88 protein-coding genes and 1 riboswitch (1 of these 89 only partly in view) are annotated in these 104,606 nt (G+C 64.1%); of the genes, 50 read left to right on the top strand and 38 right to left on the bottom strand.

The features are described 5' to 3' along the window. Positions 1-1,229, bottom strand: the 5' portion of a protein-coding gene (locus tag K1X71_01775; protein MBX7071850.1) for a S26 family signal peptidase. 589 nt of this gene lie to the left of the window's left edge; the window shows 1,229 of its 1,818 coding nt (coding positions 1-1,229); the start codon lies at positions 1,227-1,229; the stop codon falls past the left edge of the window. A gap of 224 nt (positions 1,230-1,453) precedes the next feature. On the opposite strand from K1X71_01775, the gene K1X71_01780 reads away from it, so the two are divergent. The 4 genes from K1X71_01780 (at position 1,454) to K1X71_01795 (ending at position 4,202) form a co-directional block, all read left to right on the top strand. Continuing rightward, positions 1,454-2,104 carry an HAD family hydrolase gene (locus tag K1X71_01780; GenBank protein MBX7071851.1) on the top strand — a complete coding sequence of 217 codons (651 nt, stop codon included), beginning with the start codon at positions 1,454-1,456 and terminating at the stop codon, positions 2,102-2,104. A 171-nt stretch (positions 2,105-2,275) separates the two neighbouring features. Then, positions 2,276-2,716, top strand: coding sequence for a type II secretion system GspH family protein (locus tag K1X71_01785; protein ID MBX7071852.1), 441 nt, complete (start codon positions 2,276-2,278; stop codon positions 2,714-2,716). A 223-nt stretch (positions 2,717-2,939) separates the two neighbouring features. Further along, positions 2,940-3,908, top strand: coding sequence for a flotillin-like protein FloA (gene floA, locus K1X71_01790; protein MBX7071853.1), 969 nt, complete (start codon positions 2,940-2,942; stop codon positions 3,906-3,908). 6 nt (positions 3,909-3,914) lie between these two features. Continuing rightward, on the top strand, positions 3,915-4,202 hold the full coding sequence (locus K1X71_01795; protein MBX7071854.1) for a calcium uniporter family protein: 288 nt from the start codon (positions 3,915-3,917) through the stop codon (positions 4,200-4,202). 9 nt (positions 4,203-4,211) lie between these two features. Here the strand turns inward: K1X71_01795 and K1X71_01800 are convergent, their stop codons facing one another. Then, complete coding sequence (locus tag K1X71_01800; GenBank protein MBX7071855.1) at positions 4,212-7,202, bottom strand: c-type cytochrome; 2,991 nt, start codon at positions 7,200-7,202, stop codon at positions 4,212-4,214. A 251-nt stretch (positions 7,203-7,453) separates the two neighbouring features. Between K1X71_01800 and K1X71_01805 the strand changes: the two genes are divergently transcribed. Both K1X71_01805 and K1X71_01810 read left to right on the top strand, forming a co-directional pair. Then, positions 7,454-8,344, top strand: coding sequence for a site-specific DNA-methyltransferase (locus K1X71_01805; GenBank protein ID MBX7071856.1), 891 nt, complete (start codon positions 7,454-7,456; stop codon positions 8,342-8,344). 23 nt (positions 8,345-8,367) lie between these two features. Beyond that, on the top strand, positions 8,368-9,195 hold the full coding sequence (locus K1X71_01810; protein ID MBX7071857.1) for a sugar phosphate isomerase/epimerase: 828 nt from the start codon (positions 8,368-8,370) through the stop codon (positions 9,193-9,195). Here the strand turns inward: K1X71_01810 and K1X71_01815 are convergent. The 3 genes from K1X71_01815 to K1X71_01825 all read right to left on the bottom strand — a co-directional run bounded on the left by K1X71_01815 (position 9,192) and on the right by K1X71_01825 (position 12,592). Continuing rightward, positions 9,192-9,932 (bottom strand): sulfotransferase, encoded by a 741-nt coding sequence (locus K1X71_01815; protein MBX7071858.1) that lies wholly within the window; start codon positions 9,930-9,932, stop codon positions 9,192-9,194. The two genes, K1X71_01810 and K1X71_01815, sit on opposite strands and share 4 nt — an antisense overlap. Before the next feature lie 127 nt (positions 9,933-10,059). Further along, a complete protein-coding gene (locus tag K1X71_01820; protein ID MBX7071859.1) occupies positions 10,060-10,842 on the bottom strand; it encodes a cyclase family protein in 783 nt (260 codons plus the stop codon). Positions 10,843-10,930: 88 nt separating this feature from the next. Continuing rightward, positions 10,931-12,592 (bottom strand): hypothetical protein, encoded by a 1,662-nt coding sequence (locus K1X71_01825; GenBank protein MBX7071860.1) that lies wholly within the window; start codon positions 12,590-12,592, stop codon positions 10,931-10,933. Positions 12,593-12,821: 229 nt separating this feature from the next. Here K1X71_01825 and K1X71_01830 point away from each other — a divergent pair, with 229 nt between their 5' ends. Further along, positions 12,822-13,709: a hypothetical protein gene (locus K1X71_01830; GenBank protein ID MBX7071861.1), complete on the top strand. Its 888-nt coding sequence runs from the start codon at positions 12,822-12,824 to the stop codon at positions 13,707-13,709. 74 nt (positions 13,710-13,783) lie between these two features. Next, positions 13,784-15,130: an NAD(P)/FAD-dependent oxidoreductase gene (locus K1X71_01835; protein MBX7071862.1), complete on the top strand. Its 1,347-nt coding sequence runs from the start codon at positions 13,784-13,786 to the stop codon at positions 15,128-15,130. A gap of 10 nt (positions 15,131-15,140) precedes the next feature. On the opposite strand, the gene K1X71_01840 is transcribed toward K1X71_01835, so the two are convergent. Next, entirely contained in the window at positions 15,141-18,398 is a 3,258-nt protein-coding gene (locus K1X71_01840) for a mechanosensitive ion channel (GenBank protein MBX7071863.1), read from the bottom strand. Positions 18,399-18,772: 374 nt separating this feature from the next. Here K1X71_01840 and K1X71_01845 point away from each other — a divergent pair, with 374 nt between their 5' ends. The 5 genes from K1X71_01845 (at position 18,773) to K1X71_01865 (ending at position 22,996) form a co-directional block, all read left to right on the top strand. Then, the gene (locus K1X71_01845; protein ID MBX7071864.1) at positions 18,773-19,027 is read left to right on the top strand and encodes a hypothetical protein; all 255 of its coding nucleotides are present in this window, start codon (positions 18,773-18,775) and stop codon (positions 19,025-19,027) included. A 280-nt stretch (positions 19,028-19,307) separates the two neighbouring features. Further along, a complete protein-coding gene (locus tag K1X71_01850; GenBank protein MBX7071865.1) occupies positions 19,308-20,168 on the top strand; it encodes a zinc metallopeptidase in 861 nt (286 codons plus the stop codon). Positions 20,169-20,315: 147 nt separating this feature from the next. Next, a riboswitch (cobalamin riboswitch) is annotated at positions 20,316-20,516 on the top strand. A 215-nt stretch (positions 20,517-20,731) separates the two neighbouring features. Continuing rightward, positions 20,732-21,586 carry a DUF1559 domain-containing protein gene (locus tag K1X71_01855; protein MBX7071866.1) on the top strand — a complete coding sequence of 285 codons (855 nt, stop codon included), beginning with the start codon at positions 20,732-20,734 and terminating at the stop codon, positions 21,584-21,586. A 33-nt stretch (positions 21,587-21,619) separates the two neighbouring features. Next, on the top strand, positions 21,620-22,657 hold the full coding sequence (locus tag K1X71_01860) for a DUF4465 domain-containing protein (protein ID MBX7071867.1): 1,038 nt from the start codon (positions 21,620-21,622) through the stop codon (positions 22,655-22,657). A 114-nt stretch (positions 22,658-22,771) separates the two neighbouring features. Further along, positions 22,772-22,996 (top strand): hypothetical protein, encoded by a 225-nt coding sequence (locus K1X71_01865; GenBank protein ID MBX7071868.1) that lies wholly within the window; start codon positions 22,772-22,774, stop codon positions 22,994-22,996. A gap of 12 nt (positions 22,997-23,008) precedes the next feature. Here K1X71_01865 and K1X71_01870 read toward each other — a convergent pair whose 3' ends face one another. Further along, positions 23,009-25,933, bottom strand: a complete 2,925-nt coding sequence (locus K1X71_01870) for a S8 family serine peptidase (GenBank protein MBX7071869.1) — start codon at positions 25,931-25,933, stop codon at positions 23,009-23,011. A gap of 573 nt (positions 25,934-26,506) precedes the next feature. On the opposite strand from K1X71_01870, the gene K1X71_01875 reads away from it, so the two are divergent. After that, the gene (locus K1X71_01875) at positions 26,507-26,857 is read left to right on the top strand and encodes a hypothetical protein (GenBank protein MBX7071870.1); all 351 of its coding nucleotides are present in this window, start codon (positions 26,507-26,509) and stop codon (positions 26,855-26,857) included. A gap of 25 nt (positions 26,858-26,882) precedes the next feature. Here K1X71_01875 and K1X71_01880 read toward each other — a convergent pair whose 3' ends face one another. Further along, on the bottom strand, positions 26,883-28,376 hold the full coding sequence (locus K1X71_01880; GenBank protein MBX7071871.1) for a hypothetical protein: 1,494 nt from the start codon (positions 28,374-28,376) through the stop codon (positions 26,883-26,885). Between the two features lie 247 nt (positions 28,377-28,623). On the opposite strand from K1X71_01880, the gene K1X71_01885 reads away from it, so the two are divergent. The 3 genes from K1X71_01885 to K1X71_01895 are packed head-to-tail and all read left to right on the top strand — an operon-like array spanning position 28,624 to position 32,849. Beyond that, a complete protein-coding gene (locus tag K1X71_01885; protein MBX7071872.1) occupies positions 28,624-31,233 on the top strand; it encodes a pilus assembly protein N-terminal domain-containing protein in 2,610 nt (869 codons plus the stop codon). Between the two features lie 52 nt (positions 31,234-31,285). Further along, a complete protein-coding gene (locus K1X71_01890; GenBank protein ID MBX7071873.1) occupies positions 31,286-31,846 on the top strand; it encodes a hypothetical protein in 561 nt (186 codons plus the stop codon). Positions 31,847-31,877: 31 nt separating this feature from the next. Beyond that, positions 31,878-32,849, top strand: coding sequence for a tetratricopeptide repeat protein (locus tag K1X71_01895; GenBank protein MBX7071874.1), 972 nt, complete (start codon positions 31,878-31,880; stop codon positions 32,847-32,849). Between the two features lie 6 nt (positions 32,850-32,855). Here K1X71_01895 and K1X71_01900 read toward each other — a convergent pair whose 3' ends face one another. Continuing rightward, entirely contained in the window at positions 32,856-33,464 is a 609-nt protein-coding gene (locus K1X71_01900; GenBank protein MBX7071875.1) for an aminodeoxychorismate/anthranilate synthase component II, read from the bottom strand. Positions 33,465-33,748: 284 nt separating this feature from the next. Between K1X71_01900 and K1X71_01905 the strand changes: the two genes are divergently transcribed. After that, positions 33,749-34,486, top strand: coding sequence for a PEP-CTERM sorting domain-containing protein (locus K1X71_01905; protein ID MBX7071876.1), 738 nt, complete (start codon positions 33,749-33,751; stop codon positions 34,484-34,486). A gap of 68 nt (positions 34,487-34,554) precedes the next feature. Here the strand turns inward: K1X71_01905 and K1X71_01910 are convergent, their stop codons facing one another. The 6 genes from K1X71_01910 to K1X71_01935 all read right to left on the bottom strand — a co-directional run bounded on the left by K1X71_01910 (position 34,555) and on the right by K1X71_01935 (position 39,109). Then, the gene (locus tag K1X71_01910) at positions 34,555-35,289 is read right to left on the bottom strand and encodes a prolipoprotein diacylglyceryl transferase (GenBank protein ID MBX7071877.1); all 735 of its coding nucleotides are present in this window, start codon (positions 35,287-35,289) and stop codon (positions 34,555-34,557) included. Then, complete coding sequence (locus tag K1X71_01915; GenBank protein MBX7071878.1) at positions 35,286-36,752, bottom strand: radical SAM protein; 1,467 nt, start codon at positions 36,750-36,752, stop codon at positions 35,286-35,288. Before K1X71_01915 ends, K1X71_01910 begins: the two co-directional genes overlap by 4 nt. A gap of 25 nt (positions 36,753-36,777) precedes the next feature. Then, a complete protein-coding gene (locus K1X71_01920; GenBank protein MBX7071879.1) occupies positions 36,778-37,110 on the bottom strand; it encodes a hypothetical protein in 333 nt (110 codons plus the stop codon). Between the two features lie 116 nt (positions 37,111-37,226). Continuing rightward, entirely contained in the window at positions 37,227-37,487 is a 261-nt protein-coding gene (locus tag K1X71_01925) for a hypothetical protein (protein MBX7071880.1), read from the bottom strand. After that, positions 37,487-37,795: a hypothetical protein gene (locus K1X71_01930; GenBank protein ID MBX7071881.1), complete on the bottom strand. Its 309-nt coding sequence runs from the start codon at positions 37,793-37,795 to the stop codon at positions 37,487-37,489. Before K1X71_01930 ends, K1X71_01925 begins: the two co-directional genes overlap by 1 nt. 102 nt (positions 37,796-37,897) lie before the next feature. Beyond that, a complete protein-coding gene (locus tag K1X71_01935) occupies positions 37,898-39,109 on the bottom strand; it encodes a molybdopterin molybdotransferase MoeA (GenBank protein MBX7071882.1) in 1,212 nt (403 codons plus the stop codon). A gap of 199 nt (positions 39,110-39,308) precedes the next feature. Between K1X71_01935 and K1X71_01940 the strand changes: the two genes are divergently transcribed. The 3 genes from K1X71_01940 (at position 39,309) to K1X71_01950 (ending at position 41,636) form a co-directional block, all read left to right on the top strand. Next, positions 39,309-40,247, top strand: coding sequence for a hypothetical protein (locus K1X71_01940; GenBank protein ID MBX7071883.1), 939 nt, complete (start codon positions 39,309-39,311; stop codon positions 40,245-40,247). 102 nt (positions 40,248-40,349) lie between these two features. Next, positions 40,350-40,901 carry an orotate phosphoribosyltransferase gene (pyrE, locus tag K1X71_01945; GenBank protein ID MBX7071884.1) on the top strand — a complete coding sequence of 184 codons (552 nt, stop codon included), beginning with the start codon at positions 40,350-40,352 and terminating at the stop codon, positions 40,899-40,901. A gap of 36 nt (positions 40,902-40,937) precedes the next feature. Next, positions 40,938-41,636 (top strand): hypothetical protein, encoded by a 699-nt coding sequence (locus tag K1X71_01950; protein ID MBX7071885.1) that lies wholly within the window; start codon positions 40,938-40,940, stop codon positions 41,634-41,636. Positions 41,637-41,823: 187 nt separating this feature from the next. Here K1X71_01950 and K1X71_01955 read toward each other — a convergent pair whose 3' ends face one another. After that, on the bottom strand, positions 41,824-42,525 hold the full coding sequence (locus K1X71_01955; protein MBX7071886.1) for a TIM barrel protein: 702 nt from the start codon (positions 42,523-42,525) through the stop codon (positions 41,824-41,826). 207 nt (positions 42,526-42,732) lie between these two features. Beyond that, a complete protein-coding gene (locus K1X71_01960; GenBank protein ID MBX7071887.1) occupies positions 42,733-43,317 on the bottom strand; it encodes a hypothetical protein in 585 nt (194 codons plus the stop codon). A 129-nt stretch (positions 43,318-43,446) separates the two neighbouring features. Between K1X71_01960 and K1X71_01965 the strand changes: the two genes are divergently transcribed. Next, positions 43,447-45,231 carry a hypothetical protein gene (locus K1X71_01965; GenBank protein MBX7071888.1) on the top strand — a complete coding sequence of 595 codons (1,785 nt, stop codon included), beginning with the start codon at positions 43,447-43,449 and terminating at the stop codon, positions 45,229-45,231. Positions 45,232-45,241: 10 nt separating this feature from the next. Here the strand turns inward: K1X71_01965 and uvrA are convergent, their stop codons facing one another. From uvrA to K1X71_01985, 4 genes are all read right to left on the bottom strand, one after another. Continuing rightward, complete coding sequence (uvrA, locus tag K1X71_01970; protein MBX7071889.1) at positions 45,242-52,255, bottom strand: excinuclease ABC subunit UvrA; 7,014 nt, start codon at positions 52,253-52,255, stop codon at positions 45,242-45,244. Between the two features lie 184 nt (positions 52,256-52,439). After that, complete coding sequence (locus K1X71_01975) at positions 52,440-53,219, bottom strand: site-2 protease family protein (GenBank protein MBX7071890.1); 780 nt, start codon at positions 53,217-53,219, stop codon at positions 52,440-52,442. A 153-nt stretch (positions 53,220-53,372) separates the two neighbouring features. Then, positions 53,373-54,746, bottom strand: coding sequence for a lipid-A-disaccharide synthase (gene lpxB, locus K1X71_01980; protein ID MBX7071891.1), 1,374 nt, complete (start codon positions 54,744-54,746; stop codon positions 53,373-53,375). After that, positions 54,743-55,528 carry a glycosyltransferase gene (locus tag K1X71_01985; GenBank protein ID MBX7071892.1) on the bottom strand — a complete coding sequence of 262 codons (786 nt, stop codon included), beginning with the start codon at positions 55,526-55,528 and terminating at the stop codon, positions 54,743-54,745. The genes lpxB and K1X71_01985 overlap by 4 nt, the downstream gene beginning before the upstream one ends. Positions 55,529-55,658: 130 nt before the next feature. On the opposite strand from K1X71_01985, the gene K1X71_01990 reads away from it, so the two are divergent. Continuing rightward, positions 55,659-57,197, top strand: coding sequence for a sugar ABC transporter ATP-binding protein (locus tag K1X71_01990; GenBank protein MBX7071893.1), 1,539 nt, complete (start codon positions 55,659-55,661; stop codon positions 57,195-57,197). A 57-nt stretch (positions 57,198-57,254) separates the two neighbouring features. Here the strand turns inward: K1X71_01990 and K1X71_01995 are convergent, their stop codons facing one another. Genes K1X71_01995 through K1X71_02010 form a run of 4 tightly spaced genes read right to left on the bottom strand, consistent with a single transcriptional unit; the run spans position 57,255 to position 60,200 of the window. Continuing rightward, positions 57,255-57,704, bottom strand: coding sequence for a hypothetical protein (locus K1X71_01995; GenBank protein MBX7071894.1), 450 nt, complete (start codon positions 57,702-57,704; stop codon positions 57,255-57,257). After that, positions 57,610-58,284: a helix-turn-helix domain-containing protein gene (locus tag K1X71_02000; protein MBX7071895.1), complete on the bottom strand. Its 675-nt coding sequence runs from the start codon at positions 58,282-58,284 to the stop codon at positions 57,610-57,612. Before K1X71_02000 ends, K1X71_01995 begins: the two co-directional genes overlap by 95 nt. 30 nt (positions 58,285-58,314) lie before the next feature. Next, positions 58,315-59,421, bottom strand: coding sequence for a beta-lactamase family protein (locus tag K1X71_02005; GenBank protein ID MBX7071896.1), 1,107 nt, complete (start codon positions 59,419-59,421; stop codon positions 58,315-58,317). Continuing rightward, complete coding sequence (locus tag K1X71_02010) at positions 59,418-60,200, bottom strand: 16S rRNA (uracil(1498)-N(3))-methyltransferase (protein MBX7071897.1); 783 nt, start codon at positions 60,198-60,200, stop codon at positions 59,418-59,420. Before K1X71_02010 ends, K1X71_02005 begins: the two co-directional genes overlap by 4 nt. Before the next feature lie 41 nt (positions 60,201-60,241). Between K1X71_02010 and K1X71_02015 the strand changes: the two genes are divergently transcribed. From K1X71_02015 to K1X71_02025, 3 genes are all read left to right on the top strand, one after another. Beyond that, positions 60,242-61,045: an AAA family ATPase gene (locus K1X71_02015; protein MBX7071898.1), complete on the top strand. Its 804-nt coding sequence runs from the start codon at positions 60,242-60,244 to the stop codon at positions 61,043-61,045. Positions 61,046-61,130: 85 nt separating this feature from the next. Further along, entirely contained in the window at positions 61,131-61,553 is a 423-nt protein-coding gene (locus K1X71_02020) for a secondary thiamine-phosphate synthase enzyme YjbQ (protein MBX7071899.1), read from the top strand. Between the two features lie 220 nt (positions 61,554-61,773). Beyond that, the gene (locus K1X71_02025; protein ID MBX7071900.1) at positions 61,774-64,575 is read left to right on the top strand and encodes an MMPL family transporter; all 2,802 of its coding nucleotides are present in this window, start codon (positions 61,774-61,776) and stop codon (positions 64,573-64,575) included. Between the two features lie 34 nt (positions 64,576-64,609). Here the strand turns inward: K1X71_02025 and bshB1 are convergent, their stop codons facing one another. Further along, positions 64,610-65,299 carry a bacillithiol biosynthesis deacetylase BshB1 gene (gene bshB1 / locus K1X71_02030; protein MBX7071901.1) on the bottom strand — a complete coding sequence of 230 codons (690 nt, stop codon included), beginning with the start codon at positions 65,297-65,299 and terminating at the stop codon, positions 64,610-64,612. A 190-nt stretch (positions 65,300-65,489) separates the two neighbouring features. Here bshB1 and K1X71_02035 point away from each other — a divergent pair, with 190 nt between their 5' ends. The 11 genes from K1X71_02035 (at position 65,490) to K1X71_02085 (ending at position 74,145) form a co-directional block, all read left to right on the top strand. Continuing rightward, positions 65,490-65,714, top strand: coding sequence for a hypothetical protein (locus K1X71_02035; GenBank protein ID MBX7071902.1), 225 nt, complete (start codon positions 65,490-65,492; stop codon positions 65,712-65,714). 103 nt (positions 65,715-65,817) lie between these two features. Continuing rightward, positions 65,818-67,332 carry a carboxypeptidase M32 gene (locus K1X71_02040; GenBank protein ID MBX7071903.1) on the top strand — a complete coding sequence of 505 codons (1,515 nt, stop codon included), beginning with the start codon at positions 65,818-65,820 and terminating at the stop codon, positions 67,330-67,332. Positions 67,333-67,464: 132 nt separating this feature from the next. Next, complete coding sequence (pheA, locus tag K1X71_02045; protein ID MBX7071904.1) at positions 67,465-68,586, top strand: prephenate dehydratase; 1,122 nt, start codon at positions 67,465-67,467, stop codon at positions 68,584-68,586. A 99-nt stretch (positions 68,587-68,685) separates the two neighbouring features. Beyond that, positions 68,686-69,732, top strand: a complete 1,047-nt coding sequence (aroF, locus tag K1X71_02050; GenBank protein ID MBX7071905.1) for a 3-deoxy-7-phosphoheptulonate synthase — start codon at positions 68,686-68,688, stop codon at positions 69,730-69,732. Then, a complete protein-coding gene (tpiA, locus tag K1X71_02055; GenBank protein MBX7071906.1) occupies positions 69,729-70,502 on the top strand; it encodes a triose-phosphate isomerase in 774 nt (257 codons plus the stop codon). Before aroF ends, tpiA begins: the two co-directional genes overlap by 4 nt. Positions 70,503-70,558: 56 nt before the next feature. Beyond that, on the top strand, positions 70,559-71,020 hold the full coding sequence (gene secG, locus K1X71_02060) for a preprotein translocase subunit SecG (GenBank protein MBX7071907.1): 462 nt from the start codon (positions 70,559-70,561) through the stop codon (positions 71,018-71,020). An 83-nt stretch (positions 71,021-71,103) separates the two neighbouring features. Continuing rightward, a complete protein-coding gene (locus K1X71_02065) occupies positions 71,104-71,976 on the top strand; it encodes a YicC family protein (protein MBX7071908.1) in 873 nt (290 codons plus the stop codon). Positions 71,977-72,017: 41 nt separating this feature from the next. Further along, positions 72,018-72,596: a guanylate kinase gene (gene gmk / locus K1X71_02070; GenBank protein MBX7071909.1), complete on the top strand. Its 579-nt coding sequence runs from the start codon at positions 72,018-72,020 to the stop codon at positions 72,594-72,596. A gap of 7 nt (positions 72,597-72,603) precedes the next feature. Beyond that, positions 72,604-72,870: a DNA-directed RNA polymerase subunit omega gene (locus tag K1X71_02075; GenBank protein MBX7071910.1), complete on the top strand. Its 267-nt coding sequence runs from the start codon at positions 72,604-72,606 to the stop codon at positions 72,868-72,870. 60 nt (positions 72,871-72,930) lie between these two features. Beyond that, positions 72,931-73,485 (top strand): phosphopantothenoylcysteine decarboxylase, encoded by a 555-nt coding sequence (locus tag K1X71_02080; protein MBX7071911.1) that lies wholly within the window; start codon positions 72,931-72,933, stop codon positions 73,483-73,485. Between the two features lie 27 nt (positions 73,486-73,512). Then, positions 73,513-74,145, top strand: coding sequence for a phosphopantothenoylcysteine decarboxylase (locus K1X71_02085; protein MBX7071912.1), 633 nt, complete (start codon positions 73,513-73,515; stop codon positions 74,143-74,145). 21 nt (positions 74,146-74,166) lie between these two features. On the opposite strand, the gene K1X71_02090 is transcribed toward K1X71_02085, so the two are convergent. Beyond that, complete coding sequence (locus K1X71_02090) at positions 74,167-75,474, bottom strand: hypothetical protein (GenBank protein MBX7071913.1); 1,308 nt, start codon at positions 75,472-75,474, stop codon at positions 74,167-74,169. A 261-nt stretch (positions 75,475-75,735) separates the two neighbouring features. Here K1X71_02090 and K1X71_02095 point away from each other — a divergent pair, with 261 nt between their 5' ends. Further along, positions 75,736-76,686: a carbohydrate kinase family protein gene (locus K1X71_02095; protein MBX7071914.1), complete on the top strand. Its 951-nt coding sequence runs from the start codon at positions 75,736-75,738 to the stop codon at positions 76,684-76,686. 66 nt (positions 76,687-76,752) lie between these two features. Here K1X71_02095 and K1X71_02100 read toward each other — a convergent pair whose 3' ends face one another. Further along, complete coding sequence (locus K1X71_02100) at positions 76,753-77,268, bottom strand: DUF3365 domain-containing protein (GenBank protein MBX7071915.1); 516 nt, start codon at positions 77,266-77,268, stop codon at positions 76,753-76,755. Positions 77,269-77,480: 212 nt separating this feature from the next. Here K1X71_02100 and K1X71_02105 point away from each other — a divergent pair, with 212 nt between their 5' ends. The 3 genes from K1X71_02105 (at position 77,481) to K1X71_02115 (ending at position 80,485) form a co-directional block, all read left to right on the top strand. After that, positions 77,481-78,428 (top strand): alpha/beta hydrolase, encoded by a 948-nt coding sequence (locus K1X71_02105; protein ID MBX7071916.1) that lies wholly within the window; start codon positions 77,481-77,483, stop codon positions 78,426-78,428. Between the two features lie 79 nt (positions 78,429-78,507). Next, on the top strand, positions 78,508-79,260 hold the full coding sequence (locus K1X71_02110; protein ID MBX7071917.1) for an endonuclease/exonuclease/phosphatase family protein: 753 nt from the start codon (positions 78,508-78,510) through the stop codon (positions 79,258-79,260). 55 nt (positions 79,261-79,315) lie between these two features. Then, the gene (locus tag K1X71_02115) at positions 79,316-80,485 is read left to right on the top strand and encodes an aminotransferase class I/II-fold pyridoxal phosphate-dependent enzyme (protein MBX7071918.1); all 1,170 of its coding nucleotides are present in this window, start codon (positions 79,316-79,318) and stop codon (positions 80,483-80,485) included. Between the two features lie 16 nt (positions 80,486-80,501). Here the strand turns inward: K1X71_02115 and K1X71_02120 are convergent, their stop codons facing one another. Next, on the bottom strand, positions 80,502-81,722 hold the full coding sequence (locus K1X71_02120) for a TlpA family protein disulfide reductase (protein ID MBX7071919.1): 1,221 nt from the start codon (positions 81,720-81,722) through the stop codon (positions 80,502-80,504). Between the two features lie 278 nt (positions 81,723-82,000). On the opposite strand from K1X71_02120, the gene K1X71_02125 reads away from it, so the two are divergent. After that, positions 82,001-82,993: a ThuA domain-containing protein gene (locus K1X71_02125; protein MBX7071920.1), complete on the top strand. Its 993-nt coding sequence runs from the start codon at positions 82,001-82,003 to the stop codon at positions 82,991-82,993. Between the two features lie 144 nt (positions 82,994-83,137). After that, positions 83,138-84,133: a fatty acid desaturase gene (locus K1X71_02130; protein ID MBX7071921.1), complete on the top strand. Its 996-nt coding sequence runs from the start codon at positions 83,138-83,140 to the stop codon at positions 84,131-84,133. A gap of 21 nt (positions 84,134-84,154) precedes the next feature. Here K1X71_02130 and K1X71_02135 read toward each other — a convergent pair whose 3' ends face one another. Further along, the gene (locus K1X71_02135; protein MBX7071922.1) at positions 84,155-84,481 is read right to left on the bottom strand and encodes a hypothetical protein; all 327 of its coding nucleotides are present in this window, start codon (positions 84,479-84,481) and stop codon (positions 84,155-84,157) included. A gap of 196 nt (positions 84,482-84,677) precedes the next feature. On the opposite strand from K1X71_02135, the gene K1X71_02140 reads away from it, so the two are divergent. The 3 genes from K1X71_02140 (at position 84,678) to K1X71_02150 (ending at position 88,996) form a co-directional block, all read left to right on the top strand. Further along, entirely contained in the window at positions 84,678-85,226 is a 549-nt protein-coding gene (locus K1X71_02140; protein ID MBX7071923.1) for a hypothetical protein, read from the top strand. 166 nt (positions 85,227-85,392) lie between these two features. Beyond that, complete coding sequence (locus tag K1X71_02145; protein ID MBX7071924.1) at positions 85,393-87,711, top strand: DUF11 domain-containing protein; 2,319 nt, start codon at positions 85,393-85,395, stop codon at positions 87,709-87,711. Between the two features lie 205 nt (positions 87,712-87,916). Further along, positions 87,917-88,996: a hypothetical protein gene (locus K1X71_02150; protein MBX7071925.1), complete on the top strand. Its 1,080-nt coding sequence runs from the start codon at positions 87,917-87,919 to the stop codon at positions 88,994-88,996. Positions 88,997-89,009: 13 nt separating this feature from the next. On the opposite strand, the gene K1X71_02155 is transcribed toward K1X71_02150, so the two are convergent. Genes K1X71_02155 through K1X71_02165 form a run of 3 tightly spaced genes read right to left on the bottom strand, consistent with a single transcriptional unit; the run spans position 89,010 to position 92,791 of the window. Then, entirely contained in the window at positions 89,010-90,212 is a 1,203-nt protein-coding gene (locus K1X71_02155) for an HRDC domain-containing protein (GenBank protein ID MBX7071926.1), read from the bottom strand. 18 nt (positions 90,213-90,230) lie between these two features. Continuing rightward, positions 90,231-91,796, bottom strand: coding sequence for a sodium:proton antiporter (locus K1X71_02160; GenBank protein MBX7071927.1), 1,566 nt, complete (start codon positions 91,794-91,796; stop codon positions 90,231-90,233). Then, positions 91,793-92,791 carry a hypothetical protein gene (locus K1X71_02165; protein ID MBX7071928.1) on the bottom strand — a complete coding sequence of 333 codons (999 nt, stop codon included), beginning with the start codon at positions 92,789-92,791 and terminating at the stop codon, positions 91,793-91,795. The genes K1X71_02160 and K1X71_02165 overlap by 4 nt, the downstream gene beginning before the upstream one ends. A gap of 130 nt (positions 92,792-92,921) precedes the next feature. On the opposite strand from K1X71_02165, the gene K1X71_02170 reads away from it, so the two are divergent. From K1X71_02170 to K1X71_02180, 3 genes are all read left to right on the top strand, one after another. Next, a complete protein-coding gene (locus K1X71_02170) occupies positions 92,922-93,467 on the top strand; it encodes a hypothetical protein (protein MBX7071929.1) in 546 nt (181 codons plus the stop codon). Further along, the gene (locus K1X71_02175) at positions 93,464-94,213 is read left to right on the top strand and encodes a (5-formylfuran-3-yl)methyl phosphate synthase (protein ID MBX7071930.1); all 750 of its coding nucleotides are present in this window, start codon (positions 93,464-93,466) and stop codon (positions 94,211-94,213) included. The genes K1X71_02170 and K1X71_02175 overlap by 4 nt, the downstream gene beginning before the upstream one ends. Positions 94,214-94,378: 165 nt before the next feature. Continuing rightward, positions 94,379-94,582 carry a hypothetical protein gene (locus K1X71_02180; GenBank protein ID MBX7071931.1) on the top strand — a complete coding sequence of 68 codons (204 nt, stop codon included), beginning with the start codon at positions 94,379-94,381 and terminating at the stop codon, positions 94,580-94,582. 95 nt (positions 94,583-94,677) lie between these two features. On the opposite strand, the gene K1X71_02185 is transcribed toward K1X71_02180, so the two are convergent. Then, positions 94,678-96,252 carry a D-aminoacylase gene (locus K1X71_02185; GenBank protein ID MBX7071932.1) on the bottom strand — a complete coding sequence of 525 codons (1,575 nt, stop codon included), beginning with the start codon at positions 96,250-96,252 and terminating at the stop codon, positions 94,678-94,680. 2 nt (positions 96,253-96,254) lie between these two features. After that, a complete protein-coding gene (locus K1X71_02190; protein ID MBX7071933.1) occupies positions 96,255-98,384 on the bottom strand; it encodes a hypothetical protein in 2,130 nt (709 codons plus the stop codon). A 155-nt stretch (positions 98,385-98,539) separates the two neighbouring features. Between K1X71_02190 and K1X71_02195 the strand changes: the two genes are divergently transcribed. Continuing rightward, the gene (locus K1X71_02195) at positions 98,540-99,736 is read left to right on the top strand and encodes a DegT/DnrJ/EryC1/StrS family aminotransferase (protein MBX7071934.1); all 1,197 of its coding nucleotides are present in this window, start codon (positions 98,540-98,542) and stop codon (positions 99,734-99,736) included. On the opposite strand, the gene K1X71_02200 is transcribed toward K1X71_02195, so the two are convergent. The 3 genes from K1X71_02200 to K1X71_02210 form a co-directional block, all read right to left on the bottom strand. After that, the gene (locus K1X71_02200; GenBank protein MBX7071935.1) at positions 99,726-100,979 is read right to left on the bottom strand and encodes a hypothetical protein; all 1,254 of its coding nucleotides are present in this window, start codon (positions 100,977-100,979) and stop codon (positions 99,726-99,728) included. The genes K1X71_02195 and K1X71_02200 overlap by 11 nt on opposite strands. Before the next feature lie 43 nt (positions 100,980-101,022). Then, positions 101,023-102,501: a bifunctional heptose 7-phosphate kinase/heptose 1-phosphate adenyltransferase gene (locus K1X71_02205; GenBank protein MBX7071936.1), complete on the bottom strand. Its 1,479-nt coding sequence runs from the start codon at positions 102,499-102,501 to the stop codon at positions 101,023-101,025. A 68-nt stretch (positions 102,502-102,569) separates the two neighbouring features. Beyond that, positions 102,570-103,916, bottom strand: coding sequence for a hypothetical protein (locus K1X71_02210; protein MBX7071937.1), 1,347 nt, complete (start codon positions 103,914-103,916; stop codon positions 102,570-102,572). Positions 103,917-104,606: the final 690 nt, after the last annotated feature.

The raw sequence follows: 104,606 nt of genomic DNA on the forward strand, positions 1-104,606 counted from the left end.
AGCGCGGTGTTGGCGGTGGGCTGGAAGTCATCCAGTCCAGAGATGGAAAGCGTGGCCTTGCCGGTGGCCAGGTCGATGCGGGCTTGCATTTCGCGCCCGCCTTCGATGAGCACCAGCGCGATTTGCCCCTTGTCTGACTGCACGTCGAAGCGGCCAGCCAGCGAAAGATCGCCCACCCAATGCAGGCCCAGCGAGCGCGGCTCGGGCTCGCCGGCGGCGGCCTGATCGGCGGCCGTGTTGTAAGCGCAAAAATCGGTGATGAGTTGCGGATCGACGACAAAATCGGCGGGGAGCTTGCCCTGGTTCAGGTAGCGCCAAGCCTCGGCGTCGGGGGGCAGATGGCGATAGCCGAGCACGGCCTGGCCGCCAGTGGCGTCGACCGCGAAGGCGCCGCCATCATGGCCTTGCCATTGGGGCGCGGCGTCGGCGGCGACATTTTGCCAACGCTGGGGCCAACCCTTTTCGCGCAGTTCTGGCAGCGAGTAGCTTGTGTCGTACACCGGTTGCAGCGTGGCCAGCACCTTGTGCGCTGGTTTGCTCTGGATGGCGAACGCGCTCTTGCCGCGCGGGCTGGTGTAGATGTTGCCGCGATGGATGCGGACCTTTTCGTTCGGCAGGCCGACGATGCGCTTAATGTAGTTGATGTTCGCGCCGAGCGGATACTTGAACACGGCCACGTCCCAGCGCTCGGGATCGTTGACCACATACGGCGCTTTGCTGACCCAGATACGGTCGCCGCTATACGAATAGGGATGCTCCGCCGGCAGCGCTCCGGATGGCTCTTGATGCGGATCGACCCAACAGGTGTAACGGCAATTGGGGCAGGTGGTGGTTTGGGCATAGATCGGCTTGCCCACCAGGTTGCGCAGCCGGACGCCGTTTTCGCCGGGACGGAGGTATTGCTGCAGCATGTACTGATCGAAGTGGCGAGGGCGGCCAAAATCGTCGACCTCGAAGCTGACCCCGGCCTCGTAGGGAAAGCCGCATTTGGGACACTCCACGTCCTTGTTGCGGCCCATCAACGTGGGGCCCATCGAACCGGTGGGTATCTCGAACGCCTCGGCCTCGAAGGTGCGGAACAGGAACGCCAGGATCAGCGCGATGATGATCGACTCGATGGTCTCGCGCGTGCCGTCGGGCTTGGGCGCCGTGTTTGCGTCCGCCGCGGCGGCGCCGCTGGCTGGCGACTCGTTCTTGCGTCGCTTGGCGGGGTTCTTTTTGTCGCTCATCCGGCAGTTTGGGTTGAGAAAGAGGTGCGAAAGCGGGCGAGCTCGCCGCGTGCTGTTTTTTACCCGGCATGGCTGCGCCGGACAACGGCCAAGCGCGCGCCGGCCCTGTGGGTAATTCGCCGCTCAGGGCGAAAGCTTGGCCATTTGCGCGCCCGCCGTCGGCGCGGCAATTGCTATCATGGGGGCGGATTTCACACCATGGGAGACAATATCTAGTGCGCGCCGTGATCTTTGACCTCGATGGGACGCTGGTCGACACCGTGTATGGGCATGTGTTTGCGTGGATGCGGGCGTTCCACGACGCGCAAATGGACATCGATGGTTGGCGGATTCATCGCCGGATCGGCATGAGCGGCGGTCTCTTCGCGCGGGCGGTGGCGCGCGAGTTGGGCCGATCGTTGACCGACGCGCAGTTCGCGGAGTTGGAGCAATCGCACGCGCGATACTTCGCCGAGTTTCTGCCGTATCGCCAACCACTGCCGGGCGCGGTCGAATTGCTGGGCGCCTTGCGCGATAACGGCGTAATTTATGGCATCGCAACGAGCGGGCGGCGCCCCGACATCGACGAATCGCTGCGCGTGCTGGGGATCGGCGACGACGTTGTGGTGGTGCAGCGCGGCGATGTGGCTCGGGCCAAGCCGGAGCCCGATCTGTTTTTGGCTTGCCAAGGCCGCCTGGGCGTGCCGCTGTCGGAATGCTATGTGGTGGGCGACGCCGTGTGGGATCTGTTGGCGGCGCGGCGGGCGGGCATCTTGTCGATTGGCCTTTTGAGCGGCGGCTATGGGCAAGACGAGTTGTTCCGCGCGGGGGCGTTTCGGGTGTTTCGCGACCCGGCCGATTTGGCGAGCAGCCTGCACGAATTGGGGCTGTGGTAGCCAATTGGGGCGCCGAACATAGCGTTTGTGACGTTCGGCGCGGCGCCAGTGTGCGGAACCGCCACAGCGCTAAAAAATTTTCACCTTGCGATTTGCACGATCGTGACTGCGACCTAGTTTCGTAGTGGAGGGGCAAACAATCGCAAACACACTTACCCGGTCGGTAACGTCATGAAGAAGCGTCGCGGATTCACTCTGGTCGAGCTGGTTGTGGTGATCATGATCCTGGGAGTGCTGTCGGCGGTCGCCGTGCCGCGACTCTTCAGCACCACCAAAAGCGCGACGGACGGCGCGATGCGACAAACGGTGTCGTCGCTACGCGGCGCAATCGAACGGTACGCCGCCGACCACAATGGGCAACTACCCGGCAGCGACGCCTCGGCCACCACGTTCAAGACCGACTTGGCGCCGTACTTGCGACCCGGTCAGCCGTTTCCCAAATGCTCGGTGGGCGCCAAGAACGCCGATATCCGCATCGAGACGGCGGGCACCGTTTTGACGGGCGACGCCTCGCCGACGCAGGGCTGGGCCTACGACAACAAGTCGGGACAATTCATTGTGAACTCGAGCGCGGTGTCGAACGACGGCACGACGCTGTATCACGACTTTTAATCCGGCCGCCCGGAGTTCCGGGCAGGTTGGACCCCTTGGGGCAGTGAAATCTTCGCAGTGGCGGCCGGGTTGCCAAAGCAATCCGGCCGCTTGCGTTTTTGGCGCCAGCCGGGCAAACAAGCTGTTCGCGGCCAGTTGCTAACGGTAAGCTATCGGCCGAGTGCGGGCAGTGGTCCCGCGCCGGCTGAATCTGCGAGGGCTCTTTGCCGTGACTGCCGCTTCGATCGCCGTGGTGTTTGGTTTGTTCCTGCTCCTGATCGGGGGAGTGATCCTGATCGTGGCGCTGATCTATGGGCCGATCTGGTTCCAGGCGTTCATGTCGAACGCGCGGGTGAGTTGGTGGAGCCTGATCGGCATGAGCATGCGGCAGGTCAACGCGCGGGTGATCGTGCAATCGAAGATCATGGCCATGCAGGCGGGCATCGGCAACGATCCGCACACGGGCATCACCACACGGCGGCTGGAGGCGCACTATCTGGCCGGCGGCAACGTGCCGCATGTGATTCGCGCTCTGATCGCCGCGCACCGGGCCGACATCGATTTGGATTTTGATCGCGCGGCCGCCATCGACCTGGCGGGGCGCGACGTGCTGGAGGCGGTGCAGACCAGCGTCAATCCCAAGGTAATCGACTGCCCCGACCCGCGCAAGAGCGACCGCAACACCTTGAGCGCCATCGCCAAGAATGGCGTGGAGTTGCGGGTGAGGACGCGGGTGACGGTGCGCACCAACATCGCCCAACTGATTGGCGGCGCCACCGAAGAGACGATCATCGCCCGCGTGGGCGAGGGGATCATCACGTCAATCGGTTCGGCGGCGAACCATTTGGAGGTGATGGAAAACCCCGATCGCATCTCCAAGGCGGTGCTTGCGCGCGGTCTCGATGCGCAAACCGCGTTTGAAATTGTGTCGATCGACATCGCCGACATCGACGTGGGAGAGAACATTGGCGCGCGGCTGCAAGCCGACCAGGCCGAGGCCGACATGCGCGTTGCCCGCGCGCGGGCCGAGGGTCGCCGCGCCGAGGCAATCGCCTGCGAGCAGGAGAATCGCGCCACGGTGATTGAGAACCGGGCCCGCGTGGTGCTGGCCGAGTCGGAAGTGCCGAAGGCGATGGCCAACGCGTTCCGCAAAGGCAACCTGCATGTCGAGGCTTCGCGGCCCCCGGGGCCAGGGAACGGCAAACCGGCTTAGCGCCCCTTGAACAGCACCAGCGAACCGCGGCGCGCACTGGATCGATGGTTATTGTGGTGCTGCGCCGCCGTGCTGCTTGTGGCTGGCGGCTTGTTTGCCTGGGCGACGTGGTGGCCGATACCGAGCGACGACCTGCGCCACTTGCCGGATGCAGAAGCAGTCGCCGCGCTCAGCCAGCGTGTGGTGGCGCGGCAGGGCGCACAGGCGTGGTCGCTCATGTTGGGGGCGGTGGCCTGTGGCTGCGCGGCCTTCGTCATCTTGCGTCGCTGGCGCCAGGAAACGCCCCCAGAATGACGCCGCGCGCTATTTGACGCTCATCAAATAAGCGATCAGATCGGCCATGGCCTGGGGGGTAATGTCCTTTTCCAATCCCTCGGGCATGAGCGATTGCCCGGTGGCTTGGAGCGTTTCGATCTGCGAGCGGAGGACGGTGTCGCTTTGATTCTCGGCGCGGACCAGCGACAGGCTGTTGGCGGTTTCGCCGCGAATCATGCCCGAGATGGTGCGGCCCTCGTCGGTGACGACCAGATAGGCGACGTATTGGGGATTCACTTCGCGATTGGGATCGATGACGTTGGTGAGGATCGATTCTGGCCCGCGATTTTGCATGGTGGCCAGATTGGGGCCCAGTTCGTGGCCCTGCCCATCGAGCTTGTGGCAACTGGCGCACGATTTGGCGAAGACCTGCTTGCCGCGCGCGGCGTCGCCGGCGAGCGTCAGCGCGGCGCGATATTGTTCCAGCATCTTGGCGCGGTCGGCCGGAGTATGAGCGGCCAGCAGTTTGGCGGCGCGCTCGCGAATGGCGCCGTCGGCGTGAGCCAGCAGAAACTTGGCGCGCGGGGCATCGAGGTCGCGCGGCGCCAGCCGGCCTTGCTCCAAGGCATCGAGCACCTTGGGCAGGCGATCGGGTCGGGCAAAGAGGATTTCCAGCGCGCCGCCTCGGATTGCGGGCGGCAGCGACGACCAATTTTCGATGAGCGGATCGACGACGTCGGCGCCCGCTAGCGTGGCAAGCTGCTGGAGCGCCGCCACTTGAATGAGCGTGTCTTCGCGCGGGGAAAGCAGCGCGACCAGCGGCGCCACGTCGTCTGCCGAGCTGGCCAGCCGCAGCGCGCGAACCGAAGCGGCGCGCTCGGCGACCGGTTGAGAGGGATCAAAAGCAACCTCGCGCGCGTCGGCGACGAGCTTTTCGATGCGCTGGGTGAGCTTGGTCGCGCCGGCTTCGGCCAACAGGTCGCCTAGCGTCTTGCCGGTGAGGCCATCGCTAAGCGCCAACAGCAGGTTTCCGGCGAGGCCAGGGTGCGAGTCGCAGAGCGATTCGATCTTGGCCAGCACGCGCGTCAATTCGGCCTGGTCCTTGCGGCGGGCGACCAGCCCGGCCAGATCGGCTAGCAGCGTTTGATTTTGTGGATTGGCGCAGAACTGGCTGTCGCCCCCCAGTTCGATGAGCAAGTCGCCGGCGCCTTCGGCCAGCGACGACTCGATGGCCAGCCGCATCCAACGGTCGGCGGCGTCGGAGCGGGCCAAGGCGGCAAGGGGAGCGCCGCGCGCCGGCAGCGGTAATTCGCCGAGCGTGAATGCCAGTTGGTAGCGCACGCGGGGATCGGGGTCGGCCGTCAGGGCGGCGAGTTTTTCAATCAGCTCGGTCGAGCGATCGACCTGTCGTTCCGCTAGCCGCACGGCGTGTTCGCGGACGCGCGGATGCGGATCGGCCAGCGCCGCTAGCACCGTTTCTGCACGGAGCGCGCCAAGCCCGGCCAGGGCGTAAAGCGCGTGCATCCGGGCTTGAGGAACCGCGGCCTGCAAGTCGGTGGCCAGTTTCTCCAGGGCCGGCACGGCGGCGCGATCTTGTCGCTCGTACAACAGTCGCGCGGCGGCCTCGCGCTGCCAGGCGTTTTCGTGCGCCAATAGCGCGACCAATTCGCCAGCGCTGGCGGTCGCTAGCTGCGGCAGCGGCGGTTGCCGATAGCCGTCTGGCACGACGCGGTAAATGCGCCCCCGGTCGCGGCCGCTGGTGAGATCGAGATGCTTTTTGATGACGGGCGGCAAGCTATCGGGGTGTTCGATCACCTCGCGATAGACATCGGCGATGTAGAGCGCGCCGTCGGGAGCATTGGCGAATTGCGCGGGGCGGAACCAAGTGTCGCGCGAGGCGACAAACTCGCGGCCGACATCGGCGCGGCGGGCCACTAGCTCGATGCCGCGCTCCTCGATCTTTTTGCGATGCACGATATTGCTGCCCACGTCGCCGACGAAGGCATTGCCCCGATAATCGGCGGGAAAGGCGTTGCCGCGATAGATGGTGACGCCGGTGGCGCTGGTGAAGTAGCCGGCGGCGCGGCCGCCTCCTTCAACGGGTCCCGGCACGGCGCCGGCGACGCGCAACCGCGTGCGCACGAGTCGCCACGGCTCAACCGGGCTGATGCGAAAGACTTCTGCCTGGGGGCCGTCTTCGGCAATGCTCACCCGCGCGCCGGGCGCCGCCAGCCAGGGATTGCGCGCGATGTAGCGGTCTTCGAACATCACCAGTTGAATATGATCGCTGTTGTGGCAGACGAACTTGCGCCCCCAATCGTCAAAGGTCATGCCGTGCTGCGCGCCGCCGCTCTCAGGCCGGATGTCGAGCGCGCGGGGATCGAAGGAAAAGTCGCGTCCGCTGAGCGAGATCGTCGGGCCGTCGCTGTCGGCGCGCCGAACGTCGGCGCCCGAGGAAGAGGTGGCCCCGTGAATGCGGTTGTCGAGCCCCCATTGGAAGCTGTTGACGAGACCTTGCACATTGTTGCGGGCAAAGCCGGTGAAGACCTTGCGGCGAGTTTCGGCATGGCCGTCGCCATCGGCGTCTTTGAGATACCAAATGTCGGGCGCCGCGGCGACGAACACTCCGCCGTCGTAACAGATGACCGCGGTGGGCCAGGAAAACTTTTCGGCGAAAGCCACGCTCTTTTCGAAGCGTCCATCGCCGTCGGCGTCTTCCAGCCGGCGGATCTCGCCGAGAAAATCTTTGGCCTGTTCCGAATAGTCGATCATCTCGACCACATAGAGCCGGCCCTGCTCGTCAAAGCTCATCGCCACCGGGTCGCGCAGCAAAGGTTCGGCGGCGACCTGTTCGATGCGAAAGCCAGGCTGCACGTCGAAGGTGGCCACGGCGTCGCGCGGCTCTACGGGGGGGATGCGCGGCAACTCGGCGGAGAAATCGGCGCTGGCGCTGGTGGCGGGCGGCGCCGTATCGGCTGCCCGAGACTGCGCGGTGCTGGGCGGGAGGAGCAAGAGGGCGAAGGCGAACAGCAAACGCATTACGATTCTCGCGGGGTGGCGGGCGGGATGGGGAGGGCGGGAAATGTGATCGTAACTTGCCGCGCCGCGTCGCTCAAATGCGACCAGAAAATCGAGCGATCTGCGGTTGCTTGTGCGTGTGGCCGCGCCTGCTACCATAAGTACGCTCCACGGTGGATGCAGGCGCGCCAGGCAAGCGCCGCGATCTCAGGGAGGATAACGCTTTGTCGCTTGCGCTCGATCGCGTTTACAACCAGGACTGCGTGGCCGGTTTGGCCGAGGTCGACGAGGCTTCGGTCGATCTGGTCTTTGCCGATCCGCCGTTCAACATCGGATATGAGTACGACGTTTACAACGATCGGCTCGACGCCGACGAATACCTGAACTGGTGCCGTCAATGGCTCTCGCAGATTGAGCGCGTGCTTTCGCCGAGCGGATCGTTTTGGCTGGCGATTGGCGATGAGTACGCCGCCGAACTGAAGGTGATCACGCAGCGCGAGCTGAAATTAACCTGCCGAAGCTGGGTCATCTGGTACTACACGTTTGGCGTGAACTGCGTGAACAAATTCAATCGTTCGCACGCGCACCTGTTTCACTTTGTCAAAGACGTCAAAAACTTCAAATTCAATTCCGACGCGATTCGCGTCCCCTCGGCCCGGCAACTCGTGTATGGCGACAGCCGCTCGAACCCCAAGGGTCGGCTGCCCGACGACACTTGGATCTTGCGGCCGCAAGACATGCCAGAGGGCTTTCAGCCGGACGAAGACACCTGGTTCTATTCGCGCGTGTGCGGCACATTCAAGGAGCGGGCCGGCTGGCATGGCTGCCAGATGCCCGAGCAACTCTTGGGGCGCATCATTCGCGTGTCGAGCGATGCGGGCAACGTGGTGCTCGACCCGTTCTCGGGCAGCGGCACCACGTTGGCGGTTGCGAAGAAATTGGGGCGGCGGTTCTTGGGGTTTGAACTATCGAGCGACTACGCGGCGCGCGTGAACGAGCGCTTGAAAGAGATTCAAGCGGGCGATCCGCTGAACGGTCCCGAGAATCCGCTCACCAGTTCGCCCGACACCGCCAATGGGGTGCGGCTCGAAGATCGTCTGGCGGGGCGGCCGCTGCGGCGCGGTCGCAAGCGCGCCGGTGGACCGACGCTGCCGGGCATTTGACCAGCAACCACGAGCGGCCTGCGATGAAGTTCGCCATCTGCAACGAGACGTTTCAAGACTGGCCGTTCGACCGAGCCTTCGCATTCGCTCAGGCATGCGGATACACCGGCATCGAGATCGCGCCCTTCACCTTGGCGGCGGACGCCAGGCAGATCACCGCTGACGAGCGCGCCAACGTGCGGCGACTGGCGGACCAGCACGAGTTGGACGTGATTGGCCTGCACTGGTTGCTGGCGAAGACCGAGGGGTTCCACGTCACCAGCGCCGACGAGGCGGTGCGTCGGCGGACCAGCGACTATGTAGCGGAACTCGCGCGGTTGTGCCGCGATGTGGGAGGCCGCGTGTTGGTGTTTGGCTCGCCGCTGCAGCGCAACTTACCCGCGGGGGTCACTCACGAGCAAGGGATGGAGCACGCGGCCAGCGTGTTTGGCGCGGCGCTGGCGGTGATCGAGGATTGCGACGTGGTGCTGGCGATCGAGCCGCTGGGGCCAGCGGAGGGGAACTTTTTGAACACGGCGGCGGCGGGGATCGAGCTGGTCGAGCGGATCGGCTCGCCGCACTGCCGGTTGCATTTGGACGTGAAGGCGATGTCGAGCGAGTCGACGCCGATACCGCAGATCATTCGCGCTAGCGCTCCGTATCTGGAGCACTTTCACGCCAACGACGCCAACAAGCTGGGGCCGGGATTTGGCGAGATCGACTTTGTGCCGATTTTCGAAGCGCTCGGCGAGATCGACTATCGCGGTTGGGTGTCGGTCGAGGTGTTCGACTACACTCCCGGCGTCGAACGGCTGGCGAGCGAGAGCATCGACTACATGCAAGACTGCCTAGCGCGGCTGGCCGATCGCTAACGGTAGCTCAACTCTTTCATCAGCGGCTTGGCGCGGTGTTCAAAAATGCGCCGTTCTAGCCAGCCCAGCTCCTGATACTTGTTGACGGGCCGATCTTGAATGGGCTTGAACTCGGCGCTCCAGGAGTTGTTGCGCGGTTTGTGAAAATCGAGCATTTGAGAGTCGAACTCTTCGCCGAGAAAATCGCAGATGGCGCGGACTACCGGCTCTGGCTGCTTGGTCAGGTCTTCGTAGCGCAGCTCATGGTAGTGCCCTGGCGCGAGCTTGGCGCCCGATTGACGGCCAGCGCGGACGCTGTCCATCCAGCGGGCGATGCTCCACTTGATGCGGCGCGGCGCCCAGGGCATGTTTTGCAGCGAGCGGACCACTTCATAGCCGTTGCGGATGATGTGAATGAACTGCGCCTCGGGGTAGACCTCGGCGATGAGGTCCATGCTCAGCACGTGCGCGGGGGTTTTCTCGGCCCAGCGCGGTTTGCCCGAGTGTTTGCGCAGTCGCTCGAACAGTAGCTCCACCGAATCGCGGGCCCATTGGCACATGGCGGCGCGATCGAGCGGAAAGGGATCGCCTTCGTTCATCAACTTGCGCAAGTCGCCGTTCAGTTGCGCTTCGAAGGAGACGAACAAACCCGTTTCCCAAGTGGGGCAGAAGATGCGGGGATGGGCGTCGAGAATCGACTTCATCAAGGTGGTGCCGGAACGTGGCGATCCGACCACGAAGATGGGAGCGGTTGGCAATGCGGAAGCAGCGCTGGAGTTGGTCATCGATTGGAAAGGGTTGTGGAAATGCGAAGCGAATTCATCGCGGAGAAATGGGCCCTCGTCGGCGGGCGATCGTTGGGGATCGCCGGCCTGTGGCGCCATTCTAGTTGCCGGGAACCAGGGCGACAGCCCGGCACCAGCCGGCGCTGGCTTTTTGGATTTTAACGGGGAGGCAGGAGACGAAAAACCCGCGTGACCGGCCAATCTGGTCGAGATGGGCCAGCTTTTCGATCTGGCAGTACTCGCGAGTGATGCCGGCGAAGTGGGCCGGCCAAATGCAGCGCCCATCTCCCGTTTGCTGATAGTCGGCCAGCATATTGGAGAACGGACGATCGAGGGTGTAAGCGTCGATGCCGATCACCTTGACCCCTTGTTCGACGAGCCACAGCGTGCTTTCTCGGCCGAGCCCCGGTTGGGCAAAGTAGTCGGCCGAGCCAAGTCGACGATCGGCGCCGGTCCAGAGCAGCACAATATCGAAGGGGGATAGCGTATGCTCCGCTTCGCCGAGCGCGCGCCGGAGGTCGTCGATGGCGATTAGTTCGCCCGGCGGCTTATCGCGCAAATCGAGCCGCACGCCCGGGGCAAAGCACCACTCGAGCGGCACTTGGTCGATGGTGCGCGCCGGGCGACCCTCGGAAGTGCTGCCATAGTGATACGGCGCGTCGACGTGCGTGCCGGTATGGGTGATGGCCTGTATCTCCTCCACCGCCCAGCCTTGGCCGTTGGAATAGATGAGATCGTCGGGGCGGACGCCGAAGAACTGCCGCATCTGGTCGAGCCCTTCGCCATCGTGCTTGATGTAGCGAATGCGCGCGGGCAGCGGCTCCGAGGGCGCGGCGTCTTCGAGTGGCACGCTGAGATCGACGATCTTGAATGGGCCGAACACGCGCGAGCGGCCTTTGTAAAGGCAGGCGTAACCGACCGAGCCGCCAGTTGCCGGGCAGCTTGGTGCGGCATAGTCCGCAAGCTCTTGGTCAATCGATGAAGTGGTGGTAGCGGCCCATCCAGTAGGGAAGCAGGATAAAGGCGCCGTCGTCGCGGCTGCGGCCATCGCCGCCGCCATCGAGTTCGTACGGGTCGCCGTTCCAGCGCATCACGCGGCGTTCGGCGATGGGAAGCACAAAGCGGCTGTGCTTTGCCCCGTGCCGATTCTCGGCTAGTTCGCCCAGATCATTGCGGTCGCTGTTGCGCACCGCCCATTGGGTGGTGTCGGCCGGAACCTCGCGGAACCATTCGATGCACAGATCGCGATCGTAGCTGGCCGGCTCGAGAAACGCCTTTTCCGGGCGCTTGCTGGGATCGGCCACATGCTCTGCTTGGAGGCCGGCGGCGTAGATGAAGTTGAACAACGGGCTGCGTTCGGGGCGCTCGATCTGCCAGGAGCGCTCCAGCCCGGCCATGTACACCTTGCGCAGCTCGGGGTCGCGCTCGTACCACATCAAGGGGTAGTAGACGAGGAAGGCGAGTTCGTCGTCGCTATGGTTGATCGAATCGGGCGGCCAGATCCACTTTTGCAGCACGGTGTTAATGGCATAGCCATGCTTGTCGATCAGTTCTTGCGCCGCCTTGCGGTACTTGGCGTCGCCGGTGATGTGCTCGGCCACTTTAAGGTGCGACAGCAACTCCAACGAGTTGAGACCGCGATCGTCAATCCAATACAGATCGTGGTTAAGCTTTTCGGGCGCGAAGACGCCCCAGGTGGTCGGCTTGCCGGTGGCGCCGACGTAGTAGTAGTCGTTATCGAGGATGCGATCGGTGATGCGCCGGACAACGCCGCGGATGCGCTCGCGCTCGGCCTCGTCGGCCGCCACGTCGTAGTAAATGGCGTAGGCGAAGTAATGCCCGTCAAGCTCGTCGCTGGAGGTGTCTCCCTTCCACCACCATTTGCCATCCTTGGTGCGATGCCATTCGCCGCCATGGACGTCGGCTGGGTTGAACGAGATGTCGCCCGGATAAAAGCTGCGCGCGACAAAGCCAGGGATGCCGGTGACCTCTTCCAGAAAGAGGAGCGCCTCAAGCGAGGCGGCGGCGTTCTTCTTGGCCTCGGGATCCTGCGTCACCGCGTAGCGCAGCGCCTCGGCGGCGACATAGATGCTGGTCCACAGGCCGTCGTTGTCGGAAGAGCCCTGCCAGATGCCGCCGTCGGGCTTGGTGGGATCGCCCGGATCGGTCGAACCGACCAAGCCATGGCGCACATGGCGGCGTTGCAGTTCCTGCTCGATGCCGGCGATCTTCTTTTCGAGAGTGGTTTCGCGGCGCGATAGTCGGACCACGCCCGCGGGCGTCTTGGCCCAAATCGCGCCGGCGGCGTCGATGGCGATGTCGACGACATGATCGTTGGGCAGCCAGCGACGCGAATGGAACAGGCGCCAGCGGGGCGCTTGCGGCGCGCGAAACATGAGCCCCCGTTTGGCGCCCACCCACAGCGCGCCGTCTGGCAGTCGCACGCCGCTGGTCACATCGGTGTAGGGGAGCGGTGGCTTGGCGTCGACCAGCCGCGCCAGATCGTTGGTCGACAGCTTTTCGCCCACGCTGGCGGGGAGAGCGGTTTCTTTGACCGGTTCGGAGACCCAGGCGAGATAGGTTTGATCGCTGACGCCTCCCAGTAGGCTCCAGGCCAATAGCAGCGAACGCATGCGCATCTTCTCCAACGCGAGGTGTGTGCTTATCGGTGATGGCCGCCTGGGACGCGTGTCGTGTCGGCGGCGGTTCCAATATTCTTTAGACGCGAAGATACCCCACCGTGCGGCGTCTCACTACCGGCGCGGCCCAGAATCGCTGAAATCAGCGGAATTCCGATTGTTTGCCGGCGCCGATTCTTGAACAATGTGGCGGTTTCCGAACCTTACTGGCGCCAACCGTTTCATGATCGCGTACAACCCAAAAGATTGGAGCTCGCACCTATTCGACATTCGTGGGTCGATGGTGCAAGAGATTTTTGGCCGTGTGGTGGTCAGTGTGATTTGGGCCACTATCGTCATGCTGGCCTACGAGTGGGGATGTACTTGGTTGGCCGTGCAGCCAACCATGCACACCATTATGGCGACCGCGTTGGGTTTGTTGCTGGTGATGCGCACCAATTCGTCGTACGACCGATTTTGGGAGGGGCGGCGAATGTGGGGCGCCATCGTCAACGAAACCCGCAATTTGGGGCGTGGCTGCGCGGTGTTCCTGCCACAAGATCGACAATTGGCCGCTCGGGCGATCGATTGGACAGTCGCCTTTTCCTATGCCTCGATGCACAGCCTGCGAGGCGAACGGCAGATTGGCCCCGTGGCTTCACGATTGCCGGTGGAAGAAGTGACCCAGGTGCTCGACGCCAATCATGTGCCGTTGGCGGTGGCCATCAAGATCAGCGAGACGCTGCGGACGGCGCGCGATCGCGGTTATATCAGCGATTATCTCTTGGCGATGATCGACCAGAACACGCAGCTTTTGATGGATTACATCGGCGCCTGCGAGCGCATTCATCGCACTCCGCTGCCGTTTGCTTATATGGTGCATCTGCGACGGGCGCTATTGATCTTCTGTTACACGTTGCCGTTTGCGCTGGTGCAGACCTTTGAGTGGGCGACGGTCGTGGTCTGCTTCCTCGTCAGCTACGTGTTTTTAGGAATTGAGGAAATCGGCGTGGAGATTGAAGATCCGTTTGGCTGCGATGCCAATGACTTGCCGCTGGAGCAATTTTGCGCCACGGTGGAGCGCGGGTTGCAAGACCTGATTGCGCCGACGGCCGCTAGCGAATCTCACTAGCCTGCCTCAGGATGCTGGAATCGTCAGTACAACGCTTGCGCGCACTGATTGCAGGGGCCGAAGGGAGGGCGCCGATGGCCAGGCACCGCGTGGTGATCGTGGGGGGCGGGTTTGGTGGATTGCGGGCAGCCAAGCGGTTGGGCGGCAGCGCCGTCGATGTGACGCTGCTCGATCGAGAGAACTATCACCTATTTCAGCCGCTGCTATATCAGGTGGCGACGGGCGGTTTGTCGCCCGCCAACATCGCCACACCGCTGCGGGCGATCGTCAAGCGGCATGCCAATATCCGCGTCCTGCTGGCCGAGGTGGTCGATCTGGACCCAGCCCGGCGGTGTGTCATTACCCGCGATGGCGAGGTTCCTTACGACACCCTGATCGTGGCCGCTGGCGCGCGTTCGTTCTATTTTGGGCACGACGACTGGGAACGCGTGGCGCCGGGGCTCAAGTCGGTCGAAGACGCCACGCTCATGCGCCGACGGATCTTGCTGGCGTTTGAGGCCGCGGAACAAGAGTCGCAGCCCGAGCGCTGCCGAGCCTGGCTGACCTTTGTGTTGGTGGGGGGCGGCCCCACGGGGGTGGAGTTGGCGGGCGCGATCGCCGAACTGTGCCATCACACTTTGGCGCGTGATTTTCGCAAAATCGACACGCGGTCAGCGCGCGTGCTGTTGATCGAAGCCAACTCGCGGGTGTTGTCGAACTATCCCGAGTCGTTGTCGATCGCGGCCGAACAGTCGCTGGCTCGCTTGGGCGCAACGGTCTGGACCGACGCGCGCGTGGAGGCGATTACCGCAGACGCGGTGACGGTGCGATTTGAAGATCGCCTGGAGGTGGCGCCGGCGCGGACGGTGTTCTTCACCGCCGGCGTGGCCGCGTCTCGGTTGGGCAAGGTATTGGCTGAGCGACTGGGAGCGAGTGTTGATCGCGGTGGGCGCGTGATCGTCGAGCCCGACTTGAGCGTCGCGGGGCACCCCGAGGTGTTGGTGATCGGCGACCTGGCGAACTTTCAACATGGCGGCTTGAAGAGCCCACTGCCGGGCGTGGCGCCGGTGGCGATGCAAGAGGGCGCGTATGCCGCGCGCTTGATCTTGGCCCGGCTCCACGGCGAAAACTTGCCCGCGTTCGTCTACAAGAATCGCGGCGAGTTGGCGACGATTGGCCGCGGGGCGGCGGTGGCGGATGTGAGGGGCTGGCGCTTTAGCGGCTACTTTGCCTGGCTGATGTGGCTCTTCATCCACTTGTTCAACATTGTGCAGTTTCAGAACCGTTTGCTGGTGCTTTTGCAGTGGGGCTGGAGTTACGCCACGCGCAACCGTTCGGCGCGGCTCATCACCGGACCGAGCCCGTTTCCGTTGTCGCGGCAATGCGAGCTATCGGACGCGCAGGCGCGCGAGGCTGCGTCAACCGCGGACGGAGCAAGTTAGTCGTCGCTGGTCAGGCGGAGCGGCGCTGTTCGGCCGGCAGCACGTCGCGACCGCGCAGTTGAATTTCGCATGGCCGCTGTGCGATGCGGATGCCCGCTGATTGAAAGCTGCGCGTGATGGTTTCGAGCAGTTCGTGTCGCGTGCGCGAGCCGAGCGACAGATGGGGCAGAAAGGCGGCGAACTGAAATCGCAAGGCGTCGTCGCGATAACCTTCCATATACGCAGAAGGCGCTGGCTCCTCCATGACGTTGGGATGGTCGTACGCGGCCTTGAGAATCAGCCGCTGGGCGAGCGAGATATCGGTGCCGTACTCCAGATCAAAGATCAGCGAGACGCGCACCACGTCGTCGGACAAGGTCCAGTTGACGACCTGGCCGGTGATGAATTCCTTGTTGGGGACAATCAGCTCCTTGCGGTCGCCATCGACAATGGTGGTGGCGCGCATGCGGATGCGGGAGACGGCCCCGCTGGTGCCCCCCACGGTGATCGTGTCGCCGACGCGAATCGGACGCTCGAACAAGATGATCAGGCCGGAAATAAAATTGCCGAAGATTTCTTGCAGCCCAAAGCCCAGACCCACGGAGATGGCCGCCACCAGCCATTGCACCTGGCCCCACTGGAGCCCCATCTGGCGCGAGGTCCAAGTGGCGCCGATGATCACGATGACATAACGGCTAATCGTGGTGATCGCGTAGCCGCTGCCCGGTTGCAGCGGCAGCTTTTGCAGCACGCTAATCTCCAACAGACCGGGGATGTTGCGTGCGGCCAGAAAGGTCATCATGCCGACCAGCAGACCGCCGAGCAACGAGCCGAGGGTGATGGCGTTGTCGGTCTCGCGCCCCCAGAGCACGTATTGATGCAGTTGTTCGAGGGCGGGAAGCACATCGACCCACACCGCGCACATGCCGATCATGCCGCCGCAAATGACAGCGCTTTGCAACAGATGACGAGTTTGCGTGCTGACCACGGCCAGGTCGAGCCGCGCGCTGTCCGTGGCGCTATCGGCGGCGGCCGTGGCGTCGCGATTCTCAGTCAGGGCGGCGCGGCGCTGTCGCGCCTGCTCGATCGCCAGCCGGCGGCGGACGATCACCAACAGCCGCAACAGCATGGCGTGGGTGAGCAGCAGTCCCAGCAATAATTCGATGGTGCTTTCGAGCCGCCAGGCAAGCTGCATGGCTGTGTAATAGAAGCCGGCCAGCGCCAGGCCCGCCAGCGCGAGGGGCGCGCCCACCGAAACCGGAAACCAGAGCCAGCGCAACCGGTCGAGCCATTGGCCTTGATAGCGAGCGAGCGTTTCTTCGAGCACGCCGCCGCTTGGTTTGAGCACCTGCCAGATGAACCGCGACACCGCGAACATCACCAGCACAAAGGCCGAACGTCCGAGCGCATTGCTCCAATCGTCGTTGTCCTGGCCGTACATCATGGCGGTGACCAGCACGGGCGTCAGCGTGAGCAAGATAAGTTGACGCAGGCTGCGGCGCAACAGCGCGATGCTATGCCGGGGCCAGTCGAAGTGGGCGTCGGCCAGCCCGAGCGGCCGGCAGACCTGGCGCAATAGCTCCAAAGGCAGATAGACCACCACGGTGATCAGCAGCCCCCAGCCCAGCGCCCCGGCCAGCGAGTGCGAACCGGCAACGATGAGCCGCCAGGCGAGAAAACTGACGACCAGCGGCCAGACCAGCGCGACCAGCACGGTGCAAGCGGCGGCGACGGCAGTGGGCCGAAAGGTGTCGGTGTGTCCGCGCGCGGCGATCGATCCCATCTCGTGGATGCGGGCGCGCAGGCGGCGCCGGGTGCTGAACAGCGCCACGCCGCCAGCCAGAGCAACGAGATACAACAGCGGCAAGCGCGCCGCGTCGAACAACAAAGTCTGGCCAGTGGCGATCCAATGGTTGGGATCGACGAGCCAGCGGCCCGCGGCCAGCAAGTCGGCCCGGCTGCGCAGATCGAGCGGCGCCGTGCTGCGCACCCACAGCACGCGCTCGGCGATATATTCGCGATACAGGGCGGTGTCGCGCAGATTGCGCTCGCAGTCGGCCTTGAGCTTAATCAGCCGAGTGCTGTACTCGAGATAGCTTTGCACCAAGGCGTCGAGGTTCTCGCGCTTGGTTTCCAGATGTTGGCGCAGGGCGGTGCGCAGCACCGCGGGATGCTCATCCGGATCGCCGAGCAGACGTTCGACCTCTCGCTCGGGATCGGCCAGATTGGAGCGCTCGCCAAGAAACTCGAGATAAGCCAATTGCGCTTCGCCCAGCTCGCTGGTGATCGCCTGAATGGCGCTGCGCAAGCGTTCTTCGTTGGGCAGCATCTTGATGTGTTTGTGGAGCAGCACGCCGCGATTGGCCACATCGGACCATTGGTCCTTTTCGCGCAGATTAGCGAACGGCTTGAGCGCCATCTCAGACGCCAGCCATTCGGCTTCGAAGTGCCGGCTCTTGGCGGTCAACTCGCTGGCCAGGGACTTGCGGCGATCGGCAAGCTGCGCGTTGCGCGCGGCGACCGCGCGGACGCTGGGATGAGCGCCCGCGGCGTCGACCAGCGCGGCCTCGGCCTGACGCGCCGAGCGTTCGGCTTCTTCCTGCCGGCGACGATCGACCAGTTGCCGCAGTTGCTTGAGCGACTTCTCCTCGCGCGATTGGTCGCGCGCCGCCTGATCGCGTTCGAGCGGCAAGAGTTCCGCCGTGGCGCCGTCGGCCAACGCCTCTTTTTGCAACGATTCGACTTCGGCGCGGCGGGCTAGCTTTTCGGCCAACAGCGCCGCGCGATCCATAGCCTTCAGGTCGCCAAGATTTTCAGGCGGCGCGTCGCCGAGCAGTTTTTCCAACTCCGCTACACGACCCATCGCGACGGTGGTCAGCTTGGGAATTTCAATTCGGCGCGCGACGCGGCGGCGGATCTCGCCATCGTGCTGGCCGAGTCGTTCTCCCAGAGCGACTAGCGCCGCCTGCTTGGCGGTCATGTCCTGTTCAAGCTGCGCTAGTGAGCGGCTGGCGTCGGGGGGCGTCGGCTCCTCGGGCGCCGCCGCCAGTTGCGCCTTGAGTTTTTGCACCGATTGAGGCGCGTCCGCCGCCTCTTTGTCCAACTGCGCGGAGCGGGCGACCGAGCGATCGCCGGTCTCCAGCCAGGTCAACACTTCGCGCCGGCGGTCTTGCCATTTGGTCTTGTCGGCATCGACCAGCGCCGCAGGCGGATCGGTGGCCGCGGCAAGCAGATTCTGCAGTTCGGCGCCAGCGGCGTCGTCGAACTTGCGCAGCGCATCGGAAACCATTGGCGCCGCCGCTGGTTTGACAGTCGCGTTGGCATCTTGCCCGTGAGCAAGGTCTATCCACTGAGCGCAAACCACCGCGATCGCGCAGCTCACCCAAGTAGCGCGAATTGGCCGAAATAAGATCGTTGGCTTTCGCACGTGGCAACTCCTTGCCGTGATGTCGGTTGTGGCCGCTGGCGGCAGCGTCCTGCGCCGCATGAGATGGTTTACCGGGGGGTGAGAGAGTAGCGATCAACGCCCGGCGGGTCGAGCGGAGTTCGTTGCTCAAACATCGCGCAAGGCGACCTTCCGCCGGTGGCTCCGGCGACGGTATAGTCCGCCAGCGGGGATCGCGAGGAACGTCCTTCACGGCACTACGGAATGGAGGCTGTTCGATGAGGCGGCGTCTGCTAATTCTGGCGGCGTTACTAGTCCCCTGTTTGGTCACATCATCGGCGCACGCGCATCGGAGCCATTGGAGCTTTGGCTTCTACGGCGGCGGCCCGGCCTACTATGCCCCGCCCGCCCCTTGTTACCACTACTGCGCGCCGCCTCCGCCGGTTTACGTGCGGCGTTACTACGCGCCGGCCTATTACCCACCGCCGGTTCCCTACTATTACGCCCCGCCCCGCGCCGTCTTCGGTTTTTGATCAGGTGAAGGCGGTTTGTATTACTCAGGACGGATCGTTTTTTGGGGTTCCGAAGGTTTGATAATACCGCAAGTGACGGCGGCCTGTTTTTAACAGGGCGGTTCATTTCTTTGGGTTCCGAAGGCTTGAGACTGGCGCAAGTGAGGACGACTCACTTGGGCGGGCCTGGGAAATTCTGAGATTCCCATTTCCGGCGGATCGTTGAGTCTGTTTGCGCGCGAATCTACAATTCGGTCGCTTCGAGATTTACCCCTCCTGACGACTCATTAAGGATTCGCACATGCGCTGGCAAGGCGGCAGACAAAGCGACAACGTGGAAGACCGGCGCGGTCGTGGCGCGCCGATGATGGTCACGGGCGGATTGGGGACGCTCGTCATCATCATCTTGGCGCTGTTGTTTGGCGTGAACCCGATGGCGCTGTTGGAGCAAGGGGGCGCGCCGGGGGGAGCGCAGGTGCAACAAGGCGCTCCCGGAGAAGAAGGGGCCGCGCCAGCGAACGACGAGGCGTCGCAATTTGTGCGCACCGTGCTGGCGAGCACCGAAGATGTGTGGCGGGAACTGTTCGAGCAGATGGGACGCACCTATCGCGATCCGACGTTGGTGATGTTCAGCGGACAGGTGAACTCGGCCTGCGGCATGGCCAGCGCTGCGGTGGGACCGTTCTATTGCCCGGCCGACGAAAAGGTGTACCTCGACGTGGCGTTCTTTCGGCAACTCGATGAGCAGTTTGGCGCCCCGGGCGATTTTGCGCAGGCCTATGTCATCGCCCACGAGATTGGCCATCATGTGCAAAACCAGCTTGGCACCAGCGATCAGGTGCATCAGGCGCGCGGGCGGGTGAGCGAGGCGGAGTACAACCAGTTGTCGGTGCGGTTGGAGTTGCAGGCCGACTTTTACGCTGGCGTGTGGGCGCATCACGCGCAGCAGCGCGAGCGCATCTTGGAACCGGGCGACCTGGAAGAGGCGCTGCGCGCGGCGACCGCCATTGGCGATGATCGGCTGCAGAAGCAGTCGCAAGGCTATGTGGTGCCCGACAGCTTCACGCATGGCACGTCGGAGCAGCGAATGCGCTGGTTTCGCAAGGGATTTCAGACAGGTGACATGCGGCAGGGAGACACGTTCCGCGCGGCGGAACTGTAGCACGGCGCGAGGATTGAAGTTGGCCAGTTGCCGCGCCGCCCGCGCACAATCGGGTCGCCAACGCGCTTGGCAGCAGCAAGCAGCGTTTGTTCGTTGAAATTCCCATCGATTTGACGCGCTCGCGCGCCGCGATATAATCGCGGGCTGTTGCGTTGGTGGTCGGGCGGTTTCGTCTGGGAATCGCTCGACAAACAGGGAATCCGGTGCAAACCCGGAACGGCCCCGCCGCTGTGATGAGCACAACGCGCGGACCCCACTCTGAGGCCATTGCCGCCTGCCAGGCGGCGAGAAGGCTGGGTCCGCCGCCGCTCAGAAGTCAGAAGACCTACCAACGCGGGTGGTGACAGGCGCTTTGCGAGGGACAAAGCCTGCATCGAATAGGTCGCGCGGCCGGGAGGCCGCCTGAGGAGTCGCTAATCCAGCGAGTCGCCCCGTAGTCTGCGGCGCCGGTCGCCGCGCGCCCCTGGTCTGCTCTCGCGCACTGGCGCGCGGCGGGTCACCTGCGTGCGGTGGGTCCTGCCGGCGCACAGATGGCGGCGACGCGCTGCACGCAGCGTCCACGTATGCCGGCAACCAACGAACGGCGAACCACAACGACGCGCGGCGGCGCGACGCGCTGCGCTGGTGCGCGGCGCCGGCCGCTACATGGTTTCACCTTGATTGAACTGTTGGTGGTGCTGGCGATCATCGGCATTTTGATCGCGCTGCTCCTGCCGGCGGTGCAGCAAGCGCGCGAGGCCTCGCGGCGCGCGGCGTGCGCCAACCACCTGCGGCAGATTGGCTTGGCCCTGTACGGCTATCACAACGCATGGAAGACCTTTCCGACTGGCGGCGTGGAGTATCGTCTGCCGGGAGCGCAGCATGCCGGCAAGCGGCAACTGGCATGGTCGCTCTACCTGTTGCCGTACCTGGAGCAGCAAGCGCTCTACGACACGGTGGATTTGAACCAACCATTCGACAGTCCGCGCAACGCCACGGCGGCGGCAACGGTGTTGCCGTTCTACCTTTGCCCCAGCACGGCGCGCGACAGCGATCGGATCGACGGGCGCGCCGCGCTCGATTACGGCGGCGTGTATGGCGAGCGGATCACCAGCCCCAACAATCCGCCCAAGGGGGTGATGCTGTACGACCGGTCGGTGAGCATCGAGCAGATCGAGGACGGGGCGAGCAACACGGCAGTGGTGGCCGAGTCTCCCTTTCCGGACAACCAATGGATCAACGGTCGAAATTTGTTCGACCAGTCGTTTGGGATCGGCCTGGCGCCGGTCTTTGAGCAGGACATTCGCAGCGACCATCCGGGCGGCGCGTATGTGCTGTTTGGCGATGGCGGGGCGCGATTCATCGCCGAGACCATCGCGCTACCCCCTTTGGCCGCCATGTGCACGCGCTCTGGCGGCGAACCGTACACCGAGTTTTGACTTTGCCTCACGTTTATTTAGAGCGAGGAAATGATGATCAGACGCACTGTGGCGCTGTTGGCGGCGCTGGGTTTGTGGGCCGCTCCCGCGGCGGCGACGACCGTAACCTTTGAAGACCTGGGCTTTGTTGGCGCTTTGCCGTATGAAAGCGGCGAACATTTGCCGCAAGACAAATTCACCAGCGCTGGCGTCGACTTCAACAACGACTACAGCGAGACGTTCGCCAGTTGGCGCGGCTTTGCCTATGCCAAAGACACCAACCTGGTTGATCCTTCGTATCTGAACCAATACAGCGCCTATCACCTGCCCGGGGGCGGCGGCGCGGGGGGATCGACCAATTTCGCTGTCGGCTTTTTCTACGACGACAACTTCGCGCGGATCACGTTGCCGCCGGGCGCGACGCCGGTCTCGGCCGCGCTAACCAACATCACCTACGGCGCGTTGGCCATGCGCGACGGCAACGCGTTCTCGCGCCAGTTTGGCGCGCCCCCGCCGGGCGAGGAACAAGTGCCCGCCGGCGAGTGGCCCGACTGGTTCAAGCTGACGATCACCGGTCTCGACTCGGCCGAGCAGGAGATCGGCAGCGTCGATTTCTATTTGGCCGACTATCGCGGCGACAGCGCGAGCGACTACATCATCGATCAGTGGACGACGGTGGATCTGTCGTCGCTGTCGGGCGCGCGCTATCTGACGCTCAAGGGAGCTTCGAGCGATGTCGGCGAGTGGGGGAGCAATACGCCGATGTACATGGCGCTCGACAATCTGGAGTTCAACCCGGCCGTGCCCGGCGACGCCAACGGCGACACCCTGGTGGATGGCGCCGACTACACCATTTGGGCCGACCACTTTCAGCAGTCGGGCGGATACGCGCAAGGCGACTTTAACGGTGATGGAGTGGTGGACGGCGCCGACTACACCATCTGGGCCGACCACTTTGCTCCGGCCAGCGCGGCGCTGCCGGTGCCCGAGCCCGCCACGGGCTTGCTGTTCGCGCTGGGCACGGCCAGCATGGCGCTGGGGATGCGTCGCGGCCAAAGCGCGCGCGTTCGACGCCGCGCGATCAATTGCTGACGACAAGGTTTGCGCGATCGTCGCCGGCGGACTTGCTAGCATCGCGGTGAAGTCATCGTCGCCGCGTGGTCGATCTGTCCGAAGTAACCAGCTTCAGCATTCGGCGGATCGACCATGTGGCGTTCATTCTTTCTGGCGGTCGGCATCTACGCCTGCATCCTTGGCGTGGAATGTTTGCTCATCGACAAGGCGATTCTGGCGCCGCGCGGCGGGGCGGCCGGCGTGCCGGCAGTGCGCGAGGAGTTCATGCCGCCCGACTGGGTCTCTTGGAGTCTGCTGTCGGCCGGCGCGGTGACGATCTTGTATTCGTTCACGTTGCCACAGCGAGCGCGCGGGTAGGGGCCGACGCCGTTACTCTCGCCAGTTGCCGACGCGCGCAAAGGCATAGTCGATCGCCAATAGCTCGGCGACCGTGAGTTCTCCCTGTTGCCAGGTGGCGACCACGCGGTCGAAGCCATACACGGTGTTGACCGCCACGTCGTTTGCTAGCTTGGCCAGATCGCCGTGCCCTTCCCAGCGATTGGCGCCAGCGCCGGTGACCAGTTCGGCCGAGTCGGCGCCGGTCGAGGCGTAGGCGGTGACCTTCTCAAAGCCGTAGGCCCAATGATCGAAACCGACTCCGGTCAATCGGCCGTAATCGGTCCGGCCGGTGAATTGGTCGTCTCCCGCCGAGTCGTAAAACAAAGCCTCGTCGATCCCGGTCGAAGAGCGGGCGCGAACGCTGGCGAAGCCCGTGAGCCAATTGTCGTAACCGGCGCCGACCAGCCGAACATCACCGGGCCGCGCGGTGAGTAAATCATTCCCGCGCGAATCGAAGAGCTGCGCCTGATCGAGTCCGCCGCCGCCATCGATGCGCACCTGATCGAAGCCGCGCGCTCTGAAATTGACGCGGGCGCCGGTGAGCTGCGCGCTTTCGGGTCGAGCGGTCAGCTCTTCCGAGTCGCTGACGCCAAAAAGCTCGGCGGTGTCTTGCCCGCGCGAGGCGGTGACCGTCACCGTGCGCACGCCGAACAGGTCGATTTCGTAGTTTTCTCCGGCCAGTCGCGATTGCGTCAGCCGCGCGGAAAAATGATCGTCGCCGGCTGAGTCGAAGAGGTTGGCGGTGTCGTTGCCGCCGCCGCCGTGAATTTGGACATGGCGAAAACCATTGGCCGTACTGGCCACTCCGGCGCCTTCGAACTTGACGCGATCAGGCCAGGCGCTGATGGCGTCGCCGCCGGTCGAACCGAAGACGAGCAGCGAGTCGTCGCCGCGGCCGGCTTGGATCGTCGCGCGGCGAAATCCGAAGGCGAACAACGCATGTCCGGCGTCCGCGAGGTGGGCAAGGGTTGAGGTGAGCGCCCCCCTGTCATTGCCGGCGGTGTCTTGAATGGTTGCGGTGTCGTCGCCCCCCCCCGATTGGATCACCACGGTCTCGACGCCGCTCGCCTCGAATCGATAGCCTTGACCGCTGAGGCGCGAGGAGTCGACCGTGAGTGTGGCCTGATCGATGCCAGCCGTGCCTGTCATGGAGACCACATCGGCGCCGGCGCCGCCGTCGAACGAGAACTCGTGGATCGCGCCGCCGGCCAGCGCGTACTGCACGCCGTTGATCGACAGTTGATGCGTGGCGCCAGCCTGGAAGATGACTACGTCGTCGCCCGACGTGCCAAAGACCTGCGCCCGATCGCCGGTGATGGTAATCAGATTGGTTAAACGGAAGTCAACCGCATCGCTCGCTGCGGTGACGCGCAAGGTGTAGGTCGCGCCGCCGTAGGCGCTGAAGTCGACGCGCTGACCGCCATTGGTCTGGGCGCTGGCGCCGAGGCGCTCGCCATTCGCATTGTAGACGTCGAATGCCAGTCCGGCGGCGGCAGAGGCTTCGACGCTCAACAGACCATCGCGCGTGGCCTGAAACTGAAACTGCTGCCCCGCGACGACCCGCTGATCGTTGAACTGGCTCAGGGCCACCGTGCCCCAAGCGACACGGTTCACGGCTTCGAGTCGGGCTGAGAGTTGGTAGTGTCCTATGCCGGCGCGCGAGGCGACTTCGAGCGTGTAATCTTGCCCAGCGATGACTTGGAATGTGAGCGAGTTGCCCTGGACGGCGGCGCTTTGGTCGCCGAGGAGGTGGACGGTTCCATTGAGCCAGTCGTGGCCGTCGAGAGAGACGGTGACCAGCCCGGTGGCGCCGGCGGTGAAGCGGAAGCTGTCGCAATCGTCGCGGCGGCTGATGATGCCGCTCGCGGTGGCCGTGGTGGTGAGCGCGCCTAGCGAAGATGGATCGGCGTCATCGTCACCGGGCATCACCGAGTCGATGGCGCGCTCCAGGTTGAGGCGGCGATAGTTGGCGCCGGTGAGATTGTCGTAAATGGTGTCGGCGGTGTTGCGCAGGACGGTGTAGAGGGCGTCTTCGGTCAGATTGGCGGCGCCGGCGAACTGCATGGCCTGTCGCAGCAGCACGCTGGCGCCCGCCACGTAGGGGGCGGCCATGCTGGTGCCCGAGAGCGCGGCAAAGTCGTCGTCGCGGCCATTGCGGTTGCCGAGATAGTCGGGCACGGTGCTGGTGATGTTGCGGCCCGGCGCGGCGATGACTCGATCGTTGCGCTGGCTGAAATAGCTAAGTTCGCCGTTGGCGTCGACGCTGGCGACCGGAACCACGTGGCTGCTGACGGCCGGATAGCTGAGGCCGGCGGTGTCGTAGGTGGTGAAGCTGTTGCCGGCGGCGACCGAGATAAAGATGCCGTCGGCTTGGAGCTGCGCGAACTCGTCTTCGAGCGTGGCCCAATTGGGCACGTTGCTGGCGTTCCACTGCGAGCCGATCGACAGATTGACCGTGGTGATGGGATTGGCGAAAGCGCCGCGATTCTCGTGGACCCAGCGCAGCGACTGTTCGATCCAATCGAACGAGCTGTGCCCTTGGTCGTCAAAGACGCGCAAGGCCACCAAATCGGCGCCAGGCGCGGCGCCGGCGTAGCGGCTATCGCTCGCGCCAATGATGCCGGCGACATGCGTGCCATGCGCGCCGGCCAGGCCATCGTCCCAGGGGTTGGCGTCGTTCTCGGCGAAGTCCCAGCCACCCACCACGCGATAATTGGCGCCAAAACCACCCCCTAGCGCTGCATGCGTGTAGGCGATGCCAGTGTCGATGACGGCCACCGTTTGTCCCGCGCCGTTGAACCCATACAGATTGCGAACGGCGTCGAAGGCGTCGAAGGTCGCGTTGCCGCTGCTGGCGATTGTGCCGAGCAGCGCTGGAGTGGACGAATCGTAGGGGTCCCAAGGCGCGATCGACATGGCGAGCCGCTCTTCGCAGACTTCGAATCGCAGCAGGCAGTCGCCGAGACGAGCCGAGTGTTTCGCACGCATGACGCGATATGTCCCCGCGGCGACGCCAGGGCCGCTTGAACTAACCGCGATTCATCCTGAATAGCGGCGCCAAAACGGCGTGGAGCATCCGCGTTTGCGCTGGTGGCCGCTGGGGAGCAGGCGACCGAGTAGGTTGTCTGAACGACTCTCCGAACGGAGAACTGGCTGACGAGCCGAGGCGCCTCAAGGCCGGCGATCAGTGCCGCCAAGTAGCGAAGCGGATCGCTGCTCGATGGCGATTAGTGCCGGGCCTCTTGGGCCTCGTGGAAAGATAGGTCAGCCGAGCGGGCGGCAAGGCGAATCTTGTGCCGTAATTGGCAGGTAGCCCCGGCGTTGCAAAAACGCAACGCGCCCGCGTGGCGAGGGGACAACCGCTTGGCGGCCGGCGTGCATCAGGCGTTGCCTTTTATGTACTTTTGAGGTGCGCGATTGCCGCCGCGTGAGGGGCCAATTAGCGTGGAATCTTGCCCCTGCGGCGACTTCCCACTCGAGGCCACCCCGATGCGCGCTACCCGTCCCCCACGAATCGTGCTGATGTTGACCTGTCTGGCGGCATTGTCCGCCTGTGCCGGCTGTGCCCAAGGGCGCGTCGACGCGGCGCAGCAGCCAGCGGCCAAGGCCGGTCCGGGCGCCGCGCCGCGCGAACGGCGCGCCGCGCGCACGCCGATTGTGCGCGAGCTATTAGGCGCGCTCGAACAAGTGGAGGTGGAGAGCGACGCCGATCGCGAACCGCTGCGGCAGATGCTCTACGACGCCGATGGCGAATTGCACCGCGTGCTCGGCAAGAACTCGCGCCGAGCGATCATGGAAGCGAACGAGCGCCTGCCTGCCAAGGTGATGAGCCCGTATTGAAGCGGCGCGCTGGGCGGCCAGTCGCTTAGCGCACGCGGGCAATGTGGGCCGCGGGACGCTCGGGATCTTTCGGATTGATCTCCAGCCAGAGTTGCAGCACCGCGCCGTTGGCGGTGGTGCGCTCGATCACCGTGTGGCCATCGCGCATGGCGGTGCGCAGCGAACCATCGTAAGGGCGAATCAGCTTGCCGATCCGCTCGCGCTCGTACCACAAGAGGGGGCGGCCGTCGGCATCGATGGTGGCCCACGGCGTTTCGGGATGCAATTCTAGCTGCGTGACGAGTTGATCGAAGTCGGCCGGCAGCGCGTTCGACTTGACGGGCTTCGCGCGGGCGCTGATCGGCTTGCCAAATTCGATGACCTTGGGCTCAACGCGGCCCGGTGGCGCCTGCGCAAAGCGCCGCGCCAGCTTGAGCAGCACCACCGCGTCGCGGGCAGGGGCCACCAGTTCTGGATCGAGCGCGCGGGTATCGAGCACCGGCTGACCAGAACGAGGACGCTTGAGCCAGGCGGCGAGTTGCTGCTGAGTGTCTTTGCCATCGCGGGCGGGGGCCAGGTTGGTCACGCTCCAGAGCGACGCCTCCGGACCCGAGATGGGCGCGGGGCGGGCGCCGCCGTGGGCGTTCATGAACCACGGCAACTGCTCGTGCGAGTCGCCATTGACGGCGCCTTGTGTTGACGCGGCCATGGCGGCCAGCAGGTTCGGCAGATTCCCGCCGTCGTTCGACTCGATGAGAAAGCGAGTCCAGAGCTTGCCTTGCGGATCTCCCTCGGTGACAACGCCCGGATCGATACGGTCGCTGGTCATGCGGTTGGCGCTGGCGGGGTTCAGCGCGGCGACGCTCGGCGCGGGAGAATTGCCGGCGATCTCCGCGGCGGCCTGAGTCAACTTCTCGCCCGCGAAGTACGAGGCGAAGCCGTCCTTCACCCAGTCGGGCAGGCGCTGATCAAAGTTGGCCTGCCGTAAGAACGCCTTCCAGGCCTGCGCGCGCACGCGCGGCAAGACAGCGGCGACACCGGGGCCGCCCGATTGCAGATTCACCCAGATATCGGGATCGTAGTTCAAAGGTTGCGGACCCTTGATGCCGACGCCGGGCGCCTTGTCGCTGACGAAGACCTCGACGGCGTTGATCGAGAAGGTGAATTGTCGATGGGCGTCGGTGAAGCCGTCGGCCAAGGGAAAGACCTCGTCGTTCCAAAACCGCTCCAGCTCCTCGGAGAGCCACTCGGCCTCCTCGCTGCTGCCGGTGCTGACCACGGTGAAGTGCCGGCTGCGCGTTTCGAAGCCGCGGTGTGTGGAACGGTGTCGCCGGTCGGGGCGATCGACTTCGTCGACAGGGTGATGTCCCGGTTGGCGGATGCTGCGATCCGCCGGCGCCATGCGGGGGATTTCGAGTTGCGGCATGCCGGGCGTGATCGGCACGTCTTGCGCGGGGCATTCACGCAGCGGGCCAAGAATTGCCAAGCCGGAGAATGCTAGCGCAACGAGTGTGCGTCCGCGCGGAGTTAGCTGTCGCATGCAGTGATCTCGCTAGCAGTGAAAGTCGGTCGCAGCGCTGACTTCTTATATCTGTCGTCGTGCGCCGTGGCCTTACGCTCTACTTTTTCGGCAATCTCAGCTTAGTCGCTCTATTTTTCTCAACCGGCAAACCTTCGATTCCCGATAGACAGACCCGACGTCGCATGCCATCGCGCCCATGGGTTGGCGCGGAGCGAGCGATATCTGGAGCACCGTAGTGAAGACGGGTAAACAAGGCGGAGTCGGCATGAACGCTAGCACGTCGAGACTGCTCTGTCTGGCGTTGGCCTTGATTATTGGCGTGGCGGATTTGTCCCCCTGTGAGGCGGGCAATCAGCCGGTCGCCGAGATCACCGTGAGGCCGGCCGAGCGGCCAGGGGTCAAAACGCCGCCGATCAAGCAGGCGCCGCTTCGCACCGCGCCCTTGAACGGCAAGCAACAGGACGGCGCCTTTGCCGTGCCGGTTGCTCCTGAGGCGCCGCCGGCCAGCCCACAAATTTTCAGCCGTCGCCGGGCCAGCTTGGGTGGCATGGTCACGGCGCCAACCACCACTGGGCCATCCGAGGCGCGAACCGACTTTAGCGCCACATCGGCCAGCCGCACCGTGTTTTCGCGGCCCGACTTGTCCGCGACATCGCGGCCAGCGCCAGAACAGGTTGATACTGCGCCGCCAGTCGTGGAGATCGCCCCCGCCGCTGCGCCGATAGCTGCCGAAGCGCCGTACGAATCACCGATTTCCGCGGCGCCGCAAGCGGCCAACGCTGTCGTCGAGACGGCCGCGCCAGAGCCGTTGACTTCTATTCCGACAGCGCCCGTCGAGGGGATCATCGAACTGACGCCGCCGGCGGTGGAATTGACCAGCGAGCCGGCTGCGCTGCCGCCGCAAGCGCTGGGCGTAATGGCTCCCGCTGCGCAAGCAACTGCTAGTCAAACGGCGCTCAACCAAACGGCGGAGTTTGTTGCGCCGCCAGTGAGCGAGGCCACCAGCGGCGCGTTGCCGATCCCGACCGCGACCGCCGCAGCCGAGGCCGAGGGCACGCACATCAACTTTGTCAATTTACAGCAGCAGCTTCCACCGGCCGGGGCCGCGCCGATTGGCACGCCGCCGGGCAATGATCCATTCGCGCCCGATCAAGACGTGCCGCAGGCCGATGTGCCAGGGCCCGATGGGCCGCTGCCGCCTCCTGGCGGCGCCGCGCCGGCCGACCCCGCTACCATGCCCGCGCCGCAGATTGTCACGCCGCCCGCGGCTGCGCCCACCACGCCCCCCGCGGCGCCGAGCGAGGCGCCACCCGAGGTGATGCCGACTCCGCCGGCCGAGCAACCGCCCGCGCAGCGCCCCATCACCAGCCCGCCAACGCAGTTTCAAGATGCGCTGACGCCGGCGCCAACCGGGACGACGATCGACGGCTTGCCTGTGGAGATCATCGATCACAGTCGCGAAATGGATGTGACGCTGCGGCGCAGCAAGCTATTGCGCACGCCGGTCGACATCTACCGCACGGCGGTGGTCGACCCGCGCGTTTGCAACGTGGTGCAGTTTACGCCGCGCGAGGTGTCGATCATTGGCGTGGCGCAAGGCGCGACGCACGTGACCTTTTGGTTCGAAGACGGCAATCGCAAGCCGGTGACCTACCTGGTGCGGGTGGTGCCCGACCCGGAAGTAAGCCAGCGCCGCGAGAAGCAATATCAGATGTTCGAGGACATCATCAACGAGCTGTTTCCGGACAGCAAGATTCGGCTGATTCCGGTGTCTGACAAGCTGTTGGTGCGCGGCGAGGCGAAGGATACGGAAGAGGCCGCGCAGATCATGTCGATCATTCGCGAGAACTGGGGCTACGGCCGCGCCGGCGCGGGGGGCTTTGGGGCGGGCGGCTTTGGCTACGGCGGCTTTGCCGGCGGCTTGGTCGAGGGAGTCGCCGCCGATCCGCTAGTGGGTCAGGAAGAAGCGGCGCGCATTTCTGGCACGCAGGTCATCAACATGCTGCGGATCCCCGGTGTGCAGCAGGTGGCGCTGAAGGTCAAGATCGCCGAACTCGATCGTTCGGCGGCGCGGCGGTTTGGCGTCGATCTCGACATGCGGTTCGCCGACAGCAACGTGATTTTGCAATCGATGATCGCGGCGGCGTCGGGCGGGGCGGCTAACGTGATTGGCAGCTTCGACGCACGGCAGATCAACTTTGGCGTTCACTTCTTGCAGCAAGAAGGGGTGATTCGCCTGTTGAGCGAGCCGACCCTGGTGACCATGAGCGGCCGGCCAGCCAGCTTTGTGGCGGGCGGCGAATTTGCCGTGCCGACCACGGTGGGCGTGGCGGGCGCCGCGGCGGTGACCACCGACTTTCGCTCGTTCGGCGCCATCATCACCTTCTTGCCGATCGTGATCGACAAGGACCGCATCCGTTTGCAGGTGTCGCCGGAGTTCAGCAAGATCAACGGCGACCTGAAGGTGAACAATATTCCGGGGCTCAATACTCGCGCGGTCACCACCACCGTCGAAATGCGCGAAGGGCAAACACTGGCGATCGCTGGTTTGCTGGAAGACAACATGACCGGCAAGCTCTCGGGCAATGTGCCGTTCTTGTGGCGACTGTTCGGATTGCGAACGCTCGAGCGCACCGAGTCGGAGTTGATCATCCTGGTCACCCCCGAGTTGGTGCATGCGATGGAGCCAGAAGAAGTTCCGCCGCTGCCCGGCTTCGACGTGACGGAGCCGAACGACTTTCAGTTCTTCGCCAAGGGATGGCTCGAAGGGCGCCCGACCGAGGAGTTTCGCAGCACGGTTTGGCCGCGGCTCAAGCAGCGCTATCGGGCTGATGGTCCGGCGATGATCTCTGGCCCGTTTGGCCACGGACAGTAGGCAATAGTCAACGCGTACTCGACAGCGAACTTGACGCTGGGAAGCGACTGGCATGACGGCAAATACAAAATCCGCGATCCGAGTCACCACGCTGGTGGCGCTATGGGGTCTGTTGGGCACGACCGGCTGCGGCTGGCATCAGTACGGCGGACCGTCGTACGATCGACCGTTTCCGATTGGGCAGGTGACCGACAGCTTTTGGGAGACGCAGCAAACCAATGGCGAAGCAGCCGACTTCATCTTTTTCGATCACGAGTTCGCCGGTCAAACGGCCAACCTCGCGCCGGGCGCCAAGGACAAGTTGATGCAGGTGGCCACGCGGCTGGAGCATGTGCCGTTCCCGGTGACTATCGAGCAAAGCCCGCACAACGGGCGTCCGCAATTGGATCAACAGCGGCGCCAAGTGATCGTCGAGCAGCTTGCGCGGCTGGGCGTGCCCGAGGCCGACAAGCGCGTGGTGGTGGCGCCGGCGTTCACCGAGGGTTACACGGCGATCGAGGGCGAGGCGGCGTACTACCAGAATATCTACGGCGGCTTTGGCTACTTTGGCAACGGCTTCTTTGGCGGCGGCGCCGGTCGCCGGTTTGGCGGCTTCGGCGGCATGTTCCGATAACAGCCCCTTGCGGCGCCCGAGGCAGATGCGCATGGACACGATCGAGATGCAAATGTGGAATCGAGCCCATCGTCGCGCCGCCTGTTTGGCGGCGCTGGCGCTAGTGGCCACTTTCGCGGGCTGCGCCAGCTTCGATTCGCTCGGCGCCGGCGGGCCACTGGCCGGCATTGGGCGCTCGCGGTATCAAGGCTTTGGCGAGCGCTTCGCCGAGGCGCGGCGGTTGGAGATGGCGGGCAAGCTCGACGAAGCGCGGCCGATCTACGAAAAGCTGATTGTCGATTACCCCAAGCGAGCCGAGGCGTTTCATCGGCTGGGGGTAGTCGCCGATTTGCAACGGCGGCATCGCGAGGCGGTGAACTTGTACAGCCAGGCCATCACGCTGTCGGCCACCGACCCCGAGTTGTTCAACGACTTGGGTTACTGCCTCTATCTGCAAGGCCAACTCGACAAGGCCGAAAGCGCGTTGCTCAAAGCCGTTTCGATGGCGCCGAGCAACGGCAAGTATCACAACAATCTGGGACTGGTCTATGGACACCAGCGCCGTTATGAAGATGCGCTAAAAGAGTTCCGCAAAGCGGGGAGCGACGCCTCGGCCCAGTACAACCTGGCCTTCGTGCTCGCCACGCAAAACGACATGGCCGGCGCCAAGCGCTGCTTTGAACTGGCGCTGCGACAAGATCCCACCTTCGAAAAAGCTCGCTCGGCGCTCGATTCGTTCGAACGCTTCGAGCGCGATCCAGAAGGGTTCGCCGATTTTGGCGAATTGGTGCAGGATGGTGTTCGCTGGGTGCCGTACATCGAAGGGGGACAACCGAGCGCATCGCAAAGCGGAGCGCAACTTGCCGCCGCCGCGCTGCCGGTCGCCACGACCACCAGCGCAGCCAGCGCGAACAACGCGACGCAACCAGCCGAGAGCGCGGCGCCGAGCGTCGACTCCAAGACCGCCGCGCTGCAGCATCGCGCCCAAGCGCTGTTGCGCGAGCGACTGTCGGCCATGCCGTAGAGGCGATCAGCTTGCCACGCTTTGGCGCGGCGCCGGCAGTTCCAAGAAGCGGGAGAGCAGATCGACTCCGCGCTCGGTGAGAAAGCTCTCGGGATGAAACTGCAAGCCGAACAGCGGATACTTGCGATGCCGAATGCCCATGATCTCGGTGTCGCCCCCTGGGGAATTGGCCCAGGCGCAGATTTCAAACTCGTCGGAGAGTGTGCCGGGCTGGATGACCAGGCTGTGGTAGCGGGTGGCCTCGATGGGGCTTTCGAGTCCGGCGAACAAGCCTTGCGCATCGTGATAGATCAGATCGGTCTTGCCGTGCATCAATCGCTGGGCGCGAACGATCTCGGCGCCAAAGGCATGGCCGATCGATTGATGACCAAGACAGACGCCGAGCAGCGGCACCTCACGATAAAAGCGCTGGACCACATCGCAGGAGATGCCCGCCTCGCGCGGCGTGCAGGGACCGGGCGAAACAATAATGTGCGTGGGTCGGCGGCGAGCGATCTCGTCGAGCGAGATTTGGTTATTTCGATGGACCTCCAGATCGAGCGTGGGATCGATTTCGCCGAGACGTTGCACCAGGTTGTAGGTGAAGGAATCGTAGTTATCGATGAGCAGGATCATGGGCATTTCCAGGGAAAAACCGGCCAGCCGGCGTAGTTTACACCGTTGCGCCGCGCCACCACTACAGGGCAGGAGGCGGGCCAGGTGATAAAGTTCGCCAGATTCGGCTTGCATCGGTTTGGCAGGCTGGGTAATCTCGAAACAGTTGAGCGCCATTGCCGCGCTCGGGCATTGGCCTAGTGGTCCATGTCCCAGTCAACGAGTCTCTTTGAGTTGCTAGTGAAGACCGTAATCCGTAGCTGACCAAGTTCGGACGTACTGGTATTCACTGAAAGGCAACTCCGATGCAATTAAGAGGCTCGGTTGCGCCCGTTGGCGCGACGCTCTTTTCCCTAGTGATTTTGGCGATTGCGGTTTCGTTCACCGCCCTTGCACCGCAGTCGGCCGAGGCCGCCATTATCACGGTCCAAGGCACGGCCAATCCCTTCTTGGCCGACCCGACAAACATTCCCGACGCAGGCAATGACCTGCTCGACGGTATCGCGCCCACGGTGTTCGACCTGGCCAAGCTGCCAGGCGAGAACAAACTGAACATCGTCTCGTTTGGCGCGTACGACACTTACAGCGGTCCCGATCCGTCTCCCCCCAATCATGCCGGTTCGAACCTCGACGGCACGTTGAGCCTGGTATCCGCCGCGGCGCTGGGTGGCATCAGCGGCTGGAACGATCTGCCGCGCGGCTCGCTGGTGGGCATTTTCCTCGGCCCCACGGTTGGCCTGGCGCCGGCGCCCAACACGCAGGCGACCACCGACTTGCAGATTTCGCCGCTGTTGGGGCAGGTGTTTTTCATTGGCGACGGCCTGACTGGCACCGGCACGGGAGCGACACAAGAGTTCTTTGTGCCCGACGGCGCGACCAAACTACTGCTAGCGGTGCTCGACGCTCCGCACTGGCAAGACAACACGGGCTCGGCGCGGACAGTGGTCATGTCGGCCATCCCCGAACCGAGCAGCATGGCGCTGTTGGCGGCTGGCTTGGCCGCGGCGGCGCTGGTACGACGACAACGCCCTGGCAGGCGCTAGCGACTGGGCCGGAGATTGCCTTTCCTCCGGCCAAGGAATCCGCCAGCGCCTGACAAAAAGGCCGCCACTCACCTGGCGGCCTTTTTTGTTGCGCGGAGGTCAACGTCTGACGGCGCCGCCGCGCGGAACGCCAGCGCGTCGCGGCGCCACAGCCAAATAAAGACGGGCGCCAGCGCTAGCGTGGCCCATTGATACCCAGTCAGACCCAGCCACAGTTGCGGCTCGGGGCGAATCCATTCGCTGAAAAAGCGATACGTCAGATACGCGATGATGTAGAGCTTGATCAACTGCCCGCGAAACAGGCCGCGGCGATGTAGCCAGGCCAGAACCAGCGCCGCCGAGGCGTGAAAACAAAACTCATAAAGCTGCGCTGGGTGCCGCCGTACGCCATCCCCAAAGTCGATCCCCCAAGGGAGCGACGTGGCCGTGCCATAGCAACAGCCACCGGCAAAGCAGGCCAATCGACCCACGGCAATGGCGGCGGCGACCGGCACGGCAAAGCTGTCCCCCGTCTTCACGCGCACGGCCAGCGCCCACTTGGCGATCTCCACGCCAAAGTAGCCGCCCACTAGTCCGGCCACGATCGTCTTGCCGTTGGCGAACCACGCGGCGCCGGTGGCCAGCGCGGAGAAGTCGCTGAGCAGAAACGGGAGCTTGGCCGCGAGCATCGCGCCGCAAAACGCGCCCAGGCCGATCACGATGCGCTCTTCGCGCGACAGGCCCAGGCTGGCCTGCGACCGGCGCGCGAGCACGGCGCCCGTCCCCACCGCCGCCAGCATGATGGCCGTGTACGACCAGTTCATGTCGGCATCGCCAGCGAGGAGCGCAGCGCCGGCAGTGGCACATGCCCGTCGCGGTACAGCACGTTGTACGCGCAGAACGGAATCACATGGCCGCTCGGCAGCACATGATGAATGCAGCATTTCATCAGGCGGCGCACGTCGAAGTTGTAAGCGTCGAGGAACGACGTAATGGTGATGCGAAACACATCGGCGGGATGCAGTTCTTCGGCCAGCGCCCGGCGAAAGAACTCCTCGGCCAGACTTTCGCTGGCGGTGTGGCCGTTGCCGCCTGTGGCCGGCGCGCTGAGCACCGGCAACAGCGACGCCAAGTCTTCGGCGCCGGGCGAGGGCCCGTGACAACCGCAGTCGCTGCCGCACGAGCCCGCGCGGCCCAAATAGCTTTCGATCAATTGCCGCGCTCGCGGGCGCGTGAAGGTGATGCCGTTGGCCAACAGGTCGAGATGTTCGCGGGCGTTGATGAAGCGTGTGAGCGGCGTGACGGTTCCGCGCGACCGGTACGCGTAGGCCAGGCTATGGCAATTGGGGTGCGCGCATGGCAGCGGCAAAAAGTCGCTCTCGGTGAAGAGCCCTTCGGTTTGTTCGGCGACCAGGCGGATCACATCGGGGAAGGTGACGCGGTTCTCCAGCGTCTCGGGCAGCACATACCGGCCCGAGTAGGTGGCCGGTTGCAGACTGACGCCGGTGATCCAGCGCCGCTCGGCGCCAAAGCGCACGATGCGCCCCAGTTCGGCGTCGTTGGCGCCGGGATGCACCGTCGAAACCAAAATGGTGCGAATGTCGTGTCGGCCGAGATTCTCGATCGCCTTCAGCTTGATGGCCGTCAGCGGTTCGCCGCGCAATAGTTGCGAGCCGTCGTCGGAGAAACCGTCGAACTGCAAATAAACTTCGATGCGCTGCTTGAACCGGGCAAGCTGTTCCAGCAGCGCCTCGTCGTGCGCCAGTCGCACGCCGTTGGTGTTGATCATCACGATGTCGATCGCTTGCTCGCAGGCGTATTCCAGAATGCGGGCGAACTCGGGATGAATCGTCGGCTCGCCGCCCGAAAGCTGGAGCACCTCTGCCCGGCCCTCGACCTGCACCAGGCGGTCGATGGAGCAGCAACATTCTTCATAGCTAAGGTGCTTGCCCCCCGGCCCGCTGGAGGCGTAGCACATGGGACAACTCAGGTTGCAGCTTGACGTGATCTCGACCAGCCCAACGCAGGTGTGCTGCTCGTGCTCGGTGCACAGCCCGCAGTCGTAGGGACAGCCGCGATCGGGTTCGACACCGAACTCTGGCGGAATCTTGCCGGGGAGGCTGAACTCCATCTGATCGAACTGCCGCACATCGGAACAGATGTAGTCCTCGCGGGGGCCATGCGTGGGACAGCGCTTGCGAAAATAAACGCGGCCGTCACGCTCGATGATCTTGGCGGGCACCAGCGCGAGGCACTCGGGGCAGAGGCTTTGCGTCAGGCCGAGCAAGGTATGGTCGCGCAGTTGCATGGCGTTATTCGCCTGATTTCAAAGATGGAGGGGGTTGGTCCTGGTTGCGCGTGGCGCGGGGCCAAAAGTAGTAGGCGCTTACGAAGAAGGCGACGACTGCCGCTAGCTTGCCACATGTAATCGACAAGTTCATGAATCCTGACGCCTCAAAGCCACCCTTGAACGCGAAAAGTTCGATAAAGCTGGTCCCGGTGCAGACGCCAACGAACGCGACGATCGACGCGCCAATCGTCGCCAGAACCGCGATGACATAACGGCCCAGCGTCGGCACGCGATCGATGGGGCGCGGAGTCGGCTTGGCGTCCTGTGGCGATTGATAGGGGTTGAGGTCGCTCATGGATGTTGCTGCGGAGTTGCTTTACGCGCGAGGGGTTTTTGTGCGCGGCGCGAGCGCGAGGTTCCGCGACAGCATATCACAAGGGGGACGAATTGCTGACTCTCTTACCACTCGCGCTAGGCGCGGCCGTAAAAGTCTTGATCGCTAACTCCATCGGCTGCGGTCAACTTGAAGTGCCGCCGAATGGCGTTGATGACGGGAATCTGCTTTTCGTCCCCTTCATGGTGGCATTTGGTTGGATAACGAACGACCCTGCCATCGACGATGCCAACCAGCATGCGCTCAGAGCCCTTGCCGCGTCCCTGTTCCTCATGCACGCCAAAGGAGGCAAGAATCTTGCGAAGGACTCGGTATTTCAGCGGTTTCTTCGCGGCCACTAGGCAAACGCCAATTCTCGCGCCTCGATGCGATCGATTGGCCGTGGAAAAGATTGAGACAAATCCATGTCGTGAGCTAGCGAGAACTGGCGCCAAAATTCGGCCGGCGCCGGGCGGAACACCGATTGCAGATCGCCGTCTTCATAGGCGCGCTCGATCTGCGACTTACATAACTGCACGACGTTGGCAATCGCCTCCTCCGGTGTGGCGCCGGCTTCGACGATGTCAAATTCCAAACAATGGCCGAACCAATGCCCGCCTTCCTGGTAGACCAGCAGTCGCAGGCTGATGCGCAAATTGTCGTTCATACAAGTTGGCGCCGCGCAGTCGAATGAATAGGAAAACACGGAAGGGCCAGCATTAGTTTACCATAACTTGCCCAAGTCTATTTTTCGCAAGTTTGCCGCCGCTCACAGCAGCACTGCCTCAATGCTTTCTCCGGCAGCATAGTGTCGATCGCCGGCCGGAAAATGCGCCAGCGCATTGGCCAGTGACAGGCCAAACAAGTCGGCCGAGCCTTGCCAGCGCAGCGGTTCGATCGTTGGCGCCTCGCCTGCGCTGTCGAACACAGCCGGGTGATACGTGGGACGATCGCCCCGATGCTGAAAACCGCTGGCCAGTCGCGCGCGGACCCGAGTGAGGCCATGCCCTTGCTGTCCGGCCAGCGAAGCCATCGCCGGCCGCACGAAGAGTTGAAAGCAGACCAGGCTACTCACTGGGTTACCCGGCAGACCGAACACGAGGCAAGGACGCCGGCCGCGGCGGACTCCGAACCAGAGCGGCTTGCCCGGCTTGAGCTTGATCTTGTGAAAGACCTGCTCGACGCCGAGTTCGGCCAGCACCTGGGGCACCAGATCGAGCACGCCGGCGGAGACTCCGCCCGAGAGAACCAGGATATTGGCGTCCAGTCCTTCCGCCACACGCTGGCGCAGATCGGCCAGTTCGTCACGCGCGGGGCCGAGTTCAATGGCGCTGGCGCCCAACTCGCGCACTGCGGCGGCGAGCATGGGCCCGTTCGAGTTGCGAATTTGTCCTGGGCCGGGAATCTCGCTGGGAGGAATCAACTCGTTGCCGGTTGAGAGCACCGCCACGCGCGGGCGCGGGATGACCGGCGCTTGAACGCAGCCCACCTCGGCCAACAGACCGATCTCGATCGCGCGGAGCTTTTTGCCGGCCAAGAGCGCTACGTCGCCTTGGGCCAAAGCCGTCGCGCGGCGGAGGATGTTTTGGCCAGCGCGCGCGACCTCGTTGATCTCCACCTGGCCCAGTCCGTCGCCGGGATGGTGACTCGTCTGTTCGACCATCACCACGGCGTCGCATCCGTCGGGAGTCGGCGCGCCGGTCATGATGCGCGTCGCGCCGCCTGGGCGCACAGACTGCGTCGGCACGGCGCCAGCCACGATCTCTTCCAAGATGGTCAACCGCGCGTGTCCGCTCGCCAGATCGGCGGCCTGCACGGCGTAGCCGTCGACCATCGCCTTGTCCCAAGGGGGCGAATCGAGGTCGCTGGCCACGTCACGCGCCAGCACCAACCCCAAGGCGTCTGCCAAGGGCGCCTCGACGGCTGGCAGCACATCGGCATGGGCGAGCACGAGTTGCAGTGCCTCATCAACCGAAATCATGCAAAGGCTCCAAGAAATGTCGCGATTCAGCGAATGGGCTGAAAGGGTTCGCCACGCGCCGCTAGCGCTTTAGTTTCCCAGGTTGCGCCCGCGGCGTATGCTTAACTCATGCCCGCGCGGCGTTTGTTGGCGAGTCGCCATCCGCGCGGCGCCATCTAAGATACCGTTTTGCTCGACAATCTGTTGAGGCGCGATATTCATGTTAAGTCGTCATCGCTGGTGGTTGTGGGCCCTGGTAGCGCTGTTGGCATGCCGCGGCGCGCGGGCCGAAGAGGGCGTGGCCGAGCAGACCGCCACGGGGCACAAGTTTCTGCGCCTCACTCGCGACGACGACGGCAACCTAATCAGCATGGACACCTCGGTGGTCAGCTATCAACCGGCCGCTGGTCAACCGGCGGGACTGGTGGTCGACTTGATTGGGGCGGTCCATATTGGCGAACGCCCCTACTATGAAGAACTGAACAAATTGTTCGCGGACTACGACGTGGTGCTCTACGAACTGGTGGCGCCCAAGGGGACGCGCGTGCCCAAGGGGGGCCGCGGACGCGACGCGCATCCGGTGTCGATGTTGCAATCGGGCATGAAGGACATGCTGGGGCTCGAATCGCAGGTGGAACTGATCGACTACCAGAAAGAGAATCTGGTGCATGCCGACATGTCGCCCGAGGACTTCGCCGAATCGATGGAGAAAAAGGGGGACAACTTCTTTGTGTTGTTCTTTCGCATGATGGGGCGCAGCTTGGCGCAGCAGAGCAAACAACAGGTGCTCGCCCGCGACGGAAAGGCGCGCCAAACCAACGACGCCGACATGCTATTGGCGCTGTTCGATCCGAATCGGTCGCACAAGCTCAAGCAGATCATGGCCGAACAGTTTGAAGGCATGGACGGAATGATGGAGGCCATCGAAGGGCCCGATGGCTCGACGATCATCTCCGAGCGCAACAAGGTGGCGCTGGCCGGGCTCAAGGAGCAGATCGCGGCGGGCAAAAAGCGCATCGGCATCTTTTACGGCGCCGGGCACATGCCCGACATGGAGCAGCGGCTGATCGAGGACTTTGGCCTTCGGCGCGGCGACGAGCGTTGGCTGACGGCCTGGAATCTGAATGAGCAGCCAGCCGCGGAAAAAAGCGAGAAATAAGGCTCGTGGGGGAGTGTCGGCGAGGCGGCGCTCTTGTTCGCGCGGGGCCTGCGCTGCTATAGGACAGCATTATCCGCCGCCGCCATCGCAGGAAGTTTCGCCGTGCCCCCATCACAAGACTTGATTGATTTGATCCGCGCCCATGCCTTGCGGTTTGGCGACTTCACGCTCGCCTCGGGCAAGCGGGCCAGCTTTTACCTCGATTTGAAGCAGGTCACTCTGCAATCGGCCGGCGCCAGACTGATTGGCGAAGGCATTTTGAATCTACTGGGCGACAAACTGCCGCACGCCGTCGGCGGCATGTCGATCGGCGCCGACCCCATCACCGCCGCCATCATCACCATGGCCGGCACGCGTGGGCAAGAGCTGCTCGGCTTCATGGTGCGCAAGGAGCCCAAGGGGCACGGCACCAATCAATACATCGAAGGCCCAGTCGAGCCAGGGCAGCGCGTGGTGATTGTGGAGGACGTGGTGACCACCGGCGGATCGTCGCTATTGGCGATCGAGCGCGCGGAGGCGTTTGGATTGAAAATCGAGCGCGTGATCGCCATCGTCGACCGCATGGAAGGGGGGCGCCAGGCGTTCGAGAATCGCGGATATCCGCTGGAGACGCTGCTCACGATTCGCGATTTTGGTATCGAGCCGGCCAAGTAACGCCGCGCTCAATCATCCTGCGCCAATGGACTGGCCATGGAAACCTCGCTGCATCGCCAACTGAAAGAATTCTACCGCGGCCCCGACGCGCGCGTGGAAGTGAAGCTGGGTCGCTATCGCATCGACGTGGTCACGCCCGAGCGGTTGATTGAAATTCAGCATGGCTCGCTGGCGGCAATTCGGGCCAAGATCGCCGCGCTCGTGGCGGAGCACGATGTGCTGGTGGTCAAGCCGCTGATCGCCGCCAAACGCATCGTCACCCTGAAGCGGCGCGGCGGGCGCGTGGCGCGGCAGCGGATGAGCCCCAAGCGGGCGACGTTCGCCGACGCGTTTCACGACCTGATTTACTTCGCCAAGGTGTTTCCGCATCCGCGACTGACCGTCGAGTTGTTGCTGGTGGAAGTCGAGGAGACGCGTTATCCGGGGCATGGTCGGCGGCGACGCTGGCGGCGCGACGACTTTGAGATTGAGGATCAGAAGCTGGTGTCGGTGTTGGATCTGCGGACGATTCGCGTGGCGGCCGATTTGCGCACGCTGCTCGCCGGCGTGCCGCCGGGACCGTTTCACACGGGCAACTTGGCCGAAGCGGCGGATATTCCGCGCTGGGTGGCGCAGCGCGTGGCATATTGCCTGCGCGAGACAGGGGCGGCGCGTGTGGCGGCGCGGCGACGGCAGGGATTCGTCTACGAGTGGAACGAGCCGGCCAAGCAGCGCCGCCCGCGCCGCGCAGCGTGAGCGCGAAGCGGCAGAGGGGAAAAACCGCCGAGACGCGGCGACGCAGTGGAGAGTGGAGAGGGACGAAGCAATAAATGCAAAGGCGCAAGGATGCGAAGGAGGAGAGAGGGGGGCAGTTGAGCAGCGGGGGGGCATGTGAGTGTTTTGTGGCACTCCTGGCTCCATCCCCTGGCGCCGAACCACTACCCTACAGCAGGCTTTCCAGCAGCAGTCGCAGTTTGCGCAGCTCGGCGGCATGATCCACTCCTGGTTCATGCTGATCGGCTACGTGTACGCACAGCGCCCGGTTGTAGCCCACCTTATTGAGCTGCGCGAACAAACGGCCGTATTCGATGTCTCCCTGGCCGATGCGGACTTGCAGCTTGTCTTTGGTGCTGTCGCGCAGGTGGACGTGGCGAATATATTTGATGATCGTTTCGTAATTCGCCGTGCGGGTAGCGGCAGCCAGATAATGGCTGGGATCGAAGGTGAGTCCCAGCCCCTTCACGTTTTCGCATAGCGTGACGATGCTGTCGGCGTCCTGGGTCATGCGACCCACTTCGTTCTTGACGCCGACCACCACTCCTTCGACGGCGGCGATGCGAACCAACTCGCGCAGGCGCTCGACTTCGGCGTTGAAGGGGGTGCCCAGCTCTCCGGCGCGCACGCAGACCAGCGCCACGCGCGTCCCTTTGGCCAGCTTGCAACAGGCGGAAAAATGCTCGTAGCCTGCCTGGCCCAGCGTGTCGATCTCAACGGCATAGGCCACCGGCTTGAGGCGGTGCATGGCGCGGCAGACCTGAATGGCCTCTTCGAGATTTTCCGCCACCTGCGATGGCTTGAGGGCGCCGCCTTGCTCGCGGATGCCGATTTCGACTTGCGTGAACTCCAAATCGGCCAGCTTGCCGATGGCCGACTCCAAACCGAGACCGGCGAAACAATCCGTTGACGCGGCGACAAACACTCCCAGACTCCTTACGCGGCGAACAGCCGCTCGATGGGCGAAGGGCTTTTGGGTTCCCTGGCCGGCAACGGACGCGCCGCGCCAACAGCGGCTAGCTTAGCGGCAGCACGCCGGTTGTGGCAACACGGCCAGCGAGCGCGCGTGCGAGTGCTGTCATCGGGCCAGCTCGAGCGTGCCCCATAAGCTGGGGTCTTCGTCGAAGGGAAGCTCGCCGCCGGCGGAAAATGTCTGCTGACCCAGTTCCTGATCCTGCACCAGATAGTTGAAGCCCAACCGCGGGTGCTCCACCGGATCGAAGCCGGTGAGCGCGTCGGCCGGCAGACAAAATTGGAGCAGATAACCGTCGACGCGCTGCTCGCTTTTGCAGCGCAGGTCCTGCGGCCGCACGGGGCGGGCGTTTTCGCGCGCGCGATTGATGAGTTGTTGATCGGCGATCGGCTCGTCGCGCTTGCGGCCGGCGCCGTACGGCAGGCAGACAAAGCGGTGGCAAAAGCGGCTGGCGCGATGCACATTGTGCGTGTCGCGGGTGTCGATCCAGAGTTGTAGCCCATCGCTCTCGGTCAACTTGCGCTCATCGCAGAAGGGGGCCCGGCGCTTGCCGGAGACGCGGATGGCGAAGACCAGCCCCTTTTCGTTCCAGGCCGCGCGGACATCGGCGTAGTCGCGACTGCCATCGAGCGCGGCCAGGTTGGGGAGGCGATAGCTCTCGTCGAGGTCGGCGCCCGCGGCGCTCCACAAAGCATCGCGATAGCGGCAAGGGGCGGCGAAACGGAACAGGGTGCGCGGCGGGATGAGCGGGCTTGTCATGTCGCTATCTTACGAATTGTCACTGGTTCTGGTCCACCGCTCGGGGTTCAATAGCGGCACATGTTGACGGCACATGTCGAAAATCGCGATTGGCGTTCGCATGGCGTGCGGCTTAGCGGCCTGTATGTGCTCGTGTTTGCGTGCGCGCTGGCCGTGCATTGGCCGCATCTGGCGCTCGATTTTGCCTTCGACGACCGCTACATGGCCCGCGAGATTGGGCTGGTTGAAACCGCGCGCAAGCCCCTGGCGCAATTTGCGCTGGAGCCAGTGAGCGAGCACTTTGTGCCGTTCTGGAAGCTAGGCTACTACGCGCGCTGGCGCGTGTTGGGTTTGCGACCGGCGCCGTGGCGATTGTTGGCGTGTCTTTGGCAGGCCGCAAGCGCCACCTTGCTCTTTGTGCTGCTTCGAGAGTATGGGGCTTCCATGTTTGCCGCCATTGTGGCGGCGGTGTGGTGGTCGGCCGTCGCGCTGGGGCAGTGGGACGAACCACTGTTGTATATTTGGAACCACAATTACCTCGGCGCCCTGTTCTGGCTCATGGCGGGAATGTGGGCAATCGCCGCTCGACCGCGACTGGCGCCGTGGATCCTGATGGCGACAATACTGCTTGCAGTGCTCACCTGGAGCATTGTCTGGGCAATGCTGCCCGCACTCGCCGCGCAAATTGGATTCGACGCGCGCACAGGACGATTGAGTCGCTCGCAATCCGCGCGACTATTCGTTGCATGGGCCTGCGCATGGTTAACACTGGGAGCCGTGGTGGGAGTGATCGCGCTGGCTGGCAAAACCGGCGTGGGAACATTCTCAATCGTGGCGATCACGCGGCCGCCGCTGCAGTTTGCGGTGGCATTGGGCAACATGCTGTGGTGGATCGATCTGGAACCCGGCGATGCGAACCTGGCAGCCAAGTGCGTGCTCGCGGTCGGAACATGCTTGATTGCGATCGGTCTGGCGCAGCGAGAGAGCCGTCCCATTGTGATCGTACTGTGGCTCTTGGCTTGGCTCTATCTCGTCTTGGTCAACGTGGGACGCGGCGACTATCCGCTGCGCGCCGCGCTTTCCTCGGGGCGTTACTTGTACATGGCCGCCCTGCCATGGTGCGCGGCCATCGGCGTCGGCCTGGGAGAATTGGCGAATCGCATTGCAGTCAAGCATCCACGTGGTTGGCTGGCCATGGTGTTCCTTATGGCATTACTCTGTGCGCTCGAAGTGGCGCACCAGCGCCAAGTTGCGCAGCGAGCGGCGGAGTTATACCGGTTGGCTTTCCGCGCCGACAGTCGCAGTCACCGCCAACAAAGTGAGCTGATTGCCAAGCTGGCCGAGCACGGCGGAAGCGAGGCGCGACTGCTACTGCCCGACTTGCCCATCTGGTTGCCGTTGTTTCCCAAGTTCTATCACCCTGCGTCAGGCTTTGCGGCGGTGGTTGATCCGAACGTCGCATCGCGTTTGCGCTGGGCGCGAGGAGACGAACTGGACCATGTGGATCTGGCAAAGGTCGACGCGGCGCTGGCCAGCGTTGATCACCCACTGGCAGGCGTGTGGCGCAATCTGCTTCCCCTGGCCATCGACGATTTTCGACTCATTCTGTGGATCGATCGATTCGCGGCGAAAAACAGCCCGCCCTGGGCGCTTCCCGACTTTCAGATCAAGCATGGCAGCTTGGTGGTCTCGGCCGCAGAACTGGCCCGTTGGGGCTATCGTCGGCCGCTGGAGAACATTGTGTTTAGATCAGCGCCGGAGCCGGACCGGAAGCAAGTTGCTTGGCAGATCGAGCGACTAAGCGCCAACGGCGCTCCCGAGGCCGTGCGCTGGGTCGGCATCCTCAAGCAGTTATCTGCCGAGTAGCGCCGTTTTACTATGCGGCGGCGGTCAGTTCGGCCAGATGCTGGCGCAGAAAATCGGCCAGGTCGCCACGCGCCAGATCGTCGAGCGTGCGAAATTCGAGCTTGAACTGGTCGCGGGCCCGGTCGCTCGTCAGTTGGCGATCGTGCCCTAACTCGGCGACGCGCCCCAAGGCAAAGCGCCCCTTGGGGCCGCTGAGCACCAGTTCGACGCCGGTGCGGCGCTTGGTGAAGACGCTGGCCCAAGGCTCCGACTGGCCCGGCGCCACCAGATGCACCACCTGCTGGTTGTTCCACAAAAACTGCCCGTCGGGCGCGACCTCGGAGAGCAGCTCAAACAGTTCTTCGAGCAGCTCGGTTTCCCAGTCGATCTTCTTTCCCGGCGGAAACCCGCGGCGTGAGAAGTGCCATTTTTTGCCGAGCACTTTCCACGGCATGATGTTGTCGGGGTCTTCCTGGGCGCGCTTGGCGAACTTTTGAAAACCAGCGACGGCGCCCTCTAGAAACTGCCAGAAGGCGGGGGTGTCGATCTCGTCTAAAGAGTGCACCACAAGCTGCACTTCTTGCCACGGCCCGCGAAGCTGCTTGCACTTCACGCGCGACTCGTTGCCGTAGACCGGCAGGTGATGCAGTTCGTTGAGCGGTTTGAGGTTCAACTCTTGAATCAGGCGCTCGCGCGAGAAGGTCTTTTTGGCCATGCGAAACTTGAGGGTCAACAGCCACTCGCTGCCAGTGACGGCGTGGAAAAACCAGCCCTCGGATTTCTTCTCGCCGCAGATCTCGACCACCGTGCGGGCGTTCCAGTTGGTGGCGCCGAACTCGCCCAGGTCGTGGATGCGATCGATCACTTGGGCCAGGATGCGCCCATCCCAGCGGCATGGCTCGCCGTTGCGGCCCACACGATCGTGCGTGTGCCAGCGGCGGCCGTCGACCTCCCACGGCATCTTGGTGTCGCGCCCCACGTCGGCGATATCGAGATCGGTCTTGCGCTCGGCCTCGGCGGCGGCAAAGTCGTAGAGCTTGCGCGGGCGATGCGGTCCGGCCGCGAGCACCGGCGCGAGCATGTCGCCGGTGTAGCTGTACAGCGCTGGCGCCGCGCTCGCTTTGGCGCCGCGAGCCGGCTTCTTGCGCGCCGCCTGCGCCTGCGAGACGACATCCTCGGGCGTGCCTTCGGCCACGATATGTCCGCCGGCCGTGCCTGCCTCGGGACCGAGGTCGATGATCCAATCGGCGGTCTTGATGACGTCGAGATTGTGTTCGATGACGACGACCGTGTTGCCCAGGTCGACTAGCCGGTTGAGCACGTCGAGCAGTTTGGCGAGATCGTCGAAGTGCAGTCCCGTGGTCGGCTCGTCCAACAGATACAGCGTGCGGCCCGTATCGGGTCGGGCAAGCTCGGCCGCCAGCTTGACGCGCTGCGCCTCGCCGCCAGAAAGCGTCGGCGCCGATTGGCCCAGCTTGACGTAATCCAGCCCCACATCGCACAGCGTTTGCAGGACGCGGCGGATCTTGGGGATGTTCTCGAACAACTCGGCGGCGCGGCCGCAGGGTAGCTCCAGCACGTCGGCGATGCTGTGCCCCTTGTAGCACACGGCCAGCGTCTCGGGGTTGTAGCGCTTGCCGCGGCAAGTGTCGCACTCGACCCACACATCGGGCAGAAAGTGCATCTCGACGCGGATCTGGCCATTCCCTTCGCAGGCCTCGCAGCGCCCGCCGGCGACATTGAAGCTGAAGCGCCGCGCCGTGTAACCGCGCAGCTTGGCCTCGGGCAGTTGCGAAAAGAGTTGGCGGATCAATTCAAAGACGCCAGTGTAGGTGGCCGGGTTCGATGTTGGCGTGTTGCCCAGCGGTTGCTGGTCGACGCGGATGACCTTATTGATCAGGTGCAGGCCCTGCACCGATTCGTGCGGCGCGGGCGCGGTGCTGGCGCGATGCAGCACCTTGGCAAGCGCGTTGTAGAGGACATCTTCGACCAGCGAGCTTTTGCCGCTGCCGCTGACGCCGGTGATGGCGGTGAAGGCGCCCAATGGGATCCGCGCGCTTATGTTTTTCAGGTTGTTGTGCCGCGCGCCGATGACTTCGATCCAGCCGCCGCCGGGGGGCGCGGCCTCGTTCGATTCGGCCTGCCGCGCTCGCGCGCCGCGCTTGGGTTTGACCGGCGCGGCAATCGACGACATCCGCCGATTGGTGGGTACGGCAATCGCCTTGCCGCCCGAGAGATAGGGGCCGGTGACCGATCCCTTCTGCCGCGCGACCGCGGCGGGCGTGCCGCGGGCGACGATCTGCCCGCCATGTTCGCCAGCGCCGGGGCCAAAATCGAGCAGTTGATCGGCCTGTTCGACCACTTCGCGATCGTGCTCGACCACGAGCAAGGTGTTGCCGAGGTCGCGGAGCTTAAGCAGCGCCTCGATCAGCCGACGGTTGTCGCGCGGGTGCAGGCCAATTGTCGGCTCGTCGAGCACGTACAGCACGCCGGTCAGTCCGCTACCGACCTGGCTGGCGAGTCGAATGCGCTGTGCTTCGCCGCCCGAGAGGGTGGGCGCGGCGCGTCCGAGCGTGAGGTAGTCGAGGCCAACATCGACGAGAAACTGCAGGCGGTGACGAATCTCGCGGATGATCTCGCCGGCGATCTTTTTTTCCGAACCAGCGGGCTTCCAGGCCATGAACCAAGCGACCAGTTCGCCCAGCGGCAGGCGGGTGATCTCGCCAATAGTGAGGCCGCGAAAGCGCACCGCCGACGCGTCGTCGCGGAGACGACTGCCGCCACAGGTCGAACATTCCACTTCGCCGGTGAGCGATTCCAGCCGACCGCGATACGCCTGCGAGAGACGCGACACTTCGTCAAGCGCCGGATAGAGCCCCTTGAATTGAAAGCGGAACAGCGTACCGGCGGGGCGTCCCTTGGCGTCGGCGGCCGGCACATCGATCCAATCCTCGCCAGTGCCGTAGAGCAATGCGCGGCGCTGTCGCATGCTGAGCCGCTCGAAGGGGACATCGAGCGGCACGTTGGCGTGCGCGCCCAGCGCCGCGAGCATCGCCCGCGACAAGGGTTGATTGAGATTGGGCCACAGATCGATGGCGCCAGCTTCGAGCGTGAGCCGCGGATCGTGAATCAACGTCGCCTGGTTGGCGCCTTGTTCAACGCCGAGACCCTCGCAGGCCGGACACCAGCCGAGCCAGGTGTTGAACGAAAAGCTGTGCGGCGTGAGCGGCTCGAAGCTGCGCCCGCAGCGATCGCAGGCAAAGTGCTGGCTGTGAATCTCCGTCTCCCAGCGCGACTCGGGTTGATCGTCGTCGACCAGCGCCAGGCCAATCACCCCTTTGCCGAGCGCCAGCGCGCTTTCCACGCTGTCGGCGATGCGCGAGCGGCTTTCGGGCTTGATCGACAGGCGGTCGACCACCACTTCGATGCGATGCTTGCGGCGGCGGTCGATCGTCGGCAGCGCGTCGAGGCTGTGCGTCTCGCCGTCGATGCGCACGCGCTGATAACCGGCGGCGCGTAGCTCGTCCCACAGCGCGTCGTGCTTCTCGCCGACCGCCACCTCTTGCGGCGCCAGCAGATAACATTTGGCGCCGGCCGGCCGCGCCATGATTTTGTCGATGATCTGGTCGGCCGTTTGCGTGCCGATCGGAACATCGCAATCGGGGCAGTGCGATTGTCCCAGTCGCGCGAACAAGATGCGCAGGTAGTCGTATACCTCGGTGACGGTGCCGACTGTCGAGCGCGGCGTGTGCCCCATGTTCTTTTGTTCGATCGCGATGGCGGGGGACAGTCCGCTGATGTGATCGAGCGCCGGCTTTTGCATTTGATCGACAAATTGCCGCGCGTAGGAACTGAGGCTCTCCACGTAACGGCGCTGCCCTTCGGCGTAGATCGTGTCCATGGCCAGCGAGCTTTTGCCCGAGCCCGACAGGCCGCAGCAAACGGTCATTTGATCGCGCGGAATCTCGACGTCGATGCCCTTGAGGTTGTGCTGGCGGGCGCCTTGCACCTTGATGGAGCGGGCCAGCCGCGCCTCGTCCGGTCGACGACGGGCGGCCAGCGGTTGATGCGCGCGGCCATTGCGCTGGGCGCTGGTTTTGACCTCGAGATGCGGCGCCAGCGACTTGCCAGTATGCGACTGGGCGCACGCCGCCAACGACTCTGGCGTGCCAACGGCGACGAGTTGCCCCCCCGCCTCGCCCCCTTCGGGGCCCAGATCGATTAGCCAGTCGGCGGTTTTGATGACGTCTAGGTTGTGCTCCACCACGAGCACGGTGTTGCCCGCCTCGACAAAGTCTTGCAGCACCTTGAGCAACAGTTGAATGTCGGCGAAGTGCAAGCCCGTGGTCGGCTCGTCGAGCAGATAGAGCGTGCGGCCGGTGCTCTTTTTAACCAACTCGCGGGCGAGTTTGATGCGCTGCGCCTCCCCGCCCGAAAGCGTGGGCGAGGGCTGCCCGAGCTTGAGGTAATCGAGCCCCACGTCGTGCAGGGTTTGCAGCTTGTGGCGCACGTGCGGCACGTTTTCGAAGTGGTCGAGCGCCTGCTGCACGTCCATCTCGAGCACGTCGGCGATCGACTTGCCTTTGAACTGCACCTGCAATGTTTCGCGATTGAAGCGCTTTCCCTCGCACACCGGGCAGGTCACCCAGATATCGGCGAGAAAGTCCATTTCCAGACGATTCGAGCCGTTGCCTTCGCAGGCTTCGCAGCGCCCTCCCTTGACGTTGAAGCTGAACCGTCCCGGCTTGTAGCCGCGCTTCTTGGCCTCCGGCAGTTGCATGTAGAGCGCGCGAATATCGTCGAACAATTTGATGTAAGTGGCGGGATTGGAGCGCGGCGTGCGGCCGATGGGGGACTGATCGATGTCGATCAACTTGTCGAGATGCTCGAGCCCTTCGATCGCGTCGTGCGCGCCAGGCTCGCCATTGCCCGCGTTCAGGTCGCGGTGCAGCGCCTCGACCAGAATATCGTTGACCAGCGAGCTTTTGCCCGAGCCAGAGACGCCTGTGACGCAAACGAACTTGGCGAGCGGAATCTCGACATCGACCCCTTTGAGGTTGTTGTGCCTGGCGCCGCGAACGGTGAGCGCATGGCCGTTGCCGGCGCGGCGCGAGGCCGGCACGGCGATGGTCAATTCGCCCGAAAGGTACTTGCCGGTGACGCTGCGCTTGGCCTGCACGACCTCATCGAGCGAGCCGAGGGCGACCAGTTCGCCGCCGCGCACGCCGGGACCGGGGCCGAAGTCGATGATCGTATCGGCAGCGCGCATGGTGTCTTCGTCGTGCTCGACCACCACCACGGTGTTGCCCATGTCGCGCAAGCGCACCAGCGTATCAAGCAGACGATCGTTGTCGCGCGGGTGCAGGCCGATGGACGGTTCGTCCAGAATGTAGAGCACACCGACCAAACCGCTGCCGATCTGGCTGGCCAGCCGGATGCGCTGCGACTCGCCGCCCGAGAGGGTGGGCGCTGAGCGGTCGAGGGCCAGATAGTCAAGTCCCACGTTCAAGAGAAAGCCCAGCCGGCCGCGAATTTCCTTGAGCGCCTCGGCGGCGATGTGCGCGCTGGTGGCGTCGAGTTCCAGTTCTTCAAAGAAGTCGATCGCCTCCGACACCGCCAGTTGGCACACGGCGGGGAGGGTGAGCGCCGCGCGAGCGGTGAATTTTGAATTGCGGGAGGTGACGCGCACCGCGCGGGCCTGTGGGTTGAGTCGCTCGCCGGCGCACGCTTCGCAGTCGATCACGCTCATGTATTTTTCGAGCGCGCGGCGCTGCATGCCGCTCTTGGAGTTGCGGTACTTCGAGAGCATGTCGGGGATGATGCCGTCGAACGTGCCGCCGTATTTGTGGCCGCTGGCGCCGTGCCGCCAGGTGAATGTGATGTGCAACTCGCCGGTGCCCCAAAGGATTTGGCGAACCAACTCGGGGTCTAGCTCGCGCCACGACGTTTCAAGAATGGAGCCGGGCTCGAGGCCATTCTCGCGTTCGAGAGTCTCGAAAACGCCGTCGTAGATATGTCGACGCCAGCGTCCCAGATCGCGCCACGGACCAATCAACTCGACGCAGCCCTGCTTGAACGACAGCTTGTGATCGGGGATCAGCAAATCAGGATCGAAGCTGTAGCGCCGGCCCAGGCCGTCGCACTCTTTGCACATGCCTTGTGGGCTGTTGAAGCTGAAAAGCTGTGGGCTGGGGGGCTCGAAACTGAGCGAGCAATGGGTGCAGGCATAATGCGCCGAAAGCTGAATGTCGCTCTTGGCGGCGCGGATGGGGCTGGAGTCTTCCTCGGTGTCGGATTCTGGGAGCGGCGCCGCCTTGCTGTTCTCATCGTCGATGGCGATCGTCAGGTTGCCATCGCCCAGCTTCAGCGCGGTCTCGACTGCTTCGGAGAGTCGCGCGCGAGTGACGCTGCCGGCGACCAGCCGATCGGTGACCACCTCGATGGTGTGCCGCATCTGCCGATTGAGCCGCAAGTCTTCCGAGAGTTGCACCACGCGGCCATCGACACGCGCCCGGGCGAAACCTTGCTTGCGCAAATCCTCGAACAGGTCGCGGTACTCTCCCTTTTGGTGTTTGATCACCGTGGCCAACACCATGAACCGCGTGGCTTTGGGCAGGCTCAAGATGCGCTCGATGATCTGCTCGCGGCTTTGCGCCGTGATCGGCCGCGCGCACTTGGGGCAGTGCCCCTGACCCACGCGGGCGTAGAGCACGCGCAGATAATCGTAAATTTCGGTGATCGTGCCGACCGTCGAACGAGGATTGTTGCCGCTCGACTTTTGCGAGATGGAGATGGTCGGGCTCAACCCCGAGATGTGATCGACCTCGGGCTTGGGCATCTGCCCGAGAAACTGACGCGCAAAGGTGGACAAACTCTCGACGTAGCGGCGTTGCCCTTCGGCGTAGAGCGTGTCGAAGGCGAGAGAGCTTTTGCCCGAGCCGGAAACGCCGGTGAGGCAAATGAGCTGGTTGCGCGGCAATACCAGGCTGACATCGCGCAGGTTATGCTCGCGAGCGCCTTTGATAACGATATCGGAAGCGGCCATCCGGGGCGCCGTCGGGGGAGAGTGGAGAGTCCAGGTTCCGCTGGAGATAGACCCGAATTGTAGGAAACTGGAATACGACGGGACAGGGCGCGGAAGTTAGAGAATCGCCCTGCGCCATGTTCGCTGGTCGCAGGTGGCCAAGTATTCTCACGTCAATTTGGCGAGTTGCCGCATGGTGGTCGCTTCACCACGGGGAGGACCCCGATCCTCCTTGCAATTGCTGATAGCTGTTGAAGGCCATCATGCCAAAGAGGATCGTCATGTAGATTTGGCCGCTGATCAGTCCGAAGACGGCCAACAATCCACCGGCGAGCACACTCAGCCAGAGCGATTGTCGCAAGCCGCGCCAAGAATCGAGTGAGATGAAGATGTGCCGAGCGATCTGGCCGCCGTCGAGCGGATAGACCGGAAACAGATTGATGACGCCCCAGCCAATGTTGACAAACAGCAGAAACGACACCAGTTCCCACAGTCGCTCGTTGTCGATCGACGGTCCGCTGCCGATCTGGTAGCCAAAGAGACCAATCGAGTGCTGCGTGGCCGCGACGATGGCGATCACAATTCCGGCGAGCAAAAAGCCCGCGCCGGGACCGGCCAATAAGACCGCGATCTCTTGCCGTGCGGAGAGTCCGCCGGCGCGATACGACGCCAATCCTCCCAAGCTATAAAGGGTGATCCAGGGCTGACGTCGGTAATAACGCGCCACTAGCGCATGCCCTAACTCGTGCGCTAGCACAGAGACGAACACCACGGCGACCCAGATCATCAAGGCGCCTGGCTCCTGCACGTTCATTCCAAACAACAACGCGACCAGCCAAAAGCTCCAGTGGACGCGCACCGGAATATCGAACAGGCGAAAGTTGAGGTCATACGGGCTGCGCGAGGGTTCAAAGAGCACGATGCGTGTCCGTCGGCGGAAGTGGGTGGCGAATTGTGCGGCGATACCGATACGGGAAGTATTCACCGTGGCGAGAGTACTGCTCGACGCGATACTCAACTTCACGTCGGCAGCGCCTGATCTGGCCGTAGCAGCGTAGCCGCGCTCATCGCCAGAGGGAAGAAAGCCGCGAGGGTTTTCTTACCGCAGGCGGGCGGTGTAACAGGCAGGTCGAGCGGTTCAAGTCGCCGCGCGGCCGGCGATTGTGGACGACTTCCGAGCCACCGTCTTGGCAGGCAGAAAATGCGGGCGCGGAATGATGCGCGGTCGGGCGTCGAGCACCGACAAGATGTAGCTGGCCGCCGTGTCCGACGCGCCGCTGTGCGCCACCTGAGCCTTGAGTTCGGCCAGCAGCGATTGCGAATGGGCGCGGGCTTCGGCGTCGGTGAGCCAGGCAATCACGTGGTTGGCCAAATCCTGCGCGCGATCTTGCCAGGTAAGGTATTCGGGGAACGGCACGCGGTCGGCGCCGGGCGCTTGGGGGTCATAGGGCGAGAGATCGTTGGGGTACAACTCGTCGGCGGCGAGCAGGTTGACCAGCGTGATGTATTTGACGCGGCGGAACTTCGACTGCACCCAATACGCCGCGCGGCTGATGTAGTAGATCACCGTGGTCGGCCTGCCGTAGTACAACAGTTCCAGCGACACCGAGCCAGAAACCGCGATGCAGCACTCGGCCAGGTGAATCAGTTCCGGCGTCTTCTTCACATAGACGTCGGCGGGCAGGCCCGACTGGGCAAGTAGCCGCTGGGCCATCTCGGCCTGCGCGGGCTTGAAGCTGGCGATGGCAAAGCGCGCTTGCGGCACGCGCGACAGCACAATCGCCGCCGCTTTGAGTTGCCAGCGCAGATTTTCTAACACTTCTTGATTGCGCGAGCCGGGCAAGATCGCCACCAACGGTCCCGGCTTGGCGCGCTGCGCCGCGACAAACTCTTGATCGAGTGGATGCTGGCGCACCTCGTCGAAAAACGGATGCCCGACGAAGTGGGCGTTGCAGCCGCGCTGGCGAAACCAGGCTTCTTCAAACGGCAGGCTACAGAGGACATGATCGACGAAGCGGCGCATCTTTTTGACGCGCCAACTGCCCCAGGCCCAAATCTGCGGCGGCGCGTAGTAAAACACCGGGATGCCGTGCGCCTTGGCGCGGCGGGCGATCCACCAGTTGAAGCCGGGATAATCAACCAGCACCACGGCGTCTGGCGGCGAGTGGCGAAAGTAGCGATCGGCGCGGCTGACGAGATTCAGAAACTTGTGAATGTTGAGCAGCACGCGCAAGAACCACATGACGGCCAGCGCGGTGAGATCGACATGTAACTGGCAGCCCGCCTCGGCCATCTTGGGGCCGCCGTAGCCCATGAACTGGCAATTAGGCTGATGGCGACGAATGGCGCGCATCAGGTTGGCGGCGTGCAGGTCTCCACTAGGCTCGCCAGCGGAGAAAAAGATGCGGACCGGCTTGAGCGAATCGACGCGCGTCTGCCGTCCGTCGCGCGATCGCATTTTGCGCGACGCATGGGGCTGGTCATGAAAGAACCGCTGCTCGGGGCGAGTCATCGCTGGATTCGCTCCGGACGCGTGGCGGTTTCTGTGCGGCCGATCGCTGCGGGACCGGCCAACGGGTGCGCTGCGTCGATCCGCACACCTTCGGGCATGGCGCCGCAAGTGTCCGCTGTCAGCGCAGCGGCGGCGCGCGGCGCCGACCACCAGGCATGCGCCACCTGCAACCAACGGGTGCGGCCGACCGGCCAGACGCCGCGCTCATCGCTGTTCCAGTCGATGGGCGATTCACCCACGCGATAACCTGCGCGGGCGATCAGCGTGGGGAGCCAGGTCAAGCGTCCGCGTTCGATCGGCATGGCGCATAGCGCCTCGCGCCGCGCGGCCCACACATGGCAACCGGTGTCGCGCGCTGGTCCGCCGCAAAGTCGCTGCGGCGCGGCCAGCAGGCGAATGAGAAACTTGCGCCACCCCGTCGCGCGGCGCACGCCGCAAACCAGGTCGTGCCGCGCCAGACGCTGCGCCATGCGCTCGACGCAGCCGGGCGAGTAACCGCAGGCGTCAAAGATCAACAGCGCGTCGTGCTGGGCAAGCTGAACGCCGGCGGCGATCGCCGACTCGACTCCTGCGCCGGACGATAGGGCGAGATAGCGCACTTTGGGAAACGACGCCAACCCAGCTTGCAAGCGTTTGCGAGCTGGCTCTGGCAGGTGATCGTCGATCACGATGATTTCGCTGGCGGCGGCCGCGCGCGCCAGCGCTTGCTCAAGCGACGCAAGCCGCGGCAGCAGCCGTTCGGGCGCGTCGTGATGCGGAATGATGACGGAGAGAGCGACCATCCTAGTCGACCAAGCGCGTCCTTACTGGAGACGAAGCGGACAGAAGTATCCCAGAAGTCGCGCCGCGCACAAAGTGCAGTTTGAGCCGCGAATCAGCGCGCATTTTGGACTACAATAGCCGGCCGCAAACGTGTTCTCCGTATGGAGTTTCGCTGTCGTGAACTTGACGCCCGTCATTTCGGTTCGCCGCGTCACCAAGCGCTATCCGGGCGTCACCGCGTTGTCGGAGGTGAGCTTCGATGTGCTGGCCGGCGAGTTGCACGCGATCGTCGGAGAAAATGGCGCCGGCAAGAGCACGCTGATGAAGATCCTGGCGGGCGTGATTCCCGACTATGAAGGGGAGTTGGTGCTGCGCGGCGCGGCGGCGCGCTTTGCCGACACCCGCGCGGCGGAAGCGGCGGGCGTGTCGATCATTCACCAGGAGCTGAATCTGGTCGAGGAACTTTCGGCCGCCGCCAATATCTTTCTCGGCCGCGAACTGCGCACCCGTTGGGGTCTGCTGGACGAAGCCGCCATGCGCCGCCAGGCCGCCGCGCTGCTCGCCGAACTGGAATGCGAGGCGCCGGTCGATTGTCCGGTGGGCCGGCTGCGCGTGGGAGATCAGCAACTGGTGGAGATCGCCAAGGCGCTATCGCTGGCGACCGACATTCTCATCATGGACGAACCGACCAGCGCGCTCACCGAGAGCGAGGTCGAGCGGCTCTATCGAGTGATCGATCGACTGCGCGCTCGTGGCGTGACGATCCTGTATATCTCGCACAAGATGACCGAAATCTTTCGACTAGCCGATCGCATTACCGTGCTCCGCGATGGCAAGCTGGTGCAAACGCTCGAGCGCTCGGCGGCCAACCCGACGATGCTCGCCCATCTGATGGTCGGCCGCGAAATCGAAACGGCCGATCTGGGACAACGCCCAGCGCCGGGCGAGGTGGTGCTGCGCGCGGTTGGATTGTCGTTGCCGTGGCCCGGACATGCCCGCGCGTGGCGCTTGCGCGATGTGAGTTTTGAGCTGCGGCGCGGAGAGATATTGGGCATCGCCGGGCTGATGGGGGCTGGCCGCACCGAACTGCTGGAGTGCTTGTTTGGCGCGGCGAGCGAGCCGCCCAGCGGCCGCATCGAACTCGAAGGACGGCCGGCGCGCTTTGCTCATCCGGCCGCGGCGCGGCGCGCCGGCGTGGCGCTGGTGACCGAAGACCGCAAGCGACTCGGCATCTTCGCGCAACTCGATGTGGGGCGCAACATCACCATGTGCACGCTCCGCGAGCTGGCCCAGGGGGGCATGGTCTCGGGCACGGCCGAACGCCGCGCAGCGCGCGAAGCGGTGGAACGACTCAGCGTGAAAACCGCGGCGCTGGAGTCGGCCATCACCAGCCTCTCCGGGGGCAATCAACAAAAAGCGATCATCGGCCGCTGGCTGTTGACGCGTCCCAAGGTGCTGTTGCTCGACGATCCCACCCGCGGCGTCGATGTGGGGGCCAAAGCCGAAATTTATCGCTTGATCGATCAGCTCTCGCGCGAGGGGTTGGCCATCATCGTCACGTCGAGCGAACTGCCGGAACTGTTGACGCTGGCCGATCGCATTCTGGTGCTGGCCGAGGGGCGAGTGACCGCGGAACTAGCCCGCGCCGAGGCGACCGAACAGCGCATCATGGAAGCGGCGACGGCGTGAAGCCGCGCGTGGATGCAACACTCAAGCATCGACAAATCAAGAGGGGCGAAGCCACGGCTACTTCGACCACGCGCGATGCTGCTTGGCGATCCAATCTTCGACCAGCACCTGCAGCGCTTCGGTCTGGCGGACGATCTCGTCGGTATCTGCTCTTGAGGCTACATTGGCCCGGTCGTAATCGATTTCGTTTCGTTTTCGGCGGCACACCTCAAAGTACTTCGCCAATGGCGCCGCCGCCGCGCCGACACAGTGAGGAAGCGCCTCGAAGGCGGTGACATGGTGGCCCCCCGAGCGCGAATCGAGACGATAACCAGCGCAGGCCAGCGCCATTTTGGCCAAGAGCAATGCGGCGCCGTACGCGGTGATGAACCGGGTATCGTCAGAAATTGAGGTTGAACCAGCGTCCGCCAGCTTAACGTCGACTCCGCCCCGTAGTTCGTCGATTTCTTGCTTGCTTGTCTTGTGGGGCTTTAGCCGGCCGTCGGCTTGCAGCTTCTTTAAGGTCATCCACGGCGCCGATCAAAAAGACCTTTGCGGGATCCGCCAACAGGGCACGCACAAAATGATTGCCTTGGCGATTCTTTTCCGCAAGTTCGTCAACAGGATAGACCGTGGGATTGACTGGTCGCCCTGTTTCCTTCTCGGCCTTGGCGAGCGCTGGCAGCAAATCCATCGTGGTCACGTCCCCCACCACCATCAGGTCGATGTCGCTGCCAGATTGTTCCTGCTGGCGTGCGACCGAACCATAGATGAAAGCGCAAGCAATTCTGTTGCGGAGCGGCTCAAGCGCCGTCGCAAGAATCACCGGAATTCCCATCGTCTTGCGAATGAGCGCGGCAAGCTCGGGCAAGAAGGGACAGGCAGGATCGGGCGCAAAATAAACTTGTCGCCCTTCGGTTCGTCGGCGCAAGATGCCCGCCTTGACCAAAAGCGCTAGTTCGCGGTGCAGGTGCGCGGGCGCGCAACCAAGTTGCCGGGCGAGTTCGCTCAAATACCACTCGCGCTTGGGATGCAGCAGAAACGTCGCCAGCACTCGCTGGCGAACGTGCGGAAAGAGCAGCGCGCCGGTCGACGAGACTTTAATCATATAGGGAAAGTATATTCCCTAAAAAGTAAACTAGCAAATCAGACCCAGGTCTTCGTACAGCGCTTCCAAAAACCGTTTGATGCGGGCTTGATGCGCCGCTTCGCCCGGCATGCCGTTGAAGGCGACCGCCACCACAAGCTGAAACTCTGGATCGGCGAAGGCGGCCGACGACTGGCTGCCGCTGTGGCCAAAGGCGCTATCCGAAGCGAGGCGGCCGTAGCCATACGGCACGTCTTCCACGCCATATTGTTTGCTGTCGCAGATGATGCCGAGCCCCCAATCGACGACGGCCCGAAACGTGAGATCGAACCTGCCTTGCCGCACTCGCGAGGTCATCAGCCTCACGGTTTGCGGCGTCAGAACGTTGTCACCGCCGGCGAGCAGCGCCTCGTAGAACCGCCCTAGCTCGCGAATGGGCCCCTGTGTGTTGCCCCCTGGCGCGCATTGCATAGCGCCCGTTTCGGTGGAAAAGAAGTGCGCGGGTCGATCCCCCTTTTCGGTGTTGAACATCGGCGCGATGCGATCGCCGTAGGCTTGATATTGCTCGCGTGGCAGGCCAACCCAGGTATCGCGCATGCCCAGCGGCAGCAGCACGGCGTCGCGCAGATGCTCTCCCGGCGGACGACCGACCACCCGCCGCACGATCTCGCCGAGGATGTGCCAACTGGTGTAGGGATGGTAGCCCGCCGTCTCGCCGATAATCCAATTTTTCTCCAACTTCATGGCGCAGATGCGCGCAATCACCACGGCCTGCGGCGTGTCGTCGTGTCCGATGGCCGCCCAGCGAAAGCCGCCGGTGTGCGTCAACAAATGCTCGATGGTGATCGGCGCCTTGCCGTTTTGGCCAAACTCGGGGATGAACGTTTCGACGCGATCGTCCAATCGCAACTGACCGCGCTCCATGAGTTGCAAAATGGCGACGGCGGTGAGCGGCTTGCCCGCCGAGAGCCACAGCAGCAGCGAGTCGCGCGTCATGGCGCTGCCGGGGCGGCTTTCTCCCAGGCCGAGATCGGCCAGCGTTTGCCCGCCGCGAGAAACATACACTTGCGCGCCAGTGTGATGCCCGGCCGCGGCCTCCGCTTGATAGACGGCCGTCGCGCGGGGAAAATCGCGAGCAAAATCTGCGATGTTGTTCATGGCGCCTCCTTGGGTCCGACGGCCAGCGGCGCGAGGAGGTTCGCGGCCAGCGCCGCTGCGGCCGTTTCGACTCGCAAGATGCGCGGCCCCAGTTCAACAGGCGTCCACCCGGCGGCCAGCGCGGCGCGGGCTTCTGCTTCGGTGAAACCCCCTTCGGGCCCGACCGCGCAGATCAACGCGCTAGTGGTCGTTGGCAAAGCGACCGGCGCGGCGCTCGCGCCCGGATGAGCGAACCAGCGTGGCGACTCGGCGTCGCTCTCCGCCAGCAGCGACTGCCAATCGCGCGGCTCGGCGATTTCCATCAGCCGGTTACGGCCACATTGTTTCGACGCTTCAATCACGCCGCGGCGCAGCCGATCGAGCGCGGCGGCGACCGGTTGGCTGACGGCGCGCGCCGTGACCAGCGGCATCAGCCGTGCGGCGCCCAGTTCGACCAGCTTTTCGACCAGCCACTTCTGACGATCTCCCTTGGGCAGGGCGACAGCTAGCGTCAGCCGCAAGGGCGACTCGCGCGAGATGTCGCGGCGGGCGAGCACGTCGAGCGTCACGCGGTCGCGCTTGACCTCTTTTACCCGCGCGGCGAACTCGGCGCCGCCGCCGTCGAACAGGGTGACTTCTAGCCCGGGCTTGGCGCGCAACACATGCGCCAAGTGATGCGCCTCATTATCTGCTAGCACCACTTCGCTGGCAGTGATCGGCAACTGGCTGAAATAGCGGTCGGCCATGCTGGGCAAAGTGAAGTCGCTGTAGCGGGTGTTCCGATGAAACCGAAGTAGCACAGTCTAGCTCCGGCGGCCCGCCTGCGCGCGAGGTTCACAAAATGTATCAAGCCCATTGGGGACTTCGCGACGACCCATTTCGCAATCGTCTCGATACGCGGCGGTTTCAGCGCAGCGCGGTTTACGACGAGGCGCTGGCCCGGCTGCACTTCTTGATCGAAGGAAACTGGCGATTCGGCTTGATCCTGGGGCCGGCGGGGGTCGGCAAGTCGCTGCTGGCCGCGGTGTTTTGCGATGAACTGCGGCGACAGGTGGCGCAGGTCGGTCGACTGAACCTGCGCGGCGTCGACGCGACGGAGACGCCTTGGCGGTTGGCGGTGGCGCTGGGGCTGTCGCCCGCGGCCAGCGAACTGCCCGCGACGATCTGGCGCCGGATCAGCGACCGACTGGTGGAGCACCGCTATCAGCGGATGCCGACGGTGCTGGTGATCGACGACTTGGATCGCGCCAGTGCAAGCGTGCATGAGCAGGTGGCGCGGCTGCTGGCGAGCGACTCGGCGCCCGACGCGCGGTTGACGCTGATCGGCACGGGGGACGCGAGCAACTTGCCACGGCTGGGGCGACTTTTGCAGCAGGTCGATCTGCGCATCGACCTGGCGCCCTGGACGCTTGAAGAAACCGAAGCCTATCTGACGGCGGCGCTGGAGCGCAGCGGTTGCCGGCGGCCCGTCTTCACGCGCGAGGCGATCGAAAAGGTTTTTGAGTTGGCGCAAGGCAATCCGCGGCGCACCAATCAGTTGGCGGAGATGTCGATCCTGGCCGGCGCGGCCGCCGAACTGACGCAGATCGGCGCCGACACGATCGAAGGGGTCGAATACGAGCTAGGCATCCCGACCTCGATTTAGCGGGGGCTACGGACATCACGCCACTCGGCTCCTCGGCAAAGCAGCCGAAGTTCCGGGCATGCCCCTTACCGGTTCGCCGCATCCCATGAAATCCCAAACCGAATATCTCACTTTTCATTTGCCCGAGCGGATGGGGTTTGTGAACATCACGCCCGAGGTCGAGCGGGTGGTGCGCGCCAGCCAAGTGCGAGAGGGGCTGGCGCTGGTGAACGCGATGCACATCACCGCTAGCGTGTTCATCAACGACGACGAACCCGGCCTGCATGCCGACTACCAGAAGTGGCTCGAACAACTGGCGCCGTTCGACGCCTCCCCCACGCGCTACCAGCACAATCGCACTGGCGAGGACAACGCCGACGCCCACCTGAAGCGGCAGGTGATGGGGCGCGAGGTGGTGGTGGCCATCACCGCCGGTCGGCTCGACCTGGGACCGTGGGAGCAAATTTTTTACGGCGAGTTCGATGGCCGCCGCGCGAAGCGGGTGCTGGTCAAAGTGCTGGGCGAATAGGCCCCAAGTTGTCGAAATCGCAAGGCCGGCGTCGCCAGTCAGTCAGCGGCAACTGCAATGGCCGCAATCGTTTAGGCGGCTGGGATGCGGCAACGATTCGTATTGTGCGGTCGGCGCATGGCTACTAGAATCCGCCGCCGTTCTGCAAGTGGTCAAGGAAGGCCGCACGCAGACGCATCCCGCAACTGGCTGACCCACACCTCGCAAGAGCGCGGAACGGATGTCGCAATCCGAGGACTCTTATCTCTCGCGCCCCTTTGCGCTGATCACACGGATCGTCATCCAATACCCGGTGACGACGACGGCGCTGGCCATTTTGCTGGCCATTGGCGCGCTGGCGTACACGGCCGAGGCGCTGAGCTACAAGACCAGCCGGCTCGATCTGCTCAATCCCAACAGCGACTACAATCGGCTGTGGATTGAGTACATCCAGGAGTTTGGCGAAGACGACGACGCCGTGGTGGTGGTCGAAGGGGGCAGCCGCGACGATGTGATCCCAGTGCTGGAAGAGGTGTCGCAGGCGCTGGCGCGCGAAGATCAACTGTTCAACGCGGTGCTGCACGAGGTCAATCTGTCGTCGATCCGCTCCAAAGGTTTGCACTATCTCTCGGCGGAAGAACTGCAAGGCGTCAAAGGCTTTCTCACAGGGCTCGGACCGATTGTCGAAGGGGGGCACGACGCCAACTGGTCGCCCCTGAATCTCGGCTTTATGACGCGCGGGCTGGCGGCGCAATTGCAGGCCGAGCCACGCGCCAGCGCCGATCGGCCCACCCAAAGCGAAGTGCAGCTCGAACGGCTCTCGACCAGTCTGTTGGGGGTCTTGAGTCAACGCTCGCGCTATCAATCGCCGTGGCCGCAGATGCCAGCGTCGTTCGCCACGCTGAGCGAGCTGAACACTGAGTATCTGTTGACCAACGAAGGTCGGCTGGGCTTTGTGTTGTTGCGGATGGCGCGCAATCAAGACAGCTTCACGGGCGCGAGCGAGGCCACTGACACGCTGCGCCAGTTAATCGCCCGCAGTCAGGCGCGGCATCCGGAGGTGAAGATCGGCCTGACCGGCTTGCCGATCATGGAAGACGACGAGATGCGCTCCAGCCAAAGCTCAATGTTTTGGGCCAGCGTGCTGTCGTTCATCGGCGTGGGTTTGTTGTTCATCGCCGGCTTTGGCGGACTGCGGCACGCGCTGCTTGCCAATCTGGTGCTGTTGATCGGCATGGCCTGGTCGTTTGGCTATGTGACTCTGGTCGTCGGCCATTTGAACATCTTGAGCGTTTCGTTCACGGTGACGCTGATCGGCATCGGCATCGACTATGGCATTCACTACATCGCGCGCTATATGCAGCTACGCGAGCACATGCGCAACGCGGGCGACGCGCTGGTGGCGACCAGCCGCACCATCAGCCCGGCGATTCTCACCGGCGCGGTGGCCACGGCCATTTCGTTCTTTGCGGCGGGCAGCACCAGCTTCACCGGAGTCGCCGAGTTAGGCATCATCGCCGGCGGCGGCATCTTGCTGTGCGCGGTGGCCCAGTTGGTCGTTTTGCCCGCCACCGTGCAACTGATCGATCGCACGTCGTGGGGCCGGTCGATGCCGCAGCCGCTGCCGGTGCATAGTTGGATCGAACCTTTAATGCGCGCGCCGCGGGCCTTGTGCCTGGTGACGAGCCTGGCCACGGTCTTCGTCAGCGCGGGCATGACACGGCTATGGTACGACAGCAACCTGCTCAACATGCAGCCCGAGGGGCTGGAAAGCGTGGAGCTGGAGCGCAAGCTGCTGGCCGAGACGAATCAAAGCGTGTGGTACGCGTTGTCGATGGCCGACAGCCGCGAAGAGCTGCTGGCGCGCAAGGCGCAGTTTTTGAAGATGCCATCGGTGGAGCGCACAGAAGAGATCGTGTCGATGTTGCCGGCCGATCACGCGGAAAAGAAACCCATCATCGCCGAAATCGGCGAGAAGCTGAGCAACCTGCCGGAGCGGCCGCCCGTCATCATGGTCGATCGGCCCGATGAGTTGGGGCGGATCTTTGGCGGCATTCAAGATCAACTGGTCCGCGCGGGCCGCAGCGCCGTCACCGCGCGCAACATCGAGCAGATACGCGACATTCTGCGCCGCATGCCGGTGGCCGATTGCTACCGCGCGGTGTACCAATTTCAGCAGCACATGGCGGGCGATCTGCTGACCCGCCTGTACGCCTTGCGCTCAATGGCCAACCCCGAGCCGCCAAAGCTCGACGACCTGCCGCCGAGCTTGGTGCATCGCTTTGTTGGGCAACATGGCCGCTACCTGCTCAAGATCTATGGCCGCGGCAATATCTGGGACATGGAAGCCCTCGGCCGTTTTGTACACGACGTGCGCAAGGTGGATCCGCGCGTGACGGGCAATCCGCTGCAAGCGTACGAGGCTTCGCTCGAAATGAAGCAGAGCTACCAGATGGCCGCGCTGTACGCTGGCGTGATTATTGTGACGCTGCTGGCGTTCGACTTCCGCAGTCTCAAATACGCCTGTCTGGCGGCGACGCCGCTCTTGGTGGGGCTATTCCAGATGTTCGGTCTGTTGGGCTGGCTCGATATTCCGCTGAATCCCGCCAATCTGATCGCGCTGCCGCTGATTCTTGGCATTGGCGTCGACTACGGCGTGCATATCGTGCATGACTACCGCGAACAGCGCGGGCCCTATCGCATGAGTCCCTCGACCGCCGTGGCGGTGCTCGTCGATTCGCTCACCACCATCGTTGGTTATGGCGCGTTAATGATCGCCAGCCACAAGGGCTTGCAGAGCCTGGGGCGGGTGCTGTCGATCGGCGTCACTTGTTGCTTGTTCACGTCGATCATCATGTTGCCGGCGCTACTGCGCTGGATGACGCGGCATCGCAGCGAAGTGGACGACGACGCCGAATTGAACGACGCCGATCGGCACTTGCTCAGGCCGTATCGCCGCGTCGATGGCGCTCACCCGCCCGGTTATCAGCCCCATACGCCGGTGCGGACACCGCAACCGCTGCCAGAGGTTCGCGTCGCTTAAGCCTGCATTGGCTCGCAAAGAATCACACCGCGCATCACACCAGGTCGCGCAGGCTGGCGATGCCCAACGGTTCGCGGCTGGCCAACGGCTCGCCATACTCCTTGCCGATCGACCAGCCCCAAAACGCGGCCTGATCGCGCAGCCGCTCGATGAAGTTGGGACGCGCGTCCTCGCGCCCCGCGATGAACTGGCTGTGATAGCACTCGATCGCCGCCCGCTTCTTTTCCCAGTGACGGCTGATGTCGATCACGATCGCCGGCTCGGGCACGATGCGCAGATGCACGCAATAGTAATAGATGATGCGCTCGGGATGATGTGGCTCGCCGGGCAGATCGCTCTTGCTGAGCTTGGCCCAGAAACGGGCCGCCTCGATCAGCGTGGTGGCGGCGACATGATCGGGATGGGCGTCGACCCAGTACGGCGCCAGCAGCCAGCGCGGCCGCGTGCGGCGAATGACGCCCGCCAGCTTGCGGCGCGATTCGAGATCGGCCTCAAGGCTGCGGTTGGCCAGGTCCAGATTCTCGCGCCAGTCGAGGCCCAGGATCTTGGTGGCCGCCGCCGTTTCGCGAGCGCGGGTTTCCAGCGAGCCGTGGGGGGTGGGCTCGCCACTGGTCAGGTCGAGCACGCCCACGCGCAAGCCGTCTTGCTTGAGTTGCAAAATGGTCCCGGCGGCCCCGAGTTCGGCGTCGTCGGGGTGGGGGGCAATCACCAGCACGTCGAGCATGCGGTTTCCTTGGTCGGTCAGAGGTTGGTTGCTAGCTGCCAAAGGCGGCTTGTCATGCTCCCGCTAGCGTCACCGTTGCGCCCAATCTGACCGCTGCCGCGGGAAAGATCAATTGATATGGACCGCGCAGGCGCCATTTGGGACCATTTGGCGCTCAACCTCGCGGGGCGGCACTTTGATTGCGCGCAACATGATCTGTGATTGCCGTCGCCGAAGCATTGCGCTGCCGCTGGCCGCCATCGCGTTGACGATGCTGACCGCCATCGCTGGTTGCAGCGCCGAGGCGCTGCGCGAAGATCGCTTCAACGATCCGGCCTGGACCCAAAATCTGCGCCCCGCTGATCCGGTCAAGTCCGACCCGTGGGGCCTTTCGAGCCGAGCGCGGCAAATCGAATCGAACATGGGCGTTCGCTAAAGGCCCGTTCGTGGCTCAAGCCGACAGCGCCGTTGCTTGCGTAGACCAGACCGCATCGTTAGGCTCGCGACAGCCAGGTTGAATTGCCGCCACGGAGAGCCGAATGTCCGACGCCGATCGATTGTTTGCCGAAGTGCGCGAGCATGCGCGTCAGACCGCGCTGTTGGCGTCGACCGCCAGCGTGCTGGAATGGGACGAGCGCACCTACATGCCCGGCGCCGCCGGCGAGTATCGGGCCGAACAGATTGCGCAGTTGGCGGGCATGGCGCATGCGCGCTGGGTGGACGAGCGCTTTGGCGACAACCTGACGCGACTGGCCGATCAACTGCATGGCGACCGCACGACCGCCATCGGCGCCACGGTCGCCGAACTCAAGCGGCAGTACGACAAGAAGACGCGACTGCCCCAGTCGCTGGTCGAAGAACTGGCGCGCACCTCGATCTTAGGGCAACAGGTATGGAGCGAGGCGCGGCGCGACGACGACTTTGCTCACCTGCGTCCGGTGCTGGAAAAGTTGTTCGACCTCAAACGGGCCGAGGCCGCGGCGCTGGGCTATCGCGATTCGATCTACGACCCCTTGCTCGACGAGTTTGAGCCCGGCGCCTCGACCGCGGAGGTGCGCGCGGTGCTTGCCGCGCTGCGCGACGCGCTGACACCGCTGGCCCGGGCGATCGCCGGCAGCGGACGCCGGCCTGATGTGTCGCTGCTCGAGCGCCAGTACCCGGTGGACGCGCAGCGCGAGTTTGCCCGCGCGGCCGCGGCGCGCGTGGGCTTTGACTTCGCGCGCGGCCGGCTGGACACCACGGCGCACCCGTTTTGCGCCAGTCTGGGACCGCACGACATTCGCCTGACCACGCGCTACAGCGAGCGTGAATTTTGCGACGCCTTTTTTGGCACCTTGCACGAAGCGGGGCACGGACTGTACGAACAAGGACTGCCACCCGACGAGTTTGGCCTGCCGCTGGGCGAAGCGATGTCATTAGGCATTCACGAGTCGCAGTCGCGGCTATGGGAAAACCTGGTGGGCCGCAGTCGGGCGTTTTGGGAGCATTTGTTTCCCGCTGCGCGCAGCGCTTTTCCGCAGACGCTGGCGTCGACTTCGCTGGACGACTTCTACTTCGCCATCAACGACGTGCGGCCGTCGCTCATTCGCGTGGAGGCGGATGAAGTGACCTATAACTTGCATATCTTTGTCCGCTTTGAATTGGAGCAGGCCCTGCTGGCCGATGACCTGCGCGTGGCCGATCTGCCAGCCGCCTGGAACGAAAGGTATCGCGACTATCTCGGCCTCACGCCGCCCAGCGACGCGGTTGGCGTGCTACAAGACATACATTGGAGCGGCGGCGCGATCGGCTACTTTCCGACCTACGCGCTGGGCAACCTGTACGCCGCCCAGTTCTTTGAACAGGCCGAGTCGGAGGTTGGTCCCTTGAACGAGCAGTTTCGGCGTGGAGAGTTTCAACCGCTGCTGGGCTGGCTGCGCCAGAAGATTCATCGCCACGGCCGGCGGGTGCGCGCGGCGGAACTAGTGCAGGAGGTCACCGGCAGGCCCTTGTCGCACGAACCGCTGTTACGGCATCTGGAGCGTAAACTGGGGCCGCTGTACGGCATGAAATAGCCGCAATTGCGGCGGTTTTTGGGTGGTGGGTCGAGTTGCTTGACACTACCACGCGACACAAGTAGAAGTGGGGCCAGTGTTTAGCCGCTTGGCGGAGGTTCATCCGCGCGACCATAGCCAGATAGTTCGCCGATGGCCAAAGAAAGCCGTCCTTCCAAAGCCCCTCGCGGCGCCGCTCGCGCGCCGAATCTGGCGCAATTGCGCAATCAGATCGACAAGCTCGATAAAGAAATCACCCGACTGGCGAACGAGCGCGCGCGGCTGGCCGTCGAAATCGGCAAGCTCAAGGAAGCCAACGGCAGGCCGTGTTACGACCCCGCTCGCGAAGAAGAAGTCATCAACCGCGCCATGGAGAATAGTCGCGGGCCCCTATCGCCGGAGTGCATCCGGGCGGTGTTTCGCGAACTGATCAGCGGATCGCGCTCTTTGGAAAAGCGGTTGCGGGTAGCCTACCTGGGACCGGAGTACACCTACAGCCATCTGGCCGCGCTCGAGCGGTTTGGCGAGTGCGTCGAGTTCAACCCGGTGGCCACCATTCCGGCCGTGTTCGAGGAAGTGAACCGCGGCCATGCCGATTTCGGCCTGGTGCCGCTGGAGAACTCGACCGATGGCCGTGTGGCCGACACGCTCGATATGTTCACGCGCTTGCCGGTGCGCATCTGCGGCGAGGTGCAACTGCGGATCCACCACAATCTGCTGGCTCGCTGCCAGCGTTCGGAAATCATCGAGGTATACAGTCGTCCGCAGGCGCTGTCGCAATGCCGCAATTGGATCGCCAAGCATCTGCCGCAGGTGCGTCCCGTGGAGGTGATGAGCACGGCCACCGCGGCGCAATTGGCGCGCGACAAGCAAGGCGCGGCGGCCATCGCCAGCGCGGCGGCGGCGGCGCACTACAGCCTGGAAGTGGTCGCCCGCAATATCGAGGACCAGTCGGGCAATCTCACGCGCTTTGCGGTGATTGGGGAGAAATCAGCCGCCCGAACCGGGCACGACATGTCGGCGGTGATGTTCGAGATCGAGCATCGGCCGGGGGCATTGGCCGACGCCATGGCGGTGTTCAAGCGCAATCGGCTGAACATGACCTGGATCGAGTCGTTTCCGATCGCGCGGCCCGAAGGGGGTTACATGTTCTTTGTCGAACTGGTGGGGCACGAGAACGACGCCCGCGTGCAACGGGCGATTGGCATGCTGGCTCGCAAGACGCTGCGGTTCGAGGTGCTGGGATCGTACCCCCGCAGCGCGCCGGTCGATTGAGCCCGCGGCGATCGGGGCCCTAGCTGATTGGGGCCATTTCTGGCTAGAATACTGGGTTTCTAGCCGTCCTGGCCCTGCCCCATAGCCCTAGGTAGTCCCGTGATCATCGTCCTCAAACCCGGCGTCGACGAGGCCGCCATTCAACATGTCGTCGAGCGCATCGAGTCGCTTGGCCTCAAGGCGCACCTCAGTCGCGGCACATATCGCACCATCATTGGGGTGATTGGCGACGAGGCCAAGTTGCAAACGGCGCCCCTGTCGGCCATCCCTGGCGTGGCGCAAGTCATGCCCGTCATGCCCCCCTTCAAACTCGCCAGCATCGAGGCGCACGGCGAGCCGAGCATTGTCGACGTGGCGGGGGTGAAGATTGGCGGCGGCTACCTGGCGATGATCTCCGGTCCCTGCGCGATCGAGAACTACGATCGGCTCGACCAGATTGCCGGGGCCATCAAGGCGGCGGGCGCCAACATCTTGCGCGGCGGCGCCTTCAAGCCCCGCACTAGCCCCTACGCGTTTCAAGGACTGGGCGAGGAAGGGCTCAAGATCTTGCGCGAGGTGGGAGACAAGCACGGCATGCCGGTGGTCACCGAGGTGATGGATCCGCGGCGCGTGGAAGTCGTGGCGCAATACGCCGACATGATTCAGATCGGCGCCCGCAACATGCAGAACTTTTCGCTGCTGACCGAGGTGGGCAAGGCGCACAAGCCGGTGCTGCTCAAGCGCGGGATGAGCGCCACGGCCAAAGACCTGCTCATGAGCGCGGAATATGTCATGTCGGAAGGGACCGCCGAAGTGGTGCTGTGCGAGCGCGGCGTGAAGAGCTTCGATACCGACACGCGCAACCTGTTCGACGTGGCCTGCGTGCCGCTCATCAAGACGTTGTCGCACCTGCCGATCATTGTTGATCCGAGCCATGCCACGGGCCGCCCCGATCTCATCCCCGCCTGTGCCTTGGCTGGGTTGGCCGCCGGCGCCGACGGTGTGCATATCGAGGTTCACAATTGCCCTGAGGAGGCGCTCTCCGATGGGCAGCAGGCGTTGCTGCCTGAGCAATATGCCGAGATTGCCAAACAGATGAGGGCCTTAGCGGGGGTGCTCGGCAAGCGCTTCGCCGAGATGGAGCCAGCGACGGCGGGGGCCCGCTGATGCGACGCAAGCTCATCGCCGGAAACTGGAAGATGCACCTGGCTCGCGAATCGGCCGTGTCGCTGGCGCGCGAAGTGGCCAAAGGGGCTGGCGGCAATGCTTCAGTCGATTTGGCCATTTGCCCGCCATTTGTCTATCTCGATGCCGTTGCCGGCGCGCTGGCCGGTACACGCGTGGGGCTTGGCGCACAAGATATGTATCACGAGCCGCAAGGCGCCTTCACTGGCGAGATCAGCGCCGCGATGCTGCTCGATCTGGGCTGCCAGTACGTCATCTTGGGACATTCGGAGCGCCGGCATGTGCTCGGCGAGACCGACCAGGCGATCAACCAAAAGACCTTGGCCGCCCTGGCCGCCGCGGTGGGCGGAAAATCGCTGACGCCGATCGTGTGCGTGGGCGAGCTATTGGCCGAGCGCGAGGCGGGCCGCACCGGCGCGGTGATTCAATCGCAGGTCGCCGGGTCGCTGGCGGGGCTGTCGCCGGCGCAAATGGAGCGGGTGATCATCGCCTACGAGCCGGTTTGGGCGATCGGCACCGGCAAGGTGGCCACGCCTGAGCAGGCCGAAGAGGTGCATAGAGACCTTCGCAAGCTTTTGGCGGAGCGATACAATGCCGCGACTGCCGGCGCCGTGCGAATTTTGTACGGCGGCAGCGTCAAGCCAGACAACGCCGGGCAGTTGATGGCCCAGCCCAATATCGACGGCGCCCTGGTGGGAGGCGCCAGCCTCAAGGCCGTCGATTTTTTGGGCATTGCCGCCGCCGCGGGCTGACCGGCAACCTCCGCGAACCGATCGTGGCTGGCCCTCGTGGCCGCACTGGAGTGAATATGGAATACGTGTTGATGACACTGCTCTTGCTGGTGGCCCTGTTCTTGATCTTGCTGGTGCTCATCCAGCGCGGTCGAGGGGGCGGGCTGGCAGGCGCGTTCGGCGGCATGGGCGGCCAAAGCGCGTTCGGCGCCAAAGCGGGCGATCTGTTCACGCGGATCACCATTGTGGTGGCCACCGTGTGGATTTTGCTCTGCGTGGTGACGATCAAGTACCTCAGTAGCTCAGGCGACATCGTGAGCGGCTTGGGGCAAACCAATCCGGCGCCACCGATTGGCGGCGGCGCGCCGGCCAGCGCTCCCAGCAGCGCGCCGGCGACAACTCCACCCGCCACTACGCCTCCGCCAGCGACCACGCCCCCGGCAGGCGAAGGCGCCGCTGCCACGCCGTCGGCTACTGAAGCGCCGGCCAGCGAACCCGCGGCGGCGACTCCCCCGGCGGCCGAGACACCCACCCCTTAATCGCGCGTTGTCGACAGCGGCTAGCGCCGCGGACTAGAGACCGCCCCGCGGATCGTCAGGAGCGAATTGCCGTGCTGTTGAGCATGACCGGTTTCGGGGAGGCTCATCACCAGCAGAATGGTCTGGCGATCGCGGTGGAAGTGCGCACGATCAATAGTCGCTATTTCAAGCTGACGGTGCGCGCCAGCGAGCCGTACACTGTCTTCGAGTCAGAGATTGAAGATCTGGTGCGGCAGCAGGTGAAGCGCGGCACGGTGCAGGTGAATTTGCGGATCGACAAACCCAAATCGGCCGACACCTACCGCATCAACGCCGACGCGCTGGCCAGCTATCGCGAACAGTTGGAGGGACTGCACGCCCGTTGGCATTTAAAAGAGGCGGTGACGCTTGAGCGGCTGTTGATCTTGCCGGGCGTGGTCGACGAGGGACGCCCCAGTCGCGACGACGTGCGCGAGGACTGGCCCCTTATTCGTCGCACGATCAACAAGGCGCTGGAGCGCTTGGCCGCGATGCGGGCCCAGGAAGGGCGCGCGATGGCCGACGACCTGCGGGCCAATTGCGGCCAGATCGCCAGCGAGTTGGCGGCCGTGACGGAGCGGGCGCCACTGGTGGTCGACGCCTATCGCGCTCGACTCGAAGATCGATTGAAGCGCGTGCTCGACGAATATCAGATCTCGCTTGATCCGGCCGACCTGATCAAGGAACTGAGCCTGTTCGCCGAGCGGAGCGACATTTCGGAAGAAACCGTGCGCTTGGCCAGCCACCTGGAGCAGGTGGATGGCATGCTCAGCTCCACCGAGAGCTCGGGCCGCAAGCTGGAGTTTTTGACGCAGGAAATGTTTCGCGAAACGAACACCATCGGCTCCAAGGCCAACGATCTGGAGATCGCCAAGCACGTGATCGAAATGAAAGCGGCGATCGAACGAATTCGTGAAATGATCCAAAACATCGAATGACCCGTCCCGCGCTCGGCGCGCCATCACGCCAGCAGTCGACCATGACCCACACCGCCCCGGGGCGCTTGATTATCATTTCCGGGCCTTCGGGGTCGGGCAAAAGCACGCTGCTCAAGCGGCTGTTCGAGGAGTGTCCGCGGCCGCTGTTGGCCAGCGTATCGGCCACGACCCGCCTGCCGCGGCCCGGCGAGGTGGATGGCGTCGACTATCATTTTCTCGGCAACGCGGAGTTCCAGCGGCGGCGGCTGGCCGGCGAGTTTTTGGAATGTTTCGAGGTCTATCAGGGGGGGCACTGGTACGGCACCCTGCGCAGCGAGGTGTGCCCTAGCCTGGCCGCGGGAAAATGGGTAGTCTTAGAGATTGACGTGCAGGGCACGCTGGCGCTGCTGAACGAATTTCCCGACGCGCTGACCATCTTCGTCGAACCTGGATCGCTGCAAGAGTTGGAACGCCGGCTCCGCGCGCGGGGCACCGAATCCGAGGCCGCCATCCAGAGCCGCCTTGAGGGCGCCCGCCGCGAAATGGCCTACGTCGACCGCTACCGCTATCGCGTCGTCAATGATCGGCTCGAACGCTGCTTGCAGGAAATCTGCGACATCCTGACCAAGACCGGAGACTGACCGTAACATGCTCGAAGATCTCAAAGAAGAAAGCATCGTCAACAAAGTGGGTGGACGCTTCAAGCTGTCGACCCTCATTCAAAAGCGCCTGGTCGCTTTGAACGCCGGCGCGCGGCCGCTGGTCGAGGCCAACACCAGCGACAAGATGCAGATCGTGATCCAGGAAATCATCCAGGACAAGATCTTCCTCGATCAAAGCTCCAATGTGCGCGTGCGCGGCGAGGAAGACGGGCCGATCGGCGGACCTCCCGAGCTCGATCTCAGCAACCTATAACATTGGCCCGCTTGGGCGGCGCGCGGCCGCTGGCCAAGCGCGCTGCCGGCAGGATGATCCATGTCGCTCGCAGGACGAGAGATCGTGGTTGGCGTGACGGGTGGCATCGCGGCCTATAAGACGGCCGCCCTGGTCAGCCAGTTGGCGCAGGCCGGCGCCGGCGTGAGCGTCATCCTCACCGAGTCGGCCGAGAGCTTCGTGGGCGCCGCCACGTTCGCCGCGCTCACCGGCCGCCCCGTGCTCACCCAGCGCTTTGACGAAGCGGCGCATCCGTTGGGCCCTCACATCGACCTGGCCGCCCGCGGCGAACTGCTGTGCGTGGCGCCGGCCACCGCGAACTTTCTGGCCAAGACCGTGGCGGGCATGGCCGACGATCTGCTCTCGACCACCGTGCTGGCGTTCACGGGGCACATCTTGATCGCGCCGGCCATGAACACGGCCATGTGGAACAAACCCGCCGTGCAGCGCAACGTGCGGCAGCTTCGCGACGACGGCTTTGTGCTGGTCGATCCCGAAGAAGGCTGGCTCAGTTGCCGGCAGCGCGGCGTGGGGCGCATGGCGGCGCCCGAGGCCATCTTGGCCGCCATCGAAAAGCAGTTGAGCCGCGTGATATAAGGTCGGCGCGATCCGCACAGGTCACTCGTGGCGCACATCCTCATCACTTCCGGTCCCACGCGGCAATATCTCGATCCGGTCCGCTACCTGACCAACGCCTCCAGCGGACGCATGGGCAAAGCGCTGGCCGAGGCGGCCTTGGCGCTGGGGCATCAGGTGACGATCGTCACCGGGCCGGTGGAAGTGAGCTATCCCGCCGGCGCCGAGGCGATTCGTATCATCTCGACCGAAGAGTTGCTCGAAACATGCCGCCGCGTCTTTCCGCTCTGCGACGGCCTGATCGGCGCCGCCGCTCCGTGCGACTACCGCCCCCACAAGGTCGCGGAGAACAAGATCAGCAAGACGGGAGAGCCGCTGCGACTGGAACTGATCGAAACGCCCGACGTGGTCGCCACGATGGCGACCAGCAAACAGCCGCGGCAATGGGTGGTGGGGTTCGCGCTGGAGACCGAGGACCAACGCTTGCGGGCCTTGGCCAAGTTGGAACGCAAGAGTTGCGACCTCATCGTGCTCAACGGGCCCGACGCGATGAACGCCCTGGACAATCAGGTGGAGATCATCGACCGCCATGGCGACGTGCTCGCAGCGATCTCTGGCGCCAAGGAGGCGGTGGCCACCGCCATCTTGCGCGTGATCGACGAGCAGTTGATCCGCGCATGACGCTGGCGGGCGGCTAGCATTTCAATCGGCGCGGCGAAACGCCTCGGTCGGCAGCGGAATATTGTTGAACTGCGCCGTCAATGCGCGCTGCGAGCGCAAGCGGGGATAGGTCACGCGCAGTCGCGCCGGTTGGCCGGCGGAGCCTTCCGCCACGCGCCGAAACGTGAGCCGCGCGCCAATCGCTTCGGCCGCCAGTTCATACGCCTCGTCGACTAGTTCCAGCGGGCGCCCGGCGGCATCGAGCAGTTCGTAACGGTTCTCATGAAACACGGCTTCTGGCGGCTCCGGCAATAACTCGTCGTAGCTGACCGCCAGGCATAGATCGACCAGTGTGTCGCTCTTGGGCTGACACTCTTCGACCGCGACTTCCATGCCGTCTGCCCGCGCCGCGGCGCCAACGCTAAGGTCGTCGATCAGCAGTTGCGCCGGATCGCCGGCGGCCATCAGTTCCCATTCGAGCAATAAGGTTTCCAGGGTTCGCGCTGGATCGCCGGGGGGCTGTAGTTTCACTTCCAGCGTGACTTGCTTGGCGCCCGTGCCGATAATCTGCCAATCGCGCGGCGTTTCCACCGGCAATAGTGGTTCGCCGGCATCGGGGCGCGCTGCCAGCACTTGCGGCGCCGCGCGGTAGGCGGTGAGCTGCAGGCGATCTTCCCACAGCACATGAAAGACGAGCTTGAAGCTGTGCGCTCGCTTGAGCGACAAATCGCGATAGGTCAACTCGTCGTCGAGCACGCGCCGCGCGCTGACCAGTTCCAGGCGAAACGGACCGCTGTAGGCCAACGGGTTTTGCCCCGCCTTGCCGGTCACCAGCACCACGCCCGGCTGCCGTGCGTCGTAATGAGGACGAAGCGAGTTGCCGGTCAGCCGGCACAACTCGTCGAGCGACTGCCAGTAGCCGCCAGACTCCACGCCCAGTGTCGCCGGCGCGTCGTTGAACAACTCGAACCGCGTGCCCGTCGAGACGTGATTGGTGGTTTGGCGGGCGATCTCTGGCAGCGCTTGCGAGAGGAGCCGAGGTTGGTCGCCCAGCGCGACGCTGGCGCCGCGCCATAGTTCTTCGGTCTTGAGCCGCCGCAAAAGTTCGCCTGCCCGCTGCCGCACTTCCAAGTCGGCGCTCTGGGCGGCCAGCTCCAACTGTTGGCGACTGGCGCCCCCCAGTTGAGCGAGGGACCGCATCGCGGCTTCGCGGGCAACGTAGCTTTCGGCGCCCAGATCGCGCACCAGCCGGGCCACACGGACCGTTTCGCGGTCATCCTGAGCGAAGAGCGGCGCCGCGACATTGCCGGCAACGCCTAGCGCCAGGGCCAATCGATGGAGGATCTTCATGATCCGCCTCGCGGTTGTGGACTACGCAACCATCTTGGTTGCGGGGCGACCTGTCACCCACAGAGCGCTACTCGCGCCGACTGCCGACAATGGACCGCTGGCAGGCGCGCGTCGGTGGTGCTAGAAACTGCTGAAGCGCCAGCGTCTGGTTCGGCCTCGCCGCCCCATGCGGCGGGCGGGAAGAATAGCGACGACCCGCGCGGCGGTCAATAGCTGGTTCGCTGGCGCCAGGTCGATTCATCTTGGGAGCATTCACGTTCTATGATTGATTGCGTCAGCGCCGGCGTGTTGGTCGCCGATCACTTATGCACCCCGATTTCGCACTTACCTCAGCCGGGCGAATTGGTGTTGGCCGAAGATCTGCCGTTGGCCATCGGTGGCTGTGCGGCGAACGCGAGCATCGACCTGGCGCGGCTTGGCGCGCGTGTGGAGGTGGTGGGCTGCGTCGGCCAAGACGCCTTTGGCCGCTACATCGCCGAGACACTGGAGTCAGCAGGGGTGGGCGCCGTGGGGCTGCGACACATTGCCGAGCGTCCCACCAGCGGCACGCTCATCATCAATGTCGCTGGTCAAGATCGCCGCTTTATCCATTGCCAAGGCGCCAACGCGGCGCTGCGGGTGGAAGACATCGATTTTGAGTTGGTGCGGCAAGCCAAGGTCTTTTACCTCGGCGGCTACCTGCTGATGCCGGCGCTGGAGGCCAAGGGCCTGGCGGCGCTATTTGCCCGCGCGCGCGCCGCGGGGGTGACGACCGTGCTCGACGTGGTGCTGCCCGGCCCCGGTGACCATTGGGCGCAGCTTGAGCCGGTGCTGCGCGAGACCGACGTTTTTTTGCCCAACAGCGATGAGGCGCGGATCATCACCGGCGAACAAGACCCGGTGCGGCAGGCCGAGCGATTTCGCGCGGCGGGGGCCCGCGTGGCGGTGATCACCTGCGGCGGCGACGGCACGGTCTTGCTGGGCGAGGGGCTGCGCTTGCGCGCGGGGGCGTTTGAGATGCCGTTTGTCGGCGGCACCGGCGCGGGAGACGCCTTTGACGCCGGTTACATCGCCGGGCTATTGCGAGATGAATCGCCGCGCCGCTGCCTGGAGTGGGGCGCGGCGCTCGGCGCCAGTTGCGTGCGCGCGGTCGGCGCCACCGAGGCGGTGTTCAACCGCGCCGAGGCCGAAGCCTATCTGCGCGACCACCAATTGCGCATCGAAGAGTTTTGACAGCGCAAAAAAATCGACGGCCGCGCCCGCATTCGAGCGCGACCGTCGATTCAACGTCCAAACCGGTTACTCAATCGGGATCGAGTACCCCAGCGCGCCAATCGGATGCCCTTCTTTGACGCTCTTGTAGTTCTCATGGCACATGGTGCACTTCTGCAGCACCACCGGCAAGGCGGTCACGGCGCGGAGCACGGGCTTGCCGTCCGTGATTTCCACCCGCTCAAAGTAATCCTTGCCATCATTCAGTTGCTTGATGCCTTCCTTCTCGAAGTCGTCGGAAGCCGTGTTTTCTTCGTCGTACGGTTCGCCCGTCGCGTCGAGCAGTTCCACCTTGTGGTGTCCCTTCTGCGACACTGCTTCGAACAGGGCCACCGCCGCGCTGCCCGCGGCAAAGTCGTCCTCGTCGTGCACGTACTTTTCGGTGATCAGGACCACCGCGTTTTTGTAGACGTCGTCGAGCATGCGGACCGTCTTGCGGGCCCGGTCGACCGCGGCCTCGTCGGGTTGCGAGGGCGCCTTCTCGGCCGCCACGGCCACCGAGACGAGCAGCGCCGCGGCTGCAATGGACAACGAGCGTTTCATTCTGGCTCCTTTTACTGGCTGCAAAAAAATGGCGTGCGGGGTGCGTGGACGGCCCACGCGATGAATGAAACACGATAATATAATTGGATTGAGTTGTCTAATTTGTTTCTTACCAAGAGATTCCGAATCGGCCCGGCGCGCCAGCGCGTTCCGATCGCATTACAATGCCGACATCCCGGTTATTCACAACGTCTTGGCATAGGAACGTCGCCATGCTCTCGCGCGTAACTTGTTTGACAGTCGCCGCTTTCTTGCTTGGGTCGCTCGCCATCGCCGCCGCAGACGAAGCGCCGGCCAAGCCCAAACCCGCGAGCCCCAGCCAGTTTTTTGATTCCAACGGCGTGAAAATCCATTACACCGTGCAGGGCGAAGGCGAGCCCGTCCTGTTGATTCACGGGTTCACGATGAATATCGCCATGCAATGGACCGGGCCGGGCGTGCTGCCCGAGTTGGCCAAGCAGTACCAGGTGATCGCGATCGACAATCGCGGACATGGCAGAAGCGGCAAACCGCACGAACCGGAAAAATACGGCCTGGAAATGGCCGAAGATCAGATTCGACTGCTCGATCATTTGGGCGTCAAAAAGGCGCATGTCGTAGGCTATTCGATGGGGGGCTTCATCACGTCCAAACTGCTGACCAGCCATCCCGATCGAGTGGCGACCGCCACGCTCGGCGGCGCTGGTTGGACGCGCGAAGGAGACCAGCGGGTGAACACCCTCAACGAATTGGCCGACTCGTTGGAAGCGGGCAAAGGCATTGGTCCCCTGATCAAGCACCTCACGCCCGCCGGACAGCCCCAGCCGACCGAAGACGAATTGCGCACGATCAACTCGATGGTGATGTTGATGAACGACCCAAAAGCCCTGGCTGCCGTAATACGAGGTATGCAAGGGCTCATGGTGCCGGAGGAAGCGCTGCGCAAAAACAAAGTGCCAACCTTGGCATTGATTGGCAGCATCGATCCGCTCAAAGATGGCGTCGACGCCATGGAAGAAGTGATGTCGCAGCTTGAGGTGGTGGAGATTGAAGGCGCCGATCACATGAACGCCCCGGCTCGGCCGGAATTCATCAGCAACCTGAAACGCTTCCTGGCGGCTCACCCCATTGGCAAGTCGGCGCCGCAAGAAGTTGCCGAGCCAGTGGCGGCGGGCAAGTGAACCAACGGGAACAGAATTAGCACGCGCTGGCAAACAGGCGCCGGGTTTGTCAGTGCGGCACGGACTGTCGGGAGCGGGCGTGATTAGAGTACTGAGCTACAACATCCATAAAGGCATTGGCGGCCGCGATCGACTCTATCGGCTGGAGCGCATCATCCGCGTGATTCAGGCCGAAGCGCCAGACATCGTCTGTCTGCAAGAGGTCGATCGCAACGTGCCACGCTCGGCGCACGACGATCAGCCGCAACTGTTGGCCGAACTGCTCGAGCGCGAACATCAGCTTTATCAACTGAATGTGCATCTCAAGGAGGGGGGCTACGGCAATCTGGTGCTGTCGCGCTTTCCGCTGCGGCAGGCGCATCAGGTGTCGCTCACATGGCGCAATCACGTGCGCGCCAAAAAGCCGCGTGGCGCGCAGATCACCGTGGTCGATACCCCGCACGGCCCGCTGCACCTGGTGAACTGGCATCTCGGTCTGGCCGAGTACGAACGCGAGTGGCAGGCCAATCACTTGTTGCAGCACCGACTCTTTCGCGAGGCGGCCGACCTGCCGACGCTCATCGTTGGCGACTTCAACGACTGGCGCAATTGCCTGCCCGGCGGCAGCCTGGGGCATCACGGCTTTGAGCAGGCGACGGCGCCGATCTCGCAGTTTCGCTCGTTTCCGGCCTATCTGCCGGTGGGTTCGCTCGACAAGGCTTTCTACCGCGGCAAGCTGCGCGTGCGCCAGGCCGCCGTGGTCCGCAGCGCGGTGGCGCGGCTCGCCTCGGATCATCTGCCGCTTGTGGTTGAACTCGATCTCAAGTCGCACGCCGCCACCGACGCGGCATAAGCTCGACGCCGCGCAAACGCGGCGCCATGCGGCGAGTCGGGTTACAATCGTCGCCATGAAGCCCGACGACATCTGCCCACGACCGCGGCCCCTGCCGCCCGGCGACTCGGCCCCGCTGGCCGAGCCGATTCAGCTTTCCACCGTCTATCGCTGCCGCGATCCCGAGCACGCCGACGCGCTGCTGTCGGGCGCCGAGGCGGGCTATGTCTATCGTCGCGACAGCCACCCCAACGCCGACGCGCTGGCCGCGCAGTGCCGCGCGCTGCACGGCGCCGAAGAGGCCGCCGCCTGCGGATCTGGCATGTCGGCGCTGGCCGCCATTGTGCTCGCGCACTTGAAGGCTGGAGATCACCTGGTGGTCAGCGATCAGCTTTACGGCCGCAGCCTCACGCTGGCGCGCGACGAAACGGCTCGGCTGGGGGTCGAATGTTCGGTGGTCGACGCGCTCGACGCCCAGGCCGTCGCCGCGGCGCTGCGCGACAATACGCGGCTGTTGCTCATCGAAACCATTGCCAACCCCACATTGGCCGTGGCCGACATCGCCGCGCTGGCCCATCTCGCGCACCAGCGCGGCGCGCTGCTGGTGGTCGACAACACCTTTGCCAGTCCCGCCCTCTGCCGACCGCTCGAACATGGCGCCGACCTGGTGTATGAGAGCGTCACCAAGATCATGAACGGCCATAGCGACGTGCTGCTGGGCGTGGTTTGCGGACCTTCGCGACACTGGCAGCGCATGCGGCACGTGATCGCCACCTGGGGACTGATGGCCAGCCCGCTGGAGTGCTGGCTCGCGGCGCGCGGCATCGGCACGTTGGCGCTGCGCGCCGAGCGGGCGGGGACCAATGCAGAGCAAGTGGCGCAGCGACTGGCGCGATCGGCGGCCGTGTCGTCGGTGCGCTACCCAGGTCTGGCGGCGCATCCGCAGCACGAGTTGGCGCGGCGTCAATTTGGCGGGCGGTATGGCGCGATGGTCACGTTCACGCTGGGTGGCGGCGCCGAGGCGGCCGCGCGATTCATTCACGCCGCCCATCAAATACCGTTCGCGCCGTCGCTGGGCGAACTGAGCACCACGCTCAGTCATCCGTGCAGCACTAGCCACCGGGCGCTGTCGGCCGACCAGCGGCAGCGACTTGGAATCTGCGAGGGGATGATTCGCCTGTCGATCGGCGTCGAATCGGCCGAGTTCATCCTCGCCGCCCTCGATGAAGGCCTGGCCGCCGTCTGATGGGCGACCCGAACCATCAGGGCTCGTGCTCTGCGGCAGCACCGCGATGTTCGCCGCCGGCCTCGCCTGTGGACGCAAGCAACTTTTCAATCAGGGAATCCAGCTCGGCGGCTTTGGGATCAATCGCGCGAATTGTGCCCGCCGCATCCAGCACGTAAACCGTTGGCCAATGCAACACGTTAAAGGCTGATTGCGCTGGCCCCTCGGTCGACTCGCCGTCCCACAACGACGCCCATTGCATTCGCTCGGCGGCTATCGTTCGCTGCGCGGTTTGTCGATCATCGCCGCAGTTGACGCCCAACAGCACAAACGGCTTGTCTTTCCAGCGCTCGACCAACTCGCGCTCGTGCGGAACCATCCCCATGCAGGGACCGCACCACGAACCCCAAAACACGATTAACACCACCTTGCCGCGATAATCGGCCAGATCGATGGCGACGCCGTCCACCGACTCGCCGCGCAGCAGGGGGGCCGGTTGACCCACCGTGAGATGGGGAATGTTTCTCACCCGAGCCAGCGACGATGTAGCCAGATCGCGCAGATTCTTGCCATCGCTTGTCAGCACATCCGCATAGTTTTCGAGGACATCCACAAACTGCTTTTCGGCGTCGGCCAAGAGCGCGGCGGTTTGTTCCGGCGTTATGGGGCGCCCCCAATCGTCGCGAGCCGTTTGTCGAAAGTATTCCCCCAAGCCATAGGTGGCCATGCCGCGCACCTCACGCATGGGATGCTCCTTGGCCACGGCCCGCAGAATCGACTCCGCGGCCGGATCGTTGTTGCTGTGGCGCAGCAGACTGCAAAGCCTGCCCATCTCCGGGTTGGCGAGCTGATCCTTGAGCGCGATATCGACCAACTGCTCGTCGACGCCGAGCGAGTGACTCATTTCGCCTTCGAGCGCGATCAGGCCCTCAATCACAGCCGGTTGCTGACGGTTCGCCTTAATGAGCGCGATCAGTTCCTGGGCCATTGGCCTCGCGTCGTTGCTGTATTCCAGATTGGCCCGAGAAACTTGTTTGCCGTATTCAGCCGCGCCTAGTCCCTTGCGCTGTTGGGCGAGCGTATCGAGCTCGTCGTAAAACTCTTTTCTGCGCTGGCGATGGGTCGCCGCGATGGCGGATATCTTCTCGGCGAGAGTCGATGCCTGGCCTTCGTCGCTCTTGTCGGCTGGCTCCGCAGCGCGGCAAAAATTAGTGGACAAACTCAAAACCAGCGCCATCACGATCCACGTGTTTCGCATGAGAATGCTCCCGTCGTAGTAGCGCATGCCGCCATAGGAATTTCCGGCGTTCGCCATCTCGAACAATCTAATCTTCGCGCGCCCTCGGCTTCCAACAAATATTTCCGCAAATCCAATTCGTCATGCGATCGCCCCCAGCAACTCAACGCGCTATTGGGCCTGGAATCGGCCCTCTGGTTTGACTCGCGCGGGGGTGGGGTTCAGAATGCCAAGCGACTTGGCGTTATTCCCCGTCGTGGAGAGCTTTTGCGATGCCGCGTTTTCTTCCGCATCTGGCGATGGCCGCGTGTCTTGCTTCTATGGCGGCCGCTCCGCTCGCCTGGGCCGACGATCCTTGGCTGGTTGTCGAAGGCGACGCCGGACCCGGCAAAGGCAAGCACATCGTGCTGGTGAGCGGCGACGAAGAATATCGCTCGGAAGAAGCGCTGCCGCAGCTTGCCAAGATTTTGGCCAGGCATCATGGCTTTCGCTGCACGGTGCTGTTCGCCATCGATCCCAAGGATGGCGCGATTGATCCCAATGTGAACAACAACATCCCCGGCCTCGCGGCGCTCGACGACGCGGACCTGCTGGTGTTGTTCACGCGGTTTCGCAAGCTGCCCGACGAGCAGATGCGGCACATCGCCGACTATGTTGAGTCGGGCCGGCCCATCATCGGCATGCGGACCTCGACGCACGCTTTTGACCTGCCCGCCGGCAGCACGTACGCCCGCTATGGCTGGAACAACAGCCAGTGGAATGGCGGCTTCGGTCGGCATGTGCTGGGAGAAACGTGGATCAACCATCATGGACATCACGGCCACGAGAGCACGCGCGGCGTGATCGCGCCGGGGGCGGCCGAGCATCCGATTTTGCGCGGGATCGCCGATGGCGACATTTGGGGACCGACCGACGTGTATGGCGTGCGCCTGCCGCTCGACGAACATTGTCAGCCGCTGGTGCTGGGCCAGGTGCTCACCGGCATGCAGCCCGACGATCCACCAGTCACCGGCAAGAAGAACGACCCCATGATGCCCGTGGCTTGGACGCGCAAGTTCAACACTCCAGCGGGCAAGGAAGCGCGGGTGTTCGCGACGACGATGGGGGCTTCGCAAGACTTGCAGAGCGAGGGGCTGCGCCGGCTGTTGGTGAACGCCTGTTACTGGGCAGTGGGGTTGGAAGGCCAGATTCCCGAGCGATCCGAGGTGGGCCTGGTGGGCGATTTCGCACCTTCACCGTTCAAGTTTGGCGGCGCCCGGCGTAACATGCGGCCGGCCGATTACGCCAAATAACTTGCCGCAATCGCAATTTCTACGCGACCGGTATGCACCTATCAGCCGACGGAATAGGATAAGGCGATCGTGCAGGATGCGCGTCTCCCGCACTCGGGCGCCAATGGCTGGCTTCCTTTGGGAACTTGATAAGGCACAGTTGCCATGGCGATCGATCAAGAGTCTATCCTGCCCGCAAGAACGCGACCGGCACGTCCGCGCCAGCAACCAGCGATCGATGAGGTTGCTGCCTCGACCGCGTGGATTCAACGTCCGCGCGGCACAACGCCGGCTAAATTGCTGTGGCCCTATGCGATTGGCGTCGGTGGCACACACCTGTTGGCGCTATTGGCGTTTGTGCCGTGGCTGTTTAGCTGGACTGGCGTGGCCCTCGCGTTTCTAGGGCTGTACGTCTTTGGCACGCTGGGCATCAACCTTTGCTATCACCGCTTGCTGACGCACCAAGGCTTCAAATGTCCGCGCTGGTTGGAGCATGGTTTGGCCACGCTGGGGGTGTGCTGCTTGCAAGACACGCCGGCGCGCTGGGTGGCGATACATCGGCTGCATCATCGCGATTCAGACCAGCAGGCCGACCCGCATAGCCCGCTGGTCGATTTGGCGTGGGGGCACTTCACCTGGCTGTGGGTCGAGAACCGCGAGACCAACTCGGTGGCGACCTACGACCAATTTGCCCGCGATATCTTGCGAGACCCCTATTATTTTCGCCTGGAACGGCGCTTGAATTGGCTCTGGATCTATGTGGCGCACGCGGCGCTATTTTATTTGGCGGGTTTCGTGATCGGCCTGGCGACGACCGGCCAGATCATGGGGGGCGTGCAATTTGGATCGAGCCTGCTGGTGTGGGGCGTGTTTGTGCGCACCGTGGCCGTGTGGCATATCACCTGGAGCGTCAATTCGCTGACGCACCGCTGGGGCTACCGCAACTACGAAACGGGTGAAAACAGCCGCAACAACTGGTTCGTGGCGCTGGTCAGCAACGGCGAAGGCTGGCACAACAACCACCACGCCGACCAACGCGCGGCGGCCCACGGGCACCGCTGGTGGGAGGTGGACATCACCTGGTTGACGGTGCGCCTGCTAGCGGCCGTGGGGCTGGCCACCGACGTGGTGCGTCCGCGGTCGTGGAACGCTGGCAAATAGCGATCTGGCGCCGCTAGCAGTTCAATTGCGGGAGACCTCAAACCCCGCCCGGCCACGCTTGTTCACCGCTGGTGCGCAATCGACGCCCACATCGACCACCAAGCGCACCCACACGCACGGTTTGCCGGCGTCGTCGGTCTGCACGTCGAAGGCCCGATGCGTCACTCGCCCCGCCATGCGGCGCGGCGTCCGCGCTCGCGGCGAATGAACCGAGCAAGCGAACTGGTCTCCCACGGCGGGCAGAGCGCGGCCTTGCCAATCGAAGTAGACGGCGGAGCCGGCTGAGTTGCCGAGCGAATCGCGAAATTCCACAAACAATCCTGCCGCAGTGGCTTTGCGGAGCTCCATCTCACAAGCCTCCTTTCTTGCGCCCAAGACTGAACCCGTTGAGGCCGAGAATAGTTTGCCGGTCGCGCCGCGTAAAGCGAAAATCGCCAGGGCGAATTACCGGTTCTTGGCTTTCATATTGACACGGCGCGGGCGGGCGCGTTATGTCGCGCGCGAAACTATCGCCGCGCCAGCGCGTCGCCACTAGAATGCCGATATGCACCGCTGTACTGATGGCCGCTCAAATGATCTGCTGCCGCGCTTTGGCTTGCGCGCGCTGCTGCTGGTTGTCGCGCTCTTGAGTGGCCTCTTCGCGCTCGGCAGCGCGATCGGCGCGCTTGGCGCCACGGTGGTGACCTGGTTATTGCTCTTGGCCGCGGCGCATGTCCTTGGCAACTCGTGGGGCTCGCGCACCTTTCAGTCGCGCGGCAGCCAACACGAAGACTCAGGCGCCGCGCGCGACGACGGACTGCCGACGCCGCTGCCCATCATGGACACCGATGCGATTGCGCTGCGACATTCGCTGACGGACGAACGACCGCGGCAGATTGGCGGCGCGATCGGCGCCTTGGCGCTGGGGCTGGCCGGCGGTGGGTTCTTTACCAGCTTTTATTGGTCGCAGGCGACGCTGGCGGGCGTCTTGGTGTGGTTCTTTTCCTGCGCCGTGGTCGGCGCGCTGGCCGGATTCGTATCAAGCGGCCTGTTGCAGGCGTTCGCCTTGGCGATCTCGCTATCCCAAGGCGATGGCATGCCAGCACGCTCGTGAGTCTTGGCCGCGAAGCTGTGTAGACCACCAGGTTTCGCTATTTGCGCGGTAGGCGGGAGTGCTTGGCGAAAATTCTTGCCCAAGCGGCAACTCTTCTTAATCGCCCCAACCGACATGGCCGATATAGCTGACGGAACCCTAATCTCAGCCTCGCTGGGGAACCGCGATGTCGCGCTCGAGCCGAATAGTAATCGTCTTTGTCGCCAGCATGTTGGTCGTGACTGGCGCATACGGACAAGAAGAGTCCGAATCATTCACGCAGCGGATCAGCCGCTTCGGTCGCAACCTTTTTAATCGAGCGCCCAAGGAGCAGCTTACGGAGGATCCGTACGAGGCGCCGCCGCGCGCCCGTGAAGGTAGCGCGATGCCGCGCGAGCCTTTCTCGGCCGATGCGGTTCGCGGACAGCGCTTTTCCGATCCTCAAGAGTCACCACGCCGAACGACGCAGCCCGCGCCCGCGAGCAGCGCGGCGCCCCAGGCGCCGCAGCGCCGCGCGCCGCGTGCCGAGACGCAGTCCGCTCAGGCGCCGCCGCCGGTTCAATCGAGCCGTCGCACCGCGCAGCCCGGTTATGCCCCCGCCGGTCCTGAGAGTGTGGGCGAAGTTCGCCCGCCGCGCCGCCCCGTGCAGGTCGAACCCGACGGAGTCGCTCCCGACTCGCTCGATGATCTGCCGAGCAGCCCTCCCACTTCAACCACCATTGAATCGCGCGATGCTCCGCGGCGCTCGTTGCAGCAGCGTCTAGACGACGCGCGCCGTTACACGCCAGAGCCGCAAGCTGCTCCGGCGACCAGCGCGGCCGCGACTCCAGCACGCCCGCCGCGCGTGGAGCCCGCCGCGCCCTTCGCACGCACTGCCCGCGTGCCAGAGTCCGCGCCGGCCGTGGCCGAGGCCGCGGTCGCCAAGAATCCGCATGTCATTATCTCGCAGCAAAGTCCTTCGCTCACGTTGGAAACCGTGGGGCCCGAGAAGATTCGCGTCGGCGCGGTGGCGGCGTATCAAATTGTGATCCGCAATACGGGCGCGATCGACGCCGATGAGGTGCTGGTCGCCATCAAGCTGCCCGACGGCGCCGAATTGGCCAATACGCATGCCAGCGAGGGGACGACGCACCCCGGCGCCACCAGCGACGGCGGCGCGACGCTCGAATGGCACATTCCCTTACTGCGCACACAATCGAAGGCCGAACTGGCCGTGCGATTGATCCCGCACAAGAGCCGCTCGTTCGATCTGGCGGTGAATTGGACCTCGGCGCCGATCGTTTCGCAAACGTCGATCGAGGTGCAAGAACCCAAACTGGTGATGACGCTGGCCGGTCCCGAAGAGGTCTTTTTCGGCGAGCGCGAGTTGTACAAACTCACCCTCTCCAATCCCGGCAACGGCGACGCCGAGAACGTGGTGGTGCGCTTGCTGCCGACGAGCCCCGGCGACGGCGAAGTGGTTAGCCATCAGGTGGGTGTGTTGGCGGCGGGCGAGAACAAGGTGGTCGAGCTTGAGCTGACCGCCCGGCAGTCGGGCAATCTGCGGCTCAAGGCCGAAGCCACCGGCGATGGCGGACTGCAGGCCGCGGTGGACGAAGAAGTTGTGGTGCGACGCGCCAACATCCAGGTCGCGGTCGATGGTCCGCCGCTGTTGTACGCCGGCACCATTGGCGCGTATCAGGTCACGGTGGCCAACCCGGGCAACGCGGTGGCTAAGAATGTGCAAATCGCCGCGGTGCTGCCCACCGGCGCCAACTTTGTGTCGGCCACCGAGGGTGGCCAATACTCGCGCGAACAGGGACGCGTGGTTTGGAACACCACCAATCTGCGGCCGGGCGCGCAGTGGACCGGTTCGATTCAGTGCGAACTGGCTCAGCCGGGCAGCAACACGCTGCAACTCATCGGCACCGCCGAGGGAGACTTGCGGCACGTGGCCACTCTGGACACCGAGGTCGAAGCGCTGGCCGACCTGACGTTGACAGTGCAAGATCCGCAAGGCCCGGTGCCGGTGGGGCAAGACACCTATTACGAAATTCGCATCCACAACCGCGGCACCAAGGCCGCCGATGGCGTCGAGGTGGTGGCCTTCTTCTCTCCCGGCATTGAGCCGATCGAAGTGGAAGGGGGCGAACACGAGATTGGTCCGGGCCAGATCGCCATGGCGCCGATCGCCAGTTTGACGCCGGGCGAGGAACGAATCTTCAAGATTCGCGCTCGCGCCCATCGCGGTGGCAATCACGTGTTCCGCGCCGAAGTGCAGTGCCCGACTTTGGAGACAAAGCTGGCGGCTGAAGAGACGACGCGGTTCTATGGCATTGACGTACCGAATGATGCCGCGGACAGCCAACCGGCGTCTGCGGCGGCGCCTGACGCCACGGAGTCGGCGCAGGATTCGGCGCCGGCCGATGAGGAGGCGACCGCCGAAGCAGGCTCAGCCGCTGAATCAGTCGAGCCGCAAACGGCTGACGAAGCCGCGCCTGCGCCGGCGGGCGAGTCGACGCCGTAATTGCCGCCGAAGGGCCACCTGCTCTCTCTTCGCTTGCGCGCACTGCTGGCGCCAGCGAAATGTCGGTTCAATCGCTCGGGCCATTGCACTATACTCCCGCCCCCTGACGGCCCCGGGCGCTAGCAGCGTCGATCGCCGGCGAGCCATCGCGCTCGGCGCAGCCGCGGCCGTTGATCCCGCCTCCGACATCGACCAGGGAGCACGAATGGGCGCGGTCCGCATCGCCCAATTCCATTTTGCGCCGCAGGCGAAGAGCGCCGCGCTGCTGGCGCGCGCGATGGCCGTTGCCCTGACACTCGCCGTATTAACCGGCTGCGGCACCACCCGCTGGTCCGACACGCAGCGCACCGCCACCGAGCAACTGCTGCTCTCCAACGCCATCGACAAGGCGGTGTCAGAATTCAACTTTGGCATTCTCGCGGGGAGAGAAGTCTACTTCGACGCGTCCTATCTCAAGGGCGTGACCGACGAAAACTATATTGTCAGTTCGATTCGCCAGCACCTGTTGGCCAGCGGCTGTGTGCTGCGCGAGGCAAAGGACAAGGCCGAGTTCATCGTCGAGGCCCGCTCGGGCGGAGTCGGCACCGACCGCAGCGATCTATTGTTTGGTCTGCCGGCGGTGGCGGTGCCTAGCGTGCCGGGCGTGCCGTTGCCGTCCGCCATTCCCGAGTTGCCGCTTGCCAAGGCGACCAATCAAAAAGCGGTGGCCAAGTTGGCCGTGTTCGCTTACAGTCGCGAAACAGGCCGGCCAGTGATGCAAACCGGCATTGATCCGGTGACCAGCACCGCGCGTAACAGTTGGTTTTTTGGCGCCGGCCCATTCCAACGTGGCACCGTCTATGAAGGCACCAAGTTCGCGGGGGACCAATTCGAAATCCCGATTATCGGTGGCCGAAATGACGAACCGCATCAGATGCCGTCGATACCGGTCACCGCAGCGGTGGCGTTTCCGCAAAACCTGCAAACCGGTCCCGGCGGCCAACAGTTAGTCACGCCCGGTCAACCGGCGCCGCCAGCAGTCGAATCGGCCTCCGATCGTGTCGCCCGTTTGCCACGGCCGGCTGCCGCTCTGCCAGCCAATCCTTCGGCTCCAGTCATTCCGTCCGCCGCGAACGGAGCGCCGCCGCCAGGCGCGCCAGCGCCTCGACCGACGCCCGTGCAGGCGGCCCAATACCTGGCGCCCGCCGACAACGATGTGCAAGGCACAAGTTCAGGGATGCCTGACAAGCGCTCGGCGCGTTTGGATTTTTCGGGATGGGGCAATTTTCTGAAGCGCGAGAAGTAGCGCAAGGGCCGCTTCAGCCCGCCGGCTCAAACACCAGCGGTTCCTCCGAGTGCGGGTCGCGAATCCGAATCGACATCTGCCCGCTCAATAGATCGTTGAGCAAATTGCCCACCACCTCGGCCCGCCAGCCCCGCGCGAGGCCGGGCAACTCGTCGGTGTCGCTTTCGCCCAGCCGGTAGGCCACGAAGTCGCGCACGTCTTGAGACGTGCCGACAATGCTCGGCGCCACCTCGGCCGAGCGGCAGATGCTGTTGAGCGCCGACGCCAAAAACTGCGCCACCATGTTGAGCTGGCTGTTGCTCTCGCGGCGCACGAACTGCGGGCACTCGTCGTCGGGCAGTTCGATGCCGCGGCGAATCGCCGCAATCAAATGTGGCAGCGAGCGCTGCAGGTCTCCGCGTTCCATGCCGCGGACGGCGCGAATTTGCTTTTCATCGGCGCTCTTGCGTTTGGCTAGTTCCACCAGCAGGTCGTCGCGCAGCACGCGCTTGACGGGCCAATTGCGACGTTCGGCCTGCTCTTCGCGCCAGCGCCACAGCTCGCGCAGAATGGCCAGCTCGCGGCTCGACAGATTGCCGCTGCCAGAAACGCGTCGCCAGCGTTCGCGTTGGCGCGAGGCGCGCAGTTCGTCGAGCCAGGCGTCGGTTTCGGTCTGCAGCCAGGCCAGGCGGCCGAGCTTATCCAGCCGCTCGTAGAGCCGGTTGCGCAGCAATTCCAAGTCGCGCACATCGTCCAAGGCGTAATCGATTTGCTGGGCCGACAGCGGCCGTTTGCGCCAATCGGTGCGGGTCTCTCGTTTGTGCAGCGTCTTGCCGAGCACGCGCCACATGAGCGAGCCGTAGCCGGCGGGGTATTCGATGCCGATCAGCCCTGCGGCCAACTGCACGTCAAACAACCGCTTGGGGGGCGCGCCGACGGCATCCAGGCAGAAACACACTTCCTCGCGCCCGGCATGCACGATCGTCTCGTGATCGCCGCTGGTCAGCATCTTCCAAAACGCGGATGTGTCGCCAACGGCGATGGTGTCGATGGCCGCCAACCGGCCCGACGCCGCGACCTGGATCAAACACAATTCGGGTCGGAAGGAATGCTCCGAAACAAACTCGGTGTCGAACGCGATGGCCGACTCGGAGGCCAGCGATTCGCAAAGCTGCTCAAGTTCGCGCTCGGTGGTGATGGTCTTGGTCTGCACGGCGGCGCCTCGCGCTGGGGTCATTCGGGGAATGTCGAAGGTTTACAGAAACAGCCACGCGTTGACTAGCAGGATGGGCAAGAGCACCAACACGCTATGCAGCAAATAGCCAAAAAAGCTCGGCATCGGCACGTCCGACGATTCGGCGATGGCCTTGACCATGAAGTTCGGCCCGTTGCCAATGTAGGTCATGGCGCCCATGAACACGGCGCCAAGACTGATGGCGACCAACAGCGGCTCGGCCACTCCCGCGACCAGCGTCTGACCCGATGAAGGCAGCGCTTGCGCCGTTTGAAAAAACACCAGGTACGTGGGGGCATTGTCGAGCACCGCCGACAGCGCGCCAGTGACCCAAAAAAATTGACGCGGCGTGGAGAGGCCGAGTTCGCCGCCGCGTACCGCCAGGATCGCCAGCGCGGGCTGCATGCAGATGAAGATGCCAAAGAACAGCGCCGCCACTTCGATGATGGCGTCGAACGTGAAGCGGTTGGCGACGCGCAGCGCCAGCGAGCCGGCGGCGAGCGACACCGCCACTAGCCCGAGTTGAGTCGCCTCGCGCAGATAGAGCCAGGCATGCCAGCTTGTGCCAGGGACCGCCTTGCTCGGATCGAACAGCGCCACCGAAAGGATCAACAGCACCAGCAGCGGCCCCTGTAGCGCCAGGCCGTGAACGCGAAGCTGGCCGGCCAGTTGTTCATCGCGCTGGCGGTCGCGGACTGCCTCGCGGGGGTAGGCGAACAGCCAATCCCACGCCAGATAGACGGCCAAGAGCGCGCCATTCACAAATAGCCAACTTGGCCACAGTCGCAGCGTCCACAAAAAATCGACCCCTTCGAGATAGCCGAGAAACAAAGGGGGGTCGCCCAGCGGCGTCAACAGGCCGCCGCAATTGCAAACCACAAAGATGAAGAACACCACGGTGTGCGCCACTTGCCGGCGTTCGCGATTGGTGTCGAGCAGCGGACGAATGAGGAGCATGGCGGCGCCCGTCGTGCCGATGAAGCTGGCCAGCAGACCGCCAACGGCGAGGAACGCCACATTCACCAGCGGATGCGCCAACAGATCGCCATCGATGCGAATGCCTCCCGCGATGGTGTACAAGCTGAATAGCAGCACGATAAACGGGACGAACTCGACGAGCAGGGCATTCTCGAGCACGGTGCGGCCCACCTGCCATGATGGTCCGCTGGCCGCCGCCGGCACAACCGCGTGCGAAACAAAATGGCGCTCGACCGCGCCAACGTGCCACCACAAATAATAGGTCAGCGTGGCCGCCGCCATGCTGGCTGCCACTAAAAACCGATTGCGGTTGTGCTCCCACCAATGCGCCAGCGCCGGAATGAGCGGCAACACGGCAATTGCCCCCAATAGCGCGGCAAACGGCGCGACGGTCCAGAGCGGCGGGGGCGTGGCTGCATGCTGATGGTCGCCGCCAGTCGCTGCGTGGTCGGCTTGATGACCGCGTTCGGCCACGATCCTCGCGGTCGCCGTCTGCGGCCAACCGGCGACTAGCGCCGCGCCGTAGCCGACAAGCAGTAGCGCAATCGCGGCGACCATGGCTCGATAGCCACGTAGCGCTTGAAAATGGTCGTGCGGAACATGGCTCATGGCGCAGGCTCCTCATTGGCGCGCAGCCAGTCGAATCGCGCCGCCAGCCGATCAAATTCCGCTTCGATCTCGCGCCCCTCGTAAAACGACAACCAGCCGCGCAGTCGCCGGGTTTCCCCCGGCCCGCAATCGGCGAACTGGGGGTCGGAGTGCAAACAAGGACAAGGCGCGTTGCCCCAGGCGCGATGACAACCTTCCCAGGCGGTGATGATCCAGCGCTGGCCCGTCGCATCGCGCGCCGCGGCAAAGGGGGCGCGATAGCGTTTGTTCGTTTCCGTTTGTTCGGCAAACCCCTCGGCTTGACGCAGCATCACGCAATTTTGCACGCGCAAATCGCTTAAGGTGGCGCTGGTCCCGTTGCGCAACCAAAGCTCAAACCGCACGCCATCGGTCTCCACATTTGCCCGCGCGCCAAACGCGACGCCGTTGGGCAGCACCCGCTCAATTTCCAGGCCGCCGCCAGGCGCGGTCCGCCATTCCAACGGCTCCAGCTCAATCGCTTGGCGCGACCACACGGTGGGAACATGCGTATGCGCCAAGTATAAGAGTCCCAAGTTCGACCAGATCGCCTCGGGCACATCAACCACCACATAGCTAGCCGCGTCCCAAGGCGTGAACACGCTCACCTTGGTTTCGCGCTGCGGCCCCACGGCGCCATCCAAAAAGCCGATTCGCGGGTGACGCCCTCCGGGGTAGGGGAGCACGACTAAATTGCGTCCCGACGTCGACACCTTCGGCAATGGTCCAAGTCGCGCGCGCGCCGCCGCGGTCTCGTCTTCGCTCATGCCGGTGGCGATGCTGATTTCGCGCGGGGTCAACCGGTGGTGGTCCATGATCGGCAGCCAGCGGCGCAGTTCCGCGTCGTCTTGTGGTTTGCGGGCCGTGCCCGCCATGGCTGTGGCTTCGTCGACCGTGGCCGTCGTGGGCTCGGCGGCGATTAGCGCACAGCCGGCCAGCCAAATCCCAATCGCCATCATGTGCCAAGAGTTGCGCATCGAACTGGCGATTGTACTGACCAGCCTCTCGGGCGGCGACTGGGCGCGCCGCCACCAGAACGGACGCGAATTTGCTACATTGCCACGTCCTCTCCCTTGTGGTCCCCTGATCGAGCAAAGTAGTACGACCATGCGAGAAGTGTGGCTGCGCGGCAATACGCGTGCGATCGGTCTGATTCGTGGCGTCGCCGCACTGGTCGCCGGCGTGAGCTTTTTCATCGCCGCCGCGCTCTACCTCGCCGGGCATTGGTTGCCGGCGCTATTGGTTGCCATCTCGGGCGTGTTCGACGTGGTGGCCGCCATATGGATTGGGGGGCTGCACGGCGCCCGCATCGAGTATGCGCATGGCGACCTGCTACTGCGGCTGCGCGCGGCCGGCGGCGCCGAAATCGTGCCGATCGAAGAAGTAGAGTGCTTTCTGCTCGGCCGGGGCCCCAGCTTCTTGCCGGGCGAAAAACATGAAAAAACCGAAACAGTGACGCTGGTGGTGCGGCTGCGCCCGCAGGCGGAAGAATACGCCAAGCGAGAGGTCGATCCTCGATTCGGCAGTTGGTGCGAGTCGAACATCATTATTCGGGGAACTTGGTGCGAGCCGCTCACCATCGAACTGGCGCAAGCGCTCAACGATCGACTGGTGGCCCGCCAGCGCGAACTGCGCGCGGGAGTCGCGCGATGACGGGGCTGTTGGTGAGCGTCCGCAGCGCGAGCGAGGCGCGCATAGCGCTGGCGGCCGGCGTCGACGTGATCGATGTGAAAGAGCCGAACCGCGGTTCGTTGGGCGCTGCATCGACCGAAACCATCGCCGAGATAGTGCAGGTCGTCGGCGCCAGATTGCCAGTGAGCGCCGCGCTGGGGGAATTGCTCGATTGGTTGCCCGCAAATGCCGCTCAATTGCCCGCTGGCTTGACTTATGCCAAGTTTGGTCTTGCCGGTTGCGCAAAGGAGGCCAATTGGCCCGACCTTTGGCGAGCCGCCGCCGGTTCGCTGCCGGCGAGCGTTCGTCCCGTAGCGGTGGTCTATGCCGATCACCTAGCTGCCTGCTCGCCGACGGCCGAGGCGATTGTCGCCGCGGCCGAGTCGATTGGCGCCGCTGCGGTGCTGGTCGACACGTTCGACAAGCGTGGCGGAAATCTGCTTTCGCATTGGACCATCGACCAGGCGCGCTGGCTGATCGATCAGGCCCAGAGCCGCAAGTGGCCGTCGGTGCTTGCCGGCTCGCTCACGGCCGATGCGATCGCCCCCCTGTTGCCGCTAGCGCCCTCGCTAATTGCCGTGCGGGGGGCCGCTTGCGCGCACCATCGCACTGGCGAGATCGATGCCGCGCGCGTGGGTCAGCTTGTGCGACTGGTCAACTCTTCCGGACTCTTCAGGTCAACGGCAAGACCGGCGCATTTTTCGCATGGTCCGGAAAAAATTTCTTGACGCTTGTCGATCGCGCTTGGATATTCTTACTTGTTCTGGTCAGTGAACGTTTGGGATGAGTCTCTTTGGGCAGGTTCTAAATTGCGGCTAGTCGTCCGCTCGCGAGTCATTCGGCCGCTGCGTCCAATTCACCGCCTGCTCGAAGCGCGTCTTAGGAGTTTCGTCGTGCCTCAATCCGTGCTGGAAGCCATCAAGTCGGGCGTTTGGGACTATGAGCCCAACAAAATCAGCGCCGATCAATTCGTGCCTACCCGCGCCATGCCGGGCAGCGGTGAGAAACTAGAAATCCTCGCCGAACGTCTGCGGAGCGGAATGCCGCTTTGGCATCCCTCAGATCGGCTGTATCACGATGAGAAGGCGATTGATTAGCGCACCCGCCGAACACGTGAGTGGATCGTCGACAAGCAAACACCTGGGGCCACTGCCATCGTTTGAGAACCAGGTTGCCGGGTATTGGCAGAGCGCTAACGAGCGGCATCGCGAAACTTGAGCGCTCGGCCCGGTGGCGCCTCCTCGATCTCTGGCAGCGCGGCGCCTTGCTCAATGATCGGCCGCCCCGCCACTACAACATGCTCGACGCCGGCCGACAGGCGCTGCGGATCGGCATAGGTGGCCAGATCGGCGACGGTGGCCGGATCGAAGACCACCAGATCGGCAATGGCGCCATTGCGCAGCACGCCGCGCTGCGCCAGACCGAACCGCTCGGCCGGAAAGCTGGTCATCTTGCGCACGGCCTCTTCCAAGGAGAATAGTCTGCGCTCGCGAACCATCCGGCCGAGCATGCGTGTTGCGGAACCGGCCACTCGGGGATGCACTACGCCATCAGGGAAATAGATGCCATCGCTGCCGAGCATCATCCGCGGATGCGCGAGAAACGGCTCCACCGCTTCGTCACCCGAGACATGGAACACCATCAGCACGCAAAAGTTTTCGTCGATCAACAGGTCGGCCAGCGCGTCGCCCAACGACTTGCCGCTCGCGGCGACGTACGACGCCAGGGTGGCGCCTTGCCACGATTGATTCTCGCGACTGCCGACCCAGGCGATGGTGAGCTGATTGAGATTCAGGCCGTAACCCTCCACGGCGCGAGCAAATCGGTCGCGCACCAAGGGATCGGCCAGCCGCGTTGGCGCCGCCAAGGGACCGTCTTCCCACACCTCATACGGCAGCAGCATGCCCAATAGGCTCGACCCTGGCATATAGGGATAGATATCGAACGTCAGATCGACATCGCGCGCGGCGGGGGAGTCGATCAGGGTGAGAATCTCCTCGGTCTCTTGCGCGGTGGCCGCCTTGAGGTGCGAGATGTGCACACGCACACCGGCGCGGCGGCCAATTTCAATCGCCTCGCGCACTCCCCATACCGTTCCCCGCTTGTAGCGCACGTGCGTGACATACACCCCTTCGTGGCGGGCCATCGCCTCGGCCACGCGGGCAATCTCGTCGGTCGAAGAAAAACATTGCGCGATATAGTCCAGCCCGGTCGACAGCCCGGCGGCGCCGGCGTCCATGGCGCGGCGCAGTTCTTCGCGCATCAAGTTGATTTGAATATCGTCGGCCGGGTCGCGCCGCCAACCGCAGGCCAGCACGCGCAAATTGGCGAAGGGGACGAGCGGAATCGTGTTCTGGGCGGTTCGCCCATCGAGCAGCGCCATGTAATCGGCGATCGAGCGCCAACCGCGATAATCGGCCGTGCGCAGGCCGTCGAGCGGACGCAAATAGTGAATCCAATCGCGCGCGGTCTCGGGCGTGAGCGGCGCGTAGGAAATGCCGTCGCTCATCAGCACTTCGCTGGTGAAGCCCTGGCTCGTCTTGGGCAACAGGTGCGGCGTCTTGAGCAACCACCCTTCATCGTGATTGTGAACATCGATGAACCCCGGCGCGACCACGCGCCCGGCCACGTCGATCACCCGCGCCGCGCCGGTGTCGATGGCGCCAATCTCCGCGATGCGATCGCCGGCGATGGCCACATCGGCGCGATAGCCCGGCCGACCTGTGCCGTCGATCACTGTCGCGCCGCGATACAAAAGGTCGAACACGTTTAAGCCAAAGCCTCGTGGGATGGCGCGTCGCGGCGCAGGGGTCGGGCCAGTTGGGCGGCAACGACCGCCAACGCGGCCAGCGACACACACGCGCCAACATAAAAGGCGGTGGGACGATACCACATGGTCACGACATGTCGACCTGCTGGCACGCGGACGCCGCGAAATGCGTGATTCGCCTTGAGCAGCGGCGCGGCGCCGCCGTCAATGGCCGCGTGAACGCTGGTGGCATGCATATCGGCCACCACTAAGAGGCCCGGCGTCTCAGTTTCGACCTCGATCTCTAGCGACGAGGGGCTTGTCTCGCGCAAGGCCACCTGGGCCGGCTTAGTTGGCGCTGGGCCAATCTGCGGATCGGTGTCCACAATCGCCAAGCGTCGCGCGTCAAAATCGCCGGCATGGATCGCCTTCACGCGCTCGTGCGGCGAATCGATGCGCCGCGCGTCGTACACCAGCCACGCGCGGGGGAGCGGATTGCGCACGCGATATAAGCGCACGGGATCGTCGCTCACCAGTTCCGCCGCGGCCAGCAGGTGCGCGGGCAGCGGCTCGACATCGCTGATGTGCGTGATCGCCGCTGCCTGCAAATAGCCCAGCGAGATGTTGCGGTCGGTTGCCAGCAGGTGCGTCATTTCGGCGGGTGTCACGGCGTCGAATTGATTTTTGATCGTGGCCACGCGCGCGCCGTGTAGCAGGTGATAGTTGGCGGCCAACGTCAAAAAGCTGTTGCGCAGCCGCTGCGGCGACCAAAAACGCTCGTCGTGTTCCGGGTCGGCGCCTTCGATCTGACCGTGCATCAGCGGCAACAATCGAAAATGCCCTTCTCGATGGGCCGCTGCCAAGATGGCCGGCGAGGCCGTTTGATCCCAGCCCGGCGGCGCCAGGCAATCGGCAAAGGTCGGGCTGGTCACCGCGAGCGCCGCCACCGCCGCGACGATGGATCGAATCGGCAGCGATCGCGACAAAACAGACAGCGCCATATCGGCCCCAAAAGCGATCAACACGCTGTACGCGAGTGTTGACACGAGCAAATACAAACTGGGCCAGCGAAACCAGGAGAACACCGGCAGATAGTAAAAAATCCAGGCGACGGGCGTCGCGAAGGCCACCAGCAAGGTCAACAGCAGGAAGCCCCCCCAGAAAAGCGCCTCCGCGCGGTTGCGCCAAGCGAACAGGCCATACAACGCCAGCGCCGCTGCGGCCAGGTATCCCCAATAAAAGGCAGATAGCGCGGCGACGCCGCTTACGCCGACCGTCATGAGTTGCGGCAGCGTTTCGACACGATTGTAATACACGGCCTCCCAAGACAGCGACTCGGACCGGTGCGAGTTCCAAAAAAATTGCAGCGTCGGCAGCAGCTGCACCATCGCCAATAGCGCCGGCAGGCCGAGCGCGATCATGCCGCCACGAAACAAGCTCTCCGGCTGCTTTCCAACTCGAAAGCAGAGATAGGCGGCCTCCAGCGAGAACGAGAAGAGTGAGCCGTTCGGAAAGCCGGCCAACAGCATGACTCCGTTGACCAGCGCACACCACCACAGCGCGCGCGGGTCGCCGGCCGCGTGGCGATCGATCAGCCACAGCGCTAGCGGCGCCCAGCACATGGTGGCGATGACGCCCGGAATAACGTGCAACGCCATGAGCGGCGCCGAGCCAAAATAGCCGCACGCGCCAATTGCCGATGCAAAAGGGGATGCGCCGCGACCGACCAAAAACACATACATCGTCAGACCGGCGATCAGGTAGTGCAGCGCCATCCAAATGTCGTGCATTTCTGGCGACGGCCACAGCACGTACAGCGCGAATAGCGGATAAGCGACGCCGGTTTGCCCATCGGAGAACAGCGGAAAACCGCACTCGGTGGCCGGCGTCCAAAACGGCCAATGCCCCGCGCGGATTTGCTCCGCCGCGTGCAGCCGGTTCGGCAGGTCGTTGAGCGCGATGTCGACCAGATACAGATTGCCCGGCAGCAGGAACAAGGGCCCCGCGAAGATCATCCAAACCAAAAACACAATCAACAGGGCCAGGCCATGCGCGGCGCGGGGGGCGCCGCCATCATCGCGGCGCGGGGCGGCAAGGACGGTGTGACTTTGGGGGAATGTGCGGGTCGCAGCGAGTTGAGAGGGTGTCATGCGGTGTCAGCGGCTCAAACGGGCTGGGGCGGATTCACGGTGGGTGGCGGACGCCCGTATTGTCCCTGGGGGCGATGCACCTAGATTCATCCAATCTGGCAGCCGATGCAAGCCTGCCACGCTGGTACGTCGCGCCGTGGCAAATAGAATGGCTGATGGCTTGCGATTCCTCTCCTTCCCCCAATACCGTGTGGCCGATGACCGATTGCCAGGTGCCGATGGTCGATCTGCGTGCCCAGCATGATGAGCTGGCGCCACGGATCGAGGCCGCCATGCGCCGCGTCATTGCCAGCGGAAACTTCATTCTCGGCGAAGAGGTCGAAGCCTTTGAACGCGAGTTCGCGAGCTTCTGCGGCGCGCGATTCGCCATCGGCGTCAGCTCGGGCTTGGCCGCGCTCGAACTCGCGCTGGAAGCGGTCGGCGTCGGGCCGGGCGACGAGGTTATCACGGTGGCCAACACCTTTGTCGCCACCGCGCTGGCCATTCATCATCGCGGCGCCACGCCAGTGCTGGTGGATGTCGACGAGCAGACCGCGCTAGTCGATCCGGCGCATCTGCTCGCGGCGATCACCGGGCGCACCAAGGCCATTCTGCCGGTGCATCTGTACGGACAAATGGCCGACATGGAGGCGATTGGCGCCATCGCCCGCGCGCACGACTTGGCAGTGGTCGAAGACGCCTGCCAGGCGCACGGCGCCGCCTATCGCTCGGCGCGCGCGGGAACGCTAGGCGACGCCGGCTGCTTTAGCTTCTACCCCACCAAGAATCTCGGCGCGCTGGGCGATGGCGGGCTAATCACCACCAGTTCGCCCGAGCTAGCCGAGCGGCTGCGGACCAGCCGCAACTACGGCCATAAGATCAAATACGTGAGCGAGATGGCTGGCCGCAACGAGCGGCTCGATCCGCTGCAGGCCGCCGTGCTGCGCGTGAAGCTGCAGCGCCTCGACGACTGGAACCACGCCCGCCGTCGCGCCGCCGCGCTGTACGACGAGTTGCTGCAATCGGCGCCGGTCGGCCGACCGGTGGCGCTGCCCGACCGCCAGCATGCGTGGCATTTGTATGTGATCCGCGCTGAGCGCCGCGATGAGTTGGCGGCACATTTGGCCGAGCACGGCATTGTGACCGGCGTCCACTATCCCGTCCCGGTGCATCGTCAGCCGGCACTGGCCAGCTATCCCTTGGCGCGCCAATCATTCCCCGTGACCGAGCGGCTGGCGGGCGAGTCTCTTTCGCTGCCGATGCATCCGCATCTGACCGACGCGCAGATTCGGCGGGTTTGCGCGTCGATTGAGCAGTTCTACAGCCAGCGACCGCAGCGCCAGCGCGCCAGTCTGGCCGAGGTCAGGTCGTAACGCCCGGCGCCGCGCGCTCCGCGGCGCGCTGCGCGAGCAATTCTTCGATCGCCGCCATGACTTGCTCTATGGTGATGACCCGTGTGCAAACAGGATCGCGACAGGGGGAGCGGCGGTGGTTGAAGGCGTTCAGGCACGGACTGCACGCCAACCCGGCCCAGAGCGCGCGGCTGCGCGGTGAAAGCGGCGCATAAAGCTGCGGCGTCTCTGGTCCAAAAATCGTGACAATCGCGATCTCGGTGAAGGCCGCCATATGCGCCGGCCCCGAGTCGCTGGTGACCAATAGGTCGGCCAGGGTGAACAGCGTGGCCAGGTCGCGGATCGTGGTGTCTCCGGCGAGCGACGTGGCCCGCTGCGGCGAAATCTCACGGGCTAGCGCCGCCGAAACCTCGCGCTCGCGCGGCAGACCGACTAGCGTCAGTCGGGCGTCTGGGTCGTCAGCCAACAGTCTCTGTCCCAGTTCCAAAAACCTTTCGCGCGGCCATCGCCGCAGCGGCAACAGATCGAGCAGGTTGGGGTTGAGCACAAACAGCGGCATGCCGGCGCGCCAGCCGAACCGCTCGCTCAATAGCGTGGTCATTGAATTGATTTCCGCGTCGGTCGGCGCAAAGCGCGGCAATTGGTAACTGGCCAAGTCGACGCGCTCCTTCAAAATCACGTCGGCCGTGGCGGGGGCGTCGAGCGCTGCGACCAGACTCAAGAATTGCGCGCTGGCGTGCTGGTAGTAGTTCACGGCCACGCGATGCGTGAACAGGTCGCCGCGGTACAACCCTTCGATCGTATAGCGGTGCAGTCCCGCGCGCGTCCGCGCGCCGGACAGGTAGGCCAATAGCGCCGACACGCGCGAAAACCCTTCCAGGTCGACGATGCAATCCACTCCCTCGCGGCGGCAGCGGCGCATGAAGCGCCAGACATCGGCCGCGAACGTGAACAGATTCTGATCGCGAATCGAAATCAAATTCTCCGGCGGAAAAAAGCCCGCCAGATCGTGCATTTCGCGATTCGTCTCAAGCATCAGGCAGAAGACGTTTGCCCGACCGACGCGAACGGCAGCCGACTCAAAGGCCGGCATCGCCAGCGCAATGGCGCCCATCTCCGAGAGCTTGATGAACAAGATCTTGCGCGGCGCGGCGTCGGCGCGGCCTGCGCCCAACCAGTCGGCCACGCGCCGCCAGCGCGTGAGGCACCAGCATAAGACGATGCCGATCCAATAGTCCAGCGCGCGGCTCTGCTGTTCGTTCATCGCAGGCGCCTTTGGTCGGGCCACGGTGCGCTGGTTGCGTCGATCATGGGACGGGGCTGGCGATCTTGTGAATCAGGCTGGTGGTTGAAAAATCGCCCTGCATCGGCGTCAGGCGCACTTCTCCGCCATAGGCCAGCACGATCTCGTGACCGACCACTTCGTGTACCGCATAGGCGGCGCTCTTGGCCAATATTTCGGGGCGTAGCTGCGCCACCAGCGCTGCCACGCTGGTGTCGTCGAAGATCACTACGTGGTCCACGCATTCCAGCGCCGCCAGCATATGGGCTCGGTTCGCCTCATCGAGCACGGGGCGGCCGGGGCCTTTCAACTCGCGTACGCTGCGGTCGCTATTGACACCCACGACCAGGCAATCTCCCAGCGCTCGCGCGTCTTCGAGCGTCACGATATGCCCGGGATGCAAGAGGTCGAAGCAGCCGTTGGTCATCACGATTCTTTGGCCGGCCTGGCGGCGCCGCGCCAAGGCGTCTAGCAGGCGCGGCAACGGCAACACCTTTTGTCGGCTGCCGCGGTAGCCCAGCGATAGTTCGTCGATCAACTCCTGCCGGGCGATCGGCACGGCGCCGAGTCGTTCGACTTCCAATCCGCCGGCGACGTTGGCCAGTTCGATCACGTCCGGATAGTCGAGTCCCGCCGCCAGTCCAAAGCCGATCGTCGCCAGCACCATGTCCCCCGCGCCGGTGATGTCGTACACCTGGCGCGGCCGCACCGGAAACAATCCCTGTCGCCCATCTCGCCCGCGCCAGGCCATGCCATCGCGATCGAGCGTGACGATGGCGTTGTCGACGCCTTGATCCAGCAGAATCTGCGCGGCGGCAAGCGCCGCCTGGGGCGAGTCGATTGTTTGACCCGTGGCCAGCGCCGCTTCGAGCCGATTGGGCGTGATGCACTCGCAGCCGGCGTAACGGCCATAATCGCCGCCGCGCACCGGATCGGCGACGACGCGTTTGCCCAACTGGCGCGCCGCGTCGACCAGACGGGTGACCAGGCTGCCGGCGCAGGCGCCCTTGTTGTAGTCGCTGACCAGCACCAGATCGACATCGTCCAGTCGCTGGCAAGCGCGATCAGCGAGCGCCGCGCTTTGTGCGGCGGTCAGTGGCCGCGCTTCTTCGTAATCGACGCGCATCATCTGCTGAGGATGGCGGCTCTGCGCGCGGCCGAGCAGACGTTCTTTGACCGTGGTGGGGCGATCGTCGACCTCCACGAGTCGGTCGTCTCCGATGTTCAATTCGCGCAACAGCGCGCGAGCGGCCGCGCCATCGGCGTCTGGGGCCAGCACGGCGGCCAACTCCACTTCGGCGCCGAGCGCACAGAGCATGGCGGCCACGCTGCCGGCGCCCCCTAACCGCGCCTCGCGATGATCCACCTTGAGTAGCGGAATCGGCGCCTCGGGGCTGATGCGCTCGACGTCGCCCCACAAATAACGATCGAGGATGACGTCGCCCACCACGAGCAAGCGTGGACGAAGCGGCTGATTCAGTAGCGCGGCGAGTGCGTGCGACATGCGGCCGGGTGATGGGCTATAACCGGGGTGCGACGCATCCATTGTAACTGACGGCCGGCGATCGGCCCCTATTTCAGGCCGGGGGCCGCCTTGAATGTGGCGATCGGCGCGCCGTCGGCCACGTTCCACACCCGCACCTCGCCGTCGTATCCGCCGGTCGCCAGTCGCTTCAATCCGTCGTGGTACGCCAAGGCGTACACCCAATCGGCATGACCGGCGTAATTGCGCGTCTCGGCGCGACTATCCAGCGCGTGCTGCCGCACGGTGTGATCGGCCGAGCAGCTAAAGATTTGTCCCCCCTGGCAGTCGACCGCCAGCACGTCTTGCCCGTAGCCGCCAATGTCCCCCACCAGTTTGGCCTCGGCCACGCTCCACACATGAATCTTCTTGTCGCGCCCAGAGGTGAGCACCTGCGTGCCGTCGGCGTTAAAGTCCACACTGTAGACGATCTCGGCATGGCCCGGGTAAGTGATAATGGCGTCTCCCGTCTTGGCGTCGAACACCTTGGCTGTCTTGTCGCGACTGGCGGAAGCCAGCTTTGAGCCATCGGGACTCCAGGCGATCGCCATGACCCAATCGGCATGATCTTCGATCAGCACCTCTTGCGCGCCGGTGGCCACATCGAACACGCGAATCGAACGGTCGGCGGCGCACGCCGCCAGTTTGGCTCCATCCGGACTGAACGCCACGTCGAGCGCCGAGTCGCTGAGCGACACCAAATGCCGGACCAGCGAGCCATCGGCGGTCGAGAACAACCGCACTTCGCCCAGCGATCCTGGCGTGCCGGCGGCCACGGCCAACAGCGCGCCATCCGAACTATAGGCCAACCCATAGACGCGCTCGGCGATGTTCCCAATCCGCTGCAACAGCGCGCCGTCGTTGGGGTTCCAAACCGTGACTTCGTGATAGCCGGCCGCGGCCAACCGCGCCCCATCGGGAGAAAACGCCAGCGCCGTCACCGGCAAGGCGACGCGATATTCAGGCGGAGCCGCCGGATGCGTCGCCGGCGGAACGATCGACGCCAAAGTGGCTTTGGGATCGTCGGCGTCGTACTTGGCGCCTTCTTCTATCCAGCGCCGCACCAGGGCCACTTGCTCGGGCGAGAGCGGATCGGCCTCCTTCGGCATGCGCTCTTCTGGCTCCTCGCTGGCGATCAATCGCAGCAGTTCGCTTTCGTCGGGCTTGCCCGCCGAGATGACCGGCGAGCCGCTATAGCCATCTTTCAGCACCCGCTCAAAGGTGTGAATCTGATACTCACCCTTGGGATCCTGTTCGCCGTGGCAGGCCAGACACTTGTTGATGAGTAGCGGAGCGATCTGATTCTTGAAGCTCACCGGTTCCTCGGCGCGCAGCGAGCCGGCAGGCAGCAGGCCCAGGCCAAGTATCAGAGGGAAACAGCGCGCAAACCGGTGCATGAGCGGCCTCGGTCGAGAGGACTATTGGCTAGATCAGCGAGGCGAGATGGACCGCCAAAGCGGCCACTAGGCGCCGTGCGTCAGTATGACCGGCGGGCGCGCGATTGCAACGTGGCGAGCATCAACACAGGCGGTCGCGCCAACAGAAACCGCGCAGCGCCAGCGCGCGAATCGGGAGCAAGTTGCATGGACTGTTGTGGGGCGGACTATTTGCGGTGGCGAATTCGCGATCGCATGCGGCGCTTTTTGCGACCTAACTTGCGCCGACCCTTACCCGATTTCTTAACTCCCACAACAGGCTCCGTAGGCGATTCAAATAGCGTAATCAAGTCAGTAGCACGGTGAGCATAGCACTGCGCCAAGCGACCGACAAGCGGCTGCTAAACCACCGTGAGCCATCTGGGACTGCCAGTTTGGCAGCCCGGTCGGCGCATGACAAACGGGCAGCGCATAATTGGCAGCGGCTGGCTGCGGTTGTTAGACGGGAGCGACCCCTCGAAATCCGCCTTCCGCTAAGAAGCGCTGGTTTGGTGACGCATTGAGGCATGCCCGGCATAGTCTTTGCTCCTAGCAAACACGCTCAGTTGCCGGGCGTCAAATCGGCATTTTTGGGGCCTGTTTAGCGGGTCAGACCGCCACGGCAAAGGGCAAACCATAAGCTCGACGTCGCCGTTCAAACGGCGCATCGCG

It is taken from the genome of Pirellulales bacterium, assembly GCA_019694455.1.
Lineage (GTDB): Bacteria > Planctomycetota > Planctomycetia > Pirellulales > JAEUIK01 > JAIBBY01.

Coding starts and splice junctions, on each gene's coding strand:
- K1X71_01785 (MBX7071852.1), top strand. CDS start 2,276: ATGAAGAAGCGTCGCGGATTCACTCTGGTCGAGCTGGTTGTGGTGATC.
- K1X71_01800 (MBX7071855.1), bottom strand. CDS start 7,202: ATGCGTTTGCTGTTCGCCTTCGCCCTCTTGCTCCTCCCGCCCAGCACC.
- K1X71_01810 (MBX7071857.1), top strand. CDS start 8,368: ATGAAGTTCGCCATCTGCAACGAGACGTTTCAAGACTGGCCGTTCGAC.
- K1X71_01825 (MBX7071860.1), bottom strand. CDS start 12,592: ATGCGTTCGCTGCTATTGGCCTGGAGCCTACTGGGAGGCGTCAGCGAT.
- K1X71_01830 (MBX7071861.1), top strand. CDS start 12,822: ATGATCGCGTACAACCCAAAAGATTGGAGCTCGCACCTATTCGACATT.
- K1X71_01835 (MBX7071862.1), top strand. CDS start 13,784: ATGGCCAGGCACCGCGTGGTGATCGTGGGGGGCGGGTTTGGTGGATTG.
- K1X71_01840 (MBX7071863.1), bottom strand. CDS start 18,398: ATGGTTTCCGATGCGCTGCGCAAGTTCGACGACGCCGCTGGCGCCGAA.
- K1X71_01845 (MBX7071864.1), top strand. CDS start 18,773: ATGAGGCGGCGTCTGCTAATTCTGGCGGCGTTACTAGTCCCCTGTTTG.
- K1X71_01850 (MBX7071865.1), top strand. CDS start 19,308: ATGCGCTGGCAAGGCGGCAGACAAAGCGACAACGTGGAAGACCGGCGC.
- K1X71_01855 (MBX7071866.1), top strand. CDS start 20,732: ATGCCGGCAACCAACGAACGGCGAACCACAACGACGCGCGGCGGCGCG.
- K1X71_01860 (MBX7071867.1), top strand. CDS start 21,620: ATGATCAGACGCACTGTGGCGCTGTTGGCGGCGCTGGGTTTGTGGGCC.
- K1X71_01865 (MBX7071868.1), top strand. CDS start 22,772: ATGTGGCGTTCATTCTTTCTGGCGGTCGGCATCTACGCCTGCATCCTT.
- K1X71_01870 (MBX7071869.1), bottom strand. CDS start 25,933: ATGTCGATCGCGCCTTGGGACCCCTACGATTCGTCCACTCCAGCGCTG.
- K1X71_01875 (MBX7071870.1), top strand. CDS start 26,507: ATGCGCGCTACCCGTCCCCCACGAATCGTGCTGATGTTGACCTGTCTG.
- K1X71_01880 (MBX7071871.1), bottom strand. CDS start 28,376: ATGCGACAGCTAACTCCGCGCGGACGCACACTCGTTGCGCTAGCATTC.
- K1X71_01885 (MBX7071872.1), top strand. CDS start 28,624: ATGAACGCTAGCACGTCGAGACTGCTCTGTCTGGCGTTGGCCTTGATT.
- K1X71_01890 (MBX7071873.1), top strand. CDS start 31,286: ATGACGGCAAATACAAAATCCGCGATCCGAGTCACCACGCTGGTGGCG.
- K1X71_01895 (MBX7071874.1), top strand. CDS start 31,878: ATGGACACGATCGAGATGCAAATGTGGAATCGAGCCCATCGTCGCGCC.
- K1X71_01900 (MBX7071875.1), bottom strand. CDS start 33,464: ATGATCCTGCTCATCGATAACTACGATTCCTTCACCTACAACCTGGTG.
- K1X71_01905 (MBX7071876.1), top strand. CDS start 33,749: ATGCAATTAAGAGGCTCGGTTGCGCCCGTTGGCGCGACGCTCTTTTCC.
- K1X71_01910 (MBX7071877.1), bottom strand. CDS start 35,289: ATGAACTGGTCGTACACGGCCATCATGCTGGCGGCGGTGGGGACGGGC.
- K1X71_01920 (MBX7071879.1), bottom strand. CDS start 37,110: ATGAGCGACCTCAACCCCTATCAATCGCCACAGGACGCCAAGCCGACT.
- K1X71_01930 (MBX7071881.1), bottom strand. CDS start 37,795: ATGAACGACAATTTGCGCATCAGCCTGCGACTGCTGGTCTACCAGGAA.
- K1X71_01935 (MBX7071882.1), bottom strand. CDS start 39,109: ATGATTTCGGTTGATGAGGCACTGCAACTCGTGCTCGCCCATGCCGAT.
- K1X71_01940 (MBX7071883.1), top strand. CDS start 39,309: ATGTTAAGTCGTCATCGCTGGTGGTTGTGGGCCCTGGTAGCGCTGTTG.
- K1X71_01950 (MBX7071885.1), top strand. CDS start 40,938: ATGGAAACCTCGCTGCATCGCCAACTGAAAGAATTCTACCGCGGCCCC.
- K1X71_01965 (MBX7071888.1), top strand. CDS start 43,447: ATGTTGACGGCACATGTCGAAAATCGCGATTGGCGTTCGCATGGCGTG.
- uvrA (MBX7071889.1), bottom strand. CDS start 52,255: ATGGCCGCTTCCGATATCGTTATCAAAGGCGCTCGCGAGCATAACCTG.
- lpxB (MBX7071891.1), bottom strand. CDS start 54,746: ATGACTCGCCCCGAGCAGCGGTTCTTTCATGACCAGCCCCATGCGTCG.
- K1X71_01985 (MBX7071892.1), bottom strand. CDS start 55,528: ATGGTCGCTCTCTCCGTCATCATTCCGCATCACGACGCGCCCGAACGG.
- K1X71_01995 (MBX7071894.1), bottom strand. CDS start 57,704: ATGACCTTAAAGAAGCTGCAAGCCGACGGCCGGCTAAAGCCCCACAAG.
- K1X71_02000 (MBX7071895.1), bottom strand. CDS start 58,284: ATGATTAAAGTCTCGTCGACCGGCGCGCTGCTCTTTCCGCACGTTCGC.
- K1X71_02005 (MBX7071896.1), bottom strand. CDS start 59,421: ATGAACAACATCGCAGATTTTGCTCGCGATTTTCCCCGCGCGACGGCC.
- K1X71_02015 (MBX7071898.1), top strand. CDS start 60,242: ATGTATCAAGCCCATTGGGGACTTCGCGACGACCCATTTCGCAATCGT.
- K1X71_02020 (MBX7071899.1), top strand. CDS start 61,131: ATGAAATCCCAAACCGAATATCTCACTTTTCATTTGCCCGAGCGGATG.
- K1X71_02025 (MBX7071900.1), top strand. CDS start 61,774: ATGTCGCAATCCGAGGACTCTTATCTCTCGCGCCCCTTTGCGCTGATC.
- bshB1 (MBX7071901.1), bottom strand. CDS start 65,299: ATGCTCGACGTGCTGGTGATTGCCCCCCACCCCGACGACGCCGAACTC.
- K1X71_02035 (MBX7071902.1), top strand. CDS start 65,490: ATGATCTGTGATTGCCGTCGCCGAAGCATTGCGCTGCCGCTGGCCGCC.
- K1X71_02040 (MBX7071903.1), top strand. CDS start 65,818: ATGTCCGACGCCGATCGATTGTTTGCCGAAGTGCGCGAGCATGCGCGT.
- pheA (MBX7071904.1), top strand. CDS start 67,465: ATGGCCAAAGAAAGCCGTCCTTCCAAAGCCCCTCGCGGCGCCGCTCGC.
- secG (MBX7071907.1), top strand. CDS start 70,559: ATGGAATACGTGTTGATGACACTGCTCTTGCTGGTGGCCCTGTTCTTG.
- K1X71_02065 (MBX7071908.1), top strand. CDS start 71,104: ATGACCGGTTTCGGGGAGGCTCATCACCAGCAGAATGGTCTGGCGATC.
- gmk (MBX7071909.1), top strand. CDS start 72,018: ATGACCCACACCGCCCCGGGGCGCTTGATTATCATTTCCGGGCCTTCG.
- K1X71_02075 (MBX7071910.1), top strand. CDS start 72,604: ATGCTCGAAGATCTCAAAGAAGAAAGCATCGTCAACAAAGTGGGTGGA.
- K1X71_02080 (MBX7071911.1), top strand. CDS start 72,931: ATGTCGCTCGCAGGACGAGAGATCGTGGTTGGCGTGACGGGTGGCATC.
- K1X71_02090 (MBX7071913.1), bottom strand. CDS start 75,474: ATGAAGATCCTCCATCGATTGGCCCTGGCGCTAGGCGTTGCCGGCAAT.
- K1X71_02095 (MBX7071914.1), top strand. CDS start 75,736: ATGATTGATTGCGTCAGCGCCGGCGTGTTGGTCGCCGATCACTTATGC.
- K1X71_02100 (MBX7071915.1), bottom strand. CDS start 77,268: ATGAAACGCTCGTTGTCCATTGCAGCCGCGGCGCTGCTCGTCTCGGTG.
- K1X71_02105 (MBX7071916.1), top strand. CDS start 77,481: ATGCTCTCGCGCGTAACTTGTTTGACAGTCGCCGCTTTCTTGCTTGGG.
- K1X71_02115 (MBX7071918.1), top strand. CDS start 79,316: ATGAAGCCCGACGACATCTGCCCACGACCGCGGCCCCTGCCGCCCGGC.
- K1X71_02120 (MBX7071919.1), bottom strand. CDS start 81,722: ATGCGAAACACGTGGATCGTGATGGCGCTGGTTTTGAGTTTGTCCACT.
- K1X71_02125 (MBX7071920.1), top strand. CDS start 82,001: ATGGCCGCGTGTCTTGCTTCTATGGCGGCCGCTCCGCTCGCCTGGGCC.
- K1X71_02130 (MBX7071921.1), top strand. CDS start 83,138: ATGGCGATCGATCAAGAGTCTATCCTGCCCGCAAGAACGCGACCGGCA.
- K1X71_02135 (MBX7071922.1), bottom strand. CDS start 84,481: ATGGAGCTCCGCAAAGCCACTGCGGCAGGATTGTTTGTGGAATTTCGC.
- K1X71_02140 (MBX7071923.1), top strand. CDS start 84,678: ATGCACCGCTGTACTGATGGCCGCTCAAATGATCTGCTGCCGCGCTTT.
- K1X71_02145 (MBX7071924.1), top strand. CDS start 85,393: ATGTCGCGCTCGAGCCGAATAGTAATCGTCTTTGTCGCCAGCATGTTG.
- K1X71_02150 (MBX7071925.1), top strand. CDS start 87,917: ATGGGCGCGGTCCGCATCGCCCAATTCCATTTTGCGCCGCAGGCGAAG.
- K1X71_02155 (MBX7071926.1), bottom strand. CDS start 90,212: ATGACCCCAGCGCGAGGCGCCGCCGTGCAGACCAAGACCATCACCACC.
- K1X71_02160 (MBX7071927.1), bottom strand. CDS start 91,796: ATGAGCCATGTTCCGCACGACCATTTTCAAGCGCTACGTGGCTATCGA.
- K1X71_02165 (MBX7071928.1), bottom strand. CDS start 92,791: ATGCGCAACTCTTGGCACATGATGGCGATTGGGATTTGGCTGGCCGGC.
- K1X71_02170 (MBX7071929.1), top strand. CDS start 92,922: ATGCGAGAAGTGTGGCTGCGCGGCAATACGCGTGCGATCGGTCTGATT.
- K1X71_02175 (MBX7071930.1), top strand. CDS start 93,464: ATGACGGGGCTGTTGGTGAGCGTCCGCAGCGCGAGCGAGGCGCGCATA.
- K1X71_02190 (MBX7071933.1), bottom strand. CDS start 98,384: ATGACACCCTCTCAACTCGCTGCGACCCGCACATTCCCCCAAAGTCAC.
- K1X71_02195 (MBX7071934.1), top strand. CDS start 98,540: ATGGCTTGCGATTCCTCTCCTTCCCCCAATACCGTGTGGCCGATGACC.
- K1X71_02200 (MBX7071935.1), bottom strand. CDS start 100,979: ATGAACGAACAGCAGAGCCGCGCGCTGGACTATTGGATCGGCATCGTC.
- K1X71_02205 (MBX7071936.1), bottom strand. CDS start 102,501: ATGTCGCACGCACTCGCCGCGCTACTGAATCAGCCGCTTCGTCCACGC.
- K1X71_02210 (MBX7071937.1), bottom strand. CDS start 103,916: ATGCACCGGTTTGCGCGCTGTTTCCCTCTGATACTTGGCCTGGGCCTG.